The organism is Rhizobium sophorae, assembly GCF_013087515.1.
GTDB classification, from domain to species: Bacteria; Pseudomonadota; Alphaproteobacteria; order Rhizobiales; family Rhizobiaceae; genus Rhizobium; species Rhizobium sophorae.
Genome location: NZ_JABFCN010000001.1, coordinates 111,187 through 204,807, shown reverse-complemented (window position 1 = coordinate 204,807; position 93,621 = coordinate 111,187). Strand labels below are relative to the sequence as shown.

General features: G+C 60.9%; 98 protein-coding genes and 7 pseudogenes (1 of these 105 only partly in view). 58 read left to right on the top strand and 47 right to left on the bottom strand.

Annotated features, from left to right (window positions below; all coding sequences use genetic code 11):
- The first annotated feature begins 392 nt into the window (after positions 1-392).
- Positions 393-647 carry a glutathione S-transferase C-terminal domain-containing protein gene (locus G9X64_RS36265; RefSeq protein WP_312864005.1) on the top strand — a complete coding sequence of 85 codons (255 nt, stop codon included), beginning with the start codon at positions 393-395 and terminating at the stop codon, positions 645-647.
- Here G9X64_RS36265 and G9X64_RS01060 read toward each other — a convergent pair.
- A complete protein-coding gene (locus G9X64_RS01060; protein WP_168312865.1) occupies positions 604-1,521 on the bottom strand; it encodes an AraC family transcriptional regulator in 918 nt (305 codons plus the stop codon). The two genes, G9X64_RS36265 and G9X64_RS01060, sit on opposite strands and share 44 nt — an antisense overlap.
- A 160-nt stretch (positions 1,522-1,681) precedes the next feature.
- Here G9X64_RS01060 and G9X64_RS01055 point away from each other — a divergent pair, with 160 nt between their 5' ends.
- Both G9X64_RS01055 and G9X64_RS01050 read left to right on the top strand, forming a co-directional pair.
- A complete protein-coding gene (locus G9X64_RS01055) occupies positions 1,682-2,068 on the top strand; it encodes a limonene-1,2-epoxide hydrolase (RefSeq protein WP_168312844.1) in 387 nt (128 codons plus the stop codon).
- 368 nt (positions 2,069-2,436) lie between these two features.
- Positions 2,437-2,676, top strand: coding sequence for a hypothetical protein (locus G9X64_RS01050; protein ID WP_168312843.1), 240 nt, complete (start codon positions 2,437-2,439; stop codon positions 2,674-2,676).
- 84 nt (positions 2,677-2,760) lie between these two features.
- Here the strand turns inward: G9X64_RS01050 and G9X64_RS01045 are convergent, their stop codons facing one another.
- The 5 genes and pseudogenes from G9X64_RS01045 to G9X64_RS01025 all read right to left on the bottom strand — a co-directional run bounded on the left by G9X64_RS01045 (position 2,761) and on the right by G9X64_RS01025 (position 7,146).
- On the bottom strand, positions 2,761-3,306 hold the full coding sequence (locus tag G9X64_RS01045) for a BA14K family protein (RefSeq protein ID WP_171375774.1): 546 nt from the start codon (positions 3,304-3,306) through the stop codon (positions 2,761-2,763).
- A gap of 347 nt (positions 3,307-3,653) precedes the next feature.
- Positions 3,654-4,301, bottom strand: a complete 648-nt coding sequence (locus G9X64_RS01040) for a hypothetical protein (protein WP_171375773.1) — start codon at positions 4,299-4,301, stop codon at positions 3,654-3,656.
- Positions 4,301-4,768 carry a cytochrome P460 family protein gene (locus G9X64_RS01035; protein WP_168312840.1) on the bottom strand — a complete coding sequence of 156 codons (468 nt, stop codon included), beginning with the start codon at positions 4,766-4,768 and terminating at the stop codon, positions 4,301-4,303. Before G9X64_RS01035 ends, G9X64_RS01040 begins: the two co-directional genes overlap by 1 nt.
- Before the next feature lie 89 nt (positions 4,769-4,857).
- A pseudogene (locus G9X64_RS01030) lies at positions 4,858-5,843 on the bottom strand (aldo/keto reductase).
- A gap of 412 nt (positions 5,844-6,255) precedes the next feature.
- Positions 6,256-7,146: pseudogene (locus tag G9X64_RS01025) on the bottom strand (LysR family transcriptional regulator).
- A 104-nt stretch (positions 7,147-7,250) separates the two neighbouring features.
- Between G9X64_RS01025 and G9X64_RS01020 the strand changes: the two are divergent.
- Positions 7,251-8,120 (top strand): SDR family oxidoreductase, encoded by an 870-nt coding sequence (locus tag G9X64_RS01020; protein ID WP_171375772.1) that lies wholly within the window; start codon positions 7,251-7,253, stop codon positions 8,118-8,120.
- 33 nt (positions 8,121-8,153) lie between these two features.
- The gene (locus tag G9X64_RS01015; RefSeq protein WP_168312837.1) at positions 8,154-8,627 is read left to right on the top strand and encodes an AtaL-like protein; all 474 of its coding nucleotides are present in this window, start codon (positions 8,154-8,156) and stop codon (positions 8,625-8,627) included.
- Positions 8,628-8,794: 167 nt separating this feature from the next.
- Here G9X64_RS01015 and G9X64_RS01010 read toward each other — a convergent pair whose 3' ends face one another.
- The gene (locus G9X64_RS01010; RefSeq protein ID WP_168312836.1) at positions 8,795-10,033 is read right to left on the bottom strand and encodes a flavin-containing monooxygenase; all 1,239 of its coding nucleotides are present in this window, start codon (positions 10,031-10,033) and stop codon (positions 8,795-8,797) included.
- 77 nt (positions 10,034-10,110) lie between these two features.
- Positions 10,111-12,027 carry an adenylate/guanylate cyclase domain-containing protein gene (locus G9X64_RS01005; protein WP_168312835.1) on the bottom strand — a complete coding sequence of 639 codons (1,917 nt, stop codon included), beginning with the start codon at positions 12,025-12,027 and terminating at the stop codon, positions 10,111-10,113.
- Positions 12,028-12,415: 388 nt separating this feature from the next.
- Here G9X64_RS01005 and G9X64_RS01000 point away from each other — a divergent pair, with 388 nt between their 5' ends.
- The gene (locus G9X64_RS01000; protein ID WP_171375771.1) at positions 12,416-12,868 is read left to right on the top strand and encodes a hypothetical protein; all 453 of its coding nucleotides are present in this window, start codon (positions 12,416-12,418) and stop codon (positions 12,866-12,868) included.
- Positions 12,869-12,921: 53 nt separating this feature from the next.
- Here the strand turns inward: G9X64_RS01000 and G9X64_RS00995 are convergent, their stop codons facing one another.
- The 3 genes from G9X64_RS00995 to G9X64_RS00985 all read right to left on the bottom strand — a co-directional run bounded on the left by G9X64_RS00995 (position 12,922) and on the right by G9X64_RS00985 (position 15,027).
- Positions 12,922-13,500, bottom strand: coding sequence for a DUF308 domain-containing protein (locus G9X64_RS00995; protein WP_168312834.1), 579 nt, complete (start codon positions 13,498-13,500; stop codon positions 12,922-12,924).
- A gap of 234 nt (positions 13,501-13,734) precedes the next feature.
- Positions 13,735-14,364, bottom strand: a complete 630-nt coding sequence (locus tag G9X64_RS00990) for a hypothetical protein (RefSeq protein ID WP_171375770.1) — start codon at positions 14,362-14,364, stop codon at positions 13,735-13,737.
- A 72-nt stretch (positions 14,365-14,436) separates the two neighbouring features.
- Positions 14,437-15,027, bottom strand: coding sequence for a TetR/AcrR family transcriptional regulator (locus G9X64_RS00985; protein WP_171375769.1), 591 nt, complete (start codon positions 15,025-15,027; stop codon positions 14,437-14,439).
- Between the two features lie 196 nt (positions 15,028-15,223).
- Here G9X64_RS00985 and G9X64_RS00980 point away from each other — a divergent pair, with 196 nt between their 5' ends.
- Together G9X64_RS00980 and G9X64_RS00975 are read left to right on the top strand one after the other, a co-directional pair.
- On the top strand, positions 15,224-15,940 hold the full coding sequence (locus tag G9X64_RS00980) for an SOS response-associated peptidase (RefSeq protein ID WP_168312831.1): 717 nt from the start codon (positions 15,224-15,226) through the stop codon (positions 15,938-15,940).
- A 75-nt stretch (positions 15,941-16,015) separates the two neighbouring features.
- Positions 16,016-16,336 (top strand): hypothetical protein, encoded by a 321-nt coding sequence (locus tag G9X64_RS00975; RefSeq protein WP_168312830.1) that lies wholly within the window; start codon positions 16,016-16,018, stop codon positions 16,334-16,336.
- A 52-nt stretch (positions 16,337-16,388) separates the two neighbouring features.
- Here the strand turns inward: G9X64_RS00975 and G9X64_RS00970 are convergent, their stop codons facing one another.
- Entirely contained in the window at positions 16,389-16,991 is a 603-nt protein-coding gene (locus tag G9X64_RS00970) for a TetR/AcrR family transcriptional regulator (protein WP_168312829.1), read from the bottom strand.
- Between the two features lie 51 nt (positions 16,992-17,042).
- On the opposite strand from G9X64_RS00970, the gene G9X64_RS00965 reads away from it, so the two are divergent.
- From G9X64_RS00965 to G9X64_RS00955, 3 genes are all read left to right on the top strand, one after another.
- Complete coding sequence (locus G9X64_RS00965) at positions 17,043-17,492, top strand: VOC family protein (protein WP_131623356.1); 450 nt, start codon at positions 17,043-17,045, stop codon at positions 17,490-17,492.
- Complete coding sequence (locus tag G9X64_RS00960) at positions 17,489-17,872, top strand: nuclear transport factor 2 family protein (protein WP_168312828.1); 384 nt, start codon at positions 17,489-17,491, stop codon at positions 17,870-17,872. Before G9X64_RS00965 ends, G9X64_RS00960 begins: the two co-directional genes overlap by 4 nt.
- A 236-nt stretch (positions 17,873-18,108) precedes the next feature.
- The gene (locus G9X64_RS00955) at positions 18,109-18,507 is read left to right on the top strand and encodes a hypothetical protein (protein WP_171375768.1); all 399 of its coding nucleotides are present in this window, start codon (positions 18,109-18,111) and stop codon (positions 18,505-18,507) included.
- Positions 18,508-18,529: 22 nt separating this feature from the next.
- Here the strand turns inward: G9X64_RS00955 and G9X64_RS00950 are convergent, their stop codons facing one another.
- The 3 genes from G9X64_RS00950 to G9X64_RS00940 all read right to left on the bottom strand — a co-directional run bounded on the left by G9X64_RS00950 (position 18,530) and on the right by G9X64_RS00940 (position 20,700).
- Positions 18,530-18,937, bottom strand: coding sequence for a helix-turn-helix domain-containing protein (locus tag G9X64_RS00950; RefSeq protein ID WP_171375767.1), 408 nt, complete (start codon positions 18,935-18,937; stop codon positions 18,530-18,532).
- A 4-nt stretch (positions 18,938-18,941) separates the two neighbouring features.
- Positions 18,942-19,109: a type II toxin-antitoxin system HigB family toxin gene (locus G9X64_RS00945; RefSeq protein WP_168312826.1), complete on the bottom strand. Its 168-nt coding sequence runs from the start codon at positions 19,107-19,109 to the stop codon at positions 18,942-18,944.
- 745 nt (positions 19,110-19,854) lie between these two features.
- On the bottom strand, positions 19,855-20,700 hold the full coding sequence (locus G9X64_RS00940) for a dienelactone hydrolase family protein (protein WP_171375766.1): 846 nt from the start codon (positions 20,698-20,700) through the stop codon (positions 19,855-19,857).
- A gap of 731 nt (positions 20,701-21,431) precedes the next feature.
- On the opposite strand from G9X64_RS00940, the gene G9X64_RS00935 reads away from it, so the two are divergent.
- From G9X64_RS00935 to G9X64_RS00925, 3 genes are all read left to right on the top strand, one after another.
- A complete protein-coding gene (locus tag G9X64_RS00935) occupies positions 21,432-21,641 on the top strand; it encodes a spike base protein, RCAP_Rcc01079 family (protein ID WP_171375765.1) in 210 nt (69 codons plus the stop codon).
- A complete protein-coding gene (locus G9X64_RS00930) occupies positions 21,638-22,015 on the top strand; it encodes a DUF1515 domain-containing protein (RefSeq protein WP_171375778.1) in 378 nt (125 codons plus the stop codon). Before G9X64_RS00935 ends, G9X64_RS00930 begins: the two co-directional genes overlap by 4 nt.
- Before the next feature lie 272 nt (positions 22,016-22,287).
- On the top strand, positions 22,288-22,473 hold the full coding sequence (locus tag G9X64_RS00925) for a hypothetical protein (RefSeq protein WP_003546334.1): 186 nt from the start codon (positions 22,288-22,290) through the stop codon (positions 22,471-22,473).
- Positions 22,474-23,017: 544 nt separating this feature from the next.
- Here G9X64_RS00925 and G9X64_RS00920 read toward each other — a convergent pair.
- From G9X64_RS00920 to G9X64_RS00895, 6 genes are all read right to left on the bottom strand, one after another.
- Entirely contained in the window at positions 23,018-23,218 is a 201-nt protein-coding gene (locus G9X64_RS00920) for a hypothetical protein (RefSeq protein WP_168312825.1), read from the bottom strand.
- Positions 23,219-23,621: 403 nt separating this feature from the next.
- A complete protein-coding gene (locus G9X64_RS00915) occupies positions 23,622-23,804 on the bottom strand; it encodes a DUF3606 domain-containing protein (RefSeq protein ID WP_168312824.1) in 183 nt (60 codons plus the stop codon).
- Positions 23,805-23,902: 98 nt separating this feature from the next.
- Positions 23,903-24,139, bottom strand: a complete 237-nt coding sequence (locus tag G9X64_RS00910) for a hypothetical protein (RefSeq protein ID WP_168312823.1) — start codon at positions 24,137-24,139, stop codon at positions 23,903-23,905.
- A 288-nt stretch (positions 24,140-24,427) separates the two neighbouring features.
- A complete protein-coding gene (locus tag G9X64_RS00905) occupies positions 24,428-24,760 on the bottom strand; it encodes a hypothetical protein (RefSeq protein ID WP_168312822.1) in 333 nt (110 codons plus the stop codon).
- 76 nt (positions 24,761-24,836) lie between these two features.
- Positions 24,837-25,100 (bottom strand): DUF1488 family protein, encoded by a 264-nt coding sequence (locus G9X64_RS00900; RefSeq protein ID WP_027664972.1) that lies wholly within the window; start codon positions 25,098-25,100, stop codon positions 24,837-24,839.
- A 138-nt stretch (positions 25,101-25,238) separates the two neighbouring features.
- Positions 25,239-25,538, bottom strand: a complete 300-nt coding sequence (locus G9X64_RS00895; protein ID WP_168312821.1) for a hypothetical protein — start codon at positions 25,536-25,538, stop codon at positions 25,239-25,241.
- Positions 25,539-25,729: 191 nt separating this feature from the next.
- On the opposite strand from G9X64_RS00895, the gene G9X64_RS00890 reads away from it, so the two are divergent.
- On the top strand, positions 25,730-26,134 hold the full coding sequence (locus tag G9X64_RS00890; protein ID WP_168312820.1) for a hypothetical protein: 405 nt from the start codon (positions 25,730-25,732) through the stop codon (positions 26,132-26,134).
- Between the two features lie 70 nt (positions 26,135-26,204).
- Complete coding sequence (locus G9X64_RS00885; RefSeq protein ID WP_171375777.1) at positions 26,205-26,579, top strand: hypothetical protein; 375 nt, start codon at positions 26,205-26,207, stop codon at positions 26,577-26,579.
- Between the two features lie 142 nt (positions 26,580-26,721).
- On the opposite strand, the gene G9X64_RS00880 is transcribed toward G9X64_RS00885, so the two are convergent.
- A complete protein-coding gene (locus G9X64_RS00880) occupies positions 26,722-28,227 on the bottom strand; it encodes a DegQ family serine endoprotease (protein ID WP_171375764.1) in 1,506 nt (501 codons plus the stop codon).
- Positions 28,228-28,775: 548 nt separating this feature from the next.
- Here G9X64_RS00880 and G9X64_RS00875 point away from each other — a divergent pair.
- Complete coding sequence (locus tag G9X64_RS00875) at positions 28,776-29,813, top strand: LacI family DNA-binding transcriptional regulator (RefSeq protein ID WP_168315662.1); 1,038 nt, start codon at positions 28,776-28,778, stop codon at positions 29,811-29,813.
- 100 nt (positions 29,814-29,913) lie between these two features.
- On the top strand, positions 29,914-30,834 hold the full coding sequence (locus tag G9X64_RS00870) for a LysR family transcriptional regulator (protein ID WP_168312816.1): 921 nt from the start codon (positions 29,914-29,916) through the stop codon (positions 30,832-30,834).
- A gap of 103 nt (positions 30,835-30,937) precedes the next feature.
- Here G9X64_RS00870 and G9X64_RS00865 read toward each other — a convergent pair.
- Positions 30,938-31,889 (bottom strand): annotated as a pseudogene (locus tag G9X64_RS00865) (NmrA/HSCARG family protein).
- 271 nt (positions 31,890-32,160) lie between these two features.
- Between G9X64_RS00865 and G9X64_RS00860 the strand changes: the two are divergent.
- From G9X64_RS00860 to G9X64_RS36140, 11 genes and pseudogenes are all read left to right on the top strand, one after another.
- Positions 32,161-32,314: pseudogene (locus tag G9X64_RS00860) on the top strand (IS5/IS1182 family transposase); the annotation flags it as partial.
- A gap of 201 nt (positions 32,315-32,515) precedes the next feature.
- Positions 32,516-33,856 carry a polysaccharide biosynthesis/export family protein gene (locus G9X64_RS00855; RefSeq protein WP_246270852.1) on the top strand — a complete coding sequence of 447 codons (1,341 nt, stop codon included), beginning with the start codon at positions 32,516-32,518 and terminating at the stop codon, positions 33,854-33,856.
- 117 nt (positions 33,857-33,973) lie between these two features.
- Positions 33,974-34,747: a glycosyltransferase family 2 protein gene (locus G9X64_RS00850; protein WP_168312495.1), complete on the top strand. Its 774-nt coding sequence runs from the start codon at positions 33,974-33,976 to the stop codon at positions 34,745-34,747.
- Between the two features lie 26 nt (positions 34,748-34,773).
- Positions 34,774-35,934, top strand: a complete 1,161-nt coding sequence (locus G9X64_RS00845; protein ID WP_168312434.1) for a glycosyltransferase family 4 protein — start codon at positions 34,774-34,776, stop codon at positions 35,932-35,934.
- A complete protein-coding gene (locus tag G9X64_RS00840; protein ID WP_171375763.1) occupies positions 35,921-38,020 on the top strand; it encodes a putative glycosyltransferase family protein in 2,100 nt (699 codons plus the stop codon). Before G9X64_RS00845 ends, G9X64_RS00840 begins: the two co-directional genes overlap by 14 nt.
- Positions 38,017-38,904: a DUF6492 family protein gene (locus G9X64_RS00835; RefSeq protein ID WP_168312436.1), complete on the top strand. Its 888-nt coding sequence runs from the start codon at positions 38,017-38,019 to the stop codon at positions 38,902-38,904. The genes G9X64_RS00840 and G9X64_RS00835 overlap by 4 nt, the downstream gene beginning before the upstream one ends.
- Positions 38,901-39,728: a hypothetical protein gene (locus G9X64_RS00830; RefSeq protein ID WP_168312437.1), complete on the top strand. Its 828-nt coding sequence runs from the start codon at positions 38,901-38,903 to the stop codon at positions 39,726-39,728. Before G9X64_RS00835 ends, G9X64_RS00830 begins: the two co-directional genes overlap by 4 nt.
- Complete coding sequence (locus G9X64_RS00825; protein ID WP_168312438.1) at positions 39,721-40,722, top strand: glycosyltransferase family 2 protein; 1,002 nt, start codon at positions 39,721-39,723, stop codon at positions 40,720-40,722. The genes G9X64_RS00830 and G9X64_RS00825 overlap by 8 nt, the downstream gene beginning before the upstream one ends.
- A 2-nt stretch (positions 40,723-40,724) precedes the next feature.
- The gene (locus G9X64_RS00820) at positions 40,725-42,104 is read left to right on the top strand and encodes a polysaccharide biosynthesis protein (protein ID WP_171375762.1); all 1,380 of its coding nucleotides are present in this window, start codon (positions 40,725-40,727) and stop codon (positions 42,102-42,104) included.
- Between the two features lie 16 nt (positions 42,105-42,120).
- Entirely contained in the window at positions 42,121-43,302 is a 1,182-nt protein-coding gene (locus G9X64_RS00815; protein ID WP_171375761.1) for a glycoside hydrolase 5 family protein, read from the top strand.
- A gap of 459 nt (positions 43,303-43,761) precedes the next feature.
- Entirely contained in the window at positions 43,762-44,265 is a 504-nt protein-coding gene (locus G9X64_RS36140) for a hypothetical protein (protein ID WP_312864004.1), read from the top strand.
- A 14-nt stretch (positions 44,266-44,279) separates the two neighbouring features.
- Here the strand turns inward: G9X64_RS36140 and G9X64_RS00810 are convergent.
- The 7 genes and pseudogenes from G9X64_RS00810 to G9X64_RS00780 all read right to left on the bottom strand — a co-directional run.
- Positions 44,280-44,381, bottom strand: a pseudogene (locus tag G9X64_RS00810) (quinone oxidoreductase); the annotation flags it as partial.
- 46 nt (positions 44,382-44,427) lie between these two features.
- Entirely contained in the window at positions 44,428-46,713 is a 2,286-nt protein-coding gene (locus tag G9X64_RS00805) for a PBP1A family penicillin-binding protein (protein ID WP_168315671.1), read from the bottom strand.
- Positions 46,714-46,841: 128 nt separating this feature from the next.
- Positions 46,842-47,326: pseudogene (locus tag G9X64_RS00800) on the bottom strand (elongation factor 1-alpha C-terminal domain-related protein); the annotation flags it as partial.
- Positions 47,327-47,337: 11 nt separating this feature from the next.
- Complete coding sequence (locus G9X64_RS00795; protein WP_168312442.1) at positions 47,338-47,979, bottom strand: peroxiredoxin-like family protein; 642 nt, start codon at positions 47,977-47,979, stop codon at positions 47,338-47,340.
- A gap of 466 nt (positions 47,980-48,445) precedes the next feature.
- Complete coding sequence (gene cysN, locus G9X64_RS00790; protein ID WP_168312443.1) at positions 48,446-49,942, bottom strand: sulfate adenylyltransferase subunit CysN; 1,497 nt, start codon at positions 49,940-49,942, stop codon at positions 48,446-48,448.
- 1 nt (position 49,943) lies between these two features.
- The gene (gene cysD, locus G9X64_RS00785) at positions 49,944-50,897 is read right to left on the bottom strand and encodes a sulfate adenylyltransferase subunit CysD (protein WP_003546395.1); all 954 of its coding nucleotides are present in this window, start codon (positions 50,895-50,897) and stop codon (positions 49,944-49,946) included.
- A gap of 132 nt (positions 50,898-51,029) precedes the next feature.
- Positions 51,030-51,770: a phosphoadenylyl-sulfate reductase gene (locus G9X64_RS00780; RefSeq protein ID WP_171375760.1), complete on the bottom strand. Its 741-nt coding sequence runs from the start codon at positions 51,768-51,770 to the stop codon at positions 51,030-51,032.
- Positions 51,771-52,190: 420 nt separating this feature from the next.
- On the opposite strand from G9X64_RS00780, the gene G9X64_RS00775 reads away from it, so the two are divergent.
- The 3 genes from G9X64_RS00775 (at position 52,191) to G9X64_RS00765 (ending at position 53,723) form a co-directional block, all read left to right on the top strand.
- Complete coding sequence (locus G9X64_RS00775) at positions 52,191-52,637, top strand: RrF2 family transcriptional regulator (protein ID WP_003546399.1); 447 nt, start codon at positions 52,191-52,193, stop codon at positions 52,635-52,637.
- Between the two features lie 233 nt (positions 52,638-52,870).
- Positions 52,871-53,230 (top strand): DUF6152 family protein, encoded by a 360-nt coding sequence (locus G9X64_RS00770; RefSeq protein ID WP_168312496.1) that lies wholly within the window; start codon positions 52,871-52,873, stop codon positions 53,228-53,230.
- Between the two features lie 19 nt (positions 53,231-53,249).
- Positions 53,250-53,723, top strand: coding sequence for a DUF6644 family protein (locus G9X64_RS00765; protein ID WP_171375759.1), 474 nt, complete (start codon positions 53,250-53,252; stop codon positions 53,721-53,723).
- 15 nt (positions 53,724-53,738) lie between these two features.
- On the opposite strand, the gene betA is transcribed toward G9X64_RS00765, so the two are convergent.
- The 3 genes from betA to betI all read right to left on the bottom strand — a co-directional run bounded on the left by betA (position 53,739) and on the right by betI (position 57,738).
- Positions 53,739-55,388, bottom strand: coding sequence for a choline dehydrogenase (betA, locus tag G9X64_RS00760; RefSeq protein WP_168312446.1), 1,650 nt, complete (start codon positions 55,386-55,388; stop codon positions 53,739-53,741).
- A gap of 215 nt (positions 55,389-55,603) precedes the next feature.
- The gene (gene betB, locus G9X64_RS00755) at positions 55,604-57,067 is read right to left on the bottom strand and encodes a betaine-aldehyde dehydrogenase (RefSeq protein WP_168312447.1); all 1,464 of its coding nucleotides are present in this window, start codon (positions 57,065-57,067) and stop codon (positions 55,604-55,606) included.
- Positions 57,064-57,738, bottom strand: coding sequence for a transcriptional regulator BetI (gene betI, locus G9X64_RS00750; protein WP_168312448.1), 675 nt, complete (start codon positions 57,736-57,738; stop codon positions 57,064-57,066). Before betI ends, betB begins: the two co-directional genes overlap by 4 nt.
- Positions 57,739-57,876: 138 nt before the next feature.
- On the opposite strand from betI, the gene G9X64_RS00745 reads away from it, so the two are divergent.
- The 4 genes from G9X64_RS00745 (at position 57,877) to G9X64_RS00730 (ending at position 61,974) form a co-directional block, all read left to right on the top strand.
- Positions 57,877-58,425 carry an HdeD family acid-resistance protein gene (locus G9X64_RS00745; protein ID WP_168312449.1) on the top strand — a complete coding sequence of 183 codons (549 nt, stop codon included), beginning with the start codon at positions 57,877-57,879 and terminating at the stop codon, positions 58,423-58,425.
- Between the two features lie 193 nt (positions 58,426-58,618).
- Positions 58,619-58,858 carry a ribbon-helix-helix domain-containing protein gene (locus G9X64_RS00740; RefSeq protein ID WP_168312450.1) on the top strand — a complete coding sequence of 80 codons (240 nt, stop codon included), beginning with the start codon at positions 58,619-58,621 and terminating at the stop codon, positions 58,856-58,858.
- 113 nt (positions 58,859-58,971) lie between these two features.
- Positions 58,972-60,849, top strand: coding sequence for a GGDEF domain-containing protein (locus G9X64_RS00735; protein ID WP_168312451.1), 1,878 nt, complete (start codon positions 58,972-58,974; stop codon positions 60,847-60,849).
- 126 nt (positions 60,850-60,975) lie between these two features.
- Positions 60,976-61,974 (top strand): NAD(P)H-quinone oxidoreductase, encoded by a 999-nt coding sequence (locus tag G9X64_RS00730; protein ID WP_168312452.1) that lies wholly within the window; start codon positions 60,976-60,978, stop codon positions 61,972-61,974.
- A gap of 69 nt (positions 61,975-62,043) precedes the next feature.
- Here G9X64_RS00730 and G9X64_RS00725 read toward each other — a convergent pair whose 3' ends face one another.
- Positions 62,044-63,483 (bottom strand): MFS transporter, encoded by a 1,440-nt coding sequence (locus G9X64_RS00725; RefSeq protein WP_168312453.1) that lies wholly within the window; start codon positions 63,481-63,483, stop codon positions 62,044-62,046.
- Between the two features lie 100 nt (positions 63,484-63,583).
- Between G9X64_RS00725 and G9X64_RS00720 the strand changes: the two genes are divergently transcribed.
- Positions 63,584-64,207 carry a helix-turn-helix transcriptional regulator gene (locus G9X64_RS00720; protein ID WP_168312454.1) on the top strand — a complete coding sequence of 208 codons (624 nt, stop codon included), beginning with the start codon at positions 63,584-63,586 and terminating at the stop codon, positions 64,205-64,207.
- On the opposite strand, the gene G9X64_RS00715 is transcribed toward G9X64_RS00720, so the two are convergent.
- Together G9X64_RS00715 and G9X64_RS00710 are read right to left on the bottom strand one after the other, a co-directional pair.
- Positions 64,194-65,432, bottom strand: coding sequence for an MFS transporter (locus G9X64_RS00715; RefSeq protein WP_168312455.1), 1,239 nt, complete (start codon positions 65,430-65,432; stop codon positions 64,194-64,196). The two genes, G9X64_RS00720 and G9X64_RS00715, sit on opposite strands and share 14 nt — an antisense overlap.
- A gap of 187 nt (positions 65,433-65,619) precedes the next feature.
- On the bottom strand, positions 65,620-66,027 hold the full coding sequence (locus G9X64_RS00710; protein WP_168312456.1) for a hypothetical protein: 408 nt from the start codon (positions 66,025-66,027) through the stop codon (positions 65,620-65,622).
- 260 nt (positions 66,028-66,287) lie between these two features.
- Here G9X64_RS00710 and G9X64_RS00705 point away from each other — a divergent pair, with 260 nt between their 5' ends.
- Together G9X64_RS00705 and G9X64_RS00700 are read left to right on the top strand one after the other, a co-directional pair.
- Positions 66,288-67,295: an asparaginase gene (locus G9X64_RS00705; RefSeq protein WP_168312457.1), complete on the top strand. Its 1,008-nt coding sequence runs from the start codon at positions 66,288-66,290 to the stop codon at positions 67,293-67,295.
- Between the two features lie 129 nt (positions 67,296-67,424).
- Complete coding sequence (locus G9X64_RS00700) at positions 67,425-68,165, top strand: hypothetical protein (RefSeq protein WP_168312458.1); 741 nt, start codon at positions 67,425-67,427, stop codon at positions 68,163-68,165.
- Here G9X64_RS00700 and G9X64_RS00695 read toward each other — a convergent pair.
- The gene (locus G9X64_RS00695; RefSeq protein WP_168312459.1) at positions 68,140-68,895 is read right to left on the bottom strand and encodes a DeoR/GlpR family DNA-binding transcription regulator; all 756 of its coding nucleotides are present in this window, start codon (positions 68,893-68,895) and stop codon (positions 68,140-68,142) included. The two genes, G9X64_RS00700 and G9X64_RS00695, sit on opposite strands and share 26 nt — an antisense overlap.
- Positions 68,896-69,038: 143 nt before the next feature.
- On the opposite strand from G9X64_RS00695, the gene G9X64_RS00690 reads away from it, so the two are divergent.
- Both G9X64_RS00690 and G9X64_RS00685 read left to right on the top strand, forming a co-directional pair.
- The gene (locus tag G9X64_RS00690) at positions 69,039-69,395 is read left to right on the top strand and encodes a hypothetical protein (RefSeq protein ID WP_003546432.1); all 357 of its coding nucleotides are present in this window, start codon (positions 69,039-69,041) and stop codon (positions 69,393-69,395) included.
- Positions 69,396-69,765: 370 nt separating this feature from the next.
- Positions 69,766-70,386, top strand: a complete 621-nt coding sequence (locus G9X64_RS00685; RefSeq protein WP_168312460.1) for a glutathione S-transferase family protein — start codon at positions 69,766-69,768, stop codon at positions 70,384-70,386.
- On the opposite strand, the pseudogene G9X64_RS00680 reads toward G9X64_RS00685, so the two are convergent.
- Together G9X64_RS00680 and G9X64_RS00675 are read right to left on the bottom strand one after the other, a co-directional pair.
- Positions 70,371-70,735 (bottom strand): annotated as a pseudogene (locus G9X64_RS00680) (MmcQ/YjbR family DNA-binding protein). The gene G9X64_RS00685 and the pseudogene G9X64_RS00680 overlap by 16 nt on opposite strands.
- Positions 70,736-71,045: 310 nt before the next feature.
- Positions 71,046-71,240, bottom strand: coding sequence for a hypothetical protein (locus G9X64_RS00675; protein WP_168312461.1), 195 nt, complete (start codon positions 71,238-71,240; stop codon positions 71,046-71,048).
- A 150-nt stretch (positions 71,241-71,390) separates the two neighbouring features.
- Between G9X64_RS00675 and G9X64_RS00670 the strand changes: the two genes are divergently transcribed.
- A complete protein-coding gene (locus tag G9X64_RS00670) occupies positions 71,391-72,287 on the top strand; it encodes a LysR substrate-binding domain-containing protein (RefSeq protein WP_168312462.1) in 897 nt (298 codons plus the stop codon).
- 3 nt (positions 72,288-72,290) lie between these two features.
- On the opposite strand, the gene G9X64_RS00665 is transcribed toward G9X64_RS00670, so the two are convergent.
- Together G9X64_RS00665 and G9X64_RS00660 are read right to left on the bottom strand one after the other, a co-directional pair.
- The gene (locus tag G9X64_RS00665; RefSeq protein WP_168312463.1) at positions 72,291-72,956 is read right to left on the bottom strand and encodes a glutathione S-transferase family protein; all 666 of its coding nucleotides are present in this window, start codon (positions 72,954-72,956) and stop codon (positions 72,291-72,293) included.
- 98 nt (positions 72,957-73,054) lie between these two features.
- Positions 73,055-74,422: a TIGR03808 family TAT-translocated repetitive protein gene (locus G9X64_RS00660; protein WP_168312498.1), complete on the bottom strand. Its 1,368-nt coding sequence runs from the start codon at positions 74,420-74,422 to the stop codon at positions 73,055-73,057.
- Between the two features lie 254 nt (positions 74,423-74,676).
- On the opposite strand from G9X64_RS00660, the gene G9X64_RS00655 reads away from it, so the two are divergent.
- Positions 74,677-76,974: a sensor domain-containing protein gene (locus G9X64_RS00655; protein WP_171375758.1), complete on the top strand. Its 2,298-nt coding sequence runs from the start codon at positions 74,677-74,679 to the stop codon at positions 76,972-76,974.
- A 105-nt stretch (positions 76,975-77,079) separates the two neighbouring features.
- Here G9X64_RS00655 and G9X64_RS00650 read toward each other — a convergent pair whose 3' ends face one another.
- Entirely contained in the window at positions 77,080-78,051 is a 972-nt protein-coding gene (locus G9X64_RS00650) for a glycerophosphodiester phosphodiesterase family protein (protein WP_171375757.1), read from the bottom strand.
- Positions 78,052-78,162: 111 nt separating this feature from the next.
- Between G9X64_RS00650 and G9X64_RS00645 the strand changes: the two genes are divergently transcribed.
- The 10 genes from G9X64_RS00645 to G9X64_RS00600 all read left to right on the top strand — a co-directional run bounded on the left by G9X64_RS00645 (position 78,163) and on the right by G9X64_RS00600 (position 86,712).
- Positions 78,163-78,969 carry an alpha/beta fold hydrolase gene (locus G9X64_RS00645; protein WP_168312499.1) on the top strand — a complete coding sequence of 269 codons (807 nt, stop codon included), beginning with the start codon at positions 78,163-78,165 and terminating at the stop codon, positions 78,967-78,969.
- An 88-nt stretch (positions 78,970-79,057) separates the two neighbouring features.
- On the top strand, positions 79,058-80,068 hold the full coding sequence (locus G9X64_RS00640) for a ligase-associated DNA damage response exonuclease (RefSeq protein WP_168312466.1): 1,011 nt from the start codon (positions 79,058-79,060) through the stop codon (positions 80,066-80,068).
- A 277-nt stretch (positions 80,069-80,345) separates the two neighbouring features.
- Entirely contained in the window at positions 80,346-81,971 is a 1,626-nt protein-coding gene (locus tag G9X64_RS00635; RefSeq protein WP_168312467.1) for a cisplatin damage response ATP-dependent DNA ligase, read from the top strand.
- A gap of 177 nt (positions 81,972-82,148) precedes the next feature.
- The gene (locus tag G9X64_RS00630) at positions 82,149-83,069 is read left to right on the top strand and encodes an alpha/beta hydrolase family protein (RefSeq protein ID WP_168312468.1); all 921 of its coding nucleotides are present in this window, start codon (positions 82,149-82,151) and stop codon (positions 83,067-83,069) included.
- 105 nt (positions 83,070-83,174) lie between these two features.
- Positions 83,175-83,981, top strand: a complete 807-nt coding sequence (locus tag G9X64_RS00625) for a L,D-transpeptidase (protein WP_168312469.1) — start codon at positions 83,175-83,177, stop codon at positions 83,979-83,981.
- A 173-nt stretch (positions 83,982-84,154) separates the two neighbouring features.
- Entirely contained in the window at positions 84,155-84,889 is a 735-nt protein-coding gene (locus tag G9X64_RS00620) for a L,D-transpeptidase family protein (RefSeq protein WP_168312470.1), read from the top strand.
- 328 nt (positions 84,890-85,217) lie between these two features.
- Entirely contained in the window at positions 85,218-85,427 is a 210-nt protein-coding gene (locus tag G9X64_RS00615) for a cold-shock protein (protein WP_003546468.1), read from the top strand.
- Positions 85,428-85,677: 250 nt separating this feature from the next.
- Positions 85,678-85,962 carry a hypothetical protein gene (locus tag G9X64_RS00610; RefSeq protein WP_012756578.1) on the top strand — a complete coding sequence of 95 codons (285 nt, stop codon included), beginning with the start codon at positions 85,678-85,680 and terminating at the stop codon, positions 85,960-85,962.
- Between the two features lie 78 nt (positions 85,963-86,040).
- Positions 86,041-86,280: a 30S ribosomal protein S21 gene (gene rpsU / locus G9X64_RS00605; protein ID WP_003546477.1), complete on the top strand. Its 240-nt coding sequence runs from the start codon at positions 86,041-86,043 to the stop codon at positions 86,278-86,280.
- 207 nt (positions 86,281-86,487) lie between these two features.
- Positions 86,488-86,712 carry a hypothetical protein gene (locus G9X64_RS00600; RefSeq protein ID WP_168312471.1) on the top strand — a complete coding sequence of 75 codons (225 nt, stop codon included), beginning with the start codon at positions 86,488-86,490 and terminating at the stop codon, positions 86,710-86,712.
- Between the two features lie 38 nt (positions 86,713-86,750).
- Here the strand turns inward: G9X64_RS00600 and G9X64_RS00595 are convergent, their stop codons facing one another.
- Positions 86,751-87,239 (bottom strand): MarR family winged helix-turn-helix transcriptional regulator, encoded by a 489-nt coding sequence (locus G9X64_RS00595; protein WP_168312472.1) that lies wholly within the window; start codon positions 87,237-87,239, stop codon positions 86,751-86,753.
- Positions 87,240-87,363: 124 nt separating this feature from the next.
- Between G9X64_RS00595 and G9X64_RS00590 the strand changes: the two genes are divergently transcribed.
- Entirely contained in the window at positions 87,364-87,786 is a 423-nt protein-coding gene (locus tag G9X64_RS00590; RefSeq protein ID WP_003546481.1) for an organic hydroperoxide resistance protein, read from the top strand.
- Positions 87,787-87,878: 92 nt separating this feature from the next.
- On the opposite strand, the gene G9X64_RS00585 is transcribed toward G9X64_RS00590, so the two are convergent.
- Complete coding sequence (locus tag G9X64_RS00585) at positions 87,879-88,325, bottom strand: MarR family winged helix-turn-helix transcriptional regulator (RefSeq protein ID WP_168312473.1); 447 nt, start codon at positions 88,323-88,325, stop codon at positions 87,879-87,881.
- 88 nt (positions 88,326-88,413) lie between these two features.
- On the opposite strand from G9X64_RS00585, the gene G9X64_RS00580 reads away from it, so the two are divergent.
- From G9X64_RS00580 to G9X64_RS00570, 3 genes are all read left to right on the top strand, one after another.
- Positions 88,414-89,142 carry a DUF899 domain-containing protein gene (locus tag G9X64_RS00580; RefSeq protein ID WP_168312474.1) on the top strand — a complete coding sequence of 243 codons (729 nt, stop codon included), beginning with the start codon at positions 88,414-88,416 and terminating at the stop codon, positions 89,140-89,142.
- Positions 89,143-89,227: 85 nt separating this feature from the next.
- Positions 89,228-89,695 (top strand): DUF1579 domain-containing protein, encoded by a 468-nt coding sequence (locus G9X64_RS00575; protein WP_168312475.1) that lies wholly within the window; start codon positions 89,228-89,230, stop codon positions 89,693-89,695.
- Positions 89,696-89,773: 78 nt separating this feature from the next.
- Entirely contained in the window at positions 89,774-90,553 is a 780-nt protein-coding gene (locus G9X64_RS00570; RefSeq protein ID WP_171375756.1) for a VOC family protein, read from the top strand.
- Between the two features lie 174 nt (positions 90,554-90,727).
- Here G9X64_RS00570 and G9X64_RS00565 read toward each other — a convergent pair whose 3' ends face one another.
- Positions 90,728-92,248, bottom strand: a complete 1,521-nt coding sequence (locus tag G9X64_RS00565) for an ABC-F family ATP-binding cassette domain-containing protein (RefSeq protein WP_168312477.1) — start codon at positions 92,246-92,248, stop codon at positions 90,728-90,730.
- Between the two features lie 169 nt (positions 92,249-92,417).
- On the bottom strand, positions 92,418-92,630 hold the full coding sequence (locus tag G9X64_RS00560) for a hypothetical protein (RefSeq protein WP_168312478.1): 213 nt from the start codon (positions 92,628-92,630) through the stop codon (positions 92,418-92,420).
- A gap of 63 nt (positions 92,631-92,693) precedes the next feature.
- Between G9X64_RS00560 and G9X64_RS00555 the strand changes: the two genes are divergently transcribed.
- Positions 92,694-92,837, top strand: coding sequence for a nucleotidyltransferase family protein (locus G9X64_RS00555; RefSeq protein WP_168312479.1), 144 nt, complete (start codon positions 92,694-92,696; stop codon positions 92,835-92,837).
- A 42-nt stretch (positions 92,838-92,879) separates the two neighbouring features.
- Here G9X64_RS00555 and G9X64_RS00550 read toward each other — a convergent pair whose 3' ends face one another.
- Positions 92,880-93,621 carry the end of an ABC-F family ATP-binding cassette domain-containing protein gene (locus tag G9X64_RS00550; RefSeq protein ID WP_168312480.1) on the bottom strand. The gene runs 854 nt beyond the window's last position, so the window shows 742 of its 1,596 coding nt (coding positions 855-1,596); the start codon falls outside the window, past its right edge; its stop codon occupies positions 92,880-92,882.

Here is a 93,621-nt window from a genome sequence, read left to right as displayed (position 1 = left end):
ACTGGTCATCCCGAAGAATTAAACGGTCCAAAACACCCATGACTGCCTCCAAAAGACAGTCTTGAATCTGATTTGCTCAGCTTTGGGAATCCCAAGAGTCCACGGCTCCTAGAGCATGAAGTCGTCCGAAAACCGCTCACGCTTTTCGGCATCATGGCGGATGACAGGGACGCAATGCTGTTCGAAAGCATGGTGATCTGCGAATATCTCGAAGAGACGCAGGGCGGCGGCAAGCTCTACTCTGAGGATGCGCTGTCGCGCTTAACAGCGCGCGTGGATCGAATACGGCACGGCGACTCTAGCCGAAGCCTGGCAATTCCTAAACGCCAAGGATCGCACGACCGCAGACGCCAAGCGGGCAGCGTTCCGAAACCGGCTAGAGAGGCTCGAAGATGTGCTTGGCCAGGGGGGCCAACTTCTCTGGATCGACGTTCAGCATGGTCGATGCGGTGTTCGCGCCTCTGTTCCGGTATTTCGACCTCATCAACCCGACCGTGACGCAGATGATATTTCAGGGTCTCCCACGCGTATCCCTATGGCGTGAGGCTTTGGCATTACGAGAGAGCGTCGTCGCGGCCGTGGGTCGGGACTACAGTCACCGTTTCAAGCAACATCTGGTCGAGCACCAAGCGATCTTGGCGGATTGAAGCCCCCCAAGCCTGCCTTCGCTCTCTCGGTATCTTGACCGGGCGGCGCTCCGAAGAGACGCTTGTACTCACGGCTGAATTGCGAGGCGCTCTCATAGCCGACCGCAAATCCCACCTCGGCTGCACTCACCTGGTTCGCGATCATGCGACGGCGGGCCTCGTGGAGCCGGATATATTTCTGATACTGAAGCGGGCTGACGGCGGCAACGGCTTTAAAGCGATCGTAAAACACGGATACGCTCATGCCGGCGAGCGCAGCGACCGCCTTGAAATTGAGGCGCTCGGTGTAATGGTCGCGGATCCAGGCCATGGCCTTTCGGATGTGCATCAGGCGCGAGTCAGATCCGGCAATCTGACGGAGCAGGCCGCCGTGCGGTCCCATCAGCAGCCGAAACATGAGCTCGTGCTCCAGAGACTGAGCCATGACCGGGATTTCGGTTGGGCGATCGAGTAGTTCCAGCAGTCTTTCCCAAGCGCCCAGAAGCGATGCGCTCGCGGTGCTGACGCCGTATCCCGATTCAATCGGCAGCTCTGGTATCGCTGCCATTTCAAGTACGAGATCCGACAGCAGGGCTGGGTCCAAAAACAGACCGATCGCGAGAAACGGTTGATCCTCAGATGCCTCACAGATCTGACCCAACGCAGCGATCTCAGCCGCGACGATCATGCTTTGGCCAGGGCCGTATTCAAACATCTTGTCGCCGATAAACATGCGCTGAGTTCCCTGGATCACCAGGGACGCCGCAGGATCGTAGATCAGCGGGTCGATCTCGGTTGTATGGTCGAGGGTGTAAGCGAACAGTCTCGGCAGTTGAGGACTCTGACGGCCCGCGTGGCGCACCGCCATGGCGCGAATTTTGTCGAGTTCGCTCATCATGGCACCTTTAACTCGATTGCCCAGAATTATCAATCATTCCGGAAAATCAGGCAATCATAGCGGAAGATCTGGCATCGTGGCGGCGCGATTCAAGGCCTATCTTCAGGCTGAACACAGAGGCCGTTGAGGCTTCGAACTCATCCAGAAAGGAACTGCCATGCCCACCCCAACCGAAACTGTTTCGGCTTTTTGCTCCACATTCTTGGAAGACGGCGGAAGGCCAGCCGTCCGTCGCTGGTTCACACCCAACACGCGCTGGGTCAACGAAGGCGTTTCAGTCACGAACGGCGTCGAAGAGGCTATCGCCATGATCGACGGACTGGAGACGTCGTTGGGCATCTCGACGGTCCATATCGACATGCTCGCGATTGCCGCCGACGGATCTCGCGTTCTCACCGAAAGGCTCGACAGGTTCGAGCGTGCCGACGGCAGCGAAATCGGACGCGTGATGATCATGGGCATTTTCGAGATCGAAGGTGACAAGATTGTCGAGTGGCGGGATTATTTCGACGTTACAGCCGTCCAGAAGTTCTCTGCCGCCTGAGACGCCGGCTTGTGAACGACGGGGCTGGACGCGGAGATTATTGTCTCCGCGATCAGCACAACGCGCCCAATTAAACACTCTACGATAGGCCGTAATCCTGCCCGCGGAGATGGGGCGTTGTTCCAAAGATCGACGAAACCCCCGCTACGCTGGTCGTCCCCGCTGATGTCAAATCTTCTGCATTGAGACATGGAAGCTGTTCAATGTGGCATGCGCTCATAGCCCTGGTCTCCGTAATGTTTTCCACGGTTGCCTGGTCGCCGATCATGTCGGGATGCGTCGCTGTTCTTGCTCCAAGCTCACCCCACGCTCCGTCCTCCTCGGGCTTGACCCGAGGATCCACACTCTCGCCTCCACCGGCGGCAGGCATGGATCCCAGGCTCAAGGCCTGGGATGACGGAGGGTGGGGCGGGTTTTGCCGTGCCCGCGCCGGCGCCGCGGATAGGGACCAATGGAGGGAGCCGAACGACGTGATTGTTGCGTTCATGCGATCGAACCCGGACAACCGCGAAGACCATGAAGTCATGCGCGGCTGCCGGGTGCGGGGAATCTACCGGACGGACAAATACAAAGAGCTCGTGATGGAGATCACCCGAAGCGCTCGTTGATCTGCTGCTGTCCGCTGTTGGTGCTTCCGCGCATTGGGCCACCTGTCGGCCCAATGCGGGGGTCGCCAACCACGACCGCAATCGTCAGTAGGGCGAGACGCACGCCCGTCGCGGACCGTTGTAGGGCTGGAACGTGTTGTCGTAAGCCCGGTAAGACCGGTAGCGCGCATAGCACCAGCTCGTATGTCCGTTGCCGCCATTATAGACCGGGCGGTAATAGCGCGGCGCGTAGTAGCGCGGACGGTAAATGGTCGAGCCGTAGTAGCGCGGAGCACCGTAATAGGCCGATCCGTAGTAGCCCCGGTCGTAGTAGCCCTGACCGTAGTAGCCCTGACCGTAGTAGCTTGGGCCATAATATCTCGGCGCCGCCAGCATTCCGCCGATGATTGCGCCGGTCGCGAGCCCGCCGAGTGCCCAAGCCCAATCGTCGTTGTGGTATCCACCCCCACGGTAGCCTCGATAGCCGCCTCGGTATCCACCGCGGTAGCCGCCGCGATAATTTCTGTACTGGACCGGCTGCGCCTCCGAGGCTTCGATCTTCGGCACGGCAATGGTCGGAAACGCCACGGCCGGCGGGACGCTCGTCACCGCCGTCACCAGCGACAGGATAACGATTGCTAACCTTTTCATTGGCTCATCTTTCCTTCGTAAGCGCTGCGCGACGCATGCGGCGCGCAAGGACGTTTCAGCCCTCTCAATGCACTGGTTAATTTTACCCTAAAATAGACTTTGATTCGAGGAATTTCGCAGGAAGGCTTTTCTTCGACGGTGGGGTCGCGGCGAAAGCACGCGCCCACCCTCCGTCATCTCATATGAGCCGGTGCGCGCTCTATGAATCATGCAACGCGGGGCTCATCCATGAGGCCGGCAAAGGCGGTCATCACCTGCGACGCGCCTTTGTCAGCGGTATCCGCCAGAAGCGGCCATATCTTGATGGGAATCGAAATCGCGACCCGTCATTTGTGACGGAATGCCGCTCAGCGTGAGCCTTTCCGGCGTAATTGCATGAGGCTGGTTGCGTAGTGCCCGAGGCAGACGAACAGCGCAACAATGGCGCCCTGGTGCAAAAAGAACCGCAATGCCGCTTCTTCGAAATTCCAGAGATTAAGGGTCATTTCGGCCATAAGGCGCGACCCGGTACCCATTACCATCCAGCTGTGGACGCCGTAGGCGGCTACGGCCAGTGCCAGGGCGCGGAGGATCCAAGTCCTGCCGACGCTGGGGGCGCGAAGTCGCAGCCAGGCGCGCATCGAGGCCATGATCATGGCCCAGCGCATGCCGATGTGGACTGCGACGATCACCAGCGTCCAGTAGGCGGCCTGGGCGTGCAGCTGACGTGCCCCGAACGAGCGCGAAATGATCAAGCTGGTGACCAGCAGGCTTAACACTGTGGCCGCGAGTGCGCCGATGGTGACGATGTTGAGCCAGCCGCGCAGATTCCGGCCACCCTTGCGGGCAGTCGAGCCGTACCAGCGGCGATTGAAGGTGTTGTGGAAGATCAGCAGCGCGAACATGGCCGTGCCGATCAGTTCATGGGCAAGGTTGCCCAGCCAATCATAGGCCAGGGCAGCCAATAGCAGACCACCCGCCACGGCGTTCATGAGCAGGCGAACCTGAAGCGGCATCAGGGCAGATACGCTTCCATGCGATCGCGGGTGAACATGAAATCATTGCTTTCCTGCCCCTGGTGGCAGGCCTCGCAACGTTCCGCGATCGAAGTGCGGTTGACCTGGCCGTTGGTATCGAACTGCTGGAAATGCCAGTCACCGGTGCGCTTCTCCTCCTCGACTTCGAGGCCCCAATCCACGCCCTTTTCCATCACGAAATAGCCGGTTAGGGCACCGGCGTCATAGATCTCCAGTACAAGCCTGGTGCCCGGCGGTAACGGCTGGCCTGCCTTCGCGATGTCGATCGTTTCCCTCAGGGCATAGGCCAGCTCGCCACCTGAGCCGCGCCTGTAATCTCCATACATGACCATCTGCTTGAAATCTTTCGGGAAGGTCGCGCGGTTGGCGGCTGCGGAGGCAAGGCCGGATGCCAGGAGCAGAGCGGCCCCAAGCAGGGCTAGAAGGACCGAACGGAACGACGGCATGGGGATCCTTTCTGGATATGGGAATTGTGACGGATGGCGGCTTCGGAAATGCCGGCGGGCGCCGCTGAAGCGCCCGCCGTTCCGGAAGATCAGGCTTCGACGTCGACCGATTCCATAAACATCGGGCTCATGCGCCCGCCATGCACCATGATGGTGGAGAGCACGGCATTGATCTCGGCCAGATCTTCAGGCGTCAATTCGACACGCAGCGCCCCGAGATTTTCAACCAGGTGGTCGATGTTGCGGGTGCCGGGGATCGGCACGATAAAGGGCTTCTGTGCTCGCAGCCATGCCAGCGCGACCGCAGAAGGTGTGACGCCCTTTTTCGCCGCGAACTGCCTCAGGAAGGTAACGATCGGCATATTCGCCGCCATGTTTTCCGCGCTAAAGCGTTCAAAGTTCGCGCGAAGGTCCGTTTCCGGATCGAACTTGGTCTTGCTGTCGATCCTGCCGGTCAGATACCCCATCCCGAGCGGCCCCCACGGCACGAAGCCGATCCCGAGTTCCTCACATGTCGCCAGGACACCGCTCGTTTCAGGACCGCGCTCCATCATAGAGTATTCCGTCTGCACAGCCGTGACCGCCTGCACGGCATGGGCCCGCCGAATGGTTTTTGCGCTCGCTTCAGACAAACCGAAATGCAGCACCTTGCCTTCCCGGATCAGGTCCTTGACGGCGCCTGCCCGTCCTCGATCGGCACGTTCCTGTCGACGCGATGCTGATAGAACAGATCGATGCGATCTGTCTTGAGGCGCTTCAGCGATGCTTCGGCAACTCGCTTGATGCGTTCCGGCCGGCTGTCCCGAGCGGTCGTGCCGTCGAGGGCGAAGCCGAATTTGGTGGCGATCTTCACCTTGTCGCGGATGGGTGCCAAGGCTTCACCCAACAACTCTTCGTTTGTATGAGGCCCGTAGACTTCGGCTGTGTCGAAGAAGGTCACGCCGTTATCATGTGCGGTGCGCAAAGTTTGGATGCCTTGGGCAATATCGGCCGGTGGGCCGTAGGTGCCACTGATGCTCATGGCGCCGGCGCCGATTTCCGACACCTCCAGAGTTCCCAGTCTACGCGTTTCCATAATCGATCCTGTCTGCGTGGTTGACGTATCCGAGGTCGCGGCCCGGGCCATTGATCCGAGCGGCAGGGTTGCTCCAGTGACGGCCGCCCCCACCACAAAATCTCGTCGTCCGATACTCAGCTCGATCCGTCTTTGCTTATTCATGATCAGTCTCCTGATTGACCGCGACCAAATGGGCGTCGCTTCGCGAAACGCCCTTTTGACGTCGAAAGCGATGACCCCGCTCTTTGCGGCTCATGTTGGCGGTTAGTGATATAAGCCCCACCAGATCATCCGATTAGACGGGAATATCTGCATGGGTTTAGAAATGGAGCTTCTGAATTCGGATGATTGCTCAGCGCTCGACAAATGCCGGTAGGCGTATTGTCGATCGGTCCTAGGCCAGACCCGCCACACCGGCAAAGCGCGGTTATCACCTGCCGATATAGGCGGCCAGTTCGTCGGCCGTCCCATTGGGGAAGGCCTGTTTGAGAAAGTCCAGGAACGCCGAGACGCGCGCGCTGAGCAGCCGCCGTGACGGGTAGAGCGTCCAGAGAGCGATTTCGGGGCCGTCGATATCTCCCCAATTGACCAGAGTGCCATCAGCCAGGTCGTGGCTTACCAGCGAAATGGGAAGGCGTCCCGCACCGACGCCGGCGCGCACTGCATCCCGGACCATGATGAGCGTCGCCAAGGTGAGCACAGGTTCGATCCTGATCGTCGACCGGCCGCCTTCTGTCTTCACCTGCCATGTTTGCCGATCGCCTGCGCCGCGCATGACGCCGGGAGCGGCGTGTCCGCCGGTCGGGCGGGGAAGATCGGGGCTTGCCACCACCACCAGCCGGTCACGGAGAAACACCCGTCCGACCAGGCTTTCGTCGGGATCCGGATTGACCCGGATGACCAGATCGTAGCCCTCCTCGATCATATCGACAGGCCGGTCCTCACTCGTCACCTCAAGCCTCACCTCCGGATATTTGAGGGCAAAGCCGGCGGCGATCCTTCCCATTGCGGTCTGGGAAAAATGCAGAGGTGCGCTGATCCGCAATCTGCCCTTGGGTTTCTAACCGCCGGACGCAATCGCCGACGCCGTCTCGTCCAGTTCGGCAAGCAACGCCCCCGTCCGCTCGAAGAGCGCCCGCCCTTCCTCGGTAAGCTTCAGGTTACGCGCACCCCGTTCAAACAGCCGCAGATCGAGGCTGCTTTCCAACTCGGCGACACGCCGCGACAGGGTTGCCTTCGGCCGACCGGTCGCCCTAGCCGCTTTGCCGAAGCCACCATGGCGGGCAACGAGATTGAAATCGGCAAGCGCAAGAAGATCCATCAGTGTTCCACCAGCGAGACGGCGCGTCCAAAATATCCGTCTATCGGACTACCAGTGAACCACACATATTCGCCGTGTCAAGCAACCCAACACGGAGAAAGACCATGACCATTCTCGTCACCGGCGCCACAGGCAATGTTGGCCGCCAAGTCGTCGAACACCTCGTCAAGCGCGCCGCCGATGTCCGTGCCCTTGTCCGCGACCCGTCGAAAGCCGAATTCCCGGCTGGCGTCAGCGTCGCCCAAGGCGACTTCCTCGACGTCGACTCCCTGCGCAACGCCATGTCAGGCGTGTCGACCCTGTTCCTGCTCAATGCCGTGGTACCGGACGAATTCACCCAGGCTCTGATCGCGCTGAATGTCGCCCGATCGGCCGGCATCGAGCGGATCGTCTATCTCTCGGTGATCCATGCCGACGTCTACGTCAACGTGCCGCATTTCGCCGGAAAGTTCGGCGTCGAGCGGATGATCGAGCAGATGGGTTTCAAGGCGACGATCCTGCGCCCGGCCTACTTCATCCAGAACGATTTGATGGTCAAAGACGTCATCACCGGCTACGGCGCCTACCCGATGCCGATCGGGTCCAAAGGTCTCGCCATGATCGACGTTCGCGATATCGCCGAGATCGCCGCCCTTGAGCTGCTGCGCCGGCAACAGGCTGCGGAGCCGCTGGCGCTCGAGAGGATCAACCTCGTCGGCCCGGAGACACTGACCGGAGCCGATATCGCCGCCATCTGGTCAGACGTGCTCGCCCGTCCGATCCACTACGGCGGCGACAATACCGAGGGCTTCGAGCAGAATCTCAAGCAGTTCATGCCCGCCTGGATGGCCTACGACATGCGGCTGATGGGCGAGCGCTTCCTGACCGACGGGATGCTGCCTGAGGCCGGCGATGTCGAGCGCCTGACAAAGCTGCTCGGACGCCCGCTGCGGTCCTATTCCGCCTTCGCCTCGGAAACCGTTGCCTCCGCCTGAGGCAGCAACAGGGATCTCAAAAGGACGATCACCATGATCTATTCGACCGCCACAGTTCCGGTGAACCCGGAAGGCGAAACCCCTTTGACGCGCGCTGAGGCCTGGCAAGGTCTCGAACGCAAGGCACGCGACGCCCGGCTCTTTCTTCCCGCCGGTCTCTGCACCCGCTGCGATGTCGTGGAGGAAAGCCCGACCCATTTCGTGCGCGAGGCGACGACTGCCGGGCAGGATCTGCGCGAGATCATCACCCTCGAACAGCAAAGCAAGGTCACCTTCTTTCAGGCGGCGGGGCCACGCGAGGGAGCGATCGTCAACGAACTCTTCGAGGATGAAGCAGGTCAGCTGCAGCTGCGCTTCTACTGCTACATCGGGCTGCGCGGCAAGGAGCCGAATGGCCCGGAAGAGCAGGCCGAGCAGGCACAATTCGATGGCGAAACGGGCTACAGGGCCGCCCTGCTATCGACACTGAAGCGGACCCGCGAATTGCTGGCAGAGGGAAAGCTCTAAATATCGTCGCAGCACAAGCAACAGGGCTGCGACCTTTCTCCAGCCTCATCCTGAAGCGCCCCGAAGGGGCCTCGAAGGACGGCGCTGGCCATGGGCCGAGCCGCTTGTCGGTCAAAGCGGACAAGCGTCTTGCCGGCGCACAGGACCGTCATTCCCGGCGAGCGCCGTCAGCTGTCCAAACGACGCTGGATATCGTCGGCCAACAGGGCTGCTTCCTCCTTGATTGCCAATATTGTGCCCGACCGTCTCGAGATCACGAAAGGCAGGCCGGCAAAATAGACGCCAGCGACGCCCGCGAACCAGTTTTCGTACAGTGGTTGGCCTTGTTCATCGAGCAGGTTGGGAACGCGCACCCAGCCGAAATCGCCTCTGAACCCGGTGCACCAGATCACCGTTGTGATCCCCCGCGCAGCGAGATCAATTGATCGGACTGGTGGATTCGGCAGCAGCGCGTCAATCACCTCCGCCGGGTCCGGCTCAGCGCTTGGGGCATCGATCCCGTTGCGGGCGATATACTCGTCGATCTGGCTTCGAAGTCTGGCGGAGCCCTCGTCTGCATGGCGAACATTCGCTTCCGCATCGTCGCTGAACGAGAGGCGGCCGTCGTTAACGCCCGTGAGCCGACCCAGCAAGACAACGCCTTGCGCGCTGAGGGACTGCAGGCTGATCGTATGGAGCGCTCCTTGCAGCGCCCTTCCAGGGATGGGTCCCTGTTGAAGCAGTTCCCTGCGCGTCACATCCATCAGTCCGGTGAGGACCAGCCAGACACTGATGTGACGACCTCGGTACATTCGGGGCAGCCGGCCGACTCGGCCCGTTGCAAGAAACACAGTTCGCCCCGCCTGGACGAGGTCCTCGGCGATTTGGCCGCCCGACTGGGCGCTACCGACTACCAACACGGCTCCTCTGTCGAGACCGGATGCATTGCGGTAGGCCGATGCGTCGATCTGTTGGACTTCGGGTGGCAACAAGGTGGAGAAGGGCGGGCGCACCGGGCAATTCTGGTTGCTGCTCGCGATCACCACATTCCTCGCCCACACGGGGCCGTGCGGAAGGGCGAGCCGATACAGGCCATCGCTCGCTACAAGGTCGGTCACCGGCGTACCGGTTTCCACCGGGAGGCCATGCCGGCCGGCATAGTCCTCCAACAACGCGACAAACTCGCCGCTTGTCATTGCACCGTCGGGATCGGGGCCGACATAGGTATCCCCGGGCATGACCGTCTGGCTGTTCGGTGTGTTTATCCGAAAGGAGTCCCAGCGCTGGGTTCGCCAGGTCTCACCGATGCGACCTCGCTCCAACACTCTATGACGCAAGCCGCGCTGCGTCAGCGCATGACTGACGCCAAGCCCCGCCCAACCGGCGCCGATGACGACGGCATCAAGAATATCCGTTCCGCTCGTCATTACGTTCCCCTCTGATTGTCGCCCTCTTGTACTTTGTGTAATCAGTAAATTCTCCACTTTCTAGTGTGGAGTTGCTTTCAGGTATCCCCGACAAGCTCCCATAGATCGACCTTCTCGGCGCGCCCCTTGACCAGCACCAGGCCAAGCGGGCGGAGGGCGAAGCGATCGGCGACAGCATCGTGAATAGCGGCGCTCACCAGGATCGAGGTGTTGAATTCCTTGTTCAGTCCTTCCAAGCGTGAGGCGACATTGATCGTATCGCCCATGGCGGTGTACTGCTGCCGCGAAATCGCGCCGAAACTGCCGACGACCGCCGGGCCGGTGTGCAATCCAAATCGCGTGATGAGCGCGGGACGGCCATTCCGGCGGTTGGCTTCATTCAAGTCGTCGACCGCCGCTTTCATGGCAAGGGCGCATCGGCAGCCGTTTTCGGCATGTCTGGCATCCGGAACTGGGGCGTTCCACATGACGAAAATGGAATCGCCGAGATATTGCACGACAGTCCCGCCATGGCGCTCGGCGATGGTGTTCAAGAGTTCGAAATAGGCCGAGAGTGTATCGACCACGTCCTCGGGCGAATGTTGCTCGGATATGGTGGTGAAGTCTCTGATGTCGGTGAAGAGCGCGGTCACATCCTGCCGCTGCGCCTTGACGGCGGTTCTTCCCTTGGGATCGATGATCCGCCTGACGACTTCCCGCGGAACATAAAGGGCAAACTGGCTGATGGCGTGGCGGCTTGCCGCCAGCGCGCTCGCCAGCGTGTTGATCTCCGTTATGAAGGAATGAGAGACGCCTTTCTCGCCGACGTCGAGATCGCCGATCCTGCGCGCCTCGTCGGCGAGGCGATAGAGGGAGCGGCTGACCATGCGGGACAGCAGCACCGATGCAGCAAGGCCCGCGATCACGAATGCGCTGGCAATCAGGAGATTGTGCATGAGCAGCCGATTGGCCTCAGCCACCAGATCTTCCAGCGGCACGACGATTGCGGCAACGCTTCCCTTGAACAGACCGGACACGTTGACGGGGGCGATCTGCAGGATCTGGCGTTCGCCATCGAAATCGATCCGCACCACGCCGCCATCTGCAAAGGCCGGATCCCGCCTGAGCCTCGCCACCGTTTCGAGGCTTGTGTCGTAACTGTCTGTCGTCGTATCGACGGCAACGGCGCCATCGGCATTTTTCGACCATATGCCGAGAAGCCTGTTCATGATTGCCGGGTCGGAATGGGCGATCAGATCATCGGCATCATCGATGATGTAGGCGCGCGCCCGCGGCGAAATCTCCTGCGCATCCAGCAGGCGGCTGACAGTCATCAGGTGGATGTTGATGCCGACGACAACCTGACCGTCGTCTCTCATCGGTGCTGCGATCGTCAGCGTTGGAAGCTGCAGCGTTCCCGCAACATAGGGTCCGACGGATACTTCCTTGCCATGCTGGATGACGGATTTGTACCAGGGGCGTTGCCGCGGATCGAATGATGCATAGTCGACGTCACGCTCGGCGATCGGCCTTGCCTGGGGGTCGAGGAAGCGAATTGTCGATATGACGTCCGGGCCTTGTCTGCGTGCGATCGTGCGGATCGCGAAAGCCGTGCCATCGGGTGCTGCGAGGATCCGGCGGACATCCTGCCTTTGCGTGTTGATGACCTGCAGATACGAGCCGTCAGGATAGCCGGTGTAGACGCTCGCTGCGTTGGGGACGTTTCGCAGAACCTCCAGAAAGAATTGCTGTTTCGCCGTGATATCCTGGGGCGGCGGGGAGGCGAGCAGCGGCAGGGTAGAAGCGAGCGCCACCGCCTCGGTGCCGCCATGCAGCGTATTGCGATACCCCTCGATCAGCCGCAGGCTCATCTCACGCATCTGCTGCACGCCCGCATTGACCGCAGCATCGCTTCCTTGCCTGAACGCCAGCCAGATGATCGGCGTCGACGTGAAAAGCAGCGATGCGACGACCAGAACGCCGAGATGCAGTCGTAGGGGTTTGGACCAGTGCACGAGATTTTCCTCGAAATGCGGACACGTCTCAGCACACGAAGCAACTCAACGATGGCAGCTAACCGCTTTTTGAAAACTTACACAAGGTGGTGATATCGGTCACACCGCCGTTGCGCGTTTCGGCAGAACAAGATCGCCGACCGTGTGAGCTGTCGCCGATCATCTCCGCATGCGCCGCTGCCCTTGCTCCAGCCGCCACCCCACGCTCCGTCTTCCTCGGGCTTGACCCGAAGATCCACTCTCGTCTCAATCAGCCGCGGGCATGGATTCCATGCTGAAGGCCTGGAATGACGGAGGGTGGGGCCGTCTTGGCCGGATCCCGGGATTTCGTTTCAGCCTCACGCAATCGAGGCGAAATAGACACGCCTATGCATAAGGAAAGACACCGATGTCGAGAGCGCTCCTGAACCCGCATATGCGACTGAGCTTCACAGCAATTCTTGCTTTATTGGTTATGGGTCTAAGGCCCGCAGCCGGATTGCCGCGGTGCCCTCCTCAGGACGAACTGCTGGAGAAAGCGGAGATCGTGGTTGAGGCGCGCGTGAAATCGCTGTCGATCGGCGAATCCGGTTTGTTGCTGACAGAAAATTTTCCGTCGCGGATGGTGCGGGCAGATTTGGAGATCAAGAGAGTTATCAAAGGCAAATTCCTGGGAAAGGAGGCGACAGTGTACGGCGCCGTGTATCCCCCAGGGCCTTTCAGGGAGTTGACCGCGATGGCGTTATCTTACGGCTTCGACGGCCGTGACACCTTCGAATGGGAGCTTTCGCGCCACGAAATCGGTGATGATGTGGCGTTGTTTTCAATGAACACCTGCAACTATCACAAATTCCCCGACTAGGCACTTGCTCCCCGCTGATCGACGGTGTCACATCGCGATTGGCGCATGTCGACTCACGCCCGCTTCCGCCGCATCTGCGTGACGCTCCGCCAGACGGCAGAAACCAGGAAGTAGAAGGCGCCGAGGCCGGCATAGCCGGCAATGTTGGCGATTGACGGCGGTTCCGGCATTTGCGCCTGGACGATGAAGAAGGCGCCTGCCACAGCGGATTGGCCGCCGCTGAGGATCATCGCCCACTGGCCGCCATTGGTCTTCCAGCGCCGGACAGCGGTTCCAAGCTGCAGCAGGCCGGAAAAGATCGCCCAGAGGCCGAAGACGCCGAGAACCCAGTTCATGCTCATCGTCAGCGCGACGATCACGGCAGCTGTCGTCACCGCGCTGACGGCGACGTTGATTGCCTGGCTGCGGTTGTTTGCCAGGCCGCCATTCCGCGCTGCGTCGACAAGATTGGCGGCGGCATCCCAGGCCGGGTAGAGGATCAGCAAGGCGGCCGCAACGGCAAGCGACTGCTGGCCGGCCGTCAACGCTGCTGCGACCCAGATGGCGGAAAAGGCTGCGCGGGTGAAGTAATAGCGTGTCAGCCACTCTTCCCTGTCGCCGGACGCGACGGTGGTTTGATCGGTGGTCATCATGATCTCTTCCTGAATGTGATGGTGTTGGTCTGATAGGGACGGCTCACCGTCATGAGCGGCGGCGTCCGTCATCGCGATTGGATTTCCTGGGCTTGCGGGAACCGCCCCGGCACCGCCGGTTGCCGTCGAGACGGTGTTCTCCGTCGTTCGGGTCCATCGGCTGCAGTCAGGCGGCATTCCCTGGCAAATCGCCGGTCGAACCGGGGGCGGCCCGGCCGACCGGCGACGACGTGGTCACATGGGCGGGACCACGCCATTTTTCCCGACAAGGACCTGATGGGCGAGGGGACCCGAGGCAGCCTTCTCGGCGGGGATGAAGACGACGGCGCCGGGAACGAGATCGTCCTTGGTGGCTGGAGCGATGGTCACGACCGGCGTGCCGTCCGGAATGGAGATCTTCTTCTCCTTGCCGTGATAGGAGACGGTGACGGTGCGGCCGTCGACGCCCTTGACGGCGTCGGCCACGGTGGCGTTGGTCATGCTGCTGTTGGGCTTGAGGTCCCAACCATAGCTGCCTTCACCGGCGCCCTTCATCGCCGGCGGGAAGATCAGCACTTCAAGCGCGCCGTCGCCGCCGCCTTCGCTGGGCAGGGATGCGATGCCGACGAAGTCGCCCGGCTTGATGTCGGTGACCGCGGCACTTGCGACGCTCGCCAGTTTCCAGCCGTCGGCAAGGGTGACATCGACGGTCTCTCCTTCACGGGTCTTCACCTTGAGAGCGGACCCGCTATAGGTGACGATGCTGCCCCTGACATGGATCTGCTCGGGTTTCTGGTCTTCGGCATGGATGGGCGCCGGCAAGATAGCCGCCGACGCGACAGCGCTAAGCCCCAGCACGAGGGCGGGAAGAATGGTCCTGATCATGTTTGTCTTCCTACTAGTTGGTAGTTTTGCTGGTCGTGTTTGTCGCTCCGGGCGTTCATCCCTCCCGGAGCTTTATCGAGCGGCGGCCGGAGTGAGCCGCTGCAAGGTGGGCGCCAGAATGGTGGCGAAGACCTCCGGGGTTCCGTAAGCCCGGGCTGAAAGCATGGCGCCATGGACGGAGGCCATGAAGGCTTCAGCCTCGACGCGCGGTTCGCTCGACAATGTCAAGCTCCCGTCCTTGGCGCCCCGTTCCATCACCGAGGTCAGCCATGCCGACGCGAAGCGGAAGAAGGCCTTGACCTCGGCCGCGACCTCCGGCGGCAGCGCCGGCAGCTCGCTCGCCAGCAGGGCGCAAACGCAAAAAGGCCGGCTTGCATCCTCGATGCACTGGGCCCAGTGCCCCGCATAGGTTTGGAAAAGCGCCAGGGGATCCTGCACCTGCTGCTCCAGACCCGCGATACCCGCCTCGGCGTCCTGGCGATATCGCACGACAAGCGTGCGCACCAGGTCGGTCTTGCTGGGAAAATGGTGATGGATGCTGGCCTTGCGGATCCCGACGACGGCAGCAATATCGGCATAGCTGAAGCCGTTATAGCCTCCGGTCATGATCAGTGCTCGGGCGGAGGCCAGGATTTCGTCGGAGGTCGTCAAAAGATTGCTCATAGCCTTAATCTACCTTCCAGTAGGAAGGCTGTCAACCGAAACAGATTTTCTGCCGTCAGCGGTCGTCGAGACGGTGACAGGCTTCACTTTGACTTGGATGAAAATGATGGCGGCATCGGTTGTAGTGACCGGCCTTGACTCGCCTCGAGCCACCAGAACATAATCAGAACACCTAATATGCGGGATGGAGTTCTGGATGTGCGGCCGCGTCTATATCAAGACATCGCTTGAGGAGTTGGTGCGCAATTTCGCCTTCGCAGAGCGAGGCGCGATCGATGCGCTCGGGAACCGATTTCCGCGCTACAACGGCGCGCCGACGCTGGATTATCCAATCATCATTCGCGACATGGTCCGCGAGCCTGATATCATGGGGCCGGTGTTCGCCTCGGCGCGCTGGGGTCTGATGCCGGCATGGATGAAGCCGGGAGGGCGTCCGCCGCCGATCAATGCGCGTTGCGAGGGTATCGGTACCAACGGCCTGTTTCGCTCGGCCTACAGGTCGCGCCGTTGCCTGGTGCCGATCAACGGCTTCTTCGAGTGGAAGGATATCTTCGGCACCGGCAAGAGCAAGCAGCCCTATGCGATCGCCATGGCTGACGGCTCGCCCTTTGCGCTCGCCGGCATCTGGGAGATTTGGCGCGACAATGACATAGAGATCCGGAGCTTCGCAATTGTCACCTGCGAACCGAATGAAATGATGGCGCAGATCCATGACCGCATGCCGGTGGTCCTGCATCGTGAGGATTATGAACGCTGGCTATCGCCGGAACCCGATCCGAACGACCTGATGAAGCCGTTCCCGGCGGAACTGATGACCATGTGGCCGATCGGCCGCAACGTGGGTTCGCCCAAGAATGACACGGCTGACATTATCGATCCGATCGACCCCGATCCGGAACCGACGCTGATCTGAATTCACCGGCTCGGGCGGGAGCCATCCATCAACCATGCGGTCAAAGGAATACCTCGCGAGAGGACAGGACGACGCATGCCAGAACAAATCACATGGAAATCGTGGGAACATGTCAGCCACCGGGAAATCAAATACAAATGGCGGCACGCCTGGAAGGAGAAACCCGGTGACGACTACGTCGCTTTTGATGGCGATACCCAGATCGGAAGGATATTCCGGTCACAGACAGGCGGCGGGATCGATAATCGATGGTTCTGGATCGTGGCGGCTGACGGCAGCCATCGACTGGATTGGCCGTCGGCCGGATACGAGGACAGTGCCTATGTCGCCTCAAGACGGCTGGAAATGATCTATGAGAGCATCAAGAGCGGGAAACGCAGGACGGTGCAGCCATGAGCATCGAAGCAGGCAGGCGGGATGTCGGCTTCGCCATCGCGACGGGAGGGTCTCACGCGCCCGACGGTGCAACGGCCCGCAACGCGGTCCTGACGATCGCATCGCCGAACTCCGGCGAGACCGGGCGATGGCCGACCAGCAGCCGGAAGAAGACCGGTCCGTAGATCATGTCGAGCAGCGCCTCCATATCAGGCGGCGGAACGATCTCTCCCCGAGCCAGAGCCTCCTCCAGGATGACACGACCCGCGTTGCGGCTCGACAGGATCACCTGATTGCGGAAGGCCTTGGTGAATTCGCTTTCCGGGTCGGCGGCCGCAAGTGCCATGGTGATCTGCCGCCCGCGCGTGCTCGCAAAGGCAGTCACCAGTCCGCTCATCTGTGCGCTGAGAGCCGCCTGCGCCGTGGCCCCTCCGACCTCCGCTTCCGGTAGCCGGTTGACCAGAAGAGCGGCCATCGCCAGTTCCTGTGCGTTGGCCCAGGAGCGGTAGATCGTCGGCTTGCCGACACCGGACCGCGCCGCCACGGCTTCGATCGTCATGCGGCCAAAACCTTCGGCCATCAGGATTTCATGGGCGGCCTCCAAGGCACGCCTCTGCGCGGCAGCGCTTGGCGGCCGCCCTCGTTTCTTCGGTGTTGCGTTATTCTCTTGACTCATATCATTACGATACGTAACGTTAATAAAGGAACCAGTCAAGGAGGATCATCCATGCCGAGTTTTGCCCGAAAAGTGAGCGCCTACTTCATCGTCAAGGATGCGGCACGGGCCATCGACTTCTACAAGGAGGCTTTCGGCGCCACGGAAGTCTTCCGCATGACCGATCCTTCGGATGGGCGGATCGGCCATGCCGAGCTGCGTTTCGGGGAGACGCTGATGATGCTGGCAGACGAATATCCGGACTTCGGCGCCCTGTCTCCCGATACCATCGGAGGCTCGCCGGTAACCTTCCACATGGACACGGTGTCGACCGACGAAGCACTGGCGCAGGCGCTGTCGGCCGGGGCGACGATGTTGCGCCCGGCGACCGACCAGAGTTTTGGCGAGCGGGTGGCGCAGGTGCTTGATCCCTTCGGTCATCGCTGGATGTTGTCGCAAACCATCGAGCAGGTCACGCCCGAGGAGATGCAACGCCGCTGGAACGAGGACATGTCGGCGTGAGTGCCGCGGCCCTTGCAGCGCTCGAGGCGGCTGAGCGCGCCTTCAACGCGGCGATGGTTTCCAACGATCCCGCCCGGATCGCCGCCTGCATCACGAAGGACTGGGTGCTGGTGACGCCTGAGCGTGGCCCAATCCCTGCACAGGCTATTCTTTCGGCGATTGGATCCGCTGTCCTGAGCCATGACACGATGACCAAGACGACGCATCACGTCCATCTGCTCGGCAATGTCGCCACGGTTACCGGTCGCGGGCAGAACACCGGCATGTTCCGCGGCGAACCGATATCAGCCGACGAATGGATCACCGACGTCTATCACCGGGAGGGTAACAGGTGGCGCTGCGTACTGACCCACCTCAGCCCTGCCAGGAGCGGTGCCTAGCGTGACGGCGCAGAATGCGGTCGCAGCCGGAGCCCCGGGCAAGGTCGTGCTCAAGCGGGGTTTTAAGGCAGGGCCGGGGGACGGTGCAGATCTCTTGATCATGCCCGTTCTCTGGCGGTTGCCCTGGAAGGCAGCGCATACCAAAACATCCGTCTTGACTCTCTCCGTTATCAGAACATAATAAGAACATCGGCGCGGCGGCCGCCATCTGAAAACCGAAGATGTGGAGAGCGGATATGCGCGAGCAGCCGATCGGCGAAGCCGTGGAAGATGATGAGTGGCCTGCAAGTGATGTGATGTGGCCGCCGGAGAAGGAGATTGAGGTCTCCGAGGCGCATGCAAGCCTGGTCAAGGCTGTGGCGGGGAGCCGAGGCGTGAGATTTTTCACGGCCTTCATCATCGACATCCCCAGCGATACCTATCTTGGCGATGTCCAGATGGCGATCGACGAGGCCGCCGGCGAGGCCTGCGGCATCCTGCTGACGAAGCATGTTACCGGCCGTGACGCCGCAACAGGCGAGCCGGTTTTGACCGAGGAAGCCACGCGACCGTTCAAGTTTCCCTGCAGCGAGGGCGTCGCGAAAGCGATGTCGGCATTCTGCGGCAAACTCAAAATGGCGGGCATCTTCCCTTGAGCGCCGCCATGCATCTCCATCTTCAAAGCGATAGAAATACCGTCGCTGGAATGAAGAATCGCTCACTCAGCGCGCGAGCCTGTCGGACGTTGATTTGTCTCTTTCCTCTGAGAATCTCGGACACGACGGACTGAGCGCCGACTTCCGGCACCTCGGACTGGCCAAGATTCCGCTCTTCCATGATGTAACGCAGTGCATCAGCTCCGGTCACCGGAGGCATTGGGCGGTTTTGCTCGTCATAGGCCTCGACAAGGTCTCCCATACGCGATGCAAGCAACGCCAAAGGATGACCCTCGTCGTCGCCGACTTCAGCCAGGATCTCGTCAAGTTGCTCCACGAGACGATCATATTCAGCGTCATTGGTCGGCATGGCAAGAAGAGGGGCTACATGTATCCAGTGCTCACTGACCAGTTTTACAAGTGCGCTCATCGGGCTAAGCCTTCCATGTTCCTTTGTCGTATTCCGCATGGTCCATAATCTTCTGGATATAGACCTTCTTGAATGTGTAATGGACCACCGCAATCAATCGCAGCTTGTTGCCGCCAATGTTGAACACATGGTGCCGTCCGACCTTGTCGGTTGCCGGAAAGAGTGACTTCATGTCAGCTCATTGTACGCCGGACCTGAAGGCTCGCAAAGCGGTGAGGCTTTCTGCCGTCGATCGGGCCGATTTCAAACCGGCGCATGACCTGCAGTCAAAAGCCCTTGATCACCTCCCGACACATCCGTTATGACTACTGTAAATCCAGGCTGCGAAATTTGAATTCAAAGGTAATGTCGACCAAGTCGGCGCTGCCCTCCAATCGTACGCGCCATTCGCCAAGGCTTGCGAGTTGGCCAGCGTCACTGAGCCACCATCTCGGATTTGTCCCGCAGCCCACCCCTTGCTCCGTCCTCCTCGGGCTTGACCCGAGGATCCACGCTGGCCTCTATCGTCAGCGGGCATGGATTCCAGGCTCAAGGCCTGGAATGACGGAGAATGGGGGTGCGTTTCCGCCAAACCCCAGCCGGCGCGCAATCTTCAGCAAGCCAATGCGGTGATTGAAGCACGCGCCTCATGCCCCAGAAATGGTTTCGAACTTCATCTAGGCCCCTTCGTTGCCCGTGTCCGTGATATTGGCATCATACGGCTGTACTGAGTTACCACTCGGCTGCGGGAGGCACGATTTTCGCTCTGATAATGACGGTGAGATGCCAAACCAGATCGCGAGACCGGGCAATAACACGCCGATCAAGACGCCGATGACAGAGTAGATCCAAATCACGCTCCTCTTGCGAGCATCCCATCATAACACCGAGCGTCGTATTTCAACAGGATCGGCGCTCAAGCGGACAAAGCTCGGACTCTAGTTCGAAAGGTACTCTCGAAGGAATGTGCGAACGCTGCGGATCGACTTTCCCGCGGCGTCCGGATTGTATTTTTCGATGTGACCCAACACCCTCCTTCCCACCTTAAACTCCGGCGCGTCGAAATCGTGGTAGGTACCCTTGTAGATATTGAGCTCGATGGGCGGACTGTCGTCACTAAGACTGACAAGCCTCTTCCGGCATCGGTCGGCCGGGCTCCAATTGTCTCGATCGCCAGTCAAAATCAGGATCGGCACCGTCGCATCGCCCTGAGTTGCCGCACAGAGGGGATAGTAGGCAACCGCCGCTTGGAATTTGTGGTCCATCAGCTGTTCGTTGCCTTCGATTTTTGTTCCCTCCAGCGTCGCTGTGCCGCCCGTTGAAAAGCCCATCAAGGCAACACGCCTGATATCAACAAAGCTTTGTTTCGATAAAAAATTCAAAGCGCCATAGGCGTCGAAGACGCGATCGGGGAGATGGCTTTGACACGTGTCCTTGAGGTTACGGGTGGTGAGGCTATCGACGGTGAGCACGACGTAGCCCCATGAGACCAGTCGTTTCGGCCAGAGGTCTTTGATGCTCAGACGCATACCCTCGCATCCGTGCAGGACGACGACCGCCGGGAAGGGGCCGTCACCCCGGGGGCGGGACAGATATCCCAGCAGGGGCGTACCTTGCGGTTGAGAAAGAATTTCTCCCTGTTCTCTCGCCTTGCTTATCCGAAATGGGCTTAGCTTGACGGGCGCGCTTTCGAAGTGAACCAGTTCGTCGGCACCAGCTGGGTCTCCAGCGAACGTGACGCTGAGAAAAGCGACGAGGCAAAGAAAATGTCTCGCGGTTTTCACTGAACTTCTCCACCGTTTGATCAACAGCCGGCGTATTGTACGCCGGAGCTGAAGGCTCGAAAAGCGGTGAGGGGTTTTGCCGCCGATTGGGGCGATTTCAAACCGGCGCATGACCTGCGATCAAAAGCTCTTGATCACCCCCTGACACAGCCGTTATCACTACCGCAATTCCAGGCTACGAGATTTGAATTCGGAGGTGATGCCGACTAAGTCGGCGCCGCCCTCCGATAGTACGCGCCCATTCGCCAAGGCTTGAGAGCCGGCCAGCTGCACTGAGCCACCATCGCGAGTTTGCCGCAGAGCTTGCCTCTTGCTCCGTCATCCTCGGGCTTGTCCCGAGGATCTACGTTGGCCTCCACGGGCAGCGGGCATAGATCCTCGGGACAAGCCCGAGGATGACGGAGGGTGGGGAGCGCGGTTTGCCAAATCCACCGCCGGCGCTTCGTAAGATGTTCCGGTGCCCACTGGGTCGAGCAGGCTGGATTTCAGACTCGATTAGCGCTTGATCACCCCCCGGCAAATCAGTTAAGACTACCGTAAATCCAAGCTGCGAAATTTGAATCCAGAAGGTGATGTCGGCCAGGTCGACGCCGCCCCCGATCGGTGTGTCTGTGACCGTCCGGCCAGCTCCCAGCTCGTCGTTGATCCTCATCCACTTCCGCCTGACCTCTCATCTTCGATCACATCGGGATCGGGCTGGGTAGCGCGCCCCTCTCACAAGGAAAACTGCAATGGACCCTTCGATTGCCCCGGCCTCGCGGGCCGCAGTGGTGACGCCGAATGATAGCGCCATCGTCGGTGCGCGCGCGCTTTATATCGGCACGGCGGGCGATGTTGCCATCGCGCCGCGGCGGGATATGGATCCGGTCATCTTCAGAAACGTGCCGGCCGGGACGATCCTGCCGGTTCACGCGGCGATCGTCGCGCTGAGGGCAGGCTGACAGGCATCGAGGAAAACGTCGCGCTTCTGCGCAACGAGGTGAGCGACGAAAAGGCCAGCGCCCACGACAGCCGCGCCGTGATCCACAAGCGGCTCGACGAGCAGGCCAGGCAGACCGCCCGCCTCGACACCCGGGTGGCGATCAGCGGCGGCGCGGATGTGCAGATCCGCGAGGAGATCAAGAGCCTCAAGGAGACCGTCGAGAAGAACCAGGAGGCGGTCGGGCCGGCGCTTGAAGAGTGGAAGCGGATGAAGACGATCGGCTATGGGATATCGGGGTTGATTGCCTTTGCGGGACTGACGATTGGGGGCATCATTGCCTATGCGAGCGATGGCGCGGTGGCGGCGCTTCGGCATTGGTTGAAGATCAATTGATGGGCTCGATCTGTAATCCCTTGCGAGGAAGACAGGCACTCTTCAAGCAGAGATGACCGATCTCCTTGACCGCAGCACACAGCTCGGCGGATTTTTGATCCGTGGATCGGGGCGACGTTTAGAAAGGTGGAACCCTCATTTGACCTCCTTCGAGCACCAGGGCGTCAGCAGACTCACTCGCCCCAAACCGAAGCAAACAAACCCCTAAATTTTAGACGTCGCTAGCGAACAAAACGGCGCCCTGCTGGTTTTCCTCTCAGGAGGAAACAGTCATGAAGAGCATGAGCAATCGCCAAGTTCGCATTCCCGGCCCACGAGAGCACGATGTTGCGGAACATTGCCGCAAATTCGGGATCGGCCCGGCGGAGGAGAAGAAGCTGAAGAAATTGCTCGGGTCTCGGGCGCCGCTGCATGAAATCCAGGCCAATGCTCCGCCGCGCCAGCCAAGGTGGCGTTAGGTGGGGAGGGGCACGTCGCAAGTAATCATTACACGCCACATTACAGCAATGATTCAAAGATTGAGCGGACCAGAGCAGCGCCGTGAACGCTCGCGAAAGAGGTGCTTTTGCCGGATTGAAATGATCGATTTTGTTTAAAACGCGGGCCGAATGTTCGGCTTGCTCCACTTGGAACTGCTGAAAGCCCCGCTCCGGCGGGGTTTTTCGTTGGCGTTCTAATGTGCCTGTCGGTTTTCGCCCGGCGGGAGCTTATCGGTGTGATGGTCGCAACGTGCCCGGGCAGGTTGTCGATGATCCTCGGCGGAATTTCCGGGGTCGTGGCGTCGTTTCTCTGCCGGGAACTTCCGGCAATATCAGGGGTTTTGCCGGCGGATCGCGCGGCAGGTCTCGTCTCCTGTACCACTGCTACCCCTGCAGTTGCTGCGCGGTCCACTCCAAGCAGTTCACGGAAAGACTTTGCTCCCGGCTATTGGCAGCCGGCGAAGCCATGTTTTCGTCAAATGCGATGGCTCAAGAAGGCACAGCTGCGCGCCCACAAAGCGTGTCAACGCCGAGGTTGCCGCGACAGCATCAGGATGTAGTCGTCGGCGATATCGGCAATCACCATGGCTGCTTCCGCGGCCGTGTATCCCCTGCCGACGGCGTCGCTGACGATTTTCATCACGGCCGGTTCAAGGGCTTCCCGGCAGTCGGACAGGCTTTCGACATGCGGGCATTTTGGACGAAATTCCAAGACGTTGTTCATGGCGCACCCTCCATTTGATCGAGCTCGGGCCCTATGAAGGCAAGCCGGCCTCTCCAGGGAAAGGCGGGCCGCGGTTCCGGCGAGCTGCTTCAGGAACCAGAAGTGTTGTCGTGAAGCTACGATGGCATAGGAGCGGATGTATTCAAGCGGATGCTGATGTTAAGGTAAGCCAGTAGGGTTAATTCGTCCGGCGATGTTGCATCGTGGCATCGGCAGTCGCTAGCGCATCGGCCCCGAAATCGGAATCGATTTTCGGAAAGCACGATGCGTCGATTGAAACTGTTACAGCGTCCTTTGCGTGTCTGAAAGACGCGCAGCGTTGTAATGCCAATGCATGTCATCCAAAGTTGCAGCGGTTTTGGGACGAGGACATGCATTGAACGTCTGCCGGGCCATTCAAGCTTCAGGCGCTGATGCGCCGGCCGGCCTTGTCCGCCTCTTTGCGATTGGCGCCGTGTTTTTCGATGATATCCTTGGCATCCTCGTTGGAAATGCGGTGTTTCTTCGCGAAATAGATGACGTCGTAGGGTGCGTCAGCCCCGGCCGCTTTGGCGGGTTGGAGCTTTTTCGTTGTGTCATTGGTCATGATTTTTCCTTCCATGGAAATGTTGAGTTGGACGTGCCAACGCCGCTCCTCCGGATCGAGGATCGGAGGAGCGGTCGAAGAATTGGCTTCGTGCCGTTTTATCGATGCGCTCGGGCCGTCTTGTGTTTTTCCCAGATCTGCGTCGCCTGCGCCGCGATCCCGGTCTTGTGGAAGCGGAGCAGATGAAGTCCTTCGTTCCGTCGTTTTTCGTCGAAGGCGCTGTTTTCGTAGTCGGAGCCTTCGACAATGCTCTCGCTTTGAAGAACGGCCTTCAATTCCTGCACATAGTGTCCGGTGATGTTGAAAAGGGCTTCATTTTCAGGTGCGTCTGTCATCGTTTTCCCTGTGGGTGGTCGTGTGGCATGGAACGCGATGCTGGTTCAGCAAGCCGCGTTGGTAAGATGCATCAAGCAATCCGCGCCCCTATGGGAAGGCTGGTATCGGACAGCGCTTAGCCGTGTCTGTCTGGAGTTCCATATATCGTGCAGCAAAGCCGCGCCAAGAATCGATAATAGAGGCGCGGCAGGTCTGAAGGCCGCACCTTAAACCACTTGGCTTCCCGATACCACGTCAATCGAAATATCGAAGATGAACAGGCGGGAAGGGCTGTCTTGCTCTCCGCCTTAAGGCAAGCGATCCGGGTTCCCGCTGTTTGCTGCAGCAGGAGAGACCAGGCGTAGATGCGTCTTGGTCTTGCCGGGCGGGTGGCAGGCCTGGCGGAGCTCGGGGAGGGCCATACTTTCATTCAGCATCGCTTCGATCAGCTTCAGGCGGGCGAGCTTCCGTCGTTGATTGTCGTAGAGCCTGTCCAGCAGCGCGTAGGCCGCTCCGGCGGGGGTGCCTTTGAGCGATAGTGTCCGGATCACCCTTTCCTGGTCGGCAATGCGGTGCGCAGCCTTCACGATATGGCGGCGCGCCAGCTTCAGGTCTTTCGGGCGGTATCGCGTGCAAACCATTATGCTTTGCTCCTCTCAGGCGGCAGTGCGGGACGATGGCCATTTCAGCGCGCCGGCGCCATGCGCCTTCCAGCGATCAGCGAAAATCTGCGGCCGTCAGCGTAAAGTTGTTTCCGCGTCGATGCTGATAGGCTCTCGATGCCGCCTCCTGAATGGAAGAACGCGCCGCATCAAAGGCATTGAGATAGGCGGCCTCAGAAGAGTTCTGGGTGATCGCGCTGCCGAGGGCTGCCTCTTCGACCAGAAACCGGACTTCGAACATGCCGTCATAGCCGGTGAAGCGGACACCCTTTCGCGCTTCGTCGAAGCTGCGGCTTCTATTGGGGAAAATAAGTGCCATTGCGGTTATCCTTGGAAGTGGGCTCGGCCGATCTGCGGAACTCGGGCACCGGTGATGATGATGGATGCACGAGGAGCGAGCAGCTTGATGCAGGATGTCCAGCGACCGCCTGCCTGAATGTCAAAGCGTCGGCAGACTTTAGTGGATGGTCTGCACGATAACCCGGTTTTCAAGCAAGGCTTCCGATGTCTTGATCAAGCGCATCGTACCCGTGATAACCTCATCGGAATAGAGCGAATCCGCACGGGATATTTCGTCCGTCATATCGCGGAGAAGTTTGTTGATCTCCAGCAGTGGCGGCACGAATTCCACCAATCCGGCGGCCGCCAACCCGTGCGTCAGGCGTGCGATCGCCTCTCGCAGCTGATCGACCAGCACACGCCTCTCCACCGGCAATGCCGACGACTTTGTGAGGGTCGCTTCATCGTTGAACTGCATGATGCGTATCCTCCTCTATCTAAAATGGGTTCCGCCCCGCCATTATCAATGGCGGTCGCCGAATGAGGTTGCGGTCAGATGGCAAAGAGCGCAAGCTGAATTATCGGCGGGCACGATACGGGCACCGCTGCTTGGGGCGCGCCAGTAAGTCCTGGCGCCAGCGAACCCTAGCCCCAACGAAGGAGGACACCATGTCTTCCACATCAGATCAGTTTTTCGATATCCACAATTTGAGAATGCTGGACCGCATCCTCCGAAAGGCCGGCTTTCGTGGCGGCGAAACCTACGCGACCGATGATGGCGAGATCAGCGCCACAAGTTTCCTCATTCATTGTTTCCAGATGGGGATCGTCGACGAGGCCGCGTTGAAATCGGCTCTGAAAATGTATCTCGCGACACAGTTGAGTTCAGGCCCGCTTCCGCAGGCGATGGAAGACGGTTCCTTGGCCCGATGGCAGGATGACGGCGGCGCCCCGGTGAAAGCCTATCGGATCGCGCGATATACGGCGTCTGGGCGTGCGGACGCCTCGCTGCGGCCGCCAGCTTACCGCTTTCCCAAAACCAGGCTGCCTGAACGATTGTCCGAGATCCCGTGAACGGGCCCGCTGCGACGTCGCCGGCGCCCCAAACGATCGTCACGATGACATGACGAACAAGCAAGAAGACATGTCTGGGATTCCCGCCGATCAAAAGGACCGGGCCAGGAAACGCGGGATCATCGCCCCCGTGCGGAAAAGCGCGACGTCAAGCTCGACCGCCGACGATCTGATAACGCAGGCTCGCCAAGCGCGGTCACCGTCTGCGGAGCAGGGGATCGATAGCGCTGATAAGCAAGCCTATGGTCTGGCGCGTCCACACAAAGGTCCGTTCGACAACGCGACGGCATTCAGCGCTTCCACCTACGACCATGATCTCCCGACGCGGCAGCAATTGGAGGCCGCGCAACGCAGCCAGTCCGACGCGATCAAGCGGCAAGAGGCAAACCGCCAAAAGGGCAAATCCCGCATGCGCGCAAAGACAAACAAGCTGAAATCACCCTGAGCAGGAAGAGAGGAGCGGACGGCGCCCTATGGATTTCTTGCCGACTGAGCGGTGCTTGGCTCCAAGGCCTTTCCGCGCTGGTCGGTCGAAAAGCCCGCCTCAGGCGGGCTTTTCCTGTTTGCGGCAAAAGCTCGTGCGACCGTCAGGCCGCCCCAAACGGCACGGCGACGAAGGTCTTGTTGCCGTCGCGTTCGACGAGCAGCAGCACCGACTTGCGGCCGGCCTTGCCGGCATCGGCAATCGCGGTCTTGACGTCGCGGGCGCTATGAACAGGTCTGTCATTCACCGAGACGATGACATCGCCGGACTGGATGCCGGCGGCAGCCGCAGACTTGTCAGGAGCGACCTTGGCGACCACCGCGCCGTTGACGGAGCGCGGCAGGTTGAGCTGCTGGCGCACGTCGGGCGTGAGATCCGCAAGGCCGATGCCGAGGCTCGGCTGGCCGCTGCTCTGATCTTGAGTGTCGGGGCTTTCGGCCGCCGCCTGCTTCTGGCCTTCCTCATTGGTCCCGACGGTGACGTTGAGCTCGATCGTCTTGCCGTCGCGCCAGACGCTGAGCGCTTCCTTGGCGCCCGGCGCAAGATCGGCGACCAGGCGCGACAGATCCTTCGGCGTCTTGACGCTCTTGCCACCAACCGACGTGACGATATCGCCGGGCTTCAGGCCGGCATGGGCGGCCGGCGTATCGGCGGTGACGGCGGCAACCAGCGCACCGCCGGTCTTGTCGAGGCCGACGGCATCGGCGACATCCTTGGTAACCGGCTGGATCTGCACGCCGAGATAGCCGTGATCGATCGAGCCGTCCTTCTGCAGCTTGGCGACGATCGCCTTGGCCTCGTCGGAAGGAATGGCGAAACCGACACCGACGCTGCCGCCATTCGGCGAATAGATGGCGGTGTTGATGCCGACGACATTGCCGCTGCGGTCGACCAGCGGGCCGCCGGAATTGCCATGGTTGATCGGCGCGTCGATCTGGATGAAATCGTCATAGGGGCCGCTGTGCAGGTCGCGGCCGCGCGCCGAGACGATGCCTGATGTCACCGTGGTGCCGATGCCGAAGGGATTGCCGATCGCCAGAATCTGGTCGCCGAGCTTCAGCCGATCGGAATCGCCCCAGGCAATGGTCTGCAGCGGCTTGCCCGCCTCTATCTTCAACACGGCGACATCGGATTTCGGATCGGTGCCGATCAGCTTGGCCGGAAGCTCCGTGCCGTCGTCGAGCGTCACCTTGATGTCGACGGCATTGTCGATGACATGGTTGTTGGTGACGATCACCCCGTCGGGGCTGATGATGAAGCCGGAGCCGAGCGCCATCGCCTGCTGCGAAGGTCGCTTTTGCGGTGCCTGGCGCGGCAGCGGGATACCCTGATCCTCGAAGAACTGGCGGAACTGCTCGTCCATCGGCGATTCCTGCTCTCCGGCGCTGACATCGGTCGCCTTCATTGTGGTGGTGATGGTGACGACGGCAGGCTTGTCGGCATCGACGATGGAGGCGAAGGAGCCGCTGGGGGCGAGAATGCCGCCGGTATCCGACGGCGCGGCAACGGCATTGGAGGCGTTGATGGCGAAGGGCAGGCAGGCTGCGCCGGCGATGATGGCGGCCCCGACAAGGGCTGCTGTGCGATGGTTCCGGAGGATGTGCGACATGGTGGTGGTCCCTTGGGTGATGATCCCTTGCGAGAACGTTGGCTTTGGATGGCGTCGTGGTTCCATGTCCTGGGACCTGGCGTCGGATGGCGTTTGGCGCCAATTCCTCTTGGGAACGCGCAGTCGTCGAGGGCGGCGACCGGGGGAAGAGAAGAATTGGCGCTGGGGATTCATATGATCCCACCAAGCAGATTTACAAATTAAAGTTTGATCATGTTTATATTGCCGATCTGTAAGATATGACTGGAATTTAATCTTCGCTCCCCGGGGTTGGAGCTTCTCAAAAATCCGGCCTGATGTTGCCCCGCTCGCGTCCTCCGCGATGTTTTCATTCGAAATTAAATGGACTTATTCCCGGAGGCGGTGATCCGTTTGCCGCATGCCTCCGTAATTCGCCGATAGACGAAATTATTGCTCTTTCTAGAAGTTATATTCCGGATTCTGTTGCGAATATAAAATGTTAGTAGACTCTAAATTATTTCTTCTTCAGAAAGTAAAGACCGCGATTCGAGGGCAAGCGAGTCTCGCGGGCTAGATATAACGGGGCGATGAGGGCAGCAGTGGAGCGGGGGCGGAAGGCCAGGCGCGGTGCGCAGGTGAAGTTGAGCGATGTGGCGAAGAAGGTGGGGGTCAGCCCCATCACGATTTCGCGCGCGCTTCGCAATCCTGAAATCGTCTCGGAGGATCTGCGCCAGACCATCCTGCGCACGGTGGAGGAGATGGGGTACATCCCCAATCTTGCCGCCCGGGCGCTGGCCGGCCGCCATAACGGTATCATCGGCGTCATCACACCCGCTTTGCACCAGCACGGCTTCGCCGGCCTGATGATCGGCATCGAGGATTGTTTGCGCGCAACCGAATTCCGCGTCCAATATTCCAATACGCTCCACCATGCCGACGGCGAGGCCGGCGAACTCAAATCCGTCCTGACGCAGAAGCCGGCCGGCGTCATCATCGCCGGCGCCGAATCCTATCGTGATCTTCTGCCGCTGATCGAAAATGCCGCCTGTCCGATCGCCCATATCATCGATCTCAGCCAGGAGCCGACAACGCTGGTCGTCGGTCTCGATCATCATGCGGCAGGCGCCGAACCCACCCGCTTCCTGCTGTCGAGGGGTTATGAGAGGATCGGCTTCATCGGCCGCGGCACGGATATTCGCTCGCGTCGCCGGAAGGAAGGCTATGAGGCCGCGCTGCGGGAAGCGGGCCGTTTCGATCCCGATCTCGCCATTGGCGGAGATGAAGGAAGCAGCACCGGCCTCGGCAGGGAATTGTTTGCCCGCCTGTTGCAGCGCGTGCCGGATATCGATGCCGTCTTTGCCCAAAGCGACGATCTGGCGCTCGGGGTCCTCATCGAATGCGCCGTGCGCGGAATCAGCGTGCCGAAGGATGTCGGCATCTGCGGCTTCAACGATCTGGAATTTTCGGCCTTCACCCAGCCGACGCTGACGACGGTGCAGATTGCACGCTACGATATCGGCCACCGCGTCGCCGACATGCTGCTACGCGCCATTCGCGACGAGCCGCCCGGTGAAGGCAAGGTCGATTGCGGCTTCTCCATCATCCCGCGCGGCTCGACGCGGTAAGTTGGCATGATCTGCCGAATGAAGTGCGACCGTGTGCTCGAACTAGGTATAGCCCAGATTATTCCCTACATGGAATGAATGAGGATCACTGTGCTGAAGAATGGATAACGCCGGACTGTCTCTCGACAGAATGCGCACCTTCGTTCGCGTCGCCGAACGCGGCAATCTGTCGATGGTCGCAAGGGAGCTGGGTGTCGGTCAATCCACCGTAACGCGGCACCTCAATGAGCTTGAAGAGGCTGTCGGCGTGCCGCTTCTCAGCCGAACCACGCGTCGCGTAAGCCTGACCGACGAGGGCAGCCGCTATTATACGAACTGCCTTCAGATATTGCGTCTGGTCGAACAGGCTGCTGAAGAAGCGAGAGATGCCCGTCAGGCGCCCGCCGGTGCTGTTCGACTTTCGTGTACGGCAGCGCTCGGCGTGATGCACGTCACCCGCCTCATATTTGACTTCCAGGACAAGCATCCGGACATCCGGGTTGACCTCAATCTGACGGACGAGCGGATCGACTTGGTTCGCGAAGGCGTCGACGTGGCACTCCGTCTTGGGCCTCTCGCCGACAGTGCCATGAAACTTCATGCGATCGGAGAAAGCCATCGGCTGCTGGTCGGCGCGCCCACCTATTTGTCCGCCCGCGGATGGCCGGAGCGCCCCGCCGATCTGTCACGCTACGAAACCGTCATAATGTCCAATGTGGCGGGGAGCGATCAGCTCGTTCTTTCCTCTCCCGATGGCACAAGCCTGATGATCCCGGTGAGCGGCAAGTTGCGCGTCGATCACGGGCTTGCGGCGCGCAAAGCCCTTGCCGCCGGACGCGGCATTGGGCCCGCACACCTCTGGTTGGTTCACGATCTTCTGGACGACGGTCAGCTCGAGGTCGTGCTTGGCAATTATCGTCCTGCGCCGGTTCCGGTGAGCTTGCTGATCGTTCCGGAGCGCGCAGCCATTGCCCGCGTTCGGCTTCTCGTCGACTTTCTCGTCGCCGAGATTTCCAGATTGCCGGGAATCCGGCCATCGTGATTTAAATCTTGTCGCGCAAAAGTGTGCAGCGGTTTTGCGCTAACGACCTGCGGAAAAACAAAGAGCCAAAGCGCGACAAGCGAATCCGAGATCGCGATGCGCTTTAGAATCCAAAAGATTGTTTATTGCCACGCCACCCCGTCTTCCGTAGATACTGCTCCCAGTTGAGCGTGTCGGGGTTCCGGCGACGGCTCCATTCGAGGTCATGCTCCTTGCCGAAGTATCCATATTCGACAGCATATTCGACCATCCCGAGAATCTCTCGAACGAGAAGTTCGTTGGCGGCAAACTCTGGAAAATAGCGCAGCAGGCCATCTCTGGTGAAAGCGTTTCGATACTCGGCCTTGAGCCCGGTCACACGCTGAAAGGTTTCGACCATCTCCCGCGGAGAAATGATATCCCCAACGATCGGCAGCGTTTTGCCGTTGTAACGCTCTGGGTTTGAGAAAATTTCGAGCACGACCGGCCCGGTCGCCGTCAGCGGATCGACAAAAGGCGCTCGGAAATCTTCGGGAAGATAAATCGGCAGGAGGAGAGTGTCGCCCTCCATGCGGGGCACATAATATTCGAGAAGATTGGTGTAGAAGAACGCCAGCATGACGAAGGAATGAGAGATAGGCAGGCCGCGAATATGGTCTGCAATGCGCGCTTTGTCGGTAAAATGCGGGGCATACTTCGTGCCCCTGCTGATCTTGTCGACATTTTCGAGGGTGCTGAAAACAACATGCCCAACGCCGGCCTCAACTGCGGCATCCGCCAGTTGCCGGCCGAGAGGGGCCTCAATCGTCTCCGGCGGGGCGATCGGCCGTCATCAAAAATGCACCGTCCGCGCCTGCGAAGGCAGCAACGAGGTCTTTTTGACGGCCAAGTTCGAGCGGGACCTTTACGATTTCAGCGCCGAGTTTCTCCAGACGTAAAGCTTCAGGCGAATCCTTTTTCCGGGTTAAAGCACGGACGCGGAAACGTTGGCTCTCAAGGAGTGCCGCGGCGACGCTGCGCCCCTGTTTGCTCGTTGCACCGACAATCGCAATAAGTGGCTTTTCATTTGCGGACATAATGGACCTTTTTCCTGTCGTTGACCGCCGGCGACGTAGCCAGGCATCATTTGCGGGAGAGCGGTCGGCCTGTACCGAGAGCCCACCTCAATGGCGGGCAATCTATCTCAATAGGTTCTATGCCTGTAGATATCTGAAATACATAACATAATGCCATTTTTCGGATAAATGGCGCTGGCCAAGCGCGGATGCAAATCGGTTCGCCATCCCGGATCAGAACGTCGAAACCCGCGCCGGGGATGACCGGAAGCGCCGAAAGCCATCCCTGGACTCTGCCGACATCCAGGATCGCGACGGCGCAAGTTTCGCCCTTGAAACCATTCTCTGGCCTTGGCTCAGACATCTCTTCGCCGATGGCGGCTCTGATGGACTAACGCTGAGAGCTGCATGGCAAAGACGCAAAATTCACCCTGCAGATCGTCAAATAAACCGATAAGGCCAAAGGTTTCGAAGTGCTGCCCAGTCGCCGCAAGATATTACTTTTATTGAATTCTTTTCAACGCAGACTCTTAGCCTGTCTGGCAGATGTATTAATCGTTGTTAAGTACTATTGAATATGGTTAATATTATGTTAGCCTTAAAGAGATCGGAGAGCGTTTAGCGCTTTCAAAGCGGAAATTCGAAACATGAAGCTTTCGAAGATAATATCTCCAGCGATGCCTGAATATAGGTTGAGAAGCTGTTCTCGCCTAAGTCAAACAATACTGTGGATGGTATTTACGGCAATTGCTCCTTTGACGTCAGCAGCGGAAGAGTTACCTGCGCCCACGGAAGCGGTCTCGGTTGTCACAACTGGTGAGACTTCGGCGCGACTGCCTCAATTGTTGCGTGACGTTCTTCGCTCAGGCGATAAATTGGATCTCGCATTTTACGAAAGCTTGGCCTCCGTCGAAGATCGCTGGACGGGCTCACGGGGCACGGTTCCCTGGAACTTTTACCAGCGGCCCGAGCTCACTGGCGAATACGTCGTTGAAGCGGACGGGACGATTTCGCTTCCTCTTTTGGGACGCTTCCCGGTTCGAGGCCTTCCTCCGGCGGATGTGGAGGCGACAATTCTTCCTTCGTACGAAAATTTGGTCGGCAGAAAGGGGTTCGTGAATATCGTCAAGATTGAGCATCAGCCAATTTATATTACCGGACCGGTTCGGAATCCTGGGTCGTTTCGATATGTTGATGGCATGACTGTTCTGCATGCCGTCGCGCAAGCGGGTGGCATGGCGGCGAAGAGTATTGAGCCATGGCAGAGCGTGGAAATTTCACGCCAGATCGAGCGGTTGAAGGCTGGGCTGGCCGACCTGAAGCGGCTTGCGTCGCGAACGGAGGTGCTCAGGGCGAAGCGCGATTCCGTACAAATTGCCAGCATTGGCACACCTGTTCTTGGTCCCGACCCCGATGCTCAACGGTTGCTGGATGATGAGGCATGGCAGCGCCAATTGGTAACGACCAGCAAGGATGCGCAGAGCAGTGCTTACGCAAAATCTGTTGCCAATGCTCAGGCCGATCTCGATCTGCGTCAGGCACGAGTCGGCAATTATGATGCCACCATTCGGGTCCGCCAGGATCGGCTGGCAAGTATCGAGAATTTGGCCAAAAACAAACTTGTCACGAGCATTGAGTTGACCCGGGCACAAAGCGAACTGACCGAGTCGGAAGATCGAAAGCAGCAAGCCGTCATCGATGTCGAGAGCGCAAAGCAACGGCTGGCGGCAGCCAAACAAGACGTTGAGCGCGATCGTATCGAACGCAAGATCGAGATCGAAAAGTCGGCAGCGGATGCCGAAAGAGGCCTATCCACGGCGTTGAAGACGACCGAGAGCGATCTTGAAATTTTCCAGTCCATGGTGTCGTCGAATGATACCTCCGATGTTGAATTCGAAATCGTTCGGCCTGGACCGAATGGTGTCATCGTCGAACCTGCGACCGAAGAAACGGTCTTACAGCCAGGCGATCTGATCAAAGTACATTGAGGCTTAACCACATACTCTTCCCGGTTGGGGAGAGTTTAGTCCTCCTCTCGGCCCAAGAGCTCAGGGGCATCGTCGATTTGCGATTTGTCACGCGGTCCAAAACGCCAAGGAGAGCTTATGTCTACAATCGAAGCTTTACCATCCTCGCATACCTCAATCCCAGTCCAGGGTCCGATGTTCAATTTGCCAAGGACCTCGCTCGTCATTCCAACTTTGAACGAAGCGGAAAACATTAAGCTGCTCTTGCCCCGCATACCGACATGGGTGCATGAAATTATCATCGTCGACGGGCGATCGACAGACGGAACGCCGGATATCGCGCGAAGCATGCGCGATGATGTCAAGATCGTGCTTCAGCCCAAGAAGGGCAAAGGCATCGCATTGCGGACGGGCTTCGAAGCCGCATCTGGTGACATGATCGTGATGCTTGATGCTGACGGGTCGATGGATCCCTATGAAATCATCCTGTTCGTCGCGGCTCTTGTTTCAGGTGCGGATTTCGTCAAGGGTTCCCGCTTTATGCAGGGTGGCGGCACCAGCGATATGACAGTCATCCGCCGTTTCGGCAATCTGGGCCTGACCCTCCTGGTCCGGATGCTCTATGGCAGCTCTTTCAGCGATCTGTGCTACGGCTACATGGGCTTTTGGAGACGGCATGTTCCCTTGCTGCGTGCCGATTGCGACGGCTTCGAAATTGAGACGCTGATCAATTTGCGGGCCCTGAAGAACAAGCTCAAAATCATGGAAGTCGCGAGCTTTGAATCGGAACGTATCTACGGCGTCAGCAATCTGCGTGCCCTTCCGGACGGCTGGCGCGTGCTGAAGACGATCTTCCGGGAACGCGTCAGTACGCCAACGGGCGTCCAAGTCCTCGAGCAGGGCATGTCCTGAGGTCTGGATTCAATGGGCGAGGCCGCATGATGCGCATTTTGATGCTCGGCGCGAGATACCTGCCTTTTGCCGGAGGAACGGAAACCCATGTAAGCGAGGTCGCAATCCGGCTGGTGCGCAAGGGGCATACGGTGACGGTCTTGACGGGCAATCCCGACGGCCTTCTCCCGGCAGCGGAAACGCGAGATGGCGTGCAGATTGTCAGGCTGAAGACGTTTCCCCGTGGGCGGGATTGGTGCTTCGCCCCAGGCGTCTTCAGGGCGGTCGCCGAGGGTGACTGGGACCTGATGCATGTTCAGGGCTACCACACCTTTCTGGCGCCGCTGGGAATGGCCGCCGCATCGCGCAAGGGCCTTCCTTTCGTGGTCACCTTTCACAGCGGTGGCCATTCGTCGCGATTTCGGTCTTCGATCCGGCGCCTCCAACATAGAATGCTTGCGCCTCTGGCCACCAGAGCAGCGCAACTCATTGGCGTGTCGCGGTTCGAAGCGGATCTATTCAGCCAGAATATGGCAATCGCGAGAGACCGGTTCATCGTTATCCCCAATGGCGCGCGCCTGCCGGAAACGTCCGGGCGGCGGCCGGCTTCACCTCGCGACGGGCCGCTGATCGTCTCGCTCGGCAGGCTGGAGCGTTATAAAGGTCATCATCGGGCGCTTGCTGCATTTCATGTGCTGGCAACAAAATTCCCTGATATGCGCCTTCGGATCCTAGGAGAGGGGCCCTATGAGGCGAAGCTGCGTCAGCAGGTGACCGAGCTCGGGCTCGGCAACCGTGTCGAGATCGGGGCAATTCCGCCGACCGACCGGTCCGCAATGGCCGATCTTTTGTCTTCGGCCGCTCTTGTCGTGCTCCTCAGCGATTATGAAGCTCATCCCGTGGCGGTTATGGAGGCGCTTTCGGTCAAGGCTCCCGTACTGACAACCGACACATCCGGCTTTCGGGAGCTGGCTGAGGAGGGCCTCGTGCGATCCGTTCCGCTCAACGCTTCGCCAGACTTCACCGCGCGTGAAATGCTCGCCGCCATGGACGCAGGGCCGATCTCAATCGAGACGAGGTTGCCGGACTGGGACGATTGCACGGACCGGCTGCTGAAGGTGTACAGACGCGTCCTTTCGCATCCGCAGCCTGAACTGCGAACCGGTCCGGCACTGCTTGGAGATTTGAAGCACGATGACCGTTGTTAAGGGGCGGGCTTCTCCAGGCCGGCAGAAGGCCTACCAGGACGGAGCTTATCGTCATGGCTATCCAGAAAGGGTTTCCATTCCACGCGTCGATCTGTGGATCGCAGCATTTCTGGGCCTGCGCAGGCAGGACAGCGCGGTCGGGGACGTTGCCGATCCTTCGTCGCTGGGGATGTCGCCGGTCTTTGCCTTCCTGTGCAGCTGCGCCCTTGTTGTGGCCGCTCTTGCTGCAAATGCCAGTCGGCTGGGAGAGAGCTGGGCGGTTCCCATGTTCTATTGCGCCATCGCCGCGATCTTTCTCCCCGCGGCGGCGCGAATCATCCATCCGGGAGCCAGCCGCCTGGAGCGCTTGGCGCTCATAGTGATCGTCACCTCAGCCCTCTTCGTGGTACGCCTCATCCGCGCGCCCGTCGCCTTCATAGACCATGACGAATTCCTGCACTGGGCGACGGTGAACGACATTCTGGAGGCGGGGCGACTGTTCCTGCCCAATCCGCTTTTGCCGGTCAGCCCGCTCTATCCCGGGCTAGAGCTCATAACGTCCGCCTTGGTCAGCCTCTCCGGACTGTCCGTTTTCGCGGCAGGCCTCATCGTGTTGGCGGCGGCACGGATAATGCTGATGCTCACGCTATTCCTGCTCTTCGAGAAGATCACGGGCTCGGCACGGATCGCCTCTATCGCCTGCCTGATCTACATGGGCTCGTCCGCGTTTTTGCTGTTTGACGTCCACTACTCTTATGAAAGCCTGGCGATCCCCATGCTTGCGGCGGTGCTGTTGGCTTCGGAAAGCCGGCGCATGGAGCGAAGCGACGTGGCAGGCTGGTCGACGGTCGTCGCCCCCATGGTCCTCATCGTGGCACTCGCGGTTACTCATCATCTCACCTCCTATTTTTGCATGGCCCTTCTGTGCGGCACGGCAGTGATGGAATGCCTGAGGCAGGGCGCGTCCTCTATGCAGAGGCAGCGGGCGATCCTGCTGGCCTCGATCGCCGTGATTGCTCCTGTCGCCTGGTCGAAGATCGTCGGTAACCCCACCGGCAGTTACATCCTTCCCGTACTGGCAGGCGGCCTACACGAGGTAGCCCAACTCGTATCGAACTCGACCGCGACACGTAAGCTTTTCGTCTCGGACACGGGAGCCTTGGCGCCTGCGTGGCAGCGTTACCTGACGATGGCGGGCGTCGCGCTGATCTGCCTGGGACTTCTCACCGGCTTTCTCCGCTCGCTCGTTTTCAATGGGCAGCCCCGGAATGCGAGCATCCTCTGGCCGCCGACCAGATGGCGCCTATGGCGGTCAAGCCTTCTCGTTGTCCTCGTTTTGGTGACGCTGGCCTACCCCCTCAGCATCATCTTCCGCCTGACGCGCAGTGGGTGGGAGATCGGCAACCGCATCGGCTCGCTATCTTTCCTCGGCGTCGCAATTGTCGTCGCGGTGGCCGTCGCGGCGTTCTGGCACGGCACGTCGCGTGGCTGGCTGCGCGCAACCGCGCTTGCCGCCGCCGCAACGACGGTGCTGATTGGTGGCGTCATCAGCTCCGAGGGGCCACGTATCCTGGTTCCGGCCGGCTATGAAGTTTCGGCCGACTCCTCGTCGATAGAACCGATGGGGATCAGCGCCGCAAAGTGGACCAGGGAATGGCTGGGCGGCGACCAGCATTTCGCAACCGACCGGATCAATCGCCTGCTCCTGTCCACCTACGGCCGGCAAAAGGTCTCGACCACGCTTGAGAGCGGGCAAGATACAGGCATGGCCATTACCGCAGCCGATCTCGGCCCGATGGAACGCAAGCTGCTGATCGACTCGGGCGTCGGTTTCGTTATGGTCGATCTGCGCATGACCACCGGCCTGCCCGGCGTCGGCGTCTATTTCGACGGCGGCGCGCAGGACCGAAACCACACGGTCCCCCTCCAATCGCCGTCGCTGCTCAAGTTCAATTCCGAGCCCGATGTCGACCGCACCTTCGACAACGGCTTCATGGTCATTTTCGACGTCGGGCGGCTCGGGAAAACACGGCAGCCCGCCGTCCCTGGTAAGCGGACCCGAGAGCCGGTGCAATCCTTGGGACGAACAGACGGAGATTTGCAATGATCGATAACCCTATCGACGCTTTCATGTGCGTCCATTCGCGGGACATCGAATATTTGCTCGAAGCGTCCCTTCGCTCCTACCAGCAGCATTTCCCCGACAAGGGAAACCTGACCATGGTCACCGACAACCCGGCCGCTTTAAGAGCCTTCCTCGACGCGAAGGGTCTCGTGCCTGGCGCATCTGTCACCGGCGACAACGACTGGCTTTCGGCCAGCGAGCTGGAACTTCCCGGCTGGTTTCGGCAGCAGATCATCAAGCTGCGCGCCTTCGAATTCTGCCGGACCGAGCATTTCTGTAATCTCGGCGCGGATACACTGCTGCTGCGGCCCATCGCGAGGACCGATCTGATCGACGGGCGCGAACCGGTTCTCTATTATTCCAGCCACAGGCTTCCCGATCTGCACTATCGTTTCGAGAAGCAACGGTTGCGCAATGTTGCAAAGATCCTCGGCGTCGAGCCGGCCCGGTCTTCTCGCTACGTCGATTTCATCAACGATTTCTTCTGCTTCAAGCGCGAATGGCTCATCGCGCTGAATGACTACATCGCGTCGAAATACGGCTCAAAACCCTACGTCGAGCTGCTCAAGGGTCTCAGCGCGTCAAAAGACCAGGCACGGTTCGGGGAATGGACGCTCTATTCCGCCTTTCTGCTCGATGTGATGCACCAGTCGCCGACGATGCGCGATGCGCGCGGGGCCTATCTGACGCAGATCCACAGCCGCCTCGGCCTCACTCTGAACCGGCTGGACAGCAAGATCGTTCATCTCGTCCAGAAATCCTTCGACCCGAACGTGATACGGCAGAAGCTCATGAAGGTGAACCCGGGCGCCGCTCAGATCATCGGCGCGACGGCATGGGCGGATGCAGGAGCTCGTCCCCGATGATGGCCCGCCGTGTCTTTCTGGGAATCATTCCGCTGTGGGTTCTTGCCGCTGCGTTGGCCGTAACGTGGCTGCCCGAAACCTTTTCGACCTGGGAGAAGGCGGTCCGTCTGGCGCTCTGCGTGCCGCTGATACTGTATTTCCCTGGCCGCATGCTGGTGGACACCATGCGCATCGAGGCCGATACGGTCACAAGGGGGACGCTCGCGGTGTTCCTGAGCTTCGCGACCTGCATTTTTTTAGGGCTTCTGCTGCATGTCGTCGGGCATCTCGATGCGCGAGGCTGGGTCTACGCGCTGGGCCTGACGACTATCGCCGTTCGATGGCTGAATGTCGTTTTGCAGCTCGAAAGACCGGTTCCAGCCATTCCCTGGGCTTGGCCCGGCCGCCGTTTTGGGACCTTCGCTGTTTCCATGATCTTGGCGACGAGTGCCGTCCTCGTGGCGCGCCCGGTCGCGCTTGAACACAAGCCGTTTCATTTCACCGAGCTTTGGATGGTGCCCAAATGGAACTGGACGAACAATGTGGTAACGGTCGGCGTGCGCAATTCGGAAGACGCCAAGACGCTTTACAGTCTTGACCTTGTTCTCGGCGGCACATTGATTGGAAAGATGCCAACCTTCGAACTGGCGCCTTCCTCCAGTCTAACCTTCGAATTCTCCGTACCGACAAAAACGCACCCACCCGCACGGCTGGAAGCCTGGCTCTACAAGGGCGGCGACAGGGGAACGATCTACCGCAAGGTCTGGATGACCACCGACGCGCACCAGTCCCCGCCGCCGACCGGAATAACCCTTCAGTTCGCCCCGGAGCCGAAGAATGGATAATTTCCAGCACCCCGTGTCCGGCAGGCTCACGACGGCGATCGTCATCTGCTGCTATTCCGACAAACGTTGGGACATTCTCAACAAAGCAATCGAGGCGGCAGCGCGCCAGGTCCCGGCCGCGGACGAGATTGTCGTCATCGTCGATCATAATCCGGCACTCGCGCTGCTTCTGCGCGCCAAGCGCTTTGAAACCCCGGTCAGGATCGTCGAGAATATTCATCCGCCCGGCCTCTCCGGTGCCCGCAACACCGGGATCTCTGTCAGCCGCGGCGAGGTCATCCTGTTTCTCGACGACGACGCCGTGTCGGATCAAGATTTGCTGGCGACCTTGGTGCGGCAACTGGAGGATCCCTCGGTTCTGGGCGCCGTCTCCGCTATCCGCCCGTTGTGGGAAACAGACCGTCCGTCCTGGTTTCCCGACGAATTCCTGTGGACCCTCGGCTGCACCTATCGCGGCCTTCATCCGGGGCCGGTGCGCAACCTCATCGGCGCGTCCATGTGCATCCGCCGCGACGTCTTCGATCATACCGGCGGCTTCGATTCCGGCTTGGGCCGAACGGCCAAGGCTTTGCCGCTCGGATGCGAGGAAACCGAACTCTGCATCCGTGCAACCAAAGCCCTGCCATATGGCCGTTTCGTCTTCGAGCCGTCGAGCGGCAGCGATCATGCCATACCCGCCGATCGCGCGACGTGGAAATATTTCCTTCATCGATGCTGGGCCGAAGGGCTTTCAAAGGCCAGCCTGTCGTTGATGGCAGGCCCCGGAGAGGCGCTGGCGTCGGAAAAGACCTATATGACGAGGACGTTGCCCCAAGGGGTTATGCGGGGATTCGCAGATGTGTTGCTTGGGCAGCCGAGCGGCCTTCTTCGCGCCGTCGCGCTGGGCGCCGGCCTGGCGGCCACTGCGGCCGGTTTCGCTCTCGGCCGGACCCGCGCTGCCCTTACGCGACCGTTCACCTCCGTTCCTACTCGCGCTCTCGAACCGGTGGAATAGTCATGATGACCCTCAGCGCCGCCATGACCAAGATCCGCAACCTCCTGATGAATCAGGCGGTTTTGCTCCTCAATGCAGGCATGCTGGGGCTTGGAACGTTGATGACGGCCGTTCTCGGCTTCGTCTACTGGTGGTTCGCGGCGCGTTCCTTCTCGGCCGAGGCTGTCGGGCTCGCCGCCGCCGCCATATCGTTGATGAATCTCCTCGCGAATTTCGGCGAAGTCGGTCTCGGGCCTTTCCTGATGGGCGAGATAGGCCGACAGAAAAGAGCAGGCCCCTTTTTGGCGGGCGCCCTCCTAGCCTCGTTCAGCGCCTCCATCATGGTGGGGCTGATCTATCTTGTTATCGCTGCCTTCACATCGACGCAGCTTGGCTCGATCGTCGGTTCCTCCGCCACCGATCTCTTCTTCGTCGCTTGTTGCGCTCTGACGGCCGTGACCCTCGTGCTCGACCAAGCCCTGGTTGGCCTTCTGCGCAGTGGCCTTCAACTGGCCCGGAATGTCGTCTTCGCCGCCACCAAGCTTCTTCTACTGATCGCTCTCGGCCTGACACTTGGCCGGGCGGCCAGCGGACTGGCGATCTTCACCACCTGGTTTGCCGGGCAGCTTGTCTCGCTGGTCGTCGTGGCCGGGCTTCTTGTTTATGCCGGCAGGCGCGTTTTCCACCGGCCGGAGATCCGCGCCTTCCGCCCGGTGCTCGGACAGGTTTTCGGCCATCATACGCTCAGCATGGCTGTTCAGGCGCCGGCGCTGCTGCTGCCCTTCGTCGTCACGGTGATGCTGTCCGCGGAGATCAACGCCGCCTTCTATGCCGCCTGGACGGTGCTGAACGTCGCGCTTCTCGTCCCTGCGTCACTCGCCTCGGTGTTGTTTGCCATCGCTTTGCGGGAGCCGGAGCTATTTCCTGCGCGCCTGCGCCTGTCGCTCGGCTTGTCGATGCTGGTCTGCGCGGCGACCGCCTTGGCGTTCTTCTTCCTGTCGCGCTTCATGCTCTGGATATTCAATCCGGCCTATGCCGTGATTGCAGGAAATGGCCTCCAGTTTCTTGGCGTTGCCGCTTTCGGAATGGCGTTGAAGTATCATTATCTGGCGGTTCAACGTGTCCGACGGCGCCTGGGTTTTGCCACGCTCGTTCTGACCGGCGGTGCGGTGCTGGAGATCGCGGCCGCCGTCGGTGGTGCGCAATTCGGGATCGCAGGCACAGCTAACTTCTGGGTCATTGCGGTTTCGCTGGAAGGCCTGCTTCTGTGCCCGGCATTGTATTGGGCCACACGGCACACTGCGACGCCGTCCACCATCGCGCCATCAGCGGCTGCCGGTGTTTCGACATACGGCAATTCCCTCGACGAGACAGACCAAATCGGAATTGCGTCGCGGGCGTGAAAGGGAGTTTCTTCGCATGAGACGTATTCGCCATTTCCGGAATTTCGCTATCGGCGCCGCGGCGCTGGCGCTTTTTTGGTCTGCTCAGGTCGGATCTGCGGACGCGCAGTCATCTGTGCAGCAATCTTTCGTCACGACGAAAGAGGGGGGCTTCCTGCTGGACGGCAAGCCATTTCGCGTGGCCGGCGTAAACAACCATTATCTGACATTTGGCTCGTCAGGCGAAGTCACCCGCGTGTTGGACGATGCCACGGCAATGGGTGCCAATGTGGTGCGCACCTTCCTGCAACCGGTTATAGGGTCGCTGGACGGCCAGGTGCCAACGATCTGGAATTCGAAAAGCACGGCCGATTCCAGCAATCTGGGGACCAAGGGCATCTATATGATGAGTTGGGATCCGATAACCAACAAGATGGTTCCCAACGACGGACCTGACGGTCTGCAAAAGGTCGACTACCTCATCGCGGAAGCGGCGAAGCGCAAGCTCAAGCTGATCCTCGCATTCGTCGATTTCTGGGCCTATACGGGCGGTGCCCAGCAGATGAACGCCTGGTATGGGAGTTCGGACAAATACACTTTTTTTGCCGCTGATCCGCGAACCCGACGCGATTACAAGGCATGGGTCCGGCATGTTCTGTCGCGCGTCAACACGATTACTGGTGTGCGCTATTCCGATGACCCCACCATATTTGCCTGGGATCTGGCCAACGAACCTGACATCCATCCCAAACCGCTCCTTCATGAGTGGGTGTCGGAAATGTCAGCCTATGTCAAATCCCTGGCACCGAAACAGCTCGTAACGACGGGCCATGGGAACATGGATCAGAAGCTGTCGGATATGAACATTGCGAGCGTCGATTTCGGCACATGGCATGGCTACCCATCCTACGTCAAAATGAGCCATTCCGATTTCGATGCCCGCATTCGCGAATACTGCGCGATCGCACGAAATATCGGAAAACCGGTGATCCTGGAGGAGTTTGGAATTCCGCGATCCGATCCCGATCAGGCAAATGCCTATGAAACTTGGCTGAACACGATCGCCACGTCGGATTGTGGAGGCTGGGTGGTCTGGCGGCTCACCAGCACGCAGGACTCGGGCCTCTATCCTGAGGACGACCACGACAAATTCGATATCCATAACGATGGAGGCGCTGCTTGGCAGGCTTTGCGCGCCGCCGCCCTCAAGTTTCAATAATCAGGGCTCGCTCGAAGGCGAAAACCGATTTTAAGAGACAATATGCGTGACACGAAGATCGGAAGCGCGCCTGAGAACCGGAACGGTTGCGCGTTCTTTCCCCTAGAACAGGATGATTTAGGCCGGTCGGCCTAAAATCTGAATCCTGTTTCTACAGAGCATGATGTCGTCGAATACCGCTGACATTCTCCGCAACATCGCCGCATACTAATAGACGAGTGATAGCGATCTCGACACGCCGGAGTATTGACCTAAATGCCTCCATATTTTGTTGCGATCTAAACTGGATCTCCAGCTTGGACAAATATTCGCGGTCTATTCTAGGATATCGGGGACAAACCGGAGATTTTGAAGGTCAGCATTTGTTAATATGAACAATGCGGACGGCTCGCCCGCAGAAGCGGTATCGTATAATGAAACTTCATCGGGCTAACCCGATTCGAAATAGGGATTGCGGCAGTGAACTCTTCAGGCTTTCTTCAATCAATCGTCGAAGCCGAATCCCATGATACACGCTTGAATTTCGCCCGCGCCGCGATTTTCCAGCTTTATAGTGCTTGCCTGCCAACCGGTTCTGCGCCGGCTCAGCTTTCCGTCGAACTCTCTCTATCTGAACAAGAAGCAGTCACGCTTGTCGTCCGGCCGTTTGTCCATAGTGTCGAGGCACTTGGCGGGCTTGTGAAATCCCTGTTTTCGACAAAGGCTGAGACCGTACTGCGAGCCGTCCCATGCAGGGTGGAGGATAAGCTTGGATCCGGCATTGGAATGATACTTTTCGTCGACGACGAGCCGATGATTACCATCGGATCTCTCGCGGATAATAGCGGACTGTTTCTCCGGCAAATCGAGCCCGCATCCAGGAATACGTCCGGGGTTCCCACAATCGGTACGGTGGTAGGCCAACGGCTTGCCAGTGTGGTCCCTATTCCGACTGGATCTCTCCATCTGCGTAAGCCGAAATAACGGACTTTGACCAATCAAGGTATCAGCAGGAGACTGCCCGCCGAACGTCCGGATTCCATCTCTTCGCGCGCCTTCGCAACATCGGCCAAACGATATTCGGCGCCGATCTGCGAAACGGGCGTGAGGCAAGGATGACCGGTGCTCCACCTCTGCCGAATCACATCACTTTTCACAAAGCCGTCGGCCGCCGGAATATGGCTGATAAGTGCAATCGGACGGCCGAAATGAGCGGTAACTGCGCGAGCAGGCGGTGATGTTGCAGGACTGGGGTGCGCCTTGACCATCGACCAATGCTTCGGTCGATGGCACTCCGTTCAGAGTCGGTTCTGTCGTTGCCTCACGCATGAAGTCCCGCCAGATATGCGCTGGCAGGTCGCCGCCCGTCACCCCCTTCATCGGCGCGTCATCATCGTTGCCAACCCAGACACCGACGACGAGCGCTTCCGTGAAACCGACGAACCAGGCATCACGATTGTTCTGGCTCGTGCCGGTCTTACCGGCCGCAAACGTGCCGGGATCTGCCCCACGTCCAGTGCCGCGCTCGACCACCAACTGCAGCAGGCCGAGGAGGTCGGACTGGTAGGGCGAAAGATCGACATTCGGCTTTGCTTGTGAGGCAACTCGAAACGTCTTGGGCTGCCCTGCCGCCTGGAAGTCGATGATGCCCCAGGGCCTGACGGGCGCCCTGCCGAGTTGGACGGACGCATAGGCGCTGGTGAGGTTAAGCAGATTTACTTCTGATGCACCAAGCGCCAAAGACGGCGTGTTGGCCAGTGGCGCATCGATGCCGAGTTCACGCGCTGCGGCAATCACATTGTCCAGACCTACCTCTTCGGCAAGCGCCACTGAGGCGGCATTGAGCGATCGCGCGAACGCCTCGGCAAGGGTTACCCAGCCGCGATAATTGCCACCGGAATTTTCTGGCGACCAGCCATCGATGTCAATTGGCGCGTCCAGAACCCGGTCAGACAAGGTGAGCCCAGCCTTCAATGCCGCGTAATAGACGAATAGTTTGAAGGTGGAACCCGGCTGGCGCATCGCAGTGACGGCTCGGTTGAACTGACTTGCCTTGTAGTCGCGCCCACCAACCATCGCAACGACCGCGCCGTCGGGCGTCATCGCAACCAAGGCCGCCTGCGATGCTTCGACTGTCTTTCCCTCACTGTCCAGAGCTCTTTTCACGACCCTTTCGGCGATCTGCTGCAACCGCGGCACCAGCGTGGTGCGCACCGTCGTCGAACCTGGCGAGGAGCCGGCGATTTCGCTTGCTTGCGGTGAAATCCAGTCGGCGAACCAGCTTCCGGAGCGCGGCGTCGGCGTCGTTGGGTGCAGTCTGGCAAAGCTCGTCTTGGCCTCCGCCGCCTGTGGCTCGGTGATCTTGCCATTGGCTGCCATCGCGTCGAGAACGACCAAGGTGCGCTGCCGAGCGCCTTCGAAATTGTCGATCGGATTCCATTGGCTCGGCGCCCGAAGCAACCCCGCCAGCATCGCCGCCTCCGGCAGGTTTAGGGCGCCGATTTCCTTGTTGAAATAGATGCGCGCGGCGGCAGGCATGCCGGTGGCGCCCGCGCCAAGATAGACGCTATTGAGATAGCGCGTCAGAATTTCCGCCTTGCCGAGCTTCCACTCCAGCCAGAAGGCAATGACGACCTCCTGTATCTTTCGTTTTATGGTTCGGTCGCTGTCGAGATATTGCAGCTTGATGAGTTGCTGGGTGATCGTGCTGCCACCCTCCACCACCGAGCCAGCCTCCAAGTTCCGCAGAAGCGCTCTCCCGATGCCCCTGGGGTCGACGCCGAAATGATCCATGAACCGGCGATCCTCGATCGAAAGGACGGCATCGATCAGATGGGGCGGAAACTGGTCGTATCGAGCATATGGCCCTTGATAAGGTCCCTGTCTTACCAATGGCGCGCCGTCGGCGGTTTCCAGCACGACGACCGGCTTTAACGTTCCATCCCGGATTTCGCTCCACGGCACGTCTTTCAGTGCCCACACCAGCATGCTTCCTACGAGGAGGCAGACAAGCAAGGCCAACCCGATAGCGAATTTGCGCCAGCCCGCAATGAACGGAGCGCTTCGTCGACTTTCACGCGGCTTTGAACGCTGACCGCGTCCCACCTTAACCAAAGCACTCGTTATCCACTTATGGGCAGCTGACGCTATTCCAGGCAGCATCGACCTCAGCTTCGTTCTCCAAGATAAGGCGGCCGTCTTGATCTTTGCCAAAACAGAACTTGCTTGCAAATCTTGGCGCAGCGCACGCAATAGAGTCCTGGCGGCCCGTCGAGTGTGGCCGAATGATCCGTTGGGCGGTTGCGAGTCGTCGGTTTGAGTGCTTTGCGGCGAATCCGAGGCGGCCACTTGCGCTGGCGAATTTAATGTCTGATTGCGACCCGAGCTCGAGCTGCTAACGCTTTCACCTGAGGATTCGGGAGAATTGGGCATCGATTACCGCGAAAAGGCCAACGCACATTGACCTTTATAGCCGGGTGATGCGGAGTGTTCCACCGCAAAAGGCCACAACGGTTCCGAGGAGTTTCCGTCTGGCCGAAATGCTGAATTGAGGGGATCCCCGCCGTCATGCGCCGTACTTCGGCCTCATGGCTGCGGCTGGCAAATAGTTCGCCTGCCATGATCTGTTCGGCAGGATTGGCCGGAAGCGAGAGGATGACGCGGGCTTCACCATTGTGCAGGCCGCCGAGTTCGGTGAGCTTGCCGGTCACCATGCCGCCGGCAACCATGCCGCTGGCAACCGTGTTGTTGGTCTCCGGATCGATCAAGATGAATGAGCCAGAAGCCGGTTCGGCTCATAGGGATCGAAAATCGCCGCCTCGTCGAACACCAGCCGGACTTTGCCAATCGCGTTCCTGTAGAGCCGCTGGGCGGCGTTCCAGGTGCCGGTCTTCAGTTCCAGTTGGCTGAGCGGCTGCACCTGAACGCGCTGGCGGCGGCTGCCGCTCTTCAGCCAGTAGCGCTTCCCGGGCTCGATGCGCTCCGGCTGGAGTGCTACGATCTGTGCGTTGAAGGCAAGACCGACCTGCGGCTGGGCTTCGAGCGAGTTTTTCGTTGTCAATGCACGACTTGGGAAGCTACCGACATCAATTCCTCGGAATTCGGTGCCTGGAATGTCTGGAGCCCAGCCTCCAGAACTTCAGTGAAGCTCCAGCGTACGATGCCCTCCCGGTCGATTAGGAACTGACCGACAAGCTGCCCGTGGTCGGCAGTCATCATCTGCTGATCGGCTTCCGTAATCTGATATCCTTCCTTCTTGTTGAGAAATTCGTCCATTGCCATCACGCCCATAGGCTCGGGCAACTCGCCCGGAAGATCGATCAGTATCGCCATGGCCGTGTCGATCCCGACCTCGCGTAGGCCGAAGGCTTGGTGCGAAGCCCGTACCGGGTCGGAAGCAGCAAGAAGATCGGGTATCGGATGGTAACGGAAATAGAGCCGTGCGCGTTCGACCGGGGTGTTTACCACCGCCAGGGATTGGACGCCTTTCTCACGCAGCACCGGGTTGAGATATGCCATGGCCGCGACATGGCGCCGGCAGAACGGACAATGCAGGCCTCGAAACAAACCGATCAACAATGGGCTGCGGCCACGAAAATCATCAAGTGCGATCTTCCCTTCGTGCGAGATCGCATCAAACACAACGTTCGGGACCCGGTCGCCCGGTTGTAGCGGATGGTCGACATAGCGTGTGGACATGGAGAACCTCCTCGCTCGGGGATCAGTCGAGAAAAGGCGCCACGTCAAATGCTTCGAGGTCTAGATTGAGCGTTGCAGGGCCTGACCTCTCGTCTTACCGCACCGCCGGGATCCGATCTAAGAATGGCCTCACATTGGCCCGCGGGCAAGCGGTAAACAGCGAATCGTGAATTGAAAAAGTCCGTTTCCTGCGAATTCTGATTTTTTTAGCGGCCGTAGAGGCCGACACGGAAAATTGAGCTGGGGACCTGCCATTTTTACGTTGAAGCAGCGTGGGGCCGCGTTGCGGAAGTGAAACAGCATCGAGCGGCAACATTCGCTCAAATCACGAATTGGCTGACCTTAAGTCCGGATTTTCGACTTTTTCAACACTATCGGCCGGAAGCGGGCACGGAGCCCTATCGCAAAGTCTCAGTTTGATCGGTTCTCTGGTGAGGGGCCAGTCTTGCTGGCCCCTTATCCCTCATCAGATATCGCTTGCAGCGCTCGACCAGAGGTCGGCCGCTTCGGCTGCCGTCATGCGCCGTACCTCGGCCTCATGGCTGCGGCTGGCGAAGAGTTCGCTCGCCATGATCTGTTCGGCAAGGTCGGCCGGAAGCGAGAGGATGACGCGGGCTTCGCCATTGTGCAGGCCGCCGAGTTCGGTGCGCTTGCCGGTCACCATGCCGCCGGCGACCGTGTTGTTGGTCTCCGGATCGATCAGGATGAAGGAGCCGGAAAGCCGGTTCTGCTCATAGGGATCGAAAATCGCGGCTTCGTCGAAGACGAGCCGGACTTTGCCGATGGCGTTCATATAGAGCCGCTGGGCGGCGTTCCAGGTGCCGGTCTTCAGTTCCAGCTGGCTGAGCGGCTGCACCTGAACGCGCTGGCGGCGGCTGCCGCTCTTCAGCCAGTAGCGTTTGCCGGGCTCGATGCCCTCAGGCTGCAAGGCAACGATCTGCGCGTCGAAGGCAAGGCCGACCTGCGGCTGGGCGTCGATCGAGACGATCATGTCGCCGCGCGCCACGTCGACCTGACGGTCGAGCACCAGGGTGATGGCGTCGCCGGCAACGGCGGCGTTGCGGACGAGATCGAAGGTGACAATCTTCGAGACATTGGCGACCATGCCCGACGGCAGGATCATGACGCTGTCGCCCGGCTTGACCGAGCCGCCGGCAACCGTGCCCTGATAGCCGCGGAAGCTTTCGCCCGGACGCGAGACGCGCTGGACGGACAGGCGGAAGCCGACCGTCTGCGACGAGCGCACGGTCGCAAGCTCCAGCGTCTCCACCAGCGACGGGCCGGTATACCAGGGCATGGCGGCCTGGCCGGAATAGACGACGTTTTCGCCCTTCAGCGCCGACATCGGAATGGCGGTGATCTGCTTGACGCCGAGCGACAGGGCAAACTCGCGGAAGTCATGGCTGATCTTATCGAAGCCGGCACGGTCGTAGCCCGTCAGGTCGATCTTGTTGACGGCAAGCACGAACTGCTTGATCCCGAGCAGCGAGGCAATCGTCGCGTGACGGCGCGTCTGCTCGAGAATGCCGAGGCGGGCGTCAACGAGCAGGATGGCGAGATCGGCGGTCGAGGCGCCGGTCGCCATGTTGCGGGTATATTGCTCGTGGCCGGGCGTATCGGCGACGATGAAGGAGCGCTTGTCGGTCGAGAAGTAGCGATAGGCGACATCGATGGTGATGCCCTGTTCGCGCTCGGCCTGCAGGCCGTCGAGCAAAAGCGCGAAATCGGGCAGGCCGAGATCGTTCTGCTTGCCGGTGGAATCGCGCTGCAGGGTGGCGGCCTGGTCTTCCTTGACCGCCTTGGTGTCCCAGAGCAGGCGGCCGATCAAAGTCGACTTGCCGTCATCGACGCTGCCGCAGGTGATGAGGCGCAGCGGCCTGGTATCGCGCAGGGCCTTGAGCGGCTCGGCGGCGGGCAGGCTGACGACGGTTGCGGCCGAGACGGCGGTTTGGGCTGCGGTCATCTCAGAAATATCCTTCACGCTTCTTCTTTTCCATGGAGCCGGACTGGTCGCGATCGATGGCGCGGCCCTGGCGTTCGGACACCGTTGCAATTTCGAGTTCGGCAATCACCTCTTCGAGGGTGGTCGCCTGTGAGCGGATGGCGCCGGTCAGCGGGAAGTCGCCGAGGGTGCGGAAGCGGATCATGCCTTCCTGGCGGACTTCGCCGGGCAGCAGTTCCAGGCGCGGATCCTCGGCCAGGATCATCATCCCGTCGCGCTCCACGAACGGCCGCTTCTTGGCGTAATAGAGCGGCACCAGCGGAATGTCCTCGGCCTGGATGTAGCGCCAGATATCGACCTCCGTCCAGTTCGACAGCGGGAAGGCGCGCACGCTCTCGCCCTTGCGGATCATGCCGTTATAGATGTTCCAGAGTTCCGGCCGCTGGTTGCGCGGATCCCAGCGATGGTCGGGCGTGCGGAAGGAATAGATCCGCTCCTTGGCGCGGCTGGCTTCCTCATCGCGCCGCGCACCGCCGAATGCGGCATCGAACTGGCCGGCATCGAGCGCCTGACGCAGCCCCTCGGTCTTCATGATGTCGGTGAAGGCGGCCGATCCATGCGTGAACGGCGTGATGTTTTCGGCCTTGCCGCGCGGATTGATGTGTTCGATGAGATCGAGATCGTATTTCTTCGCGGTCTCATCGCGGAAGGCGATCATCTCGGAAAATTTCCAGCCGGTGTTCACATGCAACAGCGGGAAGGGCACGCGGCCGGGATAGAAGGCCTTGCGCGCCAGATGCAGCAACACCGAGGAATCCTTGCCGATCGAATAGAGCATGACTGGACGCTCGAATTCGGCCGCAACCTCGCGGAAGATGTGGATGGATTCATTTTCCAGCGCTTTCAGATGCGGGTCGAGCGGCGCCTTGGCGCTCTGCGGATTGCTGAGTTCCGTATCCGGACGGCTATCGGGCATGTCTTACTCCAGGCTATCGGTCGTTGCGGTTCACCGCAAAACAATTCCTTGATGTTGGCTTTCCCCGGGAATGTTGACTTTCCCAAGGCTGCGGCGGTTGCCGCGCCCTGATTGGGAAAGCCGTGGGGTGATTTACTGTGCGGCGATCGCTGCGGCCTCTTCGGCGACATGCAGGCCGCATTCGCGCGTCTCGTCCTGCTCCCACCACCAGCGGCCGGCGCGTTCCGGCTCGCCGGGCTTGATCGCCCGCGTGCAGGGTTCGCAGCCGATAGAGGGATAACCGCGGGCGTGCAGCGGATTGACCGGCACGCCATTTGCGGAAACGAAGGTCTTGATCGCCTCCAGGTCCCAATCGGCGAGCGGATTGACCTTCAGCAGATGTCGTTCGGCGTCATATTCGGCAAAGGGCGTTTCGGCGCGGTTGGCCGATTGGCCGCGGCGCAGACCGGTGATCCAGATCGCAGCACCTTCAAGGGCACGCGCAAGCGGCTTCAGCTTGCGCACGCCGCAACAGGCATGCCGGGCCTCGACGCTCTCGTAGAAACCGTTGAGGCCGTATTGCGCCGCATAGGCGTCAATATCGGCCTTTTCGGGCTCGAAACGATGGATATGGATGTCATACTGGCTTTCGGTCTCTTCGATCAGCGACAGCGTCTCGGCAAACAGCCGGCCTGTCTGCAGCGTCGCGATATCGATCGGCAGGCGGTGCGTGCCGATCTCGGCGGTGATCACCTGGTCCTCGATGCCGAGTGACGTCGTGAACACCACGCGGCCGCCGAGGCCGGAGACCAGCGATAGCCGTCCGGCGAGATCAAGGCTCGCCAGTCGGTCGTTCAGCGCTTCGGCCTCTGCAATGGGATTGTTAACAGTCATGAGAATCCTGTCCTTTGTTGACGGGAGTATCGCAGTTCGCGCATGGATCGGACAGAAAAAGGGATTTCGAAAGCTGCGGCCGGAGGAGCAAATATCTCTCCGAAGCTGCCGCGATGCAGAAAAGCAGCCGCCTGCGGACGAAAATCCACATCGGCAGCTCGAATGTCTATAGAAATAGTAGAGTTACACGCAGCCTGTCAATCCGAAATCTGAAGTGATGCCGAAAATGGTGCAGAAGGCGTGGTTTTGGCATAGATTAAGAGAGCTTGGCCGAGGGCGAAAAACAAGGCCAAAACGCTTGTCTCTCAAGGCTTTCTCTGGCGCGTTCAAATTCCGTTCATGCTGGTTGTGCCATAGAGGCAAAAGTACTTCCGTAGCAGTGCGGAGATTCGCACTGCCTGTGTGTGTCGATGGTCAAAAATGATTACGCAAAAGGCGAAATATGCGCTGCGGGCGCTCACGGTCTTGGCTGATGCCGATGCCGACGAACCGGTGATGATTTCCGATATCGCGGCGCAGCAGAAGATCCCGAAAAAGTTCCTCGAACAGATCCTGCTCGACCTGAAACATCACGGCGTCGTCGCCAGCCGTCGCGGCAAGCAGGGCGGTTATCTCCTGCTGAAGCCCGCCCACACCATTACCTTCGGCGAGATCCTTCGTATCATCGACGGCCCGATCGCGCCGCTTCCGTGCCTGTCGATCACCGCCTACCGCCGGTGCGACGATTGCGACGGCGAACAGAACTGCCAGATCCGCCACGTCTTCGCCAAGGTCGCCGACGCCACCCGCAAGGTGCTGTTCTCCACCACCATCGCCGATGCCATCGCACCAAAGCACAGCGCCGAAGTCACTCGGTTGCTGGCGTAAGGTCAGGCTTCAGTTGCCGCCCGCCTCCTTCAAGATTTGGTGAAATCCCTTTTCTTCCAGCCGGTATGCTCCACCTGCCTGTCCAATTGGGTAGGGAGGACATCATGTCTATGATTTCAGCACAGCGGCTAGAGCAATTCCAGCAAAAGTCCATAGCGGTTTTGCGTCCGGAATCGCGTGAATACAACGAGATAGAGCATTTCCGTGGTTCGAAGAAAAACGGAAATGCTCTAGTGGCGGCGGCCATACTCTCGGCGTCCCTCGCGACAGGCGCGGCGGCCCATCACGGCTGGTCGTGGGCCGAGGCGGATCAGATCGAACTGCGCGGCACCATCGAGAAGATCGCCATGGGCGGACCGCATCCGACGCTCGATGTTGCCACCGCCGATGATGGCGTCTGGCTCGTCGAACTCGGCAATCCGCGCCAGACGGAACGCTCCGGTTTCGTCGAAGGTGTGGCCAAGCCCGGCGATAAGGTCGTGGCGCTTGGAAACCGTTCGCAGGATCCAAAGGAGAAGCGGCTGAAGGCCGTGCGCCTCACCATCGGCGAAAAGCGCTACGATATCTATCCCGACCGCATCCGGACGAACTGACCCCCGGGCGAACCGAGCTGTGATCGACATTCTCGAATGGCTGTCAGCCACGGCACCTGCGGTCGCGCTCCGGCGCTCCGGAACACTCTACATGTTCATCAACGCCGCCCATATCCTGGCGATCGGGCTACTCATCGGCGCCATCCTGCCGCTCGATCTGAGGCTCGCCGGTTTCTTCCGTAAGGTGCCGGTTGAGATCCTCGCGCCGTTTCTGTCGCGCGCCGCCGGCGTCGGCCTGGTCGCGGCTATTGTCACCGGCTTCTGCCTGTTCAGCGTCCGGGCGGTCGAATATGCCGGCAATCCTGCTTTCCTCGCCAAGCTTTGCCTGGTCGCCCTCGGCCTTCTCAACCTGTCGATCGTGCATCTCGGGCGAGGGTGGAAAATGGTGCTTTCCCTAGGCATCGTCCAGCCTGGCCTGCGCTTCGCCGCCGCCCTGTCGGCCGTGTTGTGGATCGCCGCCGTCATAGCCGGACGGTGGATCGGTTTTTTCTGAAACCGGATAACCGGCTCATCGATCGCTGACGGCCGCGCGCGGATTGACCCACGGCTCCTGGTTCGAGCGTGCCAGCGGCTGCTTGCCGAGGATATGGTCGGCCGCCTTCTCTCCGGTCATGATCGATGGTCCGTTCAGGTTGCCATAGGTGACGTGCGGGAAGATCGAGCTGTCGGCGACGCGCAAGGCCTCGACGCCGATCACCCGCGTTTGCGGATCGACCACCGCCATCGGATCGTCCTTGGCGCCCATCCGGCAGGTGCCGCAGGGGTGGTAGGCGCTTTCCAAATGTTCGCGCAGGAAGGCGTCGATCTCTTCGTCGCTTTGCACGCTTTCGCCCGGCTGGATCTCCGGTCCGCGATAGTCGTTGAAGGCGCTCTGCCCGAAGATCTCGCGGGTGAGGCGCACGCAGTGGCGGAATTTCTCCCAATCCTCGGCATGGCTCATATAGTTGAAGCGCAACACCGGATCGGCCTTGGGGTCGGCGGAGCGCAAGCTGACGCTGCCGCGCGATTTCGACAGGTTGTAGCCGACATGAACCTGGAAGCCGTGGCTCTTCGCCGCCGCCTTGCCGTCATAACTGATCGCCACCGGCAGGAAATGATACTGGATGTCAGGTTGCTTCAGCCCCGGCGCCGAGCGCAGGAAGGCGCAGGCCTCGAATTGGTTGGAGGCGCCGAGCCCGCCGCGCGAGAGCAGCCATTGTGCGCCGGCCACCCCCTGCCAGAACCACGGCAGCCAGGAATAGAGCGACACCGGCTTGGTGCTCACCTGCTGGAAGTAGAATTCCATATGGTCCTGCAGGTTGGCGCCGACGCCCGGCCGGTCGGCCTTCACCGTAATGCCCATATCCTGCAGATGTTGGCCGGGACCGATGCCCGACAGCATCAAGAGCTTCGGCGAATTGAAGGAGGAGGCCGAGACGATCACCTCGCGGTTCGCCTTCACCACTTCTATTCTGCCGTTGCGTTCGATCTCGACGCCGGTCGCCCGCCCGTCCTCGATCACGATCCTCTGCGCAAAGCCGTAGACGATCTTGACATTGTCCCGCTTCAGCGCCGGTTTCAGATAGGCATTGGCGGCAGACCAGCGGCGGCCGCCGAAGATGGTCTGCTCCATCAGACCGAAGCCTTCCTGCTTGCTGCCGTTATAATCTTCCGTCGTCTCGAAGCCCGCTTGTTTGCCAGCCTCGACGAAGGCTTGGAAGAGCGGATTGGTGAAGCCGCCGCGCTGGACATGTAGCGGCCCGTCGGTGCCGCGCCAGCCTTCTTCGCCGCCATGCGAATGTTCCATCCGCTTGAAATAGGGAAGCACATCGGCATAGGCCCAGCCGCTGGCGCCGAGCTCCTCCCAGCGGTTGAAATCCTCGGCATGACCGCGCACATAGACCATGCCGTTGATCGAGGAGGAGCCGCCGATCACCTTGCCGCGCGGCGCGGTGATGCGCCGGTTGTTGAGGTTCGCCTCCGGCTCGGACAGATAACCCCAGTTATATCGCTTCATGCTCATCGGCCAGGCAAGCGCCGCCGGCATCTGGATGAACGGCCCGAAATCGCTGCCACCCGCCTCGATGACGACGACACTGTTCTTGCCGTCTTCCGACAAGCGGTAGGCGAGGGCGGAGCCGGCGGAGCCCGAGCCGATGATGACGAAATCTGCTTGCATAGTCTTGTTCCCTCGAGCTGCCATCATCCGGCTGCTTCTTGTTTTCCCAGAGCCTGCCCCTTATCCGCCTGCCGGCACCTTCTCCCCGCTCGCGGGAGAAGGGGGTATGTCGCACCGGCCTCCTCAACCTCGACGCTCCGTTTGGCACGTCGCCTCTCCCCGTTTTTACGGGGAGAGGGTTAGGGTGAGGGGCAGAGGCAGGGGCAAATGTTTTCTCAATAAGGCGCCACCACCGGCCCCATGCCGACATAAACCGTCTTCAGCTCGGAATAATGCTCCAGCGCGGCCAGCGAATTCTCGCGGCCGAAGCCGGATTGTTTCGAGCCGCCGAAGGGGATTTCCACCGGGCAGAGATTATAGGTGTTGATCCAGAGCGTGCCGGCTTCCAGCCGGTCGACGACGCGGTGGGCGCGGGTGAGGTCGGCGGTGAAGACGCCGCCGGAAAGGCCGAATTCGCTGGCATTGGCGCGCGCGATCACCTCCTCCTCGGCGTCGAAATCGAGTACGCACATGACCGGCCCGAAGATCTCCTCGCGGGCGATGGTCATGTCGTCGGTGACATCGGCAAACACCGTCGGCTGCACATAATAGCCTTCGCCGGAGACATTGTTCGGAATGCCGCCGCCGGCAATCAGCGTTGCGCCCTCGGCCTTGCCCTTCTCGATGTAGGAGATCACCTTCTCGCGCTGTGACCAGGAGACCATCGGCCCGACCTGCGTCGCTTCGTCCATCGGATCGCCGATCAGCATCGCCTCGGTGCGGACCTTCAGCCGCTTGAGGAATTCCTCCTTGACCGCCTTCTGCACGAAGACGCGTGTGCCGTTCGAGCAGACCTGGCCGGTCGAATAGAAATTGCCGAGCATCGCACCGCCGACCGCCGAATCGAGATCGGCGTCGTCGAAGACGATGAGCGGCGACTTGCCGCCGAGCTCCATCGTCACATGCTTGAGGTTGCCGGCAGCCGCCGCCGCCACCCTGCGCCCGGTCGGCACCGAGCCGGTCAGCGACACCTTGGCGACATCGGGATGGTTGACGAGCAGCGGCCCGGTATCGCGGTCGCCCTGGATCACATTGAAGAGCCCCTTCGGCAGTCCCGCCTCATGCAGGATCTCGGCGATCTTCAGCGCGCCGAGCGGCGTGTTCTCCGACGGTTTGAATACCATGGCATTGCCGCAGACAAGCGCCGGCGCAGCTTTCCAGCAGGCGATCTGCTGCGGATAGTTCCAGGCGCCGATGCCGGCGCAGACGCCGAGCGGCACCCGCTTGGTATAGGCAAAATCCTGGCCGAGCGGGATCTGCGAGCCGTTGAGGCCGGCCGGCGCAATGCCGCCGAAGAATTCGAAGGCATCCGCACCCGAGGTCGGGTCGGCGACAACAGTCTCCTGGATCGGCTTGCCGGTATCGAGCGTTTCCAGTTCGGAAAGCGCCCGGTTTCTCTCGCGCATGATGTCGGCTGCCCGTCTCAGGATGCGCCCGCGCGCCATCGGGCTCATCGCCGCCCATTCCGGCTGGGCGCGTTTGGCCGCCGCAATCGCCTTTTCGACGATCGCAGGCGTTGCCGCATGCAGCCGGGCGATCACCTCGCCGGTCGCGGGATAGAGGCTCTCGATGACGGTGCCGTCAGTATCCTCGACATATTCGCCGTCGATGAAGTGCGAGGCTTTCGGCTGGGCTTTCATGTCATTTGTCCCTTGAGTGGTTCGATATGGTCGTCCCTTCTCCCCTCGGGAAGAAGGTGGCCCGCAGGGCCGGATGAGGGGGCTGAAATCTCGGCCTTGCCCAATTGCGTCGTCAGATAATCCTCGGTCAGCGCGATCGAGGCTTCAATGCCGATCGGCGCCGATTTCAGACTTTGCCTGATATAGAGCCCGTCGATCATCGCCGCAGCGCCCTCGGCGATGCGTTCTGCGGCGTCGGCGGGCAGCAGCGCCTTGAGGTCGGCCAGCAGATTGGAGCGCAGCCGCCTGGCATAGATCACCAGGAAGCGGCGCGTCTCTTCAGAGCGCTGCGCTTCGGCGTAAAAGGCAAGCCAGGCGGCAATCGTCTCCGATGCGAACTGGTCGGCGTGGAAGCTGACGCGGATGACGGCCGAAAGCCGTTCCCGCGGCGTCCTGGCGGCCTTGAGTGCCGCCACCGTATCGCTGCGCAATTGTCGAAGAAGCGAGCGGATCGTCTCGATCAGCAATTGATCCTTGCTGCCGAAATAATGATGCGCCAGGGCCGGCGATACGCCGGCCCGGCGGGCGATGTCGGACATGGTGACAGCAAGCGAGCCGTGATCGCCGATCACCCGCAGCGCCGCATCGACAAGCGCCTTGCGGCGCACCGGCTCCATTCCGACCTTCGGCAACAAACCACTCCTTGAAATCAGCGGCAGGTTATTTTTGATTGACTGATCAATCAATAAAAATCTTTGCTGATTTGCTCGGATGCAGATCTTTCCCTGCCGAATTGCTGCAACATATTCGAATCTGTCAGGAGGTGCGTCATGGCCGATGTCTTTGAGGGAACGCCGAGATCTTCGCTGCAGTCGAAATGGATCTGGTTTACCGGCCTCGGCGTGCTGCTGCTCGTCTGCGGCCTGATCGCGCTCGGCAATCTGATGCTCGCCACCGTCGTCTCGGTCTATTATGTCGGCATGCTGATGCTGTTCGGCGGCGTGATCTATCTCGTCCATGCCTTCCAGGTGCGCGGCTGGGATCACGTGCTTTTCTGGATACTGAGCGGCCTGCTCTATGTGCTTGCCGGCATCTGCGCCTTCATCAATCCGATCCTGACCTCGGCGGCGCTGACGCTGTTTCTGTCGCTGGCGCTCGTCGTCGCCGGCGTCTTTCGCACCTGGGTCGGCATGCGCATGAAGCCCACCAAGGGCTGGCGCTGGATCGTCGCAAGCGGCGTCATCACCGCCCTTGCGGGTTTCGTCATCGCGCTCGGCTGGCCGGTGAACAGCCTCTGGATCCTCGGCCTGTTCCTGGCCGCCGATCTCATCGTCCAGGGCTCGACGTTGATCGCCTTCGGCCTCGGCATCCGCAGCTGAGGAGAGCAGCCGTTCATTTTTTGACAAGACTATGACAGGGGATTAGACTGAAGGGGTTAGAGGCCGGTCCCACGCAAGCGAACGGCCCGAGTGCGAATGCACCAAGGCACCGGCGAGATCGCCGAGAATGCTGAAAATGGTCATGCGTCCCCCAGAGGCAGGGTTCTGCCTGATCAGAAAAGGGAGGAAGTTCATGCCGATGGTCACCGTTTCCATCTCTCCGCAACAGGCAGCGGGCATCCGCGCCGCTGTCGACAATGGCGGCTACGCCTCGAGCAGTGAGGTTGTCCGCGAGGCTCTGCGCCTCTGGGATACCACCCGCAAGCTCAATGAGTTCCGGGACGATGTTCTTGACGACGGCGCTCCATCCGGCGGCAGATGCGTCGCCGACATGTTCGCCGATCACGAGGCGGAGCGCCGTCGCTCCGCCTGAATAAGCGTTTGATTGCATTTGAAAAATTGAATAGACGCGGAACGCGTGCAAGACCCTTGCGCGTTTCATAAAACTTTCACATTGGCGAAAGAGTTCATTGACCCTTCTGCGGCATGTTCCGGATGAAAAAGAACAAGTCACAGTGGAGATCAGCCACAATGAAGACCGGCCACGTGAAGACTGGGGTGTCCTTGGCTGCCACCGTCGCGCCGGATGTCCTGCGGCGTTACGCCAGCGATCAGATCGTAACCCTTGCCAAGCTCGTGGTCGAGAATGCCTTCCAGCCGATCGTCGAGGCCGGCACCGGCACGGTCTTCGGCTACGAATCCCTGATGCGCGGCCAGGAGCGCATCGGCTACGAAACGCCCATCGACATCCTCGACGAGGCTCACCAGGCCGGCCAGCTGCTGCAGCTCGAACAGATGGTCGCCAGCCGCGCGCTCGCCAAATTCGCGACGCTGTCGAATTTCTCCACTTCGACGCTGTTCCTCAATCTCGACGTCCGGCTCATTCCGCATGGCGAACACCTGGTCGAGAGCCTGCTGCAGCATTTGCGGAAGGCTAATATTCCGCCATCCTCCGTCTGCTTCGAATTCTCCGAGCGTTTCGACAATACCAGCGTGCCGGAATTTTCCGGCCTCGTTTCCAGGCTGCGCAAGGCCGGTTTCAAACTGGCGATAGACGATTTCGGCGTCGGCCACGGCGAGATGAAGCTGCTCTGCGATTATGCCGTCGATTATCTCAAAATCGACCGCCATTTCGTCGCCGAGATCGACCGCAGCCCGCGCAAGCGCCATCTGTTGAAGAGCATCGTCAACATCGCCCATGTGCTCGGCACGCGCGTCATCGCCGAAGGCATCGAGACCGAGGCCGAATTCATCGCCTGCCGCGAATATGGCGTCGACCTCGTCCAGGGCTGGTTCATCTCCCGCCCGACGACGCATATATCGGAGCTGGCGCCGTCCTTTCCGCATCTGCAAGAGCTCGGCAAGAGCAAGCGTGGCAGCCAGTCGCTCGATGAAATCCTCATCCGCAAGCAGATCGAGATGCTGCCGACGGTCTACGAGAACGACAGCATCGACAGCGTCTTCGAACTCTTCCGGCGCAATCCGCGCCAGGCCTTCTTTCCCGTCCTCAACGCCAATGACGAGCCGCGCGGCATCATCCACGAGCATCACCTGAAGGAATATATCTACCAGCCCTTCGGCCGGGATCTCCTGAAGAACAAGATGTATGAGCGCAGCATTTCGCATTTCGTCGAGATGGCGCCGATCGTCGGCCTCGACAGCGACGCCGAGCAGCTGATGGCGATCTTCGCCAATATGGAAGGCAGCAACTGCTTGATCCTGACCGACAATATGCGCTATGCCGGCGTCGTCTCCGCCGCTTCGCTGATCAAGGTCATCAACGAGAAACAGCTGAAGACCGCGCAGGACCAGAACCCGCTGACCGGCCTGCCGGGCAATCGCGCCATCCGCGATTTCATGCGTCAGTCCGGCCGCGACGGCGATGAGCTCCGCCACTTCTGCTATTGCGACTTCGACAATTTCAAGCCGTTCAACGATGCCTATGGCTTCCATCTCGGCGACCATGCGATCTCGCTGTTTGCCGCGCTGATGCGCCGCTATTTCTTCGCCGAGCGCCATTTCCTCGGCCATGTCGGCGGCGACGATTTCTTCATCGGCGTCGTCGGCTGGACCAAGGAAGAGCTGACGGAGATTCTCGACCGGCTGATCAGTGATTTCCATGACGATGTGCGGGATTTCTATTCCGATGAGGATCGCGCCGCCGGCCGCATCCTCGGTCACGATCGCACCGGTGCGGAAGCTTTGTTCCCGCTGATGCGCTGCTCGATCGGCGTCATCGAACTGCCGGAAGGCCTCGTCATCGACGATATAAACCGCGTCAGCGCCGAAATCGCCATCATCAAGTCGGCCGCTAAGGATAGCGACGAAGGCCTGGTCTTCCATCTGCTGGGCGAGGCGAATTGACGCCTCTGCCACATCAAGCCTTCCCAAGCCCGCGGGGCTGATTTACTTCCTGTGCTTTAGACAAAAAGCGAGAGCGGTTCCGCCCACTTCCACCAAAAGCTGAACCGCTCCAGGGAGGAGTCGGTTATGCCATTGCCTCAGGATATGCGTTTCGTCGATCTGCCGTCTTTCGGCGGGCCGGAGGTGATGACGATCGGCAGGCGTCCTCTGCCCGTGCCCGGCGACGGAGAGGTCTTGGTGCGTGCCGAGGCGATCGGCGTCAACAGGCCCGATATTGCCCAGCGCCAGGGCAGCTATCCCCCGCCCAAGGGTGCGAGCCCGATCCTCGGCTTGGAGCTTGCAGGCGAAATTGTCGCCGTCGGCCCCGGCGTCAGCGGCTATGGCGTCGGCGATAAGGTCTGCGGGCTCGCCAATGGCGGCGCCTATGCCGAATATTGCCTGCTGCCGGCAGGCCAGATCCTGCCCTTTCCCAAAGGTTATGATGCGGTGAAGGCGGCAGCTTTGCCTGAAACCTTCTTCACCGTCTGGGCCAATCTCTTCCAGATGGCCGGGCTGACGGAAGGCGAGACGGTGCTGATCCATGGCGGTTCCAGCGGCATCGGCACGACGGCGATCCAGCTCGCCCGTGCCTTCGGCGCTGAAGTCTACGCAACGGCGGGTTCGAAGGAGAAATGCGCGGCCTGTGAAAAGCTTGGCGCCAAACGCGCGATCAATTACAGGAGCGAGGATTTCGCCGAGGTGATCAAGGCCGAGACCGGCCACGGCGTCGATATCATCCTTGACATGATCGGCGCCTCCTATTTCGAGCGCAACATTACCTCGCTGGCCAAAGATGGCTGCTTGTCGATCATCGCCTTCCTCGGCGGCGCGCTCGCCGAAAAGGTCAATCTCTCGCCGATCATGGTCAAGCGTCTGACGGTCACCGGCTCGACCATGCGGCCGCGCACGGCGGAAGAAAAACGCGCCATCCGCGACGACCTGCTCTCCGAGGTCTGGCCGCTGCTGGAAGCCGGCACCGTCGCCCCCGTCATCCACAAGGTCTTTGCCTTCGAAGAGGTCGTCGAAGCCCACCGGCTGCTGGAAGACGGCAGCCATGTCGGCAAGATCATGCTGCGCGTTGGCTAGAGCAATTCCCTGCAAAAGCGCGAAGCGCTTTTGCAGGGAATTGCGCCAAAACAAAGAGATAGGGCGCTCTTAGTGCGTCCTATCGGACGCGCGGCGCGGTAATGTCAGCGACACGCCGACAGCGAGAACACCGGGCAGCGCCATCAGCAGATAGAGCCAGTGCGCTGCCGACAGCGCGCCTGATATGCCGCCGGGATCGACGAGGCCGGCGCCATTGGCGATGACGCCGGCAAAGGCGGCTCCGAACGCCCCACCGAGCGAACTCATTGTCGGGATCGCGGCAGAAGCCTTGTCCTTCTCGTTGTCGGCCACGAGCCTCAAAACCATGGCGACGAGATGCGCCCAGCCGAGACCGATACCGAAGCCCATCATGAACATGCCGATCGCCGCCGGCACGATGAGGAGCGTATGCCCCTCGGGATTGTCCTTGGCGAGGAAGAGGGCGAGGCAAGCGGTCGCCGCCGCCTCGATGAGGGCGCCAATGACGATTGCCCAATAGGCTCGGCCGCCGGTCCAAGAGCCGCTGAGGAAGGCGGCCAAGGTCCAGCCGAGGGCGACGAGCGCCACGAGATAACCCGAGACGATCGCTGGCACCCCATGCAGGGTCTGCAGGAAATAGGGAATGAAGACGTCGCTGACGAGAACGACAGTCACGGCGAGCATCGCCAGGTAAACCCGTGAAATCGGCTGGGAAAGACTGACGGCGCCGGAGGGCAGCAGGCGGTTCGGGCTTCGGCCCTCGATGACGATCATGCCGGCGACCGCGACGACCGAAGCGGCGATCAGCGCGACCTTCGTGGCTGTGGCCTCGATCGCGCCGGCCGCACTCACCATCAGGACGGCGGCAAGCAGCAGCCCGATCTGGGCGACCGGCGTCTTTGCCTGCTCGCGGTCATCCTCGACGTCGGGCAACAGCCGTGGCGCCAGGAACGCCATCAGCAGGCCGAGCGGCACCAGCACGATGAAAGCATAGCGCCAGGCGTGGCCGGATGAAAAGAAGCCGCCGAGCGTCGGCCCGATGACGGTCGAGACCCCCCAGATTGCCGCATAGAGGGTCGATGCCTTCGGCCATAGCGGCTCGGGATAGACGAAGCGGATGAAGGCATAGCCGAGCGCGGCAAGTGCGCCTGTTCCGAGACCCTGCACTGCGCGTCCGATCAGCACCACCGGCATCGACGGTGCGGCTGCGGCAATCAGGCTGCCGGCGCCGAAGACCAGTGCCGCGATCACATAGACGGATCGAAGCCCGATACCGCGCGGCCGCATGGCGACGAAGATCGAGCCGAGCACGGCAGCGGCGACGAACAGGCTGGTGACCCAGGAAAACAACGCGAGGCCGCCGATATCGCGTACGATCGAAGGTGCGATCGTCGCCATGATGTAACTCTCCACAGCGTAAAGCGTTACGCCGCCGGCCAGCATCAGCGTTGCCGGCAGGTGCTCGGGCAGGAAGAGGCGGAAGACGGAGCTGGCGCTGGGAATGACTGCTGTCTGGTCGATATTCGACATGGGAGGACCCCGAGATTTTACTGGCGAAGGATTATTTCCCAAGTTATAAATTGGAAAATTACACGCCGCCTCGAATTAAACAAGACTTTACTTGGAAAAAATGCGCCAGTCCCCAGCCAATCGCATCCTGATCCTGATTAAGACCGACGGGCCGCAGCTCGCCACCGCGATCGGCGATACGCTCGGCATATCGGGCGAGGCCGCCCGCCAGCAGCTGTCGAAGATGGCGGAGGAGGGGCTGGTGGAACCGGTCACCGTTGCTGCTGCCGGCCGTGGTCGGCCGCGCCAGCTCTGGCACCTCACGGCCAGCGGCAACCGTCAGTTCCCGGATGGCCATGCCGAACTGACGGCAAACCTCCTCGGCACGCTCGTCGAACAGCTCGGCCCCGCAGCGCTCGATACGGTCATTTCCGCCCGCGAAGCCGAGACGCTGCAGCGCTACCGGCAGGAGCTCAGCCAGGCGCATGACCTTGCCTCGCGCGTCGAGGCCCTTGCTGGCATCCGCACCCGCGAGGGCTATATGGCCGATCACTGGCAGGAGCCGGACGGATCCTTCATGCTGGTCGAAAACCACTGCCCGATCTGTGCGGCCGCCACCGCCTGCGCCGGCTTCTGCCGCTCCGAACTCGAAACCTTCCGCGCCGTCCTCGACGCCGAGGTCGAGCGCAGCGAACACATCCTCGCCGGCGCCCGTCGCTGCGCCTATCGCATCACGCCGGGTTGACGCCTTTCGATCGGAACGTCGCACGTCGCGCCTGCCGCCTGCTGCTTTCGAGATAGAGCAGCACTCCGATCGATGCGAGACCCGCGGTCGCGCCGACGAAGGCCGTGCCGGAATAATCGGTGATCGCGGTGCCGAAGGCGAAGAGGCCGGCGCTGACGCCAACCCCAATGAACGTGTTCAGCGAGATCAGCGAGGTTCCAAGCCCCGGCCGGTCCGCGATCAGGTCCTGCAGATAGGTGATCGGCACGCTGAGGATCGCTGCCGCCCCGCAGGCATTGAAAAGGAGCAGTGCATAGACGTGCCAGGGTGCGGAAGCAAAGCCGAGCAGCAGCAGATAGACGCAATAGATCAGCGCGCCGAAGGCGAGCACATGCGCGCTTCGGAAGCGGCGCTGCGCAAAACCCCACATCATCATGAACGGCATCTCGAGCAAAGCCGTCAAACCGGCCATGAAGCCGACATCGACCACGGTGCCGCCGGCCGCATGGATGATGATCAGCGGCAGGAGCATGGCGTTCAGCCGCTGCAGCCCGAATAGCATCGCCATGACGATAACGCGCGACAGCACATGCGGCACGAAAATCCGTTTCAGCGAAGCAAAGAAGCCGACTGGATCGGGGGCAGGGCCGCCGGCGCCATTTCCGGGTGCGAAGAAGAAATACAGGCAGAAGCAGGTGCAGCTTGCCAATGCCGCGATCCCATAGGCCGGCGTCATCGATGGCGAACTGACGAGATAGAGGCCGATCAACCCCGGCGCCAGCGCCCATGAGCCGGAAAAGAGCGCCCGCACCGTCGCGGTGATCGCCGCCCCCTGGCCACGGTCCATCTGGTTGGTCCTGGCGCGCAGGCTGGCAAACAGCAGCGAATAGGTGGAATTGCTCATCGGCACCAGCAACAGCGTTGAGAAGATGAAGACCACGGGGCTATGAATGAGCGCGATCGACCCGAAGCCGAGCATGCCGGCGACGGAAAGTCCCAGCACCAGCGGCCGGCGCTCCTTCAGCCTGTCCGACCAGATGCCAAGCGTCAGGCTCGTGGTAACGTTGACGATCGCCGAGAAGAACACCAGTGCCGAATAGGCGCCGTTGCTCAAGCCGAGTTCATTGATCCCGATGATCGACTGATAGGGCGCGGTCGACGCATAGGTGAAGGCGAGCGCGACGAGGGTCACGCTGGGAATGCGGATCCTGTTGTCGCGAAGGATCAAGGAAAAGGTGGATGACATGAGAGCGGTTCCTGATGCACCACTCTTAGTCGCATCTGACCCATCAGAGAAACGATAGTTTTCGATCGCTTCGGTCAATTTATGTGATGAATATTTGGACGATGTGATCGCCGTCTGAGCCCGCGGCGAGGCTGAGCGCCTGGCTCGCCAGGTAAATGCTCGCCGTGCTCATGGCCGATTGACTCTATCAATCTTCTGCCCTTAGTGCTCGCCGGGGTTGATCAATTGGATGGGGACAATGAAATTTCGCTTTATTGGCGCTGTTGCGCTTTCTTTCGCCGTTGCCGGTTGCAGCAGCGTTGGCCCTGACGGTCGGCCGCTCGTTCAACACTTCTTTCGGGATCTTGTGATGAGGGGATGTGGTTTCCAGATGACATGGGAATCGGCGAGACAAGCCACAGATACTTTTAAGCCAGTTATACCGACTGACAGAGAACGCATGACTGACAGAGGCCTCATGAGGGCTGCGATTGCAATTTGCGGCAAGGCGAAACCCGGAAATAAGAGCAAAGCCATCGAAGTCCAGGTTCCTGACAGTGGCGGTGTCCTGCGGAAAATCGTTGTCGAAAGAGAATAGAAAAGCGCAGGCGCTCACCCCACCTTCCGTCTTCCTCGGGCTTGTCCCGAGGACCCACGCTGACCTCCACCAGCAGCGGGCATGGATCCTCGGCTCAAGGCCGAGGATGACGGAATGTGCGGTGACGTCTCCGCCAAACTCACCGCAGGCGCGCCAGGTGCTCCATCAGGCAGGCACTCGCGCGGCCGCCTAACCCTTGCAAAGCGTCAACCCCGTTGGCTTTCGCCGCGTGACGCGTTATGGACTGCGCTATCCCGCCAGCATCCGGATAAAACCTCATGACCAATCCCGTCACCGTCGAAGTCACCCGCGGCCTGCTCGTCGAAAGTCGCCATCGCGGCGCGGTGGCTGTGGTCGATGGCGATGGCAAGCTCGTCTTCTCGCTGGGCGACATCGAAGCCGCGGTCTTCCCGCGCTCGTCCTGCAAGGCGATGCAGGCGCTGCCGCTGGTCGAGAGTGGCGCGGCCGATGCCTATGGCTTCGGCGACAAGGAATTGGCGCTGGCCTGCGCCTCGCATAATGGCGAAGACGAGCATGTGGCGCTGGCCGCGTCCATGCTATCGCGGGCCGGTCGCGATGCCGAGGCGCTGGAATGCGGCGCCCATTGGTCGATGAGTCAAAAGGTCCTGATCCGTCAGGTCCGCGCGCTCGATGCGCCGAACGCGCTGCATAACAATTGCTCGGGAAAACATGCGGGCTTTATCTGCGCCTGCTGCCACCAGGGTATCGATCCAAAGGGCTATATCGGCTACCAGCATCCGCTGCAGGTCGAGATCCGAGCGGCGATGGAAAGCCTGACCGGCGCGGTGCTCGGAGCAGAAAGCTGCGGCACCGATGGCTGCTCCATTCCAACTTATGCCGTGCCGCTGCGCAGCCTGGCTCACGGCTTTGCCAAAATGGCGACCGGCACCGGCCTCGAACCCCTGCGCGCCAAGGCGTCCCGCCGGCTGATCGAAGCCTGCATGGCCGAACCCTTCTACGTCGCCGGCTCCGGTCGCGCCTGCACGGAGTTGATGCAAATCGCCCCCGGCCGGATCTTCGTCAAAACCGGTGCCGAGGGTGTCTTCTGCGCCGCCATCCCCGAAAAGGGCATCGCCATCGCGCTCAAATGCGAGGACGGCACGACCCGTGCTGCCGAAGCCATGGTGGCGGCGGCGCTTGCCCGCTTCTTCGAGACGGAGAGCGAGGTCCATGCGGGCCTGATGGCCCATGCCGCAAAGCCGATGCGCAATTGGAACGGCATCCATGTCGGCGATATCAGGGTCACCTCCGCCTTGGCCGGATGAGTTCGAACCGAATATATAAGTTATGAGAAAAATAAGAATTACCTAATATAAAAAGGGTACGTCCTGCGATCGCGGATGCACCCTTTCGCGGCGACGTGAGCACAGTCCTGGAAGCCATGAGGGCAGGGCATGTTTGCAGGCCGCTATCTCTGGTGGATGCTGATGGGTATCGGCATCTTCATGTTCGCCGCGCTGAGCCTCGATTATATCACCTGGCTCACGATCCAGCTGTCCGGCTGCGGCGATATGGCCGGCGCCTGCGAGCCAGCCCTCCAGCTGATATCGGGCGTGCTCAAACCCGCCTGCATCTGGACCGCGATCGGGGTGCTCTTCATGGCGACGTTGCTCCGTCTTCACGCTCTCTCGCTCACTTGGTTCTGGGGCCCGATCGTCGCCATCTGGTTCGTCGCTTCCACGCCGATCCTCCTTTTTCTGGCGGCGGATGCGGCGGCTCTGACTCGGCCCGCAACCCTGGCGGCGCTGCCCGTCGCCTTGCTGTTTCTGGCGGCTTTCGCAGCCTATCTCATGATTGCCGTCGAGGATGGCGACATGCCGCCGCTTGCAGCCTCGGCGCCGTTGCGCCTCGCACTCCGCCTGACGGCGGTCTACGGCGCGCTTACCGGTGCAGCCTTCATGCCGGAACTGTCGCGGATCGCCGGGACCCTGCTCGATATGCCGGCACTTTCCGTCATCATCGCGCTGGCGCAGCCATATCTGCAGACGATGCTCACCCTTGGAACCGGCAGCATGGCGCCGGCCTATGCCGTGCTGGCGGCCTTCATCGCGGCCCTTGCTGCAAGCCTCCTGCCGCATGCTGCAGCACCTCGGCCCTCCCGCAGCACCATCATGCTGCGGCGATTGCGCCGTTGAGATCGCGATAGGGTTTCAGCCGCTCGGTCGTCATCTCCATGGGGACGATCAGCCCCGCCACCTCGGAAATGCCGAGCACCGGGCAGGGCGAGACGAGGTCGAACTTCTCCTCGGTCAGCAGCACATGGGTTTCGGCCGAACAGCGGGCGATATGCCGCTTGATCGCCGCCTCCTCGAAATCGCCGGTGGAAAGCCCGTGCACCGGATGCGCCGCGGTGACGCCGAGGAAGAAGAGATCGGGGCGGAGCTGCCCGATGGCCGCCATGGCCGCTGCCCCCGTCGCCACCATCGAATGTTTGTAAAGCCGTCCGCCGGTGAGGATCACCTCGGCTGTCGGGTGGTGTTCGAGTTCGGCGGCGATGGTCGGGCTGTGGGTCGCAACCGTCAGCGGCATGCCGCGCGGCAGTTGCCTGGCGATCTCCGCCGTCGTCGTGCCGCCATCGAGGAAGATCATCTGACCGGACTTCACCATCGCCGCCGCCGCCGCCCCCAGCCGCGCCTTGATCTGCGACGAGACGCTGCGCCGCGCGGTGAAATCAGGCAGGTCTGGCGCCAGCGGCATTGCCCCGCCATGCACCCGTTTCAGCAGCCCCTCCGCTGCCATTTCCCTGAGGTCGCGGCGGATCGTGTCTTCCGAAAGCGCGAAATCCTCGGCGACGCGCTTGGCGATCACCTGGCCGTCACGGCGCAGGATGTCGAGAATGAGGGTCTTGCGTTGTGATGTCAGCATCGGATCTCTGCACGAAATTAAACATGATGGCACGATCTTGCACGAAATGACTCGACATTCAAGAAATATCGTGCATTTTCACGAAATCCCGTGCATGAGGCCGGGAGAGTGCTCCCGCATAGAGCGGAGCGAAGGAGTGGATCATGTTGATTTTGATTGCCGGGCCCTATCGGTCGGGAACGGGCGACGACCCGGAAAAGATGGCCGCCAACCTGAAGCGGCTGGAAGCGCCTTCGCACGCGCTGTTTGAAGCCGGCCATGTGCCGATGATCGGCGAATGGGTGGCCCTGCCGATCTGGCACGCCGCCGGCGGCCGGTCGGTCGGCGACGCGCTTTATGAAGAAATCTTCCACCCGGTCGCCGGCCGGCTGCTGCAGCTCTGCGAGGGCGTGCTGCGCCTGCCCGGCGATTCCAAGGGGGCGGATAACGACGTCCGCATCGCCCGGGAGCGCGGCATCCCGGTCTGGCATCGGTTGGAAGATGTGCCGGGCTGCGGCTGAGCGGTTCGCGGCGTTGGCGCGCCTCTACATTGCCCTTCGCTTGCGCTCAGGCCATTCGCGGCTTTGCCGCTCATCCCCTCAACCGACCCTTCGGGCCACCTTCTCCCCGCTGGGGAGAAGAGGGAGCAAGCGGATTGGCTTCGGTTCCACAACAGACGCTTTGAGAGGAAGTGAAGCGCTGCCACAAATCTCTTCTCCCCAGCGGGGAGAAGGTGCCGGCAGGCGGATGAGGGGACCACACGGCACACTATTCATTGCCCTTCGCTCACGCTCAACGCACCTCACTTGTCCTGGAAGATCAAAATCCAATCCCCAGTTCCGGCGCACCGACCGCTGCGCTATAACCCTTGCCGAAAGGGAGTCGAGAACCATGCTGACACTATATTACGCGCCGGGAACCTGCGCGCTCGCAAGCCTTATTGCCCTGGAAGAATCCGGCCTGGCCTTCGAAGTAAAGAAGATCAGCCTCCGCGATGGCGAGCAGCGCTCGCCGGACTATCTGGAGATCAACCCGAAGGGCCGTGTGCCGGCGTTGGTCACCGATTATGGCGTGCTGACGGAAACGCCGGCGATCCTGGCCTATATCGCCCAGAGCGCCCCGGCCGCCAAGCTGGCGCCGCTAGATGATCCCTTCGAATTTGCCAGGCTTCAGTCCTTCAACAGCTATATCTGCTCGACCGTGCATGTGAACCATGCCCATCGCCCGCGCGGCTCGCGCTGGGCCGACGAGCCGGCGGCCATCGAGGCGATGAAGGCCAAGGTGCCGCAGAATATGGCCGATTGTTTCACGCTGATCGAGCAGACGATGTTCGAAGGCCCTTGGGTGATGGGTGAAGCCTATTCGCTCGCCGATCCCTACCTCTTCGTCATGACCGACTGGCTGCCGTCGGACGGCGTCGATCCCGCCCGCTTCGAAAAGGCGAGCGACCACCACGCCCGCATGCTGCAGCGCCCCGCCGTCCAGCGGGCGCTGGCCTACGATCGGGCCTGATCTCTAAAACGGGTAGCAAGCTTCTTCGGCGCCCGGAACAGCCAGGCGCCGATCAGCCGCAGCCGCAATTCCTCGTCGCCGATCACGGCGGCGCGCACCGGCAGATACGCCAGCCGACATAATGATCGGTTTGAAAATAGACGTCGGGCGCCATTTCCAGCAAGTGATCCTTGTCGTCGAGCGAAATCGAGATCACGATCGTCTCGGCATTCTTCACCGCAACGAAGCTCTTGCCGCCGACCTTCAGCGCCCGATTGCCGTAGGAGGTGCTCTCCTCGACATCGGGCAGCCCGGCTTCCGCAGCCAGCCGCTTCAGGCGCTCGAAGATCGCATCGACATCGCCGGCCATGGTTCCGCCCTTTCTGCCAGGGCGAAACCTAGAGCCTTTCCGGGTTAGATTGAAGCATTCTGTTGGCTCAAACGGAGTCGGATGGTCGACCGGCCGGCGCGCGTCGTAGCCCAGCTCTACGGCCAAGCCGGCCGGTCGATCAGCCGGCCCGTTTCAGCCAACCCGAAGGGCCGGGCATCTTTCCGCCAGGATCAAAGGCGATCGGCTCGGACGTACCAAGGGGTATGCCCTTCGCCAATCGCCTTTGTCCTGACGAAAACCTGCTCCGGCAGAATGCTTCAATCTAACCCGGAAAGGCTCTCGCATATTTTCAGGCGTATTTCGCCAGCGGCGGCTTGGCCTCTTTGGGAAAGCCCGTCTGCATCCCGAGCGGTAGATCGGCGATTTCGCGCATCGACATGCGCTCGACCTCGGGATGCCGCAGCGGATCGTCCTTCCAGGCTGGTGCAATTTCTGCGCCTCCCGCCTGAAGGGTAGGTCTCAAGAAAAACTTCAGCAACGACATGGCATGCCTCGCTTTCTCAGTGGCGTAGAAGGATGATCATCGCGCAGCGGCTGGCGCCTGCTAAGCCATGGATTGCCTATGCGTGCAATGTCGGCCTCAACAGGCAGATTTTCAATTGAGAATAACGTTCAGGCGGTATAGAAAAACTATATGAAGAACCTGAACATGGTCCATCTCAACGGCCTGCGGGCGCTGGAAGCCGTCGGCCGTCTCGGATCGCTGCAGGCCGCGGCCGAAGAACTCGGCGTCTCGGTCGGCGCCGTCAGCCAGCAGGTGATCAAGGCCGAAGCCCAGCTCGGTCAGGTGATCTTCGAGCGCACCGCCAGGGGAATGATCGCCACCGAAGCCGGCCGGCCGGTGCTTCTGGCGCTCGACGAGGGTTTTGCCCGTCTTTCGGCGGCGGTATCGATCGCCAGTCGCAAGGACGATACGATCCTGACCATCTCCGTGGCGCCGGTTTTCGCTGCCCGCTGGCTGGTCTGCCGGCTCGATCGTTTCGCCGAGCGTCACCCGGATATCAAGCTGCGGCTGGATGCAACGACCAATCTCGTCAGTCCGGCGCTTTGCGATGTCGATATCGGCATCCGCGTCGGCAACGGCAAGTGGCCGGACGTGAAGGCCGAACTGCTGTTGGCACAGGAGGTCTTTCCCGTCTGCTCCCCGGAGATGGCGGCGAATTTGAAGGAACCCGCCGATATCCTCGCACTGCCTGCGATCATCGACGGCCATGCCATGTTCACCTGGGAGGTCTGGATGCGCGAGGCCGGCCTATCAGGTGCTACGCTTTCGACCCGCCACGTCTTCAACGATGCCTCGCTCTGCCTCGATGCGGCGATCGCCGGCCAGGGCGTCATGCTGGCCTGGCAGACCCTTGCCGCCTTTGCGCTCGCCGAAGGCCGGCTGGTCGCCCCCTTCGGCATTCGCGCCCGTACTGGTTTCGGCCACTACTTCGTCACCGCCGAGGGCACGCGGGAGCCGAAGAAGGTGAGGGATTTCAAGGCCTGGATCCGCGAGGAAATGGCCGGCACGCTCACGCTTTTCCGATAATCCTCAAACCTCGATCGGCTCCTTGGCTCGCGTCGCCTGCATCGCCTTGTAGGCGGGACGGGACTGGCAGCGTTCGATCCAGGTTTTGATATTCGGATGCGCCTGGAAAAGCGCCTTCTCGGTCTGGGCGTAGCGCAGCACCTCGGCGAGGTTGAGATCGGCGACGGTGAAGCGGTCGCCGACGATCCACTGCCTTCCGGCAAGGTGGCCTTCGAGAACCGCCAACGGCCTGCGCAGCGAGCGGCAGGCAACCGCGATCGTCTGTTGGCCGCCTTCGCTGTCTTCGAGCCCGTTATCATAGGTGAGCACGATCTTCACCGTATGCGGCTCGACCTCCGCGGCTGCCCAGATCGTCCACATCGTCAGCAATCCGTCTTCTTCGACGCTTTGGCCGGAAAGCGGCCCGCCATGTCTACGCGCCAGGTAAAGATTGATCGCCAGCGACTCGTGCATGACGAGGTCGCCGTCCCGAATGCTGGGGATCTGCGCCATCGGGTTGACGGTAATGAATTCAGGCGAATGCGTGTTGAGCGGCGCATCCTGAGATAGCGGATCTGCAAGCCGCCTTGCCTGCAGCACCGGCACCGAGCGGAATTCGATCCCAAGCTCCTCCGCCATCCAATAGACGCGTGAGGCGCGCGACCGATAGACCCCGTAGATTGTCAGCATGTCCATATCCCCTCGATGTGTCCGAGAGACCGTAAATGCCGGATCGGCGTGGGAAAAGTCCTTGTGGCTGATGGGATGATGAAAGCTTTTGATGGCCTTCAGGAAATGCGGTTCCGCTCAACGGTCAGCTGTGCATAGGGCGAGCCATCGCCTGCCATTTCGCCGGACACCTTCTTCTCCCATTGGAAGCCTAAAACCGCGCCTTCGGCGGTCTCCTGGAAAATGTTGTCGGTGATGACGGCGGTCCCGGCGCCATCGGCGACCGAGACGGCACATCCCACAGGCGCCTTGCGCACCACATTGCCCGTCACAACGACGTTGCGCAGATACGGACCCCAGCCGATCTGCAGGCCCCAGCGCGGCGCGTCCTCGATCACATTGCCTGAAATCAGCGTGTCGGCCTCCGCCGCGATGCCGATGCCGAAGCCGACCTCGTGCTGGTATGGGCCGCGCAGCGTCAGGTTGCGCACGACATTGCCAGTGACGCTCGCAAGCCTGCCGCCTTCGTCGAAATTGGCGATCGATATGCCGTTAGCCGCCCCGTCGATCATGTTGGCGGAAACGACGGCGCCCTCGAAGGCGAATTCGACATAGATCGCCGTCTCGCCGGACCGCCGGCACTGATTGCTGCTGATCTGGATGTTCGAAGCCGAATTGGCGCGGATCGCCGTAAAGGCGCAATCGGAGATCTGGTTATTCACCACCATCACGCCGTCGGCCCGGAAGATATTGATGCCGTTGCCGTTTTGCCCGGTGCCGCCGTCATTGGCGCGGATGTTGGAGATGCGGTTGCCGGAGACGACCGTGCCGTCCTCCGCCTTCTTCCAGCGATGCACCAGGATGCCGCCATTGCCGCAATCCGAGACTGTATTGCCGGTGACCGAGAGAGTGCTGGAATCCACCGCGTAAAGCCCGGATTGGGCAGCTCCCGAGATGCGGCTGCGCTCGATCCGCCCGCCGCAGCGCTCCAGTTGCAGCCCGTGTTTGCGGCTGCCGCCGATCTCGCAATTGTCGATCAGCACCTCGTCGACGCCGGTAAATTGCAAAAGTCCGCCGGCATAGTCGCCGAGCCAGCGGTTGCCGCCGTCGATGACGAGATTGGAAAGCTCGATCCGCCGCACGTTCTCGGCCGCAAACAGATGGCCTTCGCCGGTATAGACGATCCGCGAGGCGCCGGGTACGCCAGTGATACGCGTATTGTCGGGCAAAGTGAGATTGGAGACCCGGTAGGTGCCGGGCGGCAGGAAGACCGGCACGTTGTCGCGCGCCGCTTGTTCGATCATCTGCTGCAGGTTGCGGGTCTTGCGGTCGCCGATTTCGGGAACGGCGCGATAGTCGACCGCGTCGATCGCCCCGCGCAGATCGGGCTGAGCGGCTGCCGTCAGCGGCGAGGCAAGGGCGCGCGATGCCCCTCCCGCAACGGCCGAGGCAGCGAGGAATAGAAGCATGTCGCGGCGTGAAGGCATCCGGGGATCACTTGTCATAACGCGCCCGTAGCAGGAAACGTGCCAAGCGCGCAGTTTTCTTTTGGCACAAGCTTGGCAAAGGCCGGCGAAATTGCCGTTATGGTCGAGGCCGACGGCAGGATATCGCCGCTTATATTGTCGTCTTGTTCACCCTTTCATTTAAGTAAGCCGAAGGAAATGAGGACTACTTTTAAGGGAATTTCTACGATGACGGGTGCGCGATACGGCCTTTGGCCGGCGGGGAGAATGGCGGCATGCACGAACCGAGTGCCAGGCGATGGGAATCAACCGATGCCCTGACGGCCGAAACGCGGCGTATCGTCGCCGCGACGGAGGCAATGATTGCAGCGACCGCCCACCACCTTTCCAAGGGCATCGAGAATCTGCGCCTCAAGGAAATCGTCCACGAACTTCCGGATTTTCTCTACGTCAAGGATCGTGACAGCCGCTTCGTTTTTGCCAATGCCGTCACCGCCAGCAGCCTTGGTCTGGAGAGCGCTGCGCTGATCACCGGCAAGCGCGATTTCGACCTGTTCGATTTCGAGACGGCGCTCCACCATTTCGATATCGAACAGCAGATCATGGCGACGGGCGAAGCCCGTATCGACATGGAGGAATCCTACACCCTTCCCGGCAGCAGAAGGCCGATATGCCGGCTGACCTCGAAGATACCGCTGCGCAACGATCGCGGCGAAATCATCGGCCTGATCGGTGTTTCCCGTGATATCACCGAACGCAAGCGCCAGGAGGATCTGCATCGCGGCCAGGCGAGCCTGCTCGAAATGATTGCCCGCAACGAGCCGTTGCCGATGATCCTCGAGGCGCTCGTGCTGATGATCGAGGAGCAATTGACAGGGATCGACGGATCGGTGCTGCTGCTCGACAGCGAGGGCACCAGGCTCTATCACGGCGCGTCTCCCAATCTGCCCGGCGGCTACAGCCGCCTCATCGATGGTGTCACGATCGGTCCCAAGGTCGGCTCCTGCGGCACTGCCGCGTGGCGCGGTCAGGCCGTGATCGTCGAGGATGTGATGAGCGATCCGCTCTGGGAGGATTTTCGCGCGTTGATCGCCCCGTTCGGCTTCCGCTCCTGCTGGTCGACGCCGATCGCCACCTCGCAGAACAATGTGCTGGGCACGTTCGCGCTCTACTCCAGGGAAGTCCGCCGTCCCACCGAACACGAGATGACGCTGGTGGCGCTCGCCACCCATATCGCCGGCATCGCCATCGAGCGCAAACGTGTCGACGACCGCATTCATTTCATGGCCCATCATGATGATCTGACGGGCCTGCCGAACCGCGCCTTCCTGAAGGAGCGCCTGGCGAGTATCCTCGACCAGGCCCGGCGCAACAATCGCAAGGTGACCGTCGCCTATATCGATCTCGATAATTTCAAGTACATCAATGACGGCCGCGGCCACGCCGCCGGCGACGAGGTTCTGAAAGAGATTGCCGCCCGCATGGCCAATAGCGTCAGGGCGTCGGATATGGTGGTGCGTCTCGGCGGCGACGAATTCCTTGTGGTGCTCGTTCACCAATCGAGCCATGATGCCGGCATCACGCGCCGCCTTCGCGATCTGCAGAAGGCGATCAACCGGCCGATCCGCGGCGCGGACGGCGAGATCACCGTTACCTCGAGCATCGGCGTTGCCGCCTTCCCCTTCGATGGCGCGACCTCGGAAGAACTTCTCGCCAATGCCGACCGCGCCATGTACCGCGCCAAGGAGCTCGGCCGGAACACATTGCAACGTCACGATGGCGGCAGCACGCCCGTCGGAATGCCGCTCGGCGAGCACGAGGAATTGCACCAGGCGATTACCGGCGACCAGCTGTTCCTGCAATACCAGCCGCAGGTCGATGTCGCCACCGGCCGCATCACCGGGCTCGAGGCGCTGGTGCGCTGGAACCATCCGGCAAAGGGCAGGGTGCCGCCGGTCAATTTCATTCCGCTCGCCGAAGAGACCGGCCTCATCGTTCCGCTCGGTCTCTGGGTGCTGAACGAGGCCTGCCGCCAGGCGCGTCTTTGGCAAGACATGGGCCTGCCGCCGCTGACGATCGCCGTCAACGTCTCGGCCAAGCAGTTCGCCGATCCGGATTTCGCAACCCATGTCGCCGAGGCGCTGGAGCGTCACCGCCTGCAGTCCCGCTGGCTGGAGCTTGAAGTCACCGAAAGCGTGGTGATGCAGAATGCCGAACGCGCGCTCGCCATGATGGAAACGCTGCGGGGGCTTGGCGTGCGCCTGTCGATCGACGATTTCGGCTCCGGCTATTCCAGCCTGGCGGCGCTGAAGACCTTCCCCTTCGACCGCTTGAAGATGGACCGTTCGCTGGTCGAGGCCCTGCCGGGCGACAAGACCGCCGTCGCCATCGCCTCGGCGGTCATTTCGCTGGCGCAGACGCTGAAGCTCTCGGTTCTCGCCGAAGGCGTCGAAACCGACGCCCAGATGGACTTCCTGCGCCAGGCGCATTGCGAGGAGGCGCAAGGCTTCCGCTTCTCCAGGCCGGTCTCCCCGGAGGAGATCCCGGCATTGCTGCGGGCGCGCAGTCTCTAGAGCATGGCGCCCAAAAGTGTGCAGCGGTTTTGGGAGAACGACATGCACAAAAGGAAACATTGAAAGACGTCGCATCGATCAGGTTTATGTGAGGTCTTTCAAACCTTATTTTGCAAGCTTGCCGATCGCTTCGATCTCATTCGTCCATATGCCCGCTGCATAGTTTGGCGGCAGCCGCGCCAGTTGCGCGGGGTCGTCGATGCCGGTGGAAAAATCGCTGCCGCGATAGGGGCCGAGCAAGAAAACCTCGGTCCCGGCATCCTCCATCCGGTTTAGAAAGCGGTCCGGCCAGCCCCAGAGCCACGGGGCGATATTGATCGGCACCAGCATCATCGCATGTTTGCATTCGTCCGGCAGCAGGCCCGTCCAGCCATAGCCGATATAGCCGAGCAGGCAGCTCTTCAGGCTCTTGCGCGAGGCGGTCTTGATATCGGGCGCCATCAGGCGGAGCACGTCGATCGGCTCGTCACCGCCATAGACGATGATCTCGGCCCGTCTTTCCCGGGAAAGTCCATTGAGGACCGCGGCGAGCTTTTCACCCTCGGAAGGATCGCGGCTCTTGACGTTGATGAGGAAGCGCCGATCCGGAAAACTCGACAGCACCTCTGCAAGCGTCGGCATCATGCCGATGCCCCGGCCGCGAAAGGGAAAGGTCTTGCCGCTATCGGCGGTATAGCCGTAGCCGATGTCGAGCCTCTTCATGTCAGCCATCGAATGCTCGCGGGTGACGCCATGCCCGTCGGTGCGGCAATCGAGCGTCCAGTCGTGAAAAACCGCAAACTGCCCGTCCGTCGTCGGATGCACGTCGATCTCGACGATGTCGGCGCCGGCGGCAAAGCCCGCCTGCATCGACGGAAGTGTGTTTTCCAGATAGTCGTGTTTCGGCGGCAGCATGCGGCTCGCCGTACAGGTGTCGTTCTTGAGAACGGTTTCGTCGAACCGCTGGGCGATGCCGCGATGGGCAAGCAGCACCGGCTTTCCCGGCCGATGTTCGGCGAGCAGGCTGGTATTGTTGAGGTAGATGCCAGCGACTGCAACCGCGATCGCCGCGGCGCAATAGAAAAGCTTCCTGCCCAAAGTTGATCCCCCTCTGGTTGCATCGACGAGCAAGTGCTAGAAAGCGATTCCGGTTGTTCTTGGGCTGTTTTCCGCCTTTTCTATGCTGCGACAACAATGAGTCTGATCGCTATGGAATTTGACGACGACGAGCTTATCCAGTTCGAAGCGCACGGCGCTGCCCCGTTGCCCCGGGCAGCAGTCGACGGTCATGTCGCGCATGACGGCGCCCGTATCTGGTATGCGAGCTATGGCTCTGGCCCACCCGTCATTCTGCTGCATGGCGGCCTCGGCCACAGCGGTAACTGGGGCTACCAGGTCCCGACGCTCGTGCGCCGCGGCCGCCGCGTCGTGCTGATCGACAGCCGCGGCCATGGACGAAGCACCCGCGATTCCCGTCCTTATAGCTATGAGCTGATGGCTTCAGATGTGCTCGCCGTCATGGACGAACTGCATCTCGACAAGGCGGCCATCATCGGCTGGAGCGACGGCGCCTGCATCGCTCTGATCCTGGCCATGGCGGCGCCGTCGCGGGTCGAGGGCGTCTTTTTCTTCGGCTGCAACATGGATCCGAGCGGAACGCGGGAATACGTCGCGACTCCGGTCATCGACCGATGCTTCAGCCGGCACACCAAGGACTATGCCGCATTGTCCACCACGCCGGATGATTTTAATCCATTCGTCGAGGCGGTCAGCCTGATGATGCGGACAGAGCCGAATTATCAGGCCGCCGATTTGAGCCTGATCCGCGTGCCGGTCGCGATCGTGCTTGCCGAGCACGACGAATTCATCAAGCCAGACCATGCCGAATATCTTGCCCGCAGCATTCCGAACGCTGAGATGATCTATCTCACAAGCGTCAGCCATTTCGCGCCGCTGCAGCGGCCGTCGCAATTTAATGCCGCGGTGGAATCCTTCCTCGATGGAATAGGGTCGTGACGATCGCCGTCGTTGAGCCGCGGCGCATTCGCCAGCCGCTTCTTGCTGCCCTCTGGCCTCGCGCCCATTTCCCGCTATCTCTCGTTTCATGAGACCTGATGCGCTGCTTTATCCCGCCCCGGAGGGGCTCTATTGCCCGGAAGGCGGCTTTTATGTCGATCCGGTGCGGCCCGTCGAGCAGGCGCTTGTCACCCATGGCCATTCGGATCATGCCCGCCCGGGCCATGTGAACGTGCTTGCCACCCGCCAGACGCTCGACATCATGCGCCTGCGTTACGGCGACGGTTTTTGCGCCAGCGAGCAGGCGGCAGCCTTCGGCGAGGAACTGCTGGTCAACGGCGTCAAGGTAAGCTTTCATCCGGCCGGTCATGTGCTCGGCTCGGCCCAGATCGCCATCGAGAAGAACGGCACCCGCATCGTCGTCTCCGGCGATTACAAGCGCCGCCCCGACCCGACCTGCGCCGCCTATGAGCCGGTTGCCTGCGATGTCTTCATCACCGAGGCGACCTTCGGCCTGCCGGTCTTCCATCATCCCGATCCGATGGACGAGATCGGCAAGCTGTTGGCGTCGCTGCGTCAATTTCCCGAGCGCACCCATCTCGTCGGCGCCTATGCGCTCGGCAAGGCCCAGCGCGTCATCCGGCTGCTGCGCGATGCCGGTTATGCCGAACCGATCTATATCCACGGCGCCATGGAAAAACTCTGCGACTATTACGTCGAGCAGGGCATCGATCTCGGCGAACTGCTGCCGGCGACGATCGAAAGCCGCGACAAATCCGCCTTCACAGGCGCCGTCGTCATTGGCCCGTCCTCGGCCTTCGCCGATCGCTGGGCCCGCCGCTTCAACGAACCGCTGCCGGCCTTCGCCTCCGGCTGGATGATGGTGCGCCAGCGCGCCAAACAGCTCGGCGTCGAACTGCCCCTCGTCATCTCCGATCATTGCGACTGGCCGGAATTGACGGAAACCATCCGGGAACTGCACCCCGCCGAAGTATGGGTGACCCATGGCCGCGAGGAGGCCTTGGTGCGCTGGTGCCAGCTGCAGGGCATCAAGGCGAAGCCGCTGCATCTGGTGGGTTACGAGGATGAGGGGGATTGACGATGGAGTTTGTCGCTGAAAACCCCTATCCAACCCCTCCCAACAAGGGGGAGGGGCTTCCGTGCCGCGCCCGTCGCATTTCTCGCTCCCTCATTCCTGTCCTCGGGCTCGACCCGAGGGATGTCACAGGAATCCAGCCACCGCGCGTCGGTGCGGTGAAAGACTCATGCGACGTAAAAGGATCTCCCGCGTCCAAGGACTTGGACGCACCGGATTCCTGCAAGCACAGGAATGAGGGAGTACCCCTTGGGCCTCTTCACGCCAGTGGGAGGCACCCATGAAAGCTTTCGCCGACCTGCTCGACCGCCTGGTGCTGACCCCCAGCCGCAACGGCAAACTGAAGCTGCTCACCGACTATTTTCGCGACACGCTGGATCCAGACCGCGGCTACGGCCTTGCCGCCATCGCCGGCACGCTGGAGGTGCGCAACGTCAAGCCGGCCATGCTGCGCGAGCTGGTGCTGGAGCGCATGGATGAGGTGCTGTTTCGCTATTCCTATGATTATGTCGGCGATCTTGCCGAAACCATCTCGCTCGTCTGGGACAATGAGCGGGATATCGACCGTTCGGCCCTTGCCCAGCCGCGTCTCGGCGAGGTCGTCGCCGGCATGAATGCGCTCGGCCGCACCGAAGTGCGCAGCTACGTCCGCGACCTGCTCGACCGGCTGGATTCGTCCGGCCGTTTTGCCTTCATCAAGCTTGCCACCGGCGCCATGCGCATCGGCGTTTCCGCCCGCCTTGCCAAGCAGGCGCTCGCCGATCTCGGCGACAAGGATGTCACCGAGATCGAAACCCTCTGGCATGGCCTGCAGCCGCCTTATGAGACGCTATTCGAATGGCTGGCGGGTGGCGGCGAAAAGCCGGTGCTGGCCACACCGGCGATCTTCCATTCCGTCATGCTCGCCAATGCGGTGGAGGAGGGCGATCTGACCAGTCTCGATCCGGTGAATTACGCCGCCGAATGGAAATGGGACGGCATCCGCGTCCAGCTCTCCCGCTCCGGCGACAGGCGCAAGATCTATTCCCGCTCCGGCGACGACATTTCAGGCGCCTTTCCCGATATTCTCGACGCGATCAATTTTTCCGGCGTCGTCGACGGCGAGCTGCTGGTCGGCGGCACCGCCCGCTCGAACAGCCCGACCCGCACCTTCTCGGACCTGCAGCAGCGCCTGAACCGCAAGACGGTAACGGCAAAGATGCTTGGCGATTACCCCGCCTTCATCCGCACCTATGACCTGCTCTTCGATGGCGATGACGATGTCCGCGGCCGCACCTATGTCGATCGCCGCGACCGGCTGACCGAGATCATCGACCGCGCCCCGCACGATCGTTTCGACCTCTCGCCGCTCGTGCCGTTCTCGTCATGGGAAGAGCTCGATACTCTGCGCGCCGCCCCGCCCGATCCGGTCATCGAAGGCGTGATGATCAAGCGTCGCGACAGCATCTACCAGGCCGGCCGCATGAAGGGCCCCTGGTTCAAGTGGAAGCGCAATCCCTATAATGTCGATGCGGTGCTGATGTATGCCCAGCGCGGCCATGGCAAGCGCTCCAGCTATTATTCCGATTTCACCTTCGGCGTCTGGGCCGATGACGAGGACGGCGAACAGCTGGTGCCCGTCGGCAAGGCCTATTTCGGCTTCACCGATGCCGAGCTCGAGGTGCTCGACAAATTCGTGCGCAACAATACCACCGAGCGTTTCGGCCCGGTGCGCGCCGTGCGCGCCGACAAGGATTTCGGCTTCGTCGTCGAAGTGGCCTTCGAGGGCATCAACCGCTCGACCCGGCACAAATCAGGCGTCGCCATGCGTTTCCCCCGCATCGCCCGCCTTCGCCCCGACAAGCCCTCCTACGAGGCCGACCGGCTGCGCACGCTGATCGCCATGATCGAGGCCAAGCCGGCGTGAAGTTGCAACCTGCGCAACAATGACGCAGGGCAATATTTTCAACACGATGTGTATTGGCGGCAACGATCTTCCGGTGCAGATTTTCCTGGGCATGATGCCGAAAAGTGTGAACGGTTTTCGGACGACATCATGCTCTGTTTAATTCGGAATGGCCGGGGAAATGATGGATGCTGCGTTATGAGCTCGCGTGAACGAAATTCCCTTTTCCTCCAGCGCCGTGCCGTGCTGGCGGGTCTTGCCGGTGCACTTATCCTGCCGCGCATGGCGGCCGCTTTCGATGTCCCGGACGAGCCGCGGCTTGCCAAGCACGACTATGCCAAGGTCCGCCACCATTTCCGCACCAAGCTTTTGCAGAAGGGCCCGGCGCCCGACAAATACGAATCGCTGAATGCGCCTGCCGATGCCGACAAGATCTTCTACCGCTCGGGCTACGGCGAGTTGGAGCTGGCGGCCTGGGTCTCGAAATACAAGCGCGAGCGCGCCGCCAGGCCGGCCGTGCTCTTCCTGCACGGCGGCAATGCCATGGGCATCGGCCACTGGCAGCTGATGAAGCCCTATATGGATGCCGGCTATGTCGTGATGATGCCGTCGCTGCGCGGCGAAAACGGCCAGATGGGCAATTTCTCCGGTTTCTACGACGAGGTCGACGACGTTCTCGCCGCCACCGAACGCCTGGCGCATCTGCCGGGTGTCGACCCCGAACGGCTCTTCATCGCCGGCCACAGCATCGGCGGCACGTTGACCATGCTGACGGCGATGAGCACCCACAAATTCCGCGCCGCCGCGCCGATTTCAGGCAACCCCGATGCCTTCCGCTTCTTCAACCGCTATCCGCAGGATATTCGCTTCGACGATAGCAATGCGCATGAATTCGAGGTGCGTTCGGCGCTATGTTACGCCCACAGCTTCAAATGCCCGGTCCGCGTCGTCCACGGCACCGAGGAGCCGCATTTCAACGACCGCGCCGATCTGCTCGCCCGCCGCGCCCGCGGTGCCGGCGTTCATATCGAGACCGAAACCGTCGCCGGCAACCACACCTCGGCGCTGCCGGCCGAGATCGAACAGAGCATCCGCTTCTTCCACGGGGTGGCGGCCTGACTTTCGCCGCCGCCTTTCTCACCCCAACGCCAGCCTCGCGCCAGCCGCAGATGCCATCGTTCCGGCAGATATCGCTGTCTGCCGATCGTTGATAAGGGTGGTTCCATGAATTTTCTGCGCCGGGTCTTCCCGATTGCCGGGCTCGTGATTGCGGTTGCGTCGCTGAGCGGCTGCAACATCCTCATTCCCGATGTCGCCGCCGATTCGCCCGCCCGCTTCGTCCAGGAAACCTCGCCGGTCTTCTATCAGCCGCCGGGCGTCGATCCGCGCCGGGTGCGGCCGATCCCCGATCAGCCGGTGCCGCAGACGCGCGAGCTCTACAAGACCCAGTTCCACCAGACCTATGGCCTGCCGGTCACCAATCCCGTGCACATGGCAATGTATGGCCAGCTGCGGGACGAGGATTTCACCCTGCCGGCGATCCCGGTCAGCCGCGTACAGCCGCAGTTCCTGCGCCAGGAGGTCGATTATCAGACGGTCGAGCGTCCCGGCACCGTGGTGATCGATACCAAGGCGCGTTTCCTCTATTTCGTCGAGGGCAACGGCAAGGCGATGCGCTACGGCGTCGGCCTCGGGCGCGACGGTTACGCCTGGTCGGGCCGCGGCGTCATCCAGTGGAAGCAGAAATGGCCGCGCTGGACGCCGTCGGTCGAAATGGTCTCGCGCCAGCCTGAGGTTCGCCCCTTCGGGGCGGAGAATGGTGGCATGAATCCGGGGCTGATGAACCCGCTCGGCGCCCGCGCCATGTATATCTTCAAGGACGGGCAGGACACGCTCTACCGAATCCACGGCACGCCCGACTGGCAGTCGATCGGCAAGGCCACCTCGTCGGGCTGCGTGCGCATGCTGAACCAGGACGTCGTCGATCTCTACGACCGCGTTCCCGCCAAGGCCGAGATCGTTGTGATGTAGCGCTGCAACAGCGCTGCTGATATCGTTCGCTTCCGGCCGGACACGTCTGCGTGAAGCTATGGTTTATTTGGCGCAAGCCGATAGATCTCCTCTTGTTGTTATCGGCATCGGACGAATCGCTTTATGCAGCGTCTCGTCCGGCTTCCCGCATCAGAGGAAATCAGTCCCGCGTCATGAGCTTCGATAGACATCTTTCCCGCCGCAGCTTTCTTTCCTTTTCGGCGTTGACCGCAGCCTCGGCGCTCACCGGCTGCGCCTCCTCGGCCAATACCGTGACATCAGGCGATACGACGATCATTTACCGTTCGCCCATGCGCCTGTTCCAGTCCCCGGGTGCGTCGAGCGTGCCGAGTGGGGCCGAACTTGCCGTCATGTATGGCCCGATCGAAGACGGCGGCTTTCTCATTCCAGCCGTTCCTTACGAGCAGATCGATCCGCGCTATTATCGCCAGCGCGTCGTCGATCCCACCGGCCAGCCCCCAGGCACCATCGTCGTCGATACGCCGTCGCGCTTCCTCTATCTCGTCCAGGGCGACGGCATGGCGATGCGTTACGGCGTCGGCATCGGCCGCGAGGGTTTCGCCTGGCAGGGGTCGGGCGTCATCCAGTGGCGTCAAAAATGGCCGCGCTGGAAGCCGCCGAACGAGATGGTCGCCCGCCAGCCGGAACTCGTCAAATATTCGATCGAGAACGGCGGCATGGAGCCGGGTCTGAAGAACCCGCTCGGCGCCCGCGCACTCTATATCTTCTCGAATGGAGAGGACACGCTCTATCGCCTGCACGGCAATCCCGACTGGCGCTCGATCGGCAAGGCCGTCTCGTCGGGCTGCGTGCGGCTGATGAACCAGGATATCATCGATCTCTACGACCGCGTTCCGACCAAGGCGCCCATCGTCGTCTGGCAATGATCGTCACCGAGGCGGCCGCAATTCGGCCCGCCTCGGATCGATCGCTTTTCCCGCGCAAAAGGGTGCTTTGCCCCAGGCAAGCTGGCGCTTTGCCCCCGGGCAAAAGGGTGCTTTCCCCCGAGGCAACAGCTTCATTTTGTGCCCGCAAGAGAATTATTTTCCGAAATACCATTGCTTAATTCGGTAAATATCCTACATGGTGCGTATCGAATTGCTTGCGACCTTTGTCCACGCGCTTGAGCGCTCCGTCAGATATCCTCTCAACATCGATACGGCTTGTCGGATATCTTTCCGCAGGCGAACGCAAACGGTTGAAAAGGAGATCGTTATGAATTCAGGCGTCGTAAAGTGGTTCAATGGCACCAAGGGTTTTGGCTTCATTCAGCCCGATGATGGTTCTACGGACGTTTTTGTCCATATTTCAGCGGTTGAACGCGCCGGCATGCGCGAACTCGTTGAAGGTCAGAAGATCCGCTACGATCTCGTCCGCGACAAGAAGTCCGGCAAGAATTCGGCCGACAACCTTCAGGCCGCATGATTTGTCATTCGCCTACGCTGACCATGAAAATGGCAGCGGGCTAGCCATGTGCTGGCAGCAAGCTGACCACGGATGTACTGGCAGTGAGCTGACCATATCGGCAGCGGGCTGAGTGACTGGAAGAGGTCGGGTCCGAGCCCGGCCTTTTTGCTTTGATCGCAGGCTTTTTCGGAATGCCCGGTCGTTCCCGAATGACCCCGGTCGTTCTGATTGACCGATTGAGCAGCCGAAGAGTCGAAGGGAAGCTGAAATGGGCAGACCAAACTATAAAGTCGGCGACATGATCGTGCTGAAATCCGGCCTCACCCGCACGGCGAAAGCCGACAAGCGGTGCCGGATCTCCAGCATCCTGCCCAACGACCACGGGCATGTGCAATATCGCGTCCAATTCGACGCGGAGAATTTCGAGCGCCGCATCACCGAGGCCGACATCGATACCGGTGAATCTCCGTCGAGGGCTTCCCCTGAGGCGGCAGCCAAGTCCGACGGCGCCGAGCCCTGGCTGAAGTTTTCGAGCATCAAGATCGGGAAGTAGTTCCGGGTTTTTTATTTTGGCCCGGGTTTTTTATTTTGGACAGTGCGGCCCCGCCGCCGCGACAGGAAGGATATCGTTTTGCAGGTACTCGTCAGAGATAACAATGTCGATCAGGCGCTCCGCGTGCTCAAGAAAAAGATGCAGCGGGAAGGCCTGTTCCGGGAAATGAAGGCGCGCAGCGCCTTTGAAAAGCCGTCCGAGAAGCGCGCCCGCGAAAAGGCCGAGGCCATTCGCCGCCAGCGCAAGCTCGCCCGCAAGAAGCTGCAGCGCGAAGGTCTGCTGCCGGCGCCGAAGAAGGTTCTCCGCCCCACCCGCTAATCCCGGGCTTGGCAACACGGCCCAACCGTGGAATCACGGTTCAGCCGTGAATCATGGTTTCTGCCATTGAGCCATGGCTTGCAGCGCCGCGCGTCGTTTCCAGACGCGCCAGGAGGCTGTAACACTTGAATTTCAGCATAATTCCTTGAACCGATTCCGATTTGAGGAACTATGCAGTAACGCCGCCATCACCTGGGAAAGGGGCCTATGACCGCCACCAAGGGAGAATTCTTCAATCCCGCCAAGCTTTCGTCTCGCGACAAGGCGGAAGCGACCGATCACACGGCGCGCGCCATTATCGCCGCCGAGGCATCGGCCCGTGACAAGAAGACGGAGAAGCTGAAGGCGCTTCGCTTGCAGCAGGAGGCCGATGCCGAACCCAAGGCGGCGCCTGCAAAGAAGCGCCGGTCGCCGGTCAAGCCGCGGTCCTGATCTCGGCGCGCATACCGGCTTTACCGGGTTAAACGCGTTCACCCGCCGCCCGTGCCGGCCCGCCCGAGATTGCCCCGCAGCCGATGCAGCATGTCGCGCATCTCGGCCATTTCCTGAAGCGTGCAGCCTGCGGCTTGCCCGATCGCCGTCATGATCGTATCGATCTCCCCTTTCATTGCCTGACCTTGCGGGGTCAGCGACACTATTACCTGCCGTTCGTCGCGCAGGTCGCGGATGCGTTTGATCAGTCCGGTCTGTTCCAGCCGTTTCAACAGCGGCGAGAGCGTGCCGGAATCGAGATCCAGTTGCTCGCCGATCGTCTTGACCGGCAACTCGCCGCGTTCCCACAGCACCAGCATCACCAGATATTGCGGATAGGTCAGGCCGACCCTGTCGAGGATCGGCTTGTAGGCGCGGGTGAAAGCATGCGCCGTTGCGTAGACCGCGAAACACAACTGCTTTTCCAGCCGCTTCTCCTCTTGCGGTATCTCGATCGTCGTCGTCTTGTGCGCTTTCATATCCATCATCCTTGAGGCTTGATTGTCCTCTTTTCGAATTCGAAATGCAATTTGCAAAATTCACTTGCGTACAATTTAATTGTGCGATAATAAAAATCCAACCCGACCGAAGGGCCAACCAAAGGAGATCGTCATGCCTATTCTCTATACGACCAAAGCTTCTGCCACCGGCGGCCGCGCGGGCCGCGCCGTTTCCGAAAACGGCGTTCTGGACGTGACGCTGACCGTTCCCAAGGAACTCGGCGGCGACGGCGCAACCGGCACCAATCCCGAACAACTCTTCGCTGCCGGTTACTCCGCCTGCTTCCTCGGTGCATTGAAATTTGTCGCGGGCCAGCAGAAGGTCAAGATTCCCGAGGACACGACGGTCTCCGCCAAGGTCGGCATCGGCCCGCGCGAAGATGGCGGCGGCTTCGGCATCGAAGTGGCGCTGACGGTCAATATCCCGGGTCTCGACCGCGAAACCGCTGAAAAGCTCGCAGCCGCAGCCCACATCGTCTGCCCCTACAGCCACGCGATGCGCACCTCGACCGAGGTCCCGGTCACTGTCGCCTGATCGGTTTTAATAACTTGGCAGCCGTATCGGCTGCCGCCATCTGCCGCCCGGGTAGGATACTATCCGGCCGGCTTCGGCGCTTCTGCCATCATTCATGAGAGTGCCTGCAGATCCTGCCGCAGCCTTGCGACGCTGCCATCCGGCAGCTTTCCGTCGATCATCGCATGCGTGCTTTCCCAGATCGGCAGCGCTTTTGCCAGCACCGCCTTGCCCTCAGGGGTGAGGCTCAGCAGCCGGCCGCGCCTGTCCCTCGGGTTCTCCATCACCGTCACCCAGCCCTTGCGCTGCAACGGCTTCAGCGCCGCCGTCAGCGTCGTCTGGTCCATGGCGAGCAGGGCGGCGACCGGCCCCATCGGCGGCGGCTCCGGCCGGTTCAGCGACATCATCAGTGAAAACTGCCCGTTGGTCAGCCCGGCCGGCCTCAGCGCATCGTCGAACAGCCGCGCAAGTGCGCGTGCTGCTCGCTGCACATGCAGGCAGAGGCAGGTGTCACGCACCATCAGCGTCGTGGAAAAGGGAATCTCGATCGAATTTGACATGCCTCATTTCTATTGATATCAATGTATTTAGTCAAGGAGAAGGAGATGAGCCGGCTTCACCGGCAAGCGCCGGAGGAGGGCGCATTCCATGCAGAATGAAGTCGTGTCCCGCGAAGAGTGGCTCGAGGCCCGCCGTGCCCTGCTGGCAAAGGAGAAGGAAGCGACGCGGCTGCGCGACAGCGTCAACGCCGCCCGTCTGGCGCTTCCCTGGGTGAAGGTCGACAAGGACTATGTCTTCGAAACGCCGGAGGGAGGCAAGTCGCTCGCCGATCTCTTCGACGGCCGCAGCCAGTTGCTGATCTACCATTTCATGCTTGGCCCGGATTGGGATGCCGGCTGCACCGGCTGCTCCTTCCTGTCCGATCATGTCGATGGCGCCCTGCCGCATCTGAACCATCACGACGTCACCTGGGTCGCCGTTTCGCGCGCGCCGCTCGACAAGATCGCCGCCTATAAGAACCGCATGGGCTGGAAATTTCCTTGGGTCTCTTCCTTCGGCAGCGATTTCAATTTCGATTATCACGTTTCTTTCAGTCCCGAGGATCTTGCCAAAGACAAGGTCTTTTACAATTTCACACCGATGCAGCCGGCTGATGCCAATGACGAACTGCCGGGCCTCAGCGCTTTCTACCGCAACGACAAGGGCGAGGTCTTCCATACCTATTCGAGTTATGCCCGCGGGCCGGAAGAACTGGTCGGCACCCTGATGATCCTCGACCGCGCGCCGAAGGGCCGCAACGAGGACAGCACGATGAATTTCGTGCGCCGCCACGACGAATATGAGGAGGCCGCCAAGGCGCCATCCTGCTGTCACTGAGCCGGAGCATGATGCCGGAAGTGTAAGCGGTTTTGCGTCCGGAATGCGGAAAAACAAACACCACCATCACTCAAGGGAGAAGAGGATGATGAAGACCGCTGAAGTGCTGAAGGAACATTCCTTCCTGGAAAGACTGGTCGGCGACTGGACCGTCACCGCACCCGACATGAGTGGCGGCGAGCCCTGGACGGAGACCGTCCGCTCGCTGCACGGCATCTGGTTCGTCGCAGAAGGGACCGGCCGTATGCCGGACGGCAAGGAGGCGACCAGCATCCTGACGCTCGGCTACAACGACGCAAAAGGCAAGTATGTCGGCAGCTGGATCGGCAGCATGATGGACTATATGTGGGTCTATGAGGGCGAGGTCGACGCGTCAGGCAATGTGCTGGACCTCTATACGACAGGCCCCGACTTCAATGGCGAGGGGCTTGCCGATTACCGCGAGCAGATCACCTTCGTCGACGCCGATCACCGCACCTTCGTCTCCAGCGCCAAGCAGCCGGACGGTTCCTGGAAGCAGTTCATGGAAGCACATTACGCCCGCAAGATCTGACAATCGCGGCGTTCACCCTCGAGAAAGGGGCCTCGCAAAGAGGCCTCCGAAGAGGGGCGTCGAAAAAGGGAGAGTGGGATGTCCGAGACGCATGGAAAGTTCATCTGGTGCGAGTTGATGACCCCCGACACATCGGCTGCTGCGAAATTCTACAGCTCCGTCGTCGGCTGGACGACCTCCGAAATGAAAGTGGAGGGCATGCCCACCTATACGATCTTCGAGATCAACGGCGTCGGCGTCGCCGGGCTGATGGAATTTCCGGCCGAACTCGAGGGTAAGGGCATTCCACCGAACTGGACGGGTTATGTCGACGTCGACGACGTCGATCAGTCGGCCAAGGATTTCGCCGCCAATGGCGGTTCGGTCCGCCGTCCGCCGGAAGACATCCCGACTATCGGCCGCTTCGCCGTCGTCGCCGATCCGGATGGCGCGGTGATCTGCATCATGACGCCGGCGCCGATGGACAAAAGCTGGCCGGAACTGGCCTTCGACGCGCCCGGCAATATCGGCTGGCACGAACTCTATGCCGGCAACGGCAAAGACGCTGTCTCCTTCTATTCCAAGCTGTTCGGCTGGACGAAGGACAGTGAAATGGACATGGGTCCGATGGGCGTCTACTACCTCTTCGCTCACAATGGCCGGCAGATCGGCGGCATGATGACCAAACCGGAAAATATGCCGACGCCCTTCTGGTGCTATTATTTCATCGTGCCGACTCTCGACGCCGCGATCGAACGTGTCACTTCAGGCGGCGGCAAGGTCGTCAACGGCCCGATGGAAGTCCCCGGCGGCAACTGGATCATCCAGGCCACCGACCCGCAGGGTGCCTTTTTCTGCCTGGTGGCACCGAAGCGGTAGGTTTTAGTGCGTCGTTGGCGGCGTGCCGTGGGCCCCCCTCATCCGGCTGCCGCCACCTTCTCCCCTCGGGGGTCCGAAGGACGGGTCGAGACAAGTGGCTCGGCCCCGGCCAGTGCCCGTAGGGCGGATGAGGGGGCTGCACGGCACGCCGCCAATAACAGTCACGCCCATCCTTCATCCCCCAACCGAAGCAAAGAACCCTTCCGGGCTCTCCACCTCCAGCAGCCGCTTCCTCTCGATCAGCCAGAACCGGTTGCCCACCGCCCGCACGAAACTGCGGTCGTGCGATACCAGCAGGCAGCTCGCCTCATGCGCCATCAGCTCGCTCTCCAACGCCTCCTGTCCCTCGATGTCGAGGTGGTTGGTCGGCTCGTCGAGCAGATAGAAGTTCGGCTCCGTCAGCCGCAGCACCAGCATGCCGAGCCGCGCCTTCTGGCCGCCGGAGAGCTGGCCGATCTGTTTTGCCTGCATGTCGATCGTCATGCCGGCGCCGGCCAGCAAGCCCCGCGCCCGCTGGTCGCCGACATCGAAGCGGCGGATGATCGTGCCGATCGGCGTGTCGGTGTCGGCAAGATCGGCAAGCGCCTGGTCGCCATAGCCGAGTACCAGCGAAGGCGTCGCCTTGATGCTGTCGCGCGCCGTCTCCGGTCTTTCGATCGCCTGCTTCAGCATCGACACCAGCCGTGACTTGCCGGCGCCGTTGAGGCCGAGCAGCACGATGCGGTCGCCCTGGCAGATGAATTGCCGGCCGGTCTTGAAGAGCAGCGTTCCATCCGGCGTCGTCACCGCCGCATCCTCCAGCGTCACCAAAACCTTGGCATGCGTGCCGCGATTGGCGAGCCGGATGGCGCCGGCCGAGCGCTCGAGATGCGCCGGTTTTGCGGCGTCCTCCAGCTTCTCCGCCCGCTGCTTGAGCTGCTTCGTCTTGACGACGAGCAGGTCGCTGCCGGAATTGATGCCGATATTGTTGAGCTTTGCCGCCTGCTTGCGCAGCTGCTCCGCCACCTTCATGTCGCGCTCGTAGCGCCGGGCCTCTGACGCATCGGCCTCGTCGAGGGCGGCGCGCGCTCGTGTATAGGGCAGGGCGAAGACCGGTGATTGCTCCGGCCGCAGGAACAGCGTCCGGTTGGTCGTCGCATCGAGGAAGGCGCGATCGTGGCTGGAGAGGATCACCGGCACGTCGCGCGGCAGCGCGTTCAGCCAGCCTTCCAGCTGCGCGATCTTTTCAAGGTCGAGATGGTTGGTCGGCTCGTCGAGCAGAAGCACGTCGGGTTCGCTCACCCAGGTGCGGGCAAGCATGGCAAGCCGCTGCCATCCGCCGCTCAACTGCTTCATTGGCCGGCCGCGCATGGCCTCCGGCACGTCGAGCGATTCCAGCACCACGTCGACCCGCCAGCTTTCGCTTTCGGCCTGATCGGCCGGCAGGGCCTGCAGCACCGCATCGTAGAACGGCGTGTCGAAAAGGGCAGGTGGCACATTCTGCGCGACATGGCCGACGGTTAGCCCGCGCGCCTTGGTGATCTCACCGTCGCTCGGCTCCAGCGCGCCGGTGATGCAGGCAAGCAGCGTCGATTTCCCCCGCCCGTTGGCGGCGACGAGGCCGATGCGGTCGCCGGCATTGACGACGAGATTAAGCTTGGAAAACAAGGGATTGCCCAGCGTCACGCCGAGATTGCGGATATTGATGAGTGTCATGATCGTTCTCTGGTCTTGACCGGGTATCGAGTGCGATCCAAGGGCATTCAGCCATCACGGGATTGCGCGTATCGGATCCGGGAGTTGAGAATAATGCGCGCTATAATTTACGGCGCTGCATTGGCCACGAAGGGCAGACCAGGAAGAGATGTCGAGAAACGGTCTCTGGTCAGCCCTGCAAACGCATTTGCAGGGCGTTGACGGGACCACGCTGGCGAAACTGAAAATAATATTGCATTGCGTGATCCTCCTTTCTCAAAAAAGCTGCGTGATCCAAATAACATTGCCCGCAAAAAGAGGCAAGAGAGCAGCAAGCACGCCGATAGCCGGCCGACGCGAGCTCGCAGGCGATCATACGATAACCTGCTTCCATGCCGACCATCGCCACATCATCCAAATGGTCGGATATAGGATCAATTGATTTAATATCCGTCAGGAGGAAGATGTGGCAAGATCAGAGCCGCAGAGTGCCATGCGGTCTCCGCTCGACACTGTGTTCGGTACGGTCGCAAGGGGTGAGGATCGCCTCCGCAGCGATCTGGACATCGGCCTTGTCGCAGCCTGGGCCGAAGTCGTTCTTGCGAAATAGCCGCGGTGGCGCTGGCATCAGCGATATCGCCCAAGTCCCGATTTATCCACTCCGCCCACCAGCAGCAAGCTCCAGCCGCCGCGTTATCCCGATACTCTCGAGAAACGTCTCGTCGTGGCTGACGACCAGCATCGCCCCATCATAAGCGCGTAGCCCGGCCTCGACCGCTGATATCGAGTCAATGTCGAGATGGTTGGTCGGTTCGTCAAGGATCAACAGCGGCGGGAGTGCCGAGCCGAGGACGCAGGCAAGGCCAGCCCGCAGCAATTGCCCGCCGCTCAGCGTCGATACGGTCTGCAGCGCGGCATCGGCCCTGAACATGAAGCGGGCAAGGGCGGCCCGGCAGGTATTTTCATCGGCCTGCGGATTGATCCGGCGGAAATTGTCGCGGATCGAGGCCGACGGATCGAGCAAGCTCACCTTCTGATCGAGCATCGCGAAAGCGGTTATGACGCCGACCGTGCCGGCCCAGGGTTTCAGCGCGCCGGTGACGAGCGCCAGCAAGGTCGTCTTGCCCGAGCCGTTGCGGCCGGTGACGGCGATACGCTCCGGTCCCGTCACGTCGAAGGAGAGATTGCTGATGACAGGATCATCAAGCTGATAGCCCGATGTCACGGCATCCAGCTTCAGTACGATCTTGTTCGCCGGCAGTCCGGTCGGCGGCAGGGTGACCGACAAGGGCTGGAGGATCTCGATCTTCTCGCGCGCTGCTGTTGCCTCTTCCATTGCCTGGGCGCGCCGACGGTCGGCGAGGCGGGAATTATCGCCACCCGTCGTTTCGCTC

Bases quoted from the DNA above. Each gene is read 5' to 3' on its own strand.
- G9X64_RS00560 (WP_168312478.1), bottom strand. From the start codon at position 92,630: ATGGTCGGCATGGAAGCAGGTTATCGTATGATCGCCTGCGAGCTCGCG.
- G9X64_RS01020 (WP_171375772.1), top strand. From the start codon at position 7,251: ATGACCATTCTCGTCACCGGCGCCACAGGCAATGTTGGCCGCCAAGTC.
- G9X64_RS00700 (WP_168312458.1), top strand. From the start codon at position 67,425: ATGTTTGCAGGCCGCTATCTCTGGTGGATGCTGATGGGTATCGGCATC.
- G9X64_RS00695 (WP_168312459.1), bottom strand. From the start codon at position 68,895: ATGCTGACATCACAACGCAAGACCCTCATTCTCGACATCCTGCGCCGT.
- G9X64_RS00795 (WP_168312442.1), bottom strand. From the start codon at position 47,979: ATGTCCACACGCTATGTCGACCATCCGCTACAACCGGGCGACCGGGTC.
- G9X64_RS00625 (WP_168312469.1), top strand. From the start codon at position 83,175: ATGAATTTTCTGCGCCGGGTCTTCCCGATTGCCGGGCTCGTGATTGCG.
- G9X64_RS01045 (WP_171375774.1), bottom strand. From the start codon at position 3,306: ATGAAAAGGTTAGCAATCGTTATCCTGTCGCTGGTGACGGCGGTGACG.
- G9X64_RS00740 (WP_168312450.1), top strand. From the start codon at position 58,619: ATGCCGATGGTCACCGTTTCCATCTCTCCGCAACAGGCAGCGGGCATC.
- G9X64_RS00925 (WP_003546334.1), top strand. From the start codon at position 22,288: ATGAAGAGCATGAGCAATCGCCAAGTTCGCATTCCCGGCCCACGAGAG.
- G9X64_RS00995 (WP_168312834.1), bottom strand. From the start codon at position 13,500: ATGATGACCACCGATCAAACCACCGTCGCGTCCGGCGACAGGGAAGAG.
- G9X64_RS00615 (WP_003546468.1), top strand. From the start codon at position 85,218: ATGAATTCAGGCGTCGTAAAGTGGTTCAATGGCACCAAGGGTTTTGGC.
- G9X64_RS00805 (WP_168315671.1), bottom strand. From the start codon at position 46,713: ATGCCCAATTCTCCCGAATCCTCAGGTGAAAGCGTTAGCAGCTCGAGC.
- G9X64_RS00970 (WP_168312829.1), bottom strand. From the start codon at position 16,991: ATGAGTCAAGAGAATAACGCAACACCGAAGAAACGAGGGCGGCCGCCA.
- G9X64_RS00855 (WP_246270852.1), top strand. From the start codon at position 32,516: ATGAAGCTTTCGAAGATAATATCTCCAGCGATGCCTGAATATAGGTTG.
- G9X64_RS00575 (WP_168312475.1), top strand. From the start codon at position 89,228: ATGATGAAGACCGCTGAAGTGCTGAAGGAACATTCCTTCCTGGAAAGA.
- G9X64_RS01050 (WP_168312843.1), top strand. From the start codon at position 2,437: ATGGATCCCAGGCTCAAGGCCTGGGATGACGGAGGGTGGGGCGGGTTT.
- G9X64_RS00915 (WP_168312824.1), bottom strand. From the start codon at position 23,804: ATGACCAATGACACAACGAAAAAGCTCCAACCCGCCAAAGCGGCCGGG.
- G9X64_RS00910 (WP_168312823.1), bottom strand. From the start codon at position 24,139: ATGACAGACGCACCTGAAAATGAAGCCCTTTTCAACATCACCGGACAC.
- G9X64_RS00830 (WP_168312437.1), top strand. From the start codon at position 38,901: ATGATGGCCCGCCGTGTCTTTCTGGGAATCATTCCGCTGTGGGTTCTT.
- G9X64_RS00900 (WP_027664972.1), bottom strand. From the start codon at position 25,100: ATGGCACTTATTTTCCCCAATAGAAGCCGCAGCTTCGACGAAGCGCGA.
- G9X64_RS00665 (WP_168312463.1), bottom strand. From the start codon at position 72,956: ATGCTGACAATCTACGGGGTCTATCGGTCGCGCGCCTCACGCGTCTAT.
- G9X64_RS01000 (WP_171375771.1), top strand. From the start codon at position 12,416: ATGTCGAGAGCGCTCCTGAACCCGCATATGCGACTGAGCTTCACAGCA.
- G9X64_RS01035 (WP_168312840.1), bottom strand. From the start codon at position 4,768: ATGCCGTCGTTCCGTTCGGTCCTTCTAGCCCTGCTTGGGGCCGCTCTG.
- G9X64_RS00660 (WP_168312498.1), bottom strand. From the start codon at position 74,422: ATGCCTTCACGCCGCGACATGCTTCTATTCCTCGCTGCCTCGGCCGTT.
- G9X64_RS00685 (WP_168312460.1), top strand. From the start codon at position 69,766: ATGCTGACACTATATTACGCGCCGGGAACCTGCGCGCTCGCAAGCCTT.
- G9X64_RS00585 (WP_168312473.1), bottom strand. From the start codon at position 88,325: ATGTCAAATTCGATCGAGATTCCCTTTTCCACGACGCTGATGGTGCGT.
- G9X64_RS00985 (WP_171375769.1), bottom strand. From the start codon at position 15,027: ATGAGCAATCTTTTGACGACCTCCGACGAAATCCTGGCCTCCGCCCGA.
- G9X64_RS00780 (WP_171375760.1), bottom strand. From the start codon at position 51,770: ATGACTGTTAACAATCCCATTGCAGAGGCCGAAGCGCTGAACGACCGA.
- G9X64_RS01055 (WP_168312844.1), top strand. From the start codon at position 1,682: ATGCCCACCCCAACCGAAACTGTTTCGGCTTTTTGCTCCACATTCTTG.
- G9X64_RS00670 (WP_168312462.1), top strand. From the start codon at position 71,391: ATGAAGAACCTGAACATGGTCCATCTCAACGGCCTGCGGGCGCTGGAA.
- G9X64_RS00640 (WP_168312466.1), top strand. From the start codon at position 79,058: ATGAGACCTGATGCGCTGCTTTATCCCGCCCCGGAGGGGCTCTATTGC.
- G9X64_RS00620 (WP_168312470.1), top strand. From the start codon at position 84,155: ATGAGCTTCGATAGACATCTTTCCCGCCGCAGCTTTCTTTCCTTTTCG.
- G9X64_RS00715 (WP_168312455.1), bottom strand. From the start codon at position 65,432: ATGTCATCCACCTTTTCCTTGATCCTTCGCGACAACAGGATCCGCATT.
- G9X64_RS36265 (WP_312864005.1), top strand. From the start codon at position 393: ATGTGCTTGGCCAGGGGGGCCAACTTCTCTGGATCGACGTTCAGCATG.
- G9X64_RS00905 (WP_168312822.1), bottom strand. From the start codon at position 24,760: ATGGTTTGCACGCGATACCGCCCGAAAGACCTGAAGCTGGCGCGCCGC.
- G9X64_RS00955 (WP_171375768.1), top strand. From the start codon at position 18,109: ATGCGCGAGCAGCCGATCGGCGAAGCCGTGGAAGATGATGAGTGGCCT.
- G9X64_RS00850 (WP_168312495.1), top strand. From the start codon at position 33,974: ATGTCTACAATCGAAGCTTTACCATCCTCGCATACCTCAATCCCAGTC.
- G9X64_RS00935 (WP_171375765.1), top strand. From the start codon at position 21,432: ATGGACCCTTCGATTGCCCCGGCCTCGCGGGCCGCAGTGGTGACGCCG.
- G9X64_RS00655 (WP_171375758.1), top strand. From the start codon at position 74,677: ATGCACGAACCGAGTGCCAGGCGATGGGAATCAACCGATGCCCTGACG.
- G9X64_RS00775 (WP_003546399.1), top strand. From the start codon at position 52,191: ATGATTACGCAAAAGGCGAAATATGCGCTGCGGGCGCTCACGGTCTTG.
- G9X64_RS00825 (WP_168312438.1), top strand. From the start codon at position 39,721: ATGGATAATTTCCAGCACCCCGTGTCCGGCAGGCTCACGACGGCGATC.
- G9X64_RS00890 (WP_168312820.1), top strand. From the start codon at position 25,730: ATGTCTTCCACATCAGATCAGTTTTTCGATATCCACAATTTGAGAATG.
- G9X64_RS00690 (WP_003546432.1), top strand. From the start codon at position 69,039: ATGTTGATTTTGATTGCCGGGCCCTATCGGTCGGGAACGGGCGACGAC.
- G9X64_RS01060 (WP_168312865.1), bottom strand. From the start codon at position 1,521: ATGAGCGAACTCGACAAAATTCGCGCCATGGCGGTGCGCCACGCGGGC.
- betB (WP_168312447.1), bottom strand. From the start codon at position 57,067: ATGAAAGCCCAGCCGAAAGCCTCGCACTTCATCGACGGCGAATATGTC.
- G9X64_RS00875 (WP_168315662.1), top strand. From the start codon at position 28,776: ATGAGGGCAGCAGTGGAGCGGGGGCGGAAGGCCAGGCGCGGTGCGCAG.
- G9X64_RS01015 (WP_168312837.1), top strand. From the start codon at position 8,154: ATGATCTATTCGACCGCCACAGTTCCGGTGAACCCGGAAGGCGAAACC.
- G9X64_RS00735 (WP_168312451.1), top strand. From the start codon at position 58,972: ATGTTCCGGATGAAAAAGAACAAGTCACAGTGGAGATCAGCCACAATG.
- G9X64_RS00965 (WP_131623356.1), top strand. From the start codon at position 17,043: ATGCCGAGTTTTGCCCGAAAAGTGAGCGCCTACTTCATCGTCAAGGAT.
- betA (WP_168312446.1), bottom strand. From the start codon at position 55,388: ATGCAAGCAGATTTCGTCATCATCGGCTCGGGCTCCGCCGGCTCCGCC.
- G9X64_RS00720 (WP_168312454.1), top strand. From the start codon at position 63,584: ATGCGCCAGTCCCCAGCCAATCGCATCCTGATCCTGATTAAGACCGAC.
- G9X64_RS00975 (WP_168312830.1), top strand. From the start codon at position 16,016: ATGCCAGAACAAATCACATGGAAATCGTGGGAACATGTCAGCCACCGG.
- G9X64_RS00895 (WP_168312821.1), bottom strand. From the start codon at position 25,538: ATGCAGTTCAACGATGAAGCGACCCTCACAAAGTCGTCGGCATTGCCG.
- G9X64_RS00705 (WP_168312457.1), top strand. From the start codon at position 66,288: ATGACCAATCCCGTCACCGTCGAAGTCACCCGCGGCCTGCTCGTCGAA.
- G9X64_RS00980 (WP_168312831.1), top strand. From the start codon at position 15,224: ATGTGCGGCCGCGTCTATATCAAGACATCGCTTGAGGAGTTGGTGCGC.
- G9X64_RS00880 (WP_171375764.1), bottom strand. From the start codon at position 28,227: ATGTCGCACATCCTCCGGAACCATCGCACAGCAGCCCTTGTCGGGGCC.
- G9X64_RS00565 (WP_168312477.1), bottom strand. From the start codon at position 92,248: ATGACACTCATCAATATCCGCAATCTCGGCGTGACGCTGGGCAATCCC.
- G9X64_RS00835 (WP_168312436.1), top strand. From the start codon at position 38,017: ATGATCGATAACCCTATCGACGCTTTCATGTGCGTCCATTCGCGGGAC.
- cysN (WP_168312443.1), bottom strand. From the start codon at position 49,942: ATGACCGCAGCCCAAACCGCCGTCTCGGCCGCAACCGTCGTCAGCCTG.
- G9X64_RS00885 (WP_171375777.1), top strand. From the start codon at position 26,205: ATGTCTGGGATTCCCGCCGATCAAAAGGACCGGGCCAGGAAACGCGGG.
- G9X64_RS00945 (WP_168312826.1), bottom strand. From the start codon at position 19,109: ATGAAGTCACTCTTTCCGGCAACCGACAAGGTCGGACGGCACCATGTG.
- G9X64_RS00845 (WP_168312434.1), top strand. From the start codon at position 34,774: ATGATGCGCATTTTGATGCTCGGCGCGAGATACCTGCCTTTTGCCGGA.
- G9X64_RS00870 (WP_168312816.1), top strand. From the start codon at position 29,914: ATGGATAACGCCGGACTGTCTCTCGACAGAATGCGCACCTTCGTTCGC.
- G9X64_RS00570 (WP_171375756.1), top strand. From the start codon at position 89,774: ATGTCCGAGACGCATGGAAAGTTCATCTGGTGCGAGTTGATGACCCCC.
- G9X64_RS00820 (WP_171375762.1), top strand. From the start codon at position 40,725: ATGATGACCCTCAGCGCCGCCATGACCAAGATCCGCAACCTCCTGATG.
- G9X64_RS00840 (WP_171375763.1), top strand. From the start codon at position 35,921: ATGACCGTTGTTAAGGGGCGGGCTTCTCCAGGCCGGCAGAAGGCCTAC.
- G9X64_RS00590 (WP_003546481.1), top strand. From the start codon at position 87,364: ATGCCTATTCTCTATACGACCAAAGCTTCTGCCACCGGCGGCCGCGCG.
- G9X64_RS00990 (WP_171375770.1), bottom strand. From the start codon at position 14,364: ATGATCAGGACCATTCTTCCCGCCCTCGTGCTGGGGCTTAGCGCTGTC.
- G9X64_RS00580 (WP_168312474.1), top strand. From the start codon at position 88,414: ATGCAGAATGAAGTCGTGTCCCGCGAAGAGTGGCTCGAGGCCCGCCGT.
- G9X64_RS00675 (WP_168312461.1), bottom strand. From the start codon at position 71,240: ATGTCGTTGCTGAAGTTTTTCTTGAGACCTACCCTTCAGGCGGGAGGC.
- G9X64_RS00610 (WP_012756578.1), top strand. From the start codon at position 85,678: ATGGGCAGACCAAACTATAAAGTCGGCGACATGATCGTGCTGAAATCC.
- G9X64_RS00645 (WP_168312499.1), top strand. From the start codon at position 78,163: ATGGAATTTGACGACGACGAGCTTATCCAGTTCGAAGCGCACGGCGCT.
- G9X64_RS00920 (WP_168312825.1), bottom strand. From the start codon at position 23,218: ATGAACAACGTCTTGGAATTTCGTCCAAAATGCCCGCATGTCGAAAGC.
- G9X64_RS00630 (WP_168312468.1), top strand. From the start codon at position 82,149: ATGAGCTCGCGTGAACGAAATTCCCTTTTCCTCCAGCGCCGTGCCGTG.
- G9X64_RS01010 (WP_168312836.1), bottom strand. From the start codon at position 10,033: ATGACGAGCGGAACGGATATTCTTGATGCCGTCGTCATCGGCGCCGGT.
- G9X64_RS00815 (WP_171375761.1), top strand. From the start codon at position 42,121: ATGAGACGTATTCGCCATTTCCGGAATTTCGCTATCGGCGCCGCGGCG.
- G9X64_RS00595 (WP_168312472.1), bottom strand. From the start codon at position 87,239: ATGATGGATATGAAAGCGCACAAGACGACGACGATCGAGATACCGCAA.
- G9X64_RS00745 (WP_168312449.1), top strand. From the start codon at position 57,877: ATGGCCGATGTCTTTGAGGGAACGCCGAGATCTTCGCTGCAGTCGAAA.
- cysD (WP_003546395.1), bottom strand. From the start codon at position 50,897: ATGCCCGATAGCCGTCCGGATACGGAACTCAGCAATCCGCAGAGCGCC.
- G9X64_RS00725 (WP_168312453.1), bottom strand. From the start codon at position 63,483: ATGTCGAATATCGACCAGACAGCAGTCATTCCCAGCGCCAGCTCCGTC.
- G9X64_RS01040 (WP_171375773.1), bottom strand. From the start codon at position 4,301: ATGCCGCTTCAGGTTCGCCTGCTCATGAACGCCGTGGCGGGTGGTCTG.
- G9X64_RS00950 (WP_171375767.1), bottom strand. From the start codon at position 18,937: ATGAGCGCACTTGTAAAACTGGTCAGTGAGCACTGGATACATGTAGCC.
- G9X64_RS00730 (WP_168312452.1), top strand. From the start codon at position 60,976: ATGCCATTGCCTCAGGATATGCGTTTCGTCGATCTGCCGTCTTTCGGC.
- G9X64_RS00600 (WP_168312471.1), top strand. From the start codon at position 86,488: ATGACCGCCACCAAGGGAGAATTCTTCAATCCCGCCAAGCTTTCGTCT.
- G9X64_RS00635 (WP_168312467.1), top strand. From the start codon at position 80,346: ATGAAAGCTTTCGCCGACCTGCTCGACCGCCTGGTGCTGACCCCCAGC.